The 90,007-nt window shown below is 55.6% G+C and carries 87 protein-coding genes, 4 tRNA genes and 1 pseudogene; 21 read left to right on the top strand and 71 right to left on the bottom strand.

Annotated features, from left to right (window positions below; all coding sequences use genetic code 11):
* Positions 1–404: 404 nt before the first annotated feature.
* The 7 genes from ABIE61_RS01525 to ABIE61_RS01495 all read right to left on the bottom strand — a co-directional run bounded on the left by ABIE61_RS01525 (position 405) and on the right by ABIE61_RS01495 (position 5,723).
* Complete coding sequence (locus ABIE61_RS01525) at positions 405–1,097, bottom strand: PHP domain-containing protein (RefSeq protein WP_354406125.1); 693 nt, start codon at positions 1,095–1,097, stop codon at positions 405–407.
* A gap of 105 nt (positions 1,098–1,202) precedes the next feature.
* Positions 1,203–1,331 carry a hypothetical protein gene (locus ABIE61_RS01520; protein WP_354406124.1) on the bottom strand — a complete coding sequence of 43 codons (129 nt, stop codon included), beginning with the start codon at positions 1,329–1,331 and terminating at the stop codon, positions 1,203–1,205.
* Between the two features lie 2 nt (positions 1,332–1,333).
* Positions 1,334–1,846, bottom strand: a complete 513-nt coding sequence (locus ABIE61_RS01515) for a hypothetical protein (protein ID WP_354406122.1) — start codon at positions 1,844–1,846, stop codon at positions 1,334–1,336.
* A 99-nt stretch (positions 1,847–1,945) separates the two neighbouring features.
* Positions 1,946–2,680, bottom strand: a complete 735-nt coding sequence (locus ABIE61_RS01510) for a hypothetical protein (RefSeq protein ID WP_354406120.1) — start codon at positions 2,678–2,680, stop codon at positions 1,946–1,948.
* A 131-nt stretch (positions 2,681–2,811) separates the two neighbouring features.
* The gene (locus ABIE61_RS01505; RefSeq protein WP_062360330.1) at positions 2,812–3,345 is read right to left on the bottom strand and encodes a GNAT family N-acetyltransferase; all 534 of its coding nucleotides are present in this window, start codon (positions 3,343–3,345) and stop codon (positions 2,812–2,814) included.
* A 113-nt stretch (positions 3,346–3,458) separates the two neighbouring features.
* Positions 3,459–3,944, bottom strand: coding sequence for a GNAT family N-acetyltransferase (locus ABIE61_RS01500; protein WP_027847521.1), 486 nt, complete (start codon positions 3,942–3,944; stop codon positions 3,459–3,461).
* A 354-nt stretch (positions 3,945–4,298) separates the two neighbouring features.
* Positions 4,299–5,723 (bottom strand): aminotransferase-like domain-containing protein, encoded by a 1,425-nt coding sequence (locus ABIE61_RS01495; RefSeq protein ID WP_354406118.1) that lies wholly within the window; start codon positions 5,721–5,723, stop codon positions 4,299–4,301.
* Between the two features lie 107 nt (positions 5,724–5,830).
* Here ABIE61_RS01495 and ccoG point away from each other — a divergent pair, with 107 nt between their 5' ends.
* Positions 5,831–7,189, top strand: coding sequence for a cytochrome c oxidase accessory protein CcoG (gene ccoG, locus ABIE61_RS01490; RefSeq protein ID WP_354406116.1), 1,359 nt, complete (start codon positions 5,831–5,833; stop codon positions 7,187–7,189).
* Here the strand turns inward: ccoG and ABIE61_RS01485 are convergent.
* The 19 genes from ABIE61_RS01485 to ABIE61_RS01395 form a co-directional block, all read right to left on the bottom strand.
* Entirely contained in the window at positions 7,172–9,058 is a 1,887-nt protein-coding gene (locus ABIE61_RS01485; protein WP_354406115.1) for a S9 family peptidase, read from the bottom strand. The two genes, ccoG and ABIE61_RS01485, sit on opposite strands and share 18 nt — an antisense overlap.
* On the bottom strand, positions 9,051–10,214 hold the full coding sequence (gene pqqE, locus ABIE61_RS01480; protein ID WP_354406113.1) for a pyrroloquinoline quinone biosynthesis protein PqqE: 1,164 nt from the start codon (positions 10,212–10,214) through the stop codon (positions 9,051–9,053). The genes ABIE61_RS01485 and pqqE overlap by 8 nt, the downstream gene beginning before the upstream one ends.
* Positions 10,207–10,485 carry a pyrroloquinoline quinone biosynthesis peptide chaperone PqqD gene (pqqD, locus tag ABIE61_RS01475; RefSeq protein ID WP_091827333.1) on the bottom strand — a complete coding sequence of 93 codons (279 nt, stop codon included), beginning with the start codon at positions 10,483–10,485 and terminating at the stop codon, positions 10,207–10,209. Before pqqD ends, pqqE begins: the two co-directional genes overlap by 8 nt.
* Positions 10,478–11,236, bottom strand: a complete 759-nt coding sequence (gene pqqC / locus ABIE61_RS01470; RefSeq protein ID WP_354406111.1) for a pyrroloquinoline-quinone synthase PqqC — start codon at positions 11,234–11,236, stop codon at positions 10,478–10,480. Before pqqC ends, pqqD begins: the two co-directional genes overlap by 8 nt.
* Positions 11,237–11,247: 11 nt before the next feature.
* Complete coding sequence (gene pqqB, locus ABIE61_RS01465; protein ID WP_354406109.1) at positions 11,248–12,168, bottom strand: pyrroloquinoline quinone biosynthesis protein PqqB; 921 nt, start codon at positions 12,166–12,168, stop codon at positions 11,248–11,250.
* A gap of 69 nt (positions 12,169–12,237) precedes the next feature.
* Positions 12,238–12,309 carry a pyrroloquinoline quinone precursor peptide PqqA gene (gene pqqA / locus ABIE61_RS01460; protein WP_003243383.1) on the bottom strand — a complete coding sequence of 24 codons (72 nt, stop codon included), beginning with the start codon at positions 12,307–12,309 and terminating at the stop codon, positions 12,238–12,240.
* A gap of 286 nt (positions 12,310–12,595) precedes the next feature.
* Positions 12,596–14,116 (bottom strand): acetaldehyde dehydrogenase ExaC, encoded by a 1,521-nt coding sequence (gene exaC / locus ABIE61_RS01455; protein WP_091822944.1) that lies wholly within the window; start codon positions 14,114–14,116, stop codon positions 12,596–12,598.
* A 152-nt stretch (positions 14,117–14,268) separates the two neighbouring features.
* Positions 14,269–15,699: a two-component system sensor histidine kinase NtrB gene (locus ABIE61_RS01450; RefSeq protein WP_354406107.1), complete on the bottom strand. Its 1,431-nt coding sequence runs from the start codon at positions 15,697–15,699 to the stop codon at positions 14,269–14,271.
* A gap of 130 nt (positions 15,700–15,829) precedes the next feature.
* Complete coding sequence (locus ABIE61_RS01445; RefSeq protein WP_354406105.1) at positions 15,830–17,134, bottom strand: TRAP transporter large permease; 1,305 nt, start codon at positions 17,132–17,134, stop codon at positions 15,830–15,832.
* Positions 17,124–17,618, bottom strand: a complete 495-nt coding sequence (locus ABIE61_RS01440; protein WP_206834339.1) for a TRAP transporter small permease — start codon at positions 17,616–17,618, stop codon at positions 17,124–17,126. Before ABIE61_RS01440 ends, ABIE61_RS01445 begins: the two co-directional genes overlap by 11 nt.
* Positions 17,619–17,681: 63 nt before the next feature.
* Positions 17,682–18,692, bottom strand: coding sequence for a DctP family TRAP transporter solute-binding subunit (locus ABIE61_RS01435; protein ID WP_425270448.1), 1,011 nt, complete (start codon positions 18,690–18,692; stop codon positions 17,682–17,684).
* A gap of 173 nt (positions 18,693–18,865) precedes the next feature.
* Positions 18,866–20,140 carry an ATP-dependent protease ATP-binding subunit ClpX gene (clpX, locus tag ABIE61_RS01430; RefSeq protein ID WP_091822958.1) on the bottom strand — a complete coding sequence of 425 codons (1,275 nt, stop codon included), beginning with the start codon at positions 20,138–20,140 and terminating at the stop codon, positions 18,866–18,868.
* Positions 20,141–20,220: 80 nt separating this feature from the next.
* Entirely contained in the window at positions 20,221–20,856 is a 636-nt protein-coding gene (clpP, locus tag ABIE61_RS01425) for an ATP-dependent Clp endopeptidase proteolytic subunit ClpP (protein WP_354406103.1), read from the bottom strand.
* Between the two features lie 97 nt (positions 20,857–20,953).
* Positions 20,954–22,282, bottom strand: a complete 1,329-nt coding sequence (gene tig / locus ABIE61_RS01420) for a trigger factor (protein ID WP_091822964.1) — start codon at positions 22,280–22,282, stop codon at positions 20,954–20,956.
* 76 nt (positions 22,283–22,358) lie between these two features.
* Positions 22,359–22,532, bottom strand: coding sequence for a hypothetical protein (locus ABIE61_RS01415; protein WP_354406101.1), 174 nt, complete (start codon positions 22,530–22,532; stop codon positions 22,359–22,361).
* Positions 22,533–22,552: 20 nt separating this feature from the next.
* Positions 22,553–22,628 (bottom strand) — tRNA-His (locus tag ABIE61_RS01410).
* Between the two features lie 20 nt (positions 22,629–22,648).
* Positions 22,649–22,733 (bottom strand) — tRNA-Leu (locus ABIE61_RS01405).
* A 36-nt stretch (positions 22,734–22,769) separates the two neighbouring features.
* Positions 22,770–22,845, bottom strand: a tRNA-His gene (locus tag ABIE61_RS01400).
* Positions 22,846–22,891: 46 nt separating this feature from the next.
* Positions 22,892–22,968, bottom strand: a tRNA-Arg gene (locus ABIE61_RS01395).
* 232 nt (positions 22,969–23,200) lie between these two features.
* On the opposite strand from ABIE61_RS01395, the gene folD reads away from it, so the two are divergent.
* Complete coding sequence (gene folD / locus ABIE61_RS01390) at positions 23,201–24,055, top strand: bifunctional methylenetetrahydrofolate dehydrogenase/methenyltetrahydrofolate cyclohydrolase FolD (RefSeq protein WP_354406099.1); 855 nt, start codon at positions 23,201–23,203, stop codon at positions 24,053–24,055.
* A 104-nt stretch (positions 24,056–24,159) separates the two neighbouring features.
* A complete protein-coding gene (locus ABIE61_RS01385) occupies positions 24,160–26,007 on the top strand; it encodes a PAS domain S-box protein (protein WP_354406098.1) in 1,848 nt (615 codons plus the stop codon).
* A 24-nt stretch (positions 26,008–26,031) separates the two neighbouring features.
* Here ABIE61_RS01385 and cysS read toward each other — a convergent pair whose 3' ends face one another.
* The 3 genes from cysS to ABIE61_RS01370 all read right to left on the bottom strand — a co-directional run bounded on the left by cysS (position 26,032) and on the right by ABIE61_RS01370 (position 30,073).
* Positions 26,032–27,423: a cysteine--tRNA ligase gene (cysS, locus tag ABIE61_RS01380; RefSeq protein WP_354406096.1), complete on the bottom strand. Its 1,392-nt coding sequence runs from the start codon at positions 27,421–27,423 to the stop codon at positions 26,032–26,034.
* Between the two features lie 69 nt (positions 27,424–27,492).
* Positions 27,493–28,386: a hypothetical protein gene (locus tag ABIE61_RS01375; protein ID WP_354406095.1), complete on the bottom strand. Its 894-nt coding sequence runs from the start codon at positions 28,384–28,386 to the stop codon at positions 27,493–27,495.
* Between the two features lie 7 nt (positions 28,387–28,393).
* Positions 28,394–30,073 (bottom strand): glutamine--tRNA ligase/YqeY domain fusion protein, encoded by a 1,680-nt coding sequence (locus ABIE61_RS01370; protein ID WP_354406093.1) that lies wholly within the window; start codon positions 30,071–30,073, stop codon positions 28,394–28,396.
* 188 nt (positions 30,074–30,261) lie between these two features.
* Between ABIE61_RS01370 and ABIE61_RS01365 the strand changes: the two genes are divergently transcribed.
* Together ABIE61_RS01365 and ABIE61_RS01360 are read left to right on the top strand one after the other, a co-directional pair.
* A complete protein-coding gene (locus ABIE61_RS01365) occupies positions 30,262–30,765 on the top strand; it encodes a peptidylprolyl isomerase (RefSeq protein ID WP_091823037.1) in 504 nt (167 codons plus the stop codon).
* Positions 30,765–31,526 (top strand): UDP-2,3-diacylglucosamine diphosphatase, encoded by a 762-nt coding sequence (locus ABIE61_RS01360; RefSeq protein ID WP_354406091.1) that lies wholly within the window; start codon positions 30,765–30,767, stop codon positions 31,524–31,526. The genes ABIE61_RS01365 and ABIE61_RS01360 overlap by 1 nt, the downstream gene beginning before the upstream one ends.
* Here the strand turns inward: ABIE61_RS01360 and ABIE61_RS01355 are convergent.
* The 7 genes from ABIE61_RS01355 to ABIE61_RS01325 form a co-directional block, all read right to left on the bottom strand.
* Positions 31,510–32,139, bottom strand: coding sequence for a MiaE family protein (locus tag ABIE61_RS01355; protein WP_091823043.1), 630 nt, complete (start codon positions 32,137–32,139; stop codon positions 31,510–31,512). The genes ABIE61_RS01360 and ABIE61_RS01355 overlap by 17 nt on opposite strands.
* A gap of 74 nt (positions 32,140–32,213) precedes the next feature.
* The gene (locus ABIE61_RS01350; protein WP_354406090.1) at positions 32,214–32,960 is read right to left on the bottom strand and encodes a phosphate/phosphite/phosphonate ABC transporter substrate-binding protein; all 747 of its coding nucleotides are present in this window, start codon (positions 32,958–32,960) and stop codon (positions 32,214–32,216) included.
* Between the two features lie 12 nt (positions 32,961–32,972).
* Positions 32,973–33,434: a PAS domain-containing protein gene (locus ABIE61_RS01345; RefSeq protein ID WP_091823048.1), complete on the bottom strand. Its 462-nt coding sequence runs from the start codon at positions 33,432–33,434 to the stop codon at positions 32,973–32,975.
* A gap of 77 nt (positions 33,435–33,511) precedes the next feature.
* Complete coding sequence (locus ABIE61_RS01340; protein WP_091823051.1) at positions 33,512–33,874, bottom strand: roadblock/LC7 domain-containing protein; 363 nt, start codon at positions 33,872–33,874, stop codon at positions 33,512–33,514.
* A gap of 64 nt (positions 33,875–33,938) precedes the next feature.
* Positions 33,939–34,571, bottom strand: coding sequence for a hypothetical protein (locus ABIE61_RS01335; protein ID WP_242529955.1), 633 nt, complete (start codon positions 34,569–34,571; stop codon positions 33,939–33,941).
* Positions 34,572–34,615: 44 nt separating this feature from the next.
* Positions 34,616–35,887 (bottom strand): BAR domain-containing protein, encoded by a 1,272-nt coding sequence (locus ABIE61_RS01330; RefSeq protein WP_354406089.1) that lies wholly within the window; start codon positions 35,885–35,887, stop codon positions 34,616–34,618.
* A 22-nt stretch (positions 35,888–35,909) separates the two neighbouring features.
* Positions 35,910–36,380, bottom strand: a complete 471-nt coding sequence (locus tag ABIE61_RS01325) for a hypothetical protein (protein ID WP_139253876.1) — start codon at positions 36,378–36,380, stop codon at positions 35,910–35,912.
* Between the two features lie 404 nt (positions 36,381–36,784).
* Between ABIE61_RS01325 and ABIE61_RS01320 the strand changes: the two genes are divergently transcribed.
* The 3 genes from ABIE61_RS01320 to ABIE61_RS01310 all read left to right on the top strand — a co-directional run bounded on the left by ABIE61_RS01320 (position 36,785) and on the right by ABIE61_RS01310 (position 40,454).
* The gene (locus ABIE61_RS01320; RefSeq protein ID WP_091823061.1) at positions 36,785–37,015 is read left to right on the top strand and encodes a hypothetical protein; all 231 of its coding nucleotides are present in this window, start codon (positions 36,785–36,787) and stop codon (positions 37,013–37,015) included.
* Positions 37,016–37,268: 253 nt separating this feature from the next.
* Positions 37,269–39,866: a bifunctional aconitate hydratase 2/2-methylisocitrate dehydratase gene (gene acnB, locus ABIE61_RS01315; protein ID WP_091823800.1), complete on the top strand. Its 2,598-nt coding sequence runs from the start codon at positions 37,269–37,271 to the stop codon at positions 39,864–39,866.
* A gap of 165 nt (positions 39,867–40,031) precedes the next feature.
* A complete protein-coding gene (locus ABIE61_RS01310) occupies positions 40,032–40,454 on the top strand; it encodes a DUF2185 domain-containing protein (RefSeq protein WP_091823064.1) in 423 nt (140 codons plus the stop codon).
* Here ABIE61_RS01310 and amrA read toward each other — a convergent pair whose 3' ends face one another.
* Both amrA and amrB read right to left on the bottom strand, forming a co-directional pair.
* Positions 40,455–41,054 carry an AmmeMemoRadiSam system protein A gene (gene amrA / locus ABIE61_RS01305; protein WP_354406088.1) on the bottom strand — a complete coding sequence of 200 codons (600 nt, stop codon included), beginning with the start codon at positions 41,052–41,054 and terminating at the stop codon, positions 40,455–40,457.
* Positions 41,041–41,841, bottom strand: coding sequence for an AmmeMemoRadiSam system protein B (gene amrB / locus ABIE61_RS01300; protein ID WP_091823068.1), 801 nt, complete (start codon positions 41,839–41,841; stop codon positions 41,041–41,043). Before amrB ends, amrA begins: the two co-directional genes overlap by 14 nt.
* 64 nt (positions 41,842–41,905) lie before the next feature.
* Here amrB and amrS point away from each other — a divergent pair, with 64 nt between their 5' ends.
* Entirely contained in the window at positions 41,906–42,994 is a 1,089-nt protein-coding gene (gene amrS, locus ABIE61_RS01295) for an AmmeMemoRadiSam system radical SAM enzyme (protein ID WP_354406086.1), read from the top strand.
* On the opposite strand, the gene ABIE61_RS01290 is transcribed toward amrS, so the two are convergent.
* From ABIE61_RS01290 to leuC, 15 genes are all read right to left on the bottom strand, one after another.
* Positions 42,962–43,933: a tRNA dihydrouridine synthase gene (locus ABIE61_RS01290; protein WP_091823074.1), complete on the bottom strand. Its 972-nt coding sequence runs from the start codon at positions 43,931–43,933 to the stop codon at positions 42,962–42,964. The genes amrS and ABIE61_RS01290 overlap by 33 nt on opposite strands.
* A gap of 54 nt (positions 43,934–43,987) precedes the next feature.
* Positions 43,988–45,211: an O-succinylhomoserine sulfhydrylase gene (locus ABIE61_RS01285; protein ID WP_354406084.1), complete on the bottom strand. Its 1,224-nt coding sequence runs from the start codon at positions 45,209–45,211 to the stop codon at positions 43,988–43,990.
* A 9-nt stretch (positions 45,212–45,220) separates the two neighbouring features.
* Positions 45,221–46,744 carry an amidophosphoribosyltransferase gene (gene purF, locus ABIE61_RS01280; RefSeq protein ID WP_091823079.1) on the bottom strand — a complete coding sequence of 508 codons (1,524 nt, stop codon included), beginning with the start codon at positions 46,742–46,744 and terminating at the stop codon, positions 45,221–45,223.
* A 50-nt stretch (positions 46,745–46,794) separates the two neighbouring features.
* The gene (locus ABIE61_RS01275; RefSeq protein WP_091823082.1) at positions 46,795–47,289 is read right to left on the bottom strand and encodes a CvpA family protein; all 495 of its coding nucleotides are present in this window, start codon (positions 47,287–47,289) and stop codon (positions 46,795–46,797) included.
* 67 nt (positions 47,290–47,356) lie between these two features.
* Entirely contained in the window at positions 47,357–47,908 is a 552-nt protein-coding gene (locus ABIE61_RS01270; protein ID WP_354406081.1) for an SPOR domain-containing protein, read from the bottom strand.
* A gap of 5 nt (positions 47,909–47,913) precedes the next feature.
* Positions 47,914–49,200, bottom strand: a complete 1,287-nt coding sequence (folC, locus tag ABIE61_RS01265; RefSeq protein WP_354406080.1) for a bifunctional tetrahydrofolate synthase/dihydrofolate synthase — start codon at positions 49,198–49,200, stop codon at positions 47,914–47,916.
* Positions 49,166–50,086, bottom strand: a complete 921-nt coding sequence (gene accD / locus ABIE61_RS01260) for an acetyl-CoA carboxylase, carboxyltransferase subunit beta (RefSeq protein WP_242529958.1) — start codon at positions 50,084–50,086, stop codon at positions 49,166–49,168. Before accD ends, folC begins: the two co-directional genes overlap by 35 nt.
* 91 nt (positions 50,087–50,177) lie before the next feature.
* On the bottom strand, positions 50,178–50,798 hold the full coding sequence (locus ABIE61_RS01255) for a phosphoribosylanthranilate isomerase (RefSeq protein ID WP_354406078.1): 621 nt from the start codon (positions 50,796–50,798) through the stop codon (positions 50,178–50,180).
* A 63-nt stretch (positions 50,799–50,861) separates the two neighbouring features.
* Positions 50,862–51,692 (bottom strand): tRNA pseudouridine(38-40) synthase TruA, encoded by an 831-nt coding sequence (gene truA / locus ABIE61_RS01250; RefSeq protein ID WP_354406077.1) that lies wholly within the window; start codon positions 51,690–51,692, stop codon positions 50,862–50,864.
* Positions 51,693–51,704: 12 nt separating this feature from the next.
* Positions 51,705–54,446 carry a FimV/HubP family polar landmark protein gene (locus ABIE61_RS01245; protein ID WP_354406075.1) on the bottom strand — a complete coding sequence of 914 codons (2,742 nt, stop codon included), beginning with the start codon at positions 54,444–54,446 and terminating at the stop codon, positions 51,705–51,707.
* A 133-nt stretch (positions 54,447–54,579) separates the two neighbouring features.
* The gene (locus ABIE61_RS01240; RefSeq protein WP_354406074.1) at positions 54,580–55,584 is read right to left on the bottom strand and encodes an Asd/ArgC dimerization domain-containing protein; all 1,005 of its coding nucleotides are present in this window, start codon (positions 55,582–55,584) and stop codon (positions 54,580–54,582) included.
* A 123-nt stretch (positions 55,585–55,707) separates the two neighbouring features.
* Complete coding sequence (gene asd / locus ABIE61_RS01235) at positions 55,708–56,823, bottom strand: aspartate-semialdehyde dehydrogenase (protein WP_354406073.1); 1,116 nt, start codon at positions 56,821–56,823, stop codon at positions 55,708–55,710.
* A 102-nt stretch (positions 56,824–56,925) separates the two neighbouring features.
* Positions 56,926–58,008 (bottom strand): 3-isopropylmalate dehydrogenase, encoded by a 1,083-nt coding sequence (gene leuB, locus ABIE61_RS01230; RefSeq protein ID WP_354406072.1) that lies wholly within the window; start codon positions 58,006–58,008, stop codon positions 56,926–56,928.
* 30 nt (positions 58,009–58,038) lie between these two features.
* Positions 58,039–58,686, bottom strand: a complete 648-nt coding sequence (gene leuD / locus ABIE61_RS01225) for a 3-isopropylmalate dehydratase small subunit (RefSeq protein ID WP_354406071.1) — start codon at positions 58,684–58,686, stop codon at positions 58,039–58,041.
* A gap of 14 nt (positions 58,687–58,700) precedes the next feature.
* The gene (leuC, locus tag ABIE61_RS01220; protein ID WP_354406070.1) at positions 58,701–60,119 is read right to left on the bottom strand and encodes a 3-isopropylmalate dehydratase large subunit; all 1,419 of its coding nucleotides are present in this window, start codon (positions 60,117–60,119) and stop codon (positions 58,701–58,703) included.
* A gap of 152 nt (positions 60,120–60,271) precedes the next feature.
* On the opposite strand from leuC, the gene ABIE61_RS01215 reads away from it, so the two are divergent.
* Genes ABIE61_RS01215 through ABIE61_RS01205 form a run of 3 tightly spaced genes read left to right on the top strand, consistent with a single transcriptional unit; the run spans position 60,272 to position 63,150 of the window.
* Positions 60,272–61,141: a LysR family transcriptional regulator gene (locus ABIE61_RS01215; protein WP_091823115.1), complete on the top strand. Its 870-nt coding sequence runs from the start codon at positions 60,272–60,274 to the stop codon at positions 61,139–61,141.
* Between the two features lie 58 nt (positions 61,142–61,199).
* Positions 61,200–62,099, top strand: a complete 900-nt coding sequence (locus ABIE61_RS01210) for a poly(R)-hydroxyalkanoic acid synthase subunit PhaE (RefSeq protein WP_206834372.1) — start codon at positions 61,200–61,202, stop codon at positions 62,097–62,099.
* The gene (locus ABIE61_RS01205) at positions 62,080–63,150 is read left to right on the top strand and encodes an alpha/beta fold hydrolase (protein ID WP_206834374.1); all 1,071 of its coding nucleotides are present in this window, start codon (positions 62,080–62,082) and stop codon (positions 63,148–63,150) included. Before ABIE61_RS01210 ends, ABIE61_RS01205 begins: the two co-directional genes overlap by 20 nt.
* Before the next feature lie 53 nt (positions 63,151–63,203).
* Here ABIE61_RS01205 and phaR read toward each other — a convergent pair whose 3' ends face one another.
* From phaR to prmB, 7 genes are all read right to left on the bottom strand, one after another.
* Positions 63,204–63,779, bottom strand: a complete 576-nt coding sequence (gene phaR / locus ABIE61_RS01200; protein WP_242529959.1) for a polyhydroxyalkanoate synthesis repressor PhaR — start codon at positions 63,777–63,779, stop codon at positions 63,204–63,206.
* A gap of 13 nt (positions 63,780–63,792) precedes the next feature.
* A complete protein-coding gene (locus tag ABIE61_RS01195; protein WP_354406068.1) occupies positions 63,793–64,047 on the bottom strand; it encodes a DUF6489 family protein in 255 nt (84 codons plus the stop codon).
* Between the two features lie 66 nt (positions 64,048–64,113).
* The gene (locus ABIE61_RS01190; RefSeq protein ID WP_354406066.1) at positions 64,114–65,268 is read right to left on the bottom strand and encodes an MFS transporter; all 1,155 of its coding nucleotides are present in this window, start codon (positions 65,266–65,268) and stop codon (positions 64,114–64,116) included.
* 63 nt (positions 65,269–65,331) lie between these two features.
* Positions 65,332–66,189 (bottom strand): polyamine aminopropyltransferase, encoded by an 858-nt coding sequence (speE, locus tag ABIE61_RS01185; RefSeq protein WP_091823130.1) that lies wholly within the window; start codon positions 66,187–66,189, stop codon positions 65,332–65,334.
* Complete coding sequence (gene speD / locus ABIE61_RS01180; RefSeq protein WP_175527570.1) at positions 66,167–66,664, bottom strand: adenosylmethionine decarboxylase; 498 nt, start codon at positions 66,662–66,664, stop codon at positions 66,167–66,169. Before speD ends, speE begins: the two co-directional genes overlap by 23 nt.
* A 282-nt stretch (positions 66,665–66,946) precedes the next feature.
* Positions 66,947–68,038, bottom strand: a complete 1,092-nt coding sequence (aroC, locus tag ABIE61_RS01175) for a chorismate synthase (RefSeq protein ID WP_354406064.1) — start codon at positions 68,036–68,038, stop codon at positions 66,947–66,949.
* 17 nt (positions 68,039–68,055) lie between these two features.
* Positions 68,056–68,973 carry a 50S ribosomal protein L3 N(5)-glutamine methyltransferase gene (prmB, locus tag ABIE61_RS01170; protein ID WP_354406063.1) on the bottom strand — a complete coding sequence of 306 codons (918 nt, stop codon included), beginning with the start codon at positions 68,971–68,973 and terminating at the stop codon, positions 68,056–68,058.
* 70 nt (positions 68,974–69,043) lie between these two features.
* Here prmB and ABIE61_RS01165 point away from each other — a divergent pair, with 70 nt between their 5' ends.
* The 3 genes from ABIE61_RS01165 (at position 69,044) to folE (ending at position 71,444) form a co-directional block, all read left to right on the top strand.
* Positions 69,044–69,619 (top strand): Smr/MutS family protein, encoded by a 576-nt coding sequence (locus tag ABIE61_RS01165; RefSeq protein ID WP_354406061.1) that lies wholly within the window; start codon positions 69,044–69,046, stop codon positions 69,617–69,619.
* A gap of 121 nt (positions 69,620–69,740) precedes the next feature.
* Positions 69,741–70,805 carry a PilT/PilU family type 4a pilus ATPase gene (locus ABIE61_RS01160; protein ID WP_354406060.1) on the top strand — a complete coding sequence of 355 codons (1,065 nt, stop codon included), beginning with the start codon at positions 69,741–69,743 and terminating at the stop codon, positions 70,803–70,805.
* A gap of 99 nt (positions 70,806–70,904) precedes the next feature.
* On the top strand, positions 70,905–71,444 hold the full coding sequence (folE, locus tag ABIE61_RS01155) for a GTP cyclohydrolase I FolE (protein WP_354406058.1): 540 nt from the start codon (positions 70,905–70,907) through the stop codon (positions 71,442–71,444).
* A 26-nt stretch (positions 71,445–71,470) separates the two neighbouring features.
* On the opposite strand, the gene ABIE61_RS01150 is transcribed toward folE, so the two are convergent.
* From ABIE61_RS01150 to dinG, 7 genes and pseudogenes are all read right to left on the bottom strand, one after another.
* Positions 71,471–72,328: a DUF4892 domain-containing protein gene (locus ABIE61_RS01150; RefSeq protein WP_354406057.1), complete on the bottom strand. Its 858-nt coding sequence runs from the start codon at positions 72,326–72,328 to the stop codon at positions 71,471–71,473.
* Between the two features lie 31 nt (positions 72,329–72,359).
* Complete coding sequence (locus ABIE61_RS01145; protein WP_354406056.1) at positions 72,360–73,208, bottom strand: alpha/beta fold hydrolase; 849 nt, start codon at positions 73,206–73,208, stop codon at positions 72,360–72,362.
* Entirely contained in the window at positions 73,195–73,680 is a 486-nt protein-coding gene (locus tag ABIE61_RS01140) for a SixA phosphatase family protein (RefSeq protein ID WP_091823147.1), read from the bottom strand. The genes ABIE61_RS01145 and ABIE61_RS01140 overlap by 14 nt, the downstream gene beginning before the upstream one ends.
* The gene (locus ABIE61_RS01135) at positions 73,677–74,708 is read right to left on the bottom strand and encodes an NAD(P)H-dependent glycerol-3-phosphate dehydrogenase (protein WP_354406053.1); all 1,032 of its coding nucleotides are present in this window, start codon (positions 74,706–74,708) and stop codon (positions 73,677–73,679) included. The genes ABIE61_RS01140 and ABIE61_RS01135 overlap by 4 nt, the downstream gene beginning before the upstream one ends.
* Positions 74,709–74,753: 45 nt before the next feature.
* Entirely contained in the window at positions 74,754–74,966 is a 213-nt protein-coding gene (locus ABIE61_RS01130) for a hypothetical protein (RefSeq protein ID WP_091823153.1), read from the bottom strand.
* 287 nt (positions 74,967–75,253) lie between these two features.
* Positions 75,254–76,576, bottom strand: a pseudogene (rhlB, locus tag ABIE61_RS01125) (ATP-dependent RNA helicase RhlB); the annotation flags it as partial.
* 8 nt (positions 76,577–76,584) lie between these two features.
* The gene (gene dinG, locus ABIE61_RS01120) at positions 76,585–78,696 is read right to left on the bottom strand and encodes an ATP-dependent DNA helicase DinG (protein WP_354406051.1); all 2,112 of its coding nucleotides are present in this window, start codon (positions 78,694–78,696) and stop codon (positions 76,585–76,587) included.
* A 122-nt stretch (positions 78,697–78,818) separates the two neighbouring features.
* Here dinG and lexA point away from each other — a divergent pair, with 122 nt between their 5' ends.
* Together lexA and ABIE61_RS01110 are read left to right on the top strand one after the other, a co-directional pair.
* Complete coding sequence (lexA, locus tag ABIE61_RS01115) at positions 78,819–79,427, top strand: transcriptional repressor LexA (protein WP_206834385.1); 609 nt, start codon at positions 78,819–78,821, stop codon at positions 79,425–79,427.
* Between the two features lie 15 nt (positions 79,428–79,442).
* Positions 79,443–79,850, top strand: coding sequence for a SulA-like leucine-rich domain-containing protein (locus ABIE61_RS01110; RefSeq protein WP_091823165.1), 408 nt, complete (start codon positions 79,443–79,445; stop codon positions 79,848–79,850).
* Here the strand turns inward: ABIE61_RS01110 and ABIE61_RS01105 are convergent, their stop codons facing one another.
* Positions 79,851–80,378 (bottom strand): DUF6586 family protein, encoded by a 528-nt coding sequence (locus ABIE61_RS01105; RefSeq protein WP_091823168.1) that lies wholly within the window; start codon positions 80,376–80,378, stop codon positions 79,851–79,853.
* 43 nt (positions 80,379–80,421) lie between these two features.
* A complete protein-coding gene (gene topA, locus ABIE61_RS01100; protein ID WP_354406049.1) occupies positions 80,422–83,055 on the bottom strand; it encodes a type I DNA topoisomerase in 2,634 nt (877 codons plus the stop codon).
* 176 nt (positions 83,056–83,231) lie between these two features.
* On the opposite strand from topA, the gene ABIE61_RS01095 reads away from it, so the two are divergent.
* Positions 83,232–83,951, top strand: a complete 720-nt coding sequence (locus ABIE61_RS01095; protein WP_091823175.1) for a DNA topoisomerase I — start codon at positions 83,232–83,234, stop codon at positions 83,949–83,951.
* 41 nt (positions 83,952–83,992) lie between these two features.
* On the opposite strand, the gene ABIE61_RS01090 is transcribed toward ABIE61_RS01095, so the two are convergent.
* Entirely contained in the window at positions 83,993–84,499 is a 507-nt protein-coding gene (locus tag ABIE61_RS01090; RefSeq protein WP_091823178.1) for a hypothetical protein, read from the bottom strand.
* Positions 84,500–84,694: 195 nt separating this feature from the next.
* Between ABIE61_RS01090 and pgi the strand changes: the two genes are divergently transcribed.
* From pgi to ABIE61_RS01075, 3 genes are all read left to right on the top strand, one after another.
* Positions 84,695–86,332 (top strand): glucose-6-phosphate isomerase, encoded by a 1,638-nt coding sequence (gene pgi / locus ABIE61_RS01085; protein ID WP_354406047.1) that lies wholly within the window; start codon positions 84,695–84,697, stop codon positions 86,330–86,332.
* Entirely contained in the window at positions 86,326–87,573 is a 1,248-nt protein-coding gene (locus tag ABIE61_RS01080) for a nucleotide sugar dehydrogenase (protein ID WP_354406046.1), read from the top strand. The genes pgi and ABIE61_RS01080 overlap by 7 nt, the downstream gene beginning before the upstream one ends.
* Before the next feature lie 79 nt (positions 87,574–87,652).
* On the top strand, positions 87,653–88,093 hold the full coding sequence (locus tag ABIE61_RS01075) for a universal stress protein (RefSeq protein ID WP_091823188.1): 441 nt from the start codon (positions 87,653–87,655) through the stop codon (positions 88,091–88,093).
* On the opposite strand, the gene ABIE61_RS01070 is transcribed toward ABIE61_RS01075, so the two are convergent.
* Entirely contained in the window at positions 88,090–89,964 is a 1,875-nt protein-coding gene (locus ABIE61_RS01070) for an ATP-binding cassette domain-containing protein (protein ID WP_354406045.1), read from the bottom strand. The genes ABIE61_RS01075 and ABIE61_RS01070 overlap by 4 nt on opposite strands.
* Positions 89,965–90,007 lie beyond the last annotated feature (43 nt).

Raw genomic sequence — 90,007 nt, 5'->3', positions numbered from 1 at the left:
AGGTCATTCTGTTGACACTGTGGCCAACCAGCGCCAGACCGCCGTGGGGTGTGATAATCTCGGTTTTGGACTGTTCCAGCTTGAAGGTACGCATAGTCAGATATCACTGTCTGGGTGAATCGAGAATGGCGTCCATATTACCGCCGCAGGCCGCGTGGTTACAGGTGTGTGGAGATGCGAAGCTGAGTTTTAAGTCACGGAATCAGGGTTGATTTACCTGTGCCTCGTCCACCTATTAAAGCATTCAAATGCTCTGAGTATTTAATATCAATTCCATCAAGAAATCCGCCAACAAACCTTACAGACTCTATTCTGGAATAATACTTCTCTTTGATATCAGAGTTGAGGCGAACACGGGACTCTGAATCTGAAAATGCTAATTTAAACGAGGAAAAGCAGGGGGTTTACATTTTTACCAAACAAGTCGCATTTTCTTTTCTTAAGGTTTCCGGATCTTCTATATCTTTAGCATTGATAATCGCAATATTTTTATCGCGTTTGTAATCAGGGTTTTTATTTAAAAGAATCTGGTAATTAGCTTGGTCGCCTTGCTCCTTTAGAGCTTCTAGTGAAGTTGGGATTTGCGCTGCAAGCAGATTTTTATTTTTCCAAATATTGTTTAATTTCTGCTTCAATACACCGCTATCATCTGTGCAATGTGCGGCATAAACAAAGCCTCCTTTATCTATAACTGTCGATAAAATAAAGTCAGCACTCTTCGTTGAGGGAGCTGTACCATTAGATGTATCTATATCAAATTCATACAAGTAGTTATTTAAGGTTTGAATGCTTGTGTCTTCTGGATATAGACAAACCAAATGAATTTTTTCACTAGAAGCAATCTCAAAGCCTGGAAAGACAACAATACCTTGTGCATTGAAGGTTTGTTTAATCTTTGCAATTGAATCAACATTCCCGTGATCAGCTATTCCTACAACCTTGATTGACTCCTCAAGACAAACCTCTAATAACTTCTGATTATAGTCATCTTCTGAAAAATCCTGATTTTGACCTCGATACGTTATATAACTTGCAGGATTTACTTGGAGTGCGCACTTCCAGAATTTTGCCTTAGTATGTTCAACAGCCATATTCATATCTTCAATCCTTAGTTTTTTCACCGAGGCTTACAGGGCTCAATAACGCCCGGCACACCGGTGGCGCTATGCGCCATCCGTGTGATGCCGATTGTTATATTGCAATTATTTTTTCTTTGCCTTGTCCTCTTGCTCGGTATAGCCCTCCATAACTGGCACTAATTCTGGTGCCTCAACGTCTGGCGGACGCTCATTAGTAGCTTGGCTTTCATTGTCACGATCATTGCCACTCATAGTTATCCCTCCATCCATACATTAGCAAATATCAACGATATTGATATCAGAAAACACCATCCAGAGAAAACAATCTCAGAATAGCCTTTTCTAACATTTTTTAGCTTAAGGTTGTACTGCCTTTCCTTTTCCTTTGCCGCTTCCGAGTACCTTCTAGACAAGCTAAGATAAACAGTTGCCCGTTCATTTTCATGAAATAGGTCTGAGACTTCGTTTCCTGCAGGCATTTTCATTAGATCTTGTAACTTTATGCTTCGAAATATAAAGCTCCAAGACGAAGCCATAGAAATAATAGTGAAAACGATCGAAATGACTACCAGCCAGTCCAGAAATCCAGAAGGAGGTATTATTTTATCAGCGGACCAACGAACAAGAAGAATATAAGCACTCACCGCGACTGTAATTGACGTCAAGTACCTGACGGCCTTGTCTTCTAGCCGGTTGAATCGCCCACTTTCAGATTCAAACTGATCTTTTTGATAATCATATAGTGCCTTGTATTTCTCGTGGTCCACCGGAGCAACCTCTCCTAAATATAACGCTTTGCACACCGGACGAAATAAGCGTAGCTTATTGAGGTCCGAGCCGCGTAGCGGCTGAAGTGCTGCAACTTGTTAGTCTTTAAATGTGACATCACCATCAAGATACTTTCCATAACCTTTCACCAAGGCATCTACAATTTCAGGCACATCAAATATATCTAGATACGGAACCATCAATACACGCTTATCTTTCAAAATTACTCCTGCTTTCCTACGAAGAGAGTAGGTAAGGCCAGGAGTAAATATTTCCACAAAGAATCCTTCGAATACAAAACAGAAAGAGTACTTACCATACTTATGCTTTCTAAAAAACGGACTCATCACTACAGATTTCAATGAGCTTAGTGTAAATCCGTTTTTTGGTGTCCTATCGATTAGCCTTGAAATTTTCACAGATGCCAAGTTAAAAGGAATAGGTGTATTTTTAAACAGGTGATCTCTTATTTCTCCGTTCCAAGGCTCTGGTATATAAACTTTCCCATATGATGAGTGCTTAGAGTTTGCTGCCCGCCAAAAAACAGAAATAAAAAAGCTAGTTAATCGACAAGGATCAAAGCCAGAAAAAGTAACACCTAAATCATGGCGCTGAAAGTCTCCAACACTTCCTCTTAAAACTCTTAGAGAGTAGCTTTCATATAGTGAGTTAAGTAGTGATTCACACTCACCACACAAAAAACTTGTATCCCAACTGTCACTTGAGTAGTGAATAGGATCACTTCCACCAGCAGGAACAACGATAGCCTTTCCGCTGTTGGATCGGAGTATCTTTTTGAATACAGAATCAGGAATAGCATGTGAATTCTGCAATACACTTTCCTTATTGCACATTCCACATATATCCACAATATCTCCTTTGAAGACTAACGCTTTTGTTTAGCGGCGACTACGGAGCGCAGCGTAGTAGGCGTCCGGTGTAGGGCCGCCAGGCCCGGAACGCACTACAACAATTTGTTATGCAGTGCCCAGTCGTCGCGCGACATTCGATACACGCGCACAGGCCGGGCATGGAACTCTCGAGTCGTATAGTCTCCGAACCCGACTTTCTCCGTGACCCTGACGGAAGCTGTATGCTCCGGCTCGATAATAACAATTACCGACTCGCAGTGTTTTTGGTCGAAAGCATACTGGAGAACACCTTTTACAGCTTCTGTCGCATACCCCTGATGCCAGAACCTGCGGGCCAGACGATAACCTAGATTGATTTCTTCAACATCGCCAACCAACTCCGGCCCAACGCCACAGAAGCCGATAAAATTCCCTGATTCTTTCTCACACAATGCCCATGGCCCTATCCCATGAGAGGCGTAACACTCAAGGCACCAATCAACGAATTTTCGGGTAGCTTCTTCGTCACAAACTCCACGGACGGAGAACTTCATGACTTCTGGATCACTGAGCATTGCGGTGAGCACCGGAACGTCTTGATGGGACAGCTTCCTTGCAATCAACCTCTCTGTTTCAAACAATGGCACCTATCTCTCCCTGTGCATAACGCCCGGCTCACCGAGCAAATTTTTGATGGCGGCTTTTGTGCAAATCTTTGCACAAAAGGTGACAGCGGAAATATGTCCGGTGCAGCCGTTTGTTATGCAATAATTCTCTGACTCATCAGTTGGGCACCTTCACCGTAGCTAGAGCAGACTTCTTGATGCTCTATGAGCGAAAATCCCTGCTTTTGCCAAAACTTCAAAGAATCCTGTACTGAAACCAATCGAACCTGCTGAAAGCCCAATTCTTTAACCTTCTGAAGCAAATGCACCACCATCTTCCTACCAACCCCCTCACCTGAAGCCTCTTTTGAAATTGCCAAGTCATGCAGGAAAATTAGCGATCCCTCTGTACCAGCAGGGAGGGTCTGAAAGAGCTTTGGAGGTGCTTCACTATCCCAAGAATGTGCCAATAAGTACCCAACAACTTTTCCTGCTTTTTCATACACGAAGCAACACTCTGGTGAACGCAACCATTTACTTTTCAGAACATCCACGCTTTCAGGTTCGACCTGGGAATATGCTTCAGCTTGAATCTTTGCTATTCCTGACCAGCTCGTGTCATCTATTGGCTTGATTGACATCCTAGAAACCTTAATAAACTGTGCGGTATAGCCGCATCTTGTGCATAACAGCCTATTTATGAGGTAAACCTCATAATAATTATTAGCGGGTATACCTTTTAATTTTCCCAACCCACCCATAACCCACTGATTTTCTTAAATTAACGACAACGCCCTGAGCTGAAAAAGGTAAAACAGCGCTCCGCCTGTGGCTCAAACGAGTACAGACCACAGCACCAAGGAACAGGTACACGCCAGAAAAGAGATGATCAACTGATGAAACATGAAAATTGCAAACCATCCCGGTCATCGACCCATCCTCTTTTCCCTGTCGTTGTGGCTGCCGACTTCCCGCTGGCAGAGTTCAAATATGCATCATTTGTTGCCTGCTGCCAACAGCGCTGGCAGCTGATTCAGCGCAGCCAGTCGTTTGTCATCCCAGGGGTGAGCGTAGCTGATGCGCAGGCAGTGTTTGAATTGACCGGATACCGAGAACAGCGGTCCCGGAGTAATGATGATGCCCTGCTTCAGCGCGCGGGGGTAGCAGGCCAGCGTATCGTAGGTATCGGGCAGTTCTACCCAGACGGCCAGGCCACCGGTGGGCCTGCTGACGCCCAGGTCGATGGGCCAGGCGTTGAGGGCGGCGATCAGTTGGTCGCGGCGCTGGTGCAGTGCGTTGCGCTGGCGGCGCAGGTGGGTGGCAAGGCTGCCATCGGCCATGTAGTCGGCTACGCCCTGTTGCAGGGTGCGGCTGCTGGCCAGTTGGGTGACCAGTTTCAGGTGCAGGATGCGGGCGTGCCAGCGGCCACCGGCGATCCACCCCAGACGCAGGTCACGCGACAGGGACTTTGAGAACGAGCTGCACAGAATCACGCGGTCATCACCGTCCAGCGCCTTGAGCGGGTCGGGCGGGCTGCCCAGCGCGGTGTCGGCATAGATGTCATCTTCGATGATGGCCAGATCATGGCGCTCGGCCAGCGCCAGCAGGTGTTGTCGGGCTGCAGTGGGCATCAGTGCGCCACTCGGGGTGGCAAACGCGGGCGAGACGATACAGGCCTTGACCGGCCAGCGCTCTAGTACCGCGTCCAGTGCGTCCATATCCATGCCGGTGTCGGCACCCGCAGGGACTTCCACCACCTGCAGTTGCAGCTGTTCCAGCAGCTGCAGTACACCGTAAAACCCGGGGGACTCGACGGCCACCACATCACCGGGCTTGCAGCAGGCCATCAGCGCCAGAAACAGGGCATGCTGACAGCCCGAGGTGATGCAAAACTGATCCGGTGCGGCGGCCCAGCCGCGACGGGCATAGTGCAGCGCCAACTGCTCACGCAGGCTGATCGACCCGGCGGGCTCATCATAATACTGGTAATCGTCACCGCGCTGACGCCGCAATGCCCGTCCGATGCTGCGGTTCAGCGCCACGATGCCGGCCGGCAGTTCGCCCGCATTCAGGTCAGGCAACAGGTCAAAGGCGGCACTGCGCTGCATGATATCCAGCAGCAGGTCATTCACGCTCACGGGCCGTGGCGGCTGAATGACTCGGGTATGACCGGGCGTGCCCTGTTGATCACTAGGCGGTGCTGGCCTCAGGGTGACGAAGTAGCCGGCCTTGGGACGCGCTTCCAGCCAGCCCTGGGCCTCCAGTCGCTGCAGCGCATGCTGCACTGTGGCCTTCGACAGGCGGTGCTCACGGCACAGCGTACGGATCGACGGCAGGCGCTCACCCAGCCGCCAGCGTTGCTCCTGAATGCCCTGCAGCAGCCAGTGCTCCAGCTGCCGGTAGCGATAATCCAATGTCATGCCGTTTGTACCCATCTGTACCGATTCATTTTTATTTTTTTATACCTGAACCTATTTCGAGTACAAGCGTAATCTTGCCCGGTCAACAATTCAGGGGACCGCCCAGCATGGAAAAGATACCTGTCGTTCAAGAACACACCCCGCCCTACGCCCGCGATGGCAAGTTTCATGTGCGGCTGACCGAGGGCCGGTTTCAGACCCTGCGCCGCCTGAGCAGCTGGCCGATGATCACGCTGTTTTTCGGACTGGTGTGGGTGCAGGTGGATGGACAGCCCTGGCTGCTGTTCTCGTTTGCACAGCGACAGATCATACTGTTCGGCCATGCCCTGTCCTGGCATGACCTGCCGCTTTTGGCCGGGTTGATGATTGCCGGCGCCTGTCTGCTGTTTTTCATGGCGGTGGCCTGGGGACGAGTGTGGTGCGGGTTTGCCTGTCCGCAAAGCATCTGGACCTGGCTGTTCATTCGTATCGAGGGTTTCACCGAGGGCCGGGCCAGTGAGCGTGCTCGCGCCGATGGCAAACCGCTCGGCGGCGCACGCCTGTTACGCCGTATCGCCAAGCATCTGCTCTGGATCGGGCTGTCGCTGCTGACGGCGCTCACCTTTACCGGTTATTTCATCCCGATGCGTGAGCTGGTCAGCGATGCGGTGCAGCTGCAACTGACGGCGGGTATCACCGGCTGGCTGATCATCATGGCCGGCCTGACCTACGCCAATGCGGGGCTGGTGCGTGAAAAAATCTGCCTGCATGCCTGCCCCTACTCTCGTTTTCAGGGGGTGATGTTCGACCGCGCCACGCGTACCGTCAGCTACGACACGCACCGTGGCGAACCCCGCGCCAGCCTGCGCAACGCCGATCTGAACAGCGGCGATTGCGTGGATTGCGGCCTGTGCGTACAGGTGTGCCCGACCGGGATTGATATTCGCGATGGCCTGCAGGCCGCGTGTATCGACTGTGCCGCCTGCATTGATGCCTGTGATACGGTGATGACCAAACTGAACCGGCCCACGGGGCTGATCCGTTTCGCCTCGGAAGCACAACTGGAGGGCGAACGCTCGCCTCTGATACGCCCACGCCTGGCAGGCTATGGCGCGGTCATGCTGGTCGCTTTTGGTGCCGTGCTGTACGGCTTTACCGGCACTACCAGCCTGCTGGTGGAGATCCGTCGTGACCGTGGCGCACTGTTTACCCAGCAGGATGAGAACACCGTCTGCAACCACTACCGGGTCAAGGTGGAAGGCTTTACCCGTCAGCCAGAACAGGTCAGGGTTGCGGTGCAGGGACCGGGCGCATTTGAGTTGTTCGGGCCCGAATTGATCGATCTGACCGACAACAACGCAAGCTGGCTTTCGTATCGCGTGTGTGCCGAAGACTTCGACCTGCCCCGCGCCAGTCTGGACTTCCACTTCACCGGCCAGACCGGATCAGCCAGCAAGCAGACCACGTTTTTAACGCGGGGGATTTGAGGCGGCGTCGATAATACTCCGGTAGAACGCCAGCTCCCGTTCCAGCACCTGTGCCTGGTTCTCGGGCTGGCGAAAGCCGTGAGCTTCGTCGGGGAAGTAAAGGGTTTCAACGCGAATGCCGTTTTCGCTCAGGCTCTGTGCCATCCGGCGTGTTTGCTCCGGCAGCACGACCTTGTCCTGTTCGCCCTGAAAGAAGATCACCGGGACGCTGACGCAATGGGCCTGCATCAGCGGCGAGCGTGACGTGTAGCGTTCAGGCTCGGTTTCGGGGTCTCCGATCAGCCAGTGCAGATAACGGGATTCAAACTTGTGCGTGAGCTGGTTCAGTCGTGCCGGGTCGCTCACGCCATAGAGGCTGGCCCCGCCACTGAAGCGGCTGGAGCGGCACAGTGTGCTCAGGGTGGTATAGCCACCGGCACTGTTGCCGCGAATGAATATGGCATCCGGCTGTGCCCGTCCCTGTTCTATCAGGCTGCGGGCAATGGCTTCCACGTCTTCCACATCGGTGATACCCCACTGCCCAGCCAGTTGCAGGCGGTAGTCTCGTCCATACCCGGTGCTGCCGCGGTAGTTCACATCCGCGATCATGAAGCCGCGCTGTGTCCAGTACTGGATGGCAGGCTTGAGCACCGGGGCCGTGCTGGCCGTAGGGCCTCCGTGGGTCCAGATCACCAGCGGCAGCGGCTGGTCGTGCGGCACATTGGCCGGTCGATACAGAAAGTAAGGCACGGAATCGACCCATTCACACAGCGGCAGACTGGGTACATAGGTTGGGGAATGCCCTCCAGCCAGCACTGTACACTGGTCAGGATCGTCGGCATCCAGCTCGGTATCGATTTTCACAATTGCCGGCTCACGATCGGCAAATTCGGCAACACACCCTATCCATGTCCCCGCAACACAGAGTGCGTGCAGGCGTGTGGGCATCAGGCTCAGCTCCAGCGGCTGCCAGCCCTGCGCCACCTTCGAGCCCTGCATAAAACGCCACAGGCGGGTATAACCGTCACACTGTCCCAGTGCGACAAGATCACCCGAGGCGCTCCAGCCGTAGGTACTCAGACCAAACTGCCAGGGCGCCGTGGTAAATTCGGTGCGCTCCGGCACTGGGCTGCCAGCGGTGTGCAGTGGCTGAAACCCGGACGAGGTCAGCGCTTCAATGCGCCACCAGTTGTCACGGTCAACCACGGCATGCAGTTGCCCTTTCGGTGAAAAGCGTGGCTGCAGCCAGGCGGCGTCTTGCGTGCCTGATACCTGACAGGCCCGAGCAATCTGCCCTGCGCCGTTCAGATCCGCCAGCATCAGGCGGGTACAACGCCAGGGCTGTTGCGGGTGATCCCACTCAACCCACGCCAGCCGATCACCAGTCGGGCTCAAGGCCGGTGAGCTGTAAAAGTCGGCGCCTGCTGCCAGTGTTTCCACGCCGTCGGTGTCCAACTCGACTGTGACCAGTCGGTTGATCGGTTCCGGCGCCGTTTCGGTGTGCTGTTCACTGATCGCCAGCAGACGCTGATGGCGGACGTCGTACTGCAGATCGGCAAAGCGTGTATCGGGCATCGTCGTCAGAGGATAGGCCGGGGAAGCCGCATCCAGCGGCTGGCACCAGATCTGCTGATCGCTGTCGTTGACGAAGCAGACCCGATCACCCGCCAGACACCAGGCGCCGCCGCCGTACTCATGTACGCGGCTGCGAACACTGAAATTATCGGGCAGCAGGCTGACCGCCTCGCCCGCCTCAAACCGGCACAGCCGATTGCGCCCTGTTGCGGCATCGAAGCTCACCCCATACAGATGCCCCTGATGAAACCGCAAAGCGGCGTAGTCATGGATCGACTGCACCGCCTCCCGTGCACTGAGCACGCCTTCACCCACGCGCAAACACCCGTGAGTTGCGCTCGTTACGGAAGGTGATCGGGGTATCCTCGCCGCTGTGCTCGGCAGCGGCACGGGCATCCAAAATTTTCTGATGATGCGGTGACTTGCTGCACACCGGGTCCGCCGCGTTCATATCACCGGCCAGCATATAGGCCTGGCAGCGACAGCCGCCCAGATCGTGCTCCTTCTCGTCACAGGAGCGACAGGGCTCCTGCATCCAGTCGTCGCCCCTGAAGTGGTTGAAGCCGAACGACTCGTGCCAGATATGCTGCAGGGTATTGTCCTTCACGTTAGGGAACTCGATCGGCAGCATGCGGGCACTGTGACATGGCAAGGCGGTGCCATCCGGTGTCACCGTGAGGAAGATTTCGCCCCAGCCGTTCATGCATTTCTTCGGCCGCTCTTCGTAGTAATCGGGCGTGACGAAGATCAGTTTGATCGGGTTACCTTCGGCCGCGAGTTTTTCACGGTATTCGTTGGTGATGCGCTCGGCCCGCTCCAGCTGCGCTTTTGTAGGCAGCAGGGCTTCCTTGTTCTCGTAGGCCCAGCCATAGTACTGACAGGTGGCCAGTTCGACAAAGTCCGCTTCCAGCTCCACACACAACTCAATGATGCGGTCGATCCGATCAATGTTGTGCTTGTGGGTGACGAAGTTGAGCACCATGGGGTAGCCCTGGGCTTTGACTTCGCGCGCCATCTTCAGTTTCTGCTGGAACGCCTTATTCGAGCCGGCCAGCATGTTGTTGACCGTTTCGTCCGAGGCCTGAAAGCTGATCTGGATATGATCCAGCCCCGCTTCTCGAAAAGCCGCAATGCGCGTAGCGTTGAGGCCGATGCCGGAGGTGATCAGGTTGGTGTAGTAGCCCAGCTTGCGCCCCTCGGCGATCAGCTGCTCCAGATCCCGCCGTACCAGCGGCTCGCCACCGGAAAAACCCAGCTGCGCCGCGCCCATCTTGCGTGCCTGACGGAACACGTCGATCCACTGATCGGTGCTCAGTTCTTCGCCGTGTTCGGCGAAGTCCAGCGGGTTGCTGCAGTAGGGGCACTGCAGCGGGCATTTGTAAGTCAGTTCCGCCAGCAGCCAGAGCGGCTGGCTCGGGTGCTGGGGCTTCTGCTGTTGTACGGACGGCTGTTCAGGCTTGAGCTCAGACATAGCCGATCCAGTTCTGCTCATGGGCAATCGCCAGGAACTCCAGCACATCCGGCCCCAGTTCACCGGCGTCGGGAAAGCGGGTTTCCAGGGCCTGAATGATGGCGGCACAGTCCTGCTCGCCATTCACTTCACTGAGGATGGCACCCGCGCTGTCGTTGAGCTTGATCATCCCTTCCGGGTACAGCAGCACATGGCAGTTCTGCGCCTCTTCCCACTGGAAGCGGAACATGGCGTTCAGCTTCGGGATTTGGTCCAGCGCCGGTTTAGTCATTGAACAGTCCTCGGTGGTACGCCTTCTCCTGGGTCACGGTATGGAACGGCGGGCGTTCCAGTTCGTACGCCATGGTCATGGCATCGAGCATACTCCAAAGCACATCCAGCTTGAACTGCAGGACCTCCAGCATCCGCTCCTGCTGCTCGCGGGTGGTGTAATGATCCAGGGTGATCTGCAGGCCGTGTCCCACGTCGCGGCGTGCTTCGGTGAGGCGGTTGCGGAAGTACTGGTAGCCCTCGGCCTTGATCCACGGATAGTGCGTGGGCCAGGTGTCGAGACGCGACTGGTGGATGTGCGGAGCAAAGAGTTCAGTCAGCGAGGAGCTGGCCGCTTCCTGCCAGGTGGCCCGGCGAGCAAAGTTCACATAGGCATCGACGGCAAAGCGTACGCCCGGCAGCACATGCTCGTGGGACAGGATCTCTTCGCGTGTGAGGCCTACCGCCTCTCCCAACTGCAGCCAGGCTTCGATACCGCCCACCGCACCGTCGTACCCGTCATGGTCCATGATGCGCTGCAGCCACTGGCGGCGTACGTCGCGGTGCGGACAGTTGGCCAGAATGGCGGCATCCTTGAGCGGGATGTTGACCTGATAGTAGAAGCGGTTGGCGACCCAGCCGCGGATCTGTTCCGGGGTGGAGTGACCGGCATACATGGCCACATGGTAGGGGTGATGAATGTGGTACAGGTCGCCTTTGGCGCGCAGGGCCTGTTCGAATTCACTGCGGCTCATCGGTTCACGGTTGCTCATGTCGGATCTCCTCAGAATTCAATGCTCATGCCGTCAAAGGCGACCTCGATGCCGTGTTCGTTCAGCACGCCCCGCTCGGGGGAGTCTTCGATCAGGATCGGGTTGGTGTTGTTAATGTGGATGAGCACCTTGCGCGGTTTATCCAGCGTATCCAGGTAGGCGATCATGCCGTTCTCGCCAGACTGCGGCAGGTGCCCCATGTGCACGCCCAGCTTGTCACCGACGCCAGCGTGAATCATCTCGTCCTCGCGCCAGAGGGTGCCATCCACCAGCAGGCAGTCGGCCTGCTCCATGATCGGGCGCAGGTGGTCTTCGATCCGGCCCAGACCCGGGGCGTAGAACAGGGAGCGGCCGGTGGCGTCATCCTTGAGCAGGATGCCGATGTTGTCACCGGGGTGCGGGTCGTTGCGGTGCGGCGAGTACGGCGGCGCGCTGGAGCGCAGCGGCACGGCCGTCAGAGTGATGCCCGGCACTTCGGCAATGGTAAATTCGTTGTAGGTCTCGGTGCTGGGGATCTGGTTCCACGCCAGCCCACCGTTCCAGTGCTCCAGCATGTTGAAGACCGGGAAGCCGGTGCTCAGGTCCTGCTTCACCATGTCGGTGCAGTAGACCTGATGCGGGCAGCCTTCACGCAGCATCAGCAGGCCGGTGGTGTGGTCGATCTGGCTGTCCATCAGTACGACCGCCGCAATGCCGGTATCGCGTTTGCCCTGCTTGGGTTGTAGGGGCTCAAAGCTTTCCAGCTGAGCACGGATATCCGGTGAGGCGTTGAACAGAATCCAGTCGGTGCCGTTGAGGCTGGCCGCGATGGAGGATTGGGTGCGGGCCCTGGCGTTGAGGGTGCCGTTGCGCAGGTCTTTGCAGTTGTCGCAGTTGCAGTTCCATTGCGGAAAGCCGCCCCCGGCGGCGGAGCCCAGTATCTGTATTTTCATTATTGTGTGTATCCGCTGGGGTATAAAAGGATCGGCAAGCAAAAGCGGCCCCGAAGGGCCGCAGGGTGCTCAGCGGTTGGCGAAGTACATGGTGACTTCGAAGCCGATGCGCAGATCAGTGTAGGCAGGTTTGGTCCACATAATGCGTTCCTCATTTTTGTTATCGATATGTCTTTGTGACACCCTGATAGTAGGCAACCGTGCCACCACTCCAATATGGTACTTTGGAACGAATTCAGGGCTGACTTGGTATAGCAACCAGCGGTATGGCACGCCGCGGCATACCGTACACCTTATACGAAAAAAACGGCCCGGAGGCCGTTAAACGGATTGCTGCAGAGCAATAGACTGCCAGGGTGAAGCAGCCATGATTTGCACATCCCTGTGCAGTGCTTCGGAGATAACAGGGCCTGTAAAGGCCCGTGCCTTAGAAGAATCCCAGCGGGTTGATGTCGTAGCTGACCAGCATGTTCTTGGTCTGCTGGTAGTGATCGAGCATCATCTTGTGCGTTTCACGACCCACGCCGGACTTCTTGTAACCGCCAAAGGCAGCATGTGCCGGGTACTGGTGGTAGCAGTTGGTCCAGACACGACCGGCCTGAATGCCACGGCCCATGCGGTAGGCGCGGTTCATGTCGCGGCTCCATACACCGGCACCCAGACCAAACTCGGTGTCATTGGCGATGGCGAGGGCTTCAGCCTCGTCCTTGAAGGTGGTAACGGATACGACCGGTCCAAAGATCTCTTCCTGGAACACGCGCATGCTGTTGTTGCCCTTGAGCAGAGTCGGCTGGATGTAGTAGCCGCGGCCCAGGTCATCGCCCAGCTGCTCCTTGTCACCACCGATCAGCACTTCAGCACCTTCGGCACGGCCTATGTCGAAGTAGCTCATGATCTTGTCGAACTGCTCCTGAGAAGCCTGAGCACCGACCATGGTTTCGGTATCGAGCGGGTTGCCACGCTTGATCTTCTTGATGCGATCAATCACGCGCGCGATGAAATCATCGTAAATGCTTTCCTGCACCAGCAGACGCGACGGACAGGTGCAGACTTCGCCCTGGTTGAAGAACGCCAGTACGGTACCTTCCACACACTTATCGATGAATTCGTCTTCATGGTTCATGACGTCTTCAAAGTAGATGTTGGGTGACTTGCCGCCCAGCTCTACAGTCGACGGAATGATGTTTTCGGCAGCACATTTCAGAATGTGGGAACCCACCGGGGTTGAGCCGGTGAAGGCGATTTTGGCAATGCGCTTGCTGGTCGCCAGAGCCTGACCCGCTTCGGCACCAAAACCGTTAACGATATTCAGCACGCCCGGCGGCAACAGGTCCTGAATGGTTTCCATCAGCTTCAGAATGGACCAGGGAGTTTGCTCAGCAGGCTTCAGTATGATGCAGTTGCCTGCCGCCAGTGCCGGAGCAATTTTCCACGCCGCCATCAGCAGCGGGAAGTTCCAGGGAATGATCTGGCCGACAACACCCAGCGGCTCATGGAAGTGGTAGGCCACGGTGTTTTCGTCGATCTCGCCGATGGAGCCTTCCTGCGCACGGATACAGCCGGCAAAGTAACGGAAGTGGTCGATGGCCAGCGGTACGTCAGCGGCCAGGGTTTCACGCACAGCCTTACCATTGTCCCAGGTTTCGGCCACGGCGATCTGTTCCAGATTTGCTTCCAGACGGTCAGCAATCTTGAGCAGGGTGTTGGAGCGTTCCTGCACTGAGGTACGAGCCCAGGCATCCTTGGCTGCGTGGGCAGCGTCCAGTGCCAGTTCGATATCTTCAGCGGTTGAACGGGGGATTTCACAGAAGGCTTCGCCGGTTACCGGTGAAACGTTTTTGAAGTATTCACCTTTCACCGGGGCTTTCCATTCACCGCCGATGAAGTTGCCGTAGCGCGGCTGCAGAGTGACGATGGAATCTGCCTGTCCTGGCTGTGCGTAGATCATATTCTTAGCCTCTTGTTGTTATTCGCATCACGCTCGAAGAGCAGTAACGATTGACGCTTTCAATATTAGCGAACGCTACTGATCTTCGAGTATAGTGCCTTGGCAGTGAGAATATGAGCCTTTGGTACTAGACAGGCCGATTAATTGTCAGATTAGCTCAGCTCCAGCTGGATATGGAACGTGGTGCCCACTTCCGGATCAGAGGTAACAGCCATGTGGCCCCGGTGCTGCTGAGTGATGACATAGAAGGCAAAGGACAAGCGCTTTTCGGGCCCGGATGCAGATGCCATTTCATTCTCGGCATGGTGCGGATAGGGCTCGAACAGGCACATCTGCTCTTCACTGCTGAGGCCCACACCATTGTGCTGAATACGCAGTGACAGCGAATCATAGCTGCGTGAAGCATAGAGCTTCAGCTTCGGCACAAATCCTTCCCTGTTCTGTGCAACCTTATCACTCAGGGCCGCCAACGAGTAACGCAGAATGCTCAGCAAGGCCTGCTGAAGCTCTGTTATGTAACAGGGGACTTTCGGCAGATCGGTTTCGAAGTGACGCTCGATTTTGACATCACTGAACGGAATCGCATTGGGGAGCGCCAGTACTTCACCCGCCAGATCAACCGAGTGTTCAATGATGTCGATGACATTGGCACTGGCTGGTGCAGTTGTGCGCCCACGCGCAAATTCGAGCAGATTCTGAATCACTGACTCGACTTCTCGCCCGTTTTCGGCTGCGTTTTGCAGCAAGCGGTGAAGGCGTGCGACCTCCTCTTTCTGTTTGCCGCCTTCCTGCAGGAAGCTGGCGGATTCCAGCAGACTGTGGAAGCTGCGCAGATCAAACAGTATCGCCTGCAATGGCTTGTTTATATCGCTGGCCATAGTGGTGGCAAGCTCGCCCATCGACGCCAGTCGATCGTGCTGAATCAGCATGTTTTCGGCAATCACCCGGCGGGTGACATCATCCACCATAATCACCACACCCGGCTCGCTGTAGTTTTCAAGCGGATAGACGGTGATATCCATGTAGTAACTGCCCGGCTGGCTGTAACGCAGCGTCAGGGTTTCGTTCTTCTGCAGCGCCTCTTCAATGTGGCTCGGTTTCAAGGTGATGTCCGGATAGATAGCCCAGAGGTTGCGCCCGATCGCGTTGATCGCCTTGATACCGGAAAGCTTCTCGGCACGCGGGTTCCACTGTGTAATCGTGCCTTCCCGGTCAAGGCCGACCAGCACCAGCGGCATGGAGCTGAGAATATTCTGAATATAGGCCTCTGACGCCTGAAGGCGCCCAGTCGTCACCACATGCTCTGACACCTCCTGTTCCAACCGTGCGGTACGCTCTTTCACTCGTTTTTCGAGGTTGGCCTTGATCTCTTCCAGCTCGTGGTTGTAACCACGCGCCCGCCGCCAGACGATAAACAGCACGAGTGCCGCCAGCGTCAGCAGGATGATCAGCACACCGCTGGAAAAGTTGGCAACATATTGCCACTTGGTATTGCCATCCTCATCTCGGAACGGCGCAAATATATCGGCCTGGGCGAAGGTGGCAGGCAGCAAAAGCAACAGAGCTATACAGTATCGAAACATGATGCAAAGGGTATCCGGATGTAAAAAACTGGAAAGACAGGTGACTCAAGGCCCACATTATAATGAATCAGAGTGGCTTCGGGATACACCTGATCTGACCGGCCATGTCATGACCGGTCAGATCGGATGGCTACCAGGGGCCGACGACGTAACCCAGCTTGTCCGGCAGCCACAGGGCGATACCGGGCACCAGCATCACCAGCAACAGACTGCAGGCCATGGCTGCAATAAAGATCAACGTCCAGCCAATGGTATGCTCCAGCCGAATATTGGCGATCCGAGTGGTGACCATCAGGTTGACCGCGACCGGAGGGGTAAACTGGCCAATGGCAATATTCATCGCCAACAGGATGCCGAACCAGACCGGGTTCCAGCCAAAATGGTTCATCAGCGGCAGTACGATCGGGATCAGGATAAGGTAGATCGATACCGCATCCAACAGCATACCCGCAATCAACACCAGCAGCATGACCAACCCCAGCAGGACCCAGCCGCTTTCCGACAGCGCCAGCAGACCATTGGCCAAGTGCTGGAATGTGCCAAGCGTGGTGCCGGCCCAGGCAAAGATACCCGCCAACGCTATGATCAGCATCACCACACCCGAGGTCACCGCCGCTTCCGTCATCAGATCAAACAACTGGCGAATCCCCAGATTGCGGTAAACCAAACAGCCAACGATAACACCATAGGTGACCGCAACCACAGCCGCCTCGGTCGGTGTGAACAGGCCTGAACGCAAACCGCCTAGAATGATTACCGGTGCAAACAGTGCCGGCAAGGCCGCCTTGAGGCTGGGCCAGAATGGTGGGCGCTCTGACTTTTCCGGGTCTTCCCAGCCATACTTGCGGGCCAACAGCAGTGCTGGCACGAGAAGGGAGAGCCCAGCCAGAATGCCGGGAAACAAACCAGCAGCAAACAGTGCACGCAGATCGACGCCAGGCACCACGATGGAGTACAAAATCAAGGCGATGGAGGGCGGGATCAGAATCGCGGTGGATGAAGATGCCGCTATCAACGACGCCGAGAAGGCCTGAGGATAACCGGCCTTGCGCATGCTGGGCAGCATCACCATCGCCACGGCAGCGGCATCAGCGGGGCCTGAGCCACTCATCCCGCCCATAATCAGACAGACCAGTACGGCGACAACGGCAAGCCCGCCATGGCGAGGCCCGATCACCGACTGGGCAAAACGAACCAGGCTGGCTGCGACCCCTGCCCGCTCAAAAATAAGGCCCGTGAGGATAAACAGTGGAATGGCAATCAGGGGATATTTGGCCACACTGTTGTAGGTATTGGTTCCCAGAGTCGCCAGCATGTCTGGCGACAGCCCGGCCAGAATACCGATGATGCCGCCCAAGCCCAACGCAATGGCCACTGGCACACCCAGAAGCAGCGCCAGAAGGAAACTGCCGATCAGCAATAGATCAGGGCTCATGGATCACCTCCTGTGGTTCATTGCCACGCAGGCGATCAATGAGATTCTGCGTCGTGCGCACAACAATGGCTGCTGCCAGCAACGGCAGCCAAGCCACATAAATCCAGTTGGGCAGCCCGAGCCCCGGTGACAGTGATTCCCATTGATACTCTTCCAGCGCCAGCTTGGCACCGTACCAGCAGGTAACACCCAGTACGATCACGCCAGCCAGCCACTGCAGCACATACACGACCTTGAGCGCCGGTTTGGGCAGGTGATGTTCAACCAGTTCAATGCGAATGTGCTGATTATGGCGTGCCGCCACCGCTGCACCGGAAAAGGTCAGCAGTACCAGCAAAAAGACCGAAAACTCTTCGGTGAAGGCAAAAGAGGCATCGGTCGCATAACGCACGATTACATTGCCCAGACTGATCAGACAGATCGCGATCAATGACAGGGACGCCAGCCAGGCCTCCGGCCTGAACTTGGGGGGTCGGGTAGACATTATCACTCCACTTCAGACAACAACGCCCGCCGGGGTGGCGGGCGTCTTCATGCAGGTGCCCTATTACTGCGGACGGTTGGCAATGGCTTCCTGCGCCTGCTTGACCAACTCTTCGCCGATACGCGGCGTCCACTTTTCGTATACGGACTGAGTGGCTTCGACAAAGGCTGCGTGCTGTTCAGGGGTCAGGTCGGTCACCTGAACGCCACGCTCCTTGATTTTAGCCAGCGTCTCATCCAGTTCAGCACGGGATTTTTCGATCTCCCATTTGCCGGCATCAATGGCAGCCTGCTTCAGCAGGGCCTGATCTTCCGGGCTGAACTGGCTCCACACACGGTTGCTGACGGCAAATACCAGCGGGTCAGCCATGTAATGCCACTGAGTCAGGTAGGTCTGGCCCACCTGATCAATACGCGCCACATCAAATACAGACAGCGGGTTTTCCTGACCGTCAACCGCACCGGTGGTCAGTGCAGGTTTGGCATCGGCCCAGCTCATCTGAGTCGGGTTGGCACCCAGCGCCGTGAAGGTATCCTGGAACAGCGGTGAACCCACAACACGGACCTTCAGCCCTTCCAGGTCAGACGGCTGCTTGACTTCATGCTTGGAGTTGGACAGTTCACGGAAGCCGTTTTCACCCCAGGCCAGCGGAGTAACACCGCGCTTTTCGATCGCTGCAAACACCGCTTTGCCCGCTTCACCCTGAGTGATTGCGTCGATGGCAGCGTAGTCCGGCATCAGAAACGGCAGTGAGAACAGGTTCAGTTCAGGCACCTGCGGTGACCAGTTGATGGTCGAGCCAACCGCCATATCAATCAGGCCGGATCGCATGGCTGAAAACTCCTTGGTCTGGTCACCGGAGACCAGCTGGGAGTTGCTGTAGATTTTCATGTTGATGCGGCCTTCAGACCGCTCTTTTACCAGCTCGACCCATTTATCGGCAGCCTGTCCCCAGGGAAAGGCGGAAGGCAGAACGGTAGAGACGGTATACTCAGCCTTGTATTCGGCACTGGCAACAGAGCTGAACAGCAGTGTAGCGGCTGCAGCGGCCATGAATGTGCGACGTTTCAGCATCATGTCTTCCTTTTTTATCTGTTGTTGTATGGCAGCGGCATTATCCCGACCGCTTGCTCCAACCAATTATAAAAGGCTTGTCGACAGCGACGCAAAACAATTACACCCACTACCCTGCCCACAAACGAAAATCCCCGCACAGGGCGGGGATTTAGCGATAACGAAACACAGGATCAGCTGTCAGCCGAGGCTTTGGCTGGTTCCTGATTTTCGTAGATCAGGATCGGTTCGGAGGTGCCGGTGATCACACCTTCGTCGATCACTACCTTGGCAACATTATCCATCGACGGCAGCTGATACATGATATCCAGCAGAGTCGCCTCCAGAATGGAACGCAGACCACGGGCCCCGGTCCGACGCTCCAGCGCCTTTTCGGCGACCGCTTTCAATGCGTCTTCACGGAAGTCCACATCGACCCCTTCCATCTCGAACAGGGCCTGATACTGCTTGACCAGACTGTTCTTGGGCTCGGTGAGAATCTGAATCAGTGCCTCTTCATCAAGCTCGGACAACGTGGCAATCATCGGCAGACGCCCCACAAACTCGGGAATCAGACCAAACTTGACCAAATCTTCCGCTTCGACATCGTGCAGTGCTTCGCTCAGACGGCTGTCGTCCTTGCTCTTCACCACGGCACTGAAGCCGATGGAGCTGCGCTCACTGCGGTCACGGATAATTTTTTCCAGACCAGCGAAAGCACCACCACAGATGAACAGGATATTGGACGTGTCCACCTGCAGGAACTCCTGCTGAGGATGCTTGCGTCCACCCTGAGGAGGAACGGAAGCGACCGTACCTTCAATCAGTTTCAGCAGCGCCTGCTGTACACCTTCACCGGACACATCACGCGTGATGGAGGGGTTATCAGATTTGCGTGAGATCTTGTCGATCTCATCGATGTACACAATACCCAACTGGGCCTTTTCGACATCATAGTCACACTTCTGCAGCAGCTTCTGGATGATGTTTTCGACATCTTCACCCACATAGCCCGCCTCAGTCAGCGTAGTGGCATCCGCAATGGTAAAGGGCACATTCAGCAGACGCGCCATGGTTTCAGCCAGTAGGGTCTTGCCGCTGCCGGTGGGACCAATCAGCAGAATGTTGCTCTTGCCAAGCTCCACTTCACCCTTTTTCTGGAACCGCAGACGCTTGTAGTGGTTGTACACCGCAACCGCCAGCACTTTTTTGGCACGCTCTTGCCCGATTACGTAATCGTCCAAGGTCGCCTTGATCTCGGCCGGAGTCGGCAGGGTATCACTGGGCTCCTGCTCGTCCGAATCCTGAATCTCTTCGCGGATGATATCGTTGCAGAGATCAACACACTCGTCACAGATAAAGACAGAGGGACCTGCGATCAATTTGCGCACTTCATCCTGGCTTTTGCCGCAGAAGGAACAGAACAGCTTGCTGCCCTCCCCCCCCTTGCCGGTCGTCTCGTCTGCCATCTTCTTACCTCAAAAAAACCATTTACACTTGTTATGCGCCCGAGGCGGCCGAATTTCAACCCGACCGCGACAACAAAGGCTTATTCGCTCTCGGTACGGCGCTCAAGCACGGAGTCAATCAGCCCGTATTCAGCAGCGGTTTTCGGATCCATGAAATTGTCGCGATCCGTGTCACGCGCAATCGTCTCGAAATCCTGACCGGTGTGATGCGCCAGCAGGCGATTCAATTTTTCGCGGATGGACAGGATTTCACGGGTATGAATCTCGATATCGGTCGCCTGGCCCTGATAACCACCCAGCGGCTGATGAATCATTACACGCGCATTCGGCAGCGCAAAGCGCTTGCCCGGCTCACCTGCCGCCAGCAGGAAAGCGCCCATGCTGGCCGCCTGGCCAATACACATGGTGCTGACGTTGGGCTTGATGAACTGCATGGTATCGTAGATTGCCATGCCCGCCGTAACCGAGCCACCCGGTGAGTTGATGTACAGGTGGATGTCCTTGTCCGGATTTTCGGCTTCAAGGAACAGCAACTGGGCGACAATCAGGTTGGCCATATGGTCTTCGACCTGACCCACCAGAAAAATGACCCGTTCTTTGAGCAGACGGGAGTAGATATCGTAGGCGCGCTCGCCTCGTGAGCTCTGCTCCACCACCATCGGGACCAGCCCGGAATTGGTGATTTCGGTGGAACGCCCGGAATAGATATCTGCCATGCAAGAATTCTCCTTACCCTGATAAGCGAAAAAACGACAGTCAGCCAGGCCAACTGTCGTTTCCTTTACGGCTTACGCCCTGACCGGCTGTTCCGGATCAGGCTTCGGTCTCTTCAGCTTGCTGCTGAGCAGGCTTGATAGCCTCCTCGTATGCAACCGCTTTTTCAGTGACTGTAGCAGAAGCCAGCAGATGATCAACTACCTGATCTTCCAGTACCAGGCTCTTGATCTGGTTCAGGATCTGGTCGTTGCTGTAGTACCAGTCGATAACCTGCTGCGGTTCCTGGTAGGTTTCAGCCATCTCTTCAACGGTTTCGCGCACACGCTGCTCATCCGCTTTCATGTCGTTGGCCTTGACCACTTCCTGAACCAACAGGCCTACGCTTACACGGCGCTGAGCCTGAGCTTCGAACATTTCTTTCGGCAACATGTTCGGGTCGATGTTGGCATCCTGACCACCGAACTGCTGAATTGCCTGACGACGCAGGTTGTCAATTTCGCTGTCGATCAGGGCTGCAGGCACCTCAATCTCATTGGCCTTGAGCAGCTCAGTGAAGACCTGATCTTTCAGCTTCATTTTCAGAGCGTGCTTGAGCTCGCGCTCCATGTTCTTGCGCACTTCAACCTTGAAGCCATCCAGTTCTTTCTCTTCGATGCCAAAGCGAGAGAAGAACTCTTCGTTCAGTTCAGGCAGTTCCTGAGCGGAAACGCTCTGTACCTTGGTCTTGAAAACAGCCGCTTTACCTTTCAGGTTTTCAGCGTGGTAGTCTTCCGGGAAGGTGATTTCCAGATCGAACTCTTCACCCGCCTTCTTGCCTTCCAGACCGGCTTCAAAGCCAGGAATCATGGAGCCGGAACCCAGCACAAGGCTGTGACCCTCTGCCTTGCCGCCTTCGAATGCTTCGCCATCGATGAAGCCTTCAAAGTCGATCTTGACCTGGTCGCCTTCAGCCGCAGCGCGATCCACTTCGGTCCAGTTTGCCTGCTGCTTGCGCAGGGTATCGATCATCTGATCCATGTCGGCATCAGTGATTTCGGCAGTCTGCTGTTCCAGCTCAACGCCGGACAGATCTTTCAGTTCAATCTCCGGGTACACTTCAAAGGTAGCCACGTACTGAAGGTCTTCACCTTCTTTGTCGTTCTTGAACTCGATGTTGGGACCACCCGCCGGCTGCAGTTTTTCCTGCTCAACAGCGGTATAGAAGCTTTCCTGAACGACCTGACCCAATACGTCCTGACGGATCGCGCTGCCGAACATGCGCTTGATCACCTTGGGCGGAACCTTGCCCGGACGGAAACCATCCAGACGGCGAGTGCGCGCCTGCTGAGCAACCAGCTTGTCTACGTCCTGGTCAATGCGTGCAGCCGGGACAGTTACGGTCATCTGACGCTCGAGGCCGGAAGTCGTTTCAACAGAAACTTGCATGGAGATCCTCACAAATAGTTTGCAGCATGATGTTGCGACCTGCAGGCTCGCCCTCCGTAATATTCATCCCGTTGATTCAGGGATCAATATGCGGCTGATGACGACCGACCAGCAGAGCCAAAATTCTAAAGCGCGAAATTTTCTTCCAACTGCCGCCATTAGTCAAGCAAAAGCCCAACAGCAGTAAAATGAAAAAGAATGTATTAATGAAGGTAAAGCCTTGAGAATCATAAAGATAGAGGGGAGGCATAACAGAATATCAGGGCACACTGGGGTGGACGATGGGGCTCGAACCCACGACCACCGGAATCACAATCCGGGGCTCTACCAACTGAGCTACGCCCACCATATAGTGTGTTGCCTGTGTGGTGCGGACGGAGAGACTCGAACTCTCACACCTTGCGGCACTGGAACCTAAATCCAGCGTGTCTACCAATTCCACCACGTCCGCCAACTTTTCAGCCAGCGGCTGAAGCTTCCAAGGTAATGGGGTGGACGATGGGGCTCGAACCCACGACCACCGGAATCACAATCCGGGGCTCTACCAACTGAGCTACGCCCACCATAACCTTGTATACTCAACCTTTTAGACGACCTTAACCAGCATGCTGGCGCGCCCGGCAGGGCTCGAACCTGCAACCTACGGCTTAGAAGGCCGTTGCTCTATCCGATTGAGCTACGAGCGCATAATACGCCGCCTCGTCTTGAGTATCTACCCCGTCTCGAGGAGGTGCGTATCCTAAGGCAGTGCCTCGGCAAGGTCAACACCCGGATTCAATATTTTTCAGCAGAAACAACACTCTGTATCAGTACCACCAAAAGAAAAGTGCATTGGCCCTGCAGGCCCAAAGATGAGAAAATCAGCAGTATTGTTCATTTCCCACTTATATATGCAGCTTAAAGGAACATTCTCCAGCCATGAGCGCCCGCATTATTGATGGCAAGCAAATCGCTGCCGAGGTCAGACAGAAAGTACGCGCAGGTATTCAGGCCCGCCTGGAACAGGGTAAACGCGCACCCTGCCTCGCCGTGATTCTGGTCGGCAGCGACCCCGCTTCCCAGGTTTACGTTCGCAATAAGAAAAATGCCTGCGAAGAGGTCGGCATTACCTCACGCGCCTATGACCTGCCGGCTGAAACCGGTCGTGAAGAGCTGCTGGAGCTTATTAGCACACTCAACGATGACAAAAATGTGGACGGCATTCTGGTCCAGTTGCCTCTGCCGCGTCATCTTGATGCCACCGAAGTTTTGGAGCAGATTCGCCCGGACAAGGACGTGGATGGCTTCCATGCCTTCAACCTTGGTCGCCTGGCTCAGCGTATGCCGGTTCTTCGCCCCTGTACCCCCAAAGGTGTTATGACACTACTGGAGTCCACCGGCATCGACTTGCATGGCCAGGAAGCCGTCATCGTCGGCGCCTCCAATATTGTTGGCCGCCCAATGACGCTTGAATTGCTGCTTGCTGGTTGTACCACTACGACCACGCACCGCTTTACCCGCGACCTGGAAGCCCATGTCCGCCGTGCCGATATTGTTGTGGTTGGCGTTGGCATCCCCGGACTTGTGAAGGGCGAATGGATCAAGCCCGGCGCGGTTGTGATCGATGTCGGCATTAACCGGCTGGATGACGGCCGCCTGGTTGGAGACGTTGAATTCGCACCCGCTGCCGAACGCGCGGGCTGGATCACCCCTGTGCCAGGTGGCGTAGGACCAATGACCGTTGCCAGCCTTATGGAAAATACTCTCGAAGCATCTGCCATGCTCGAAGGCTAGTGGAGATGGGTGTCGATCACGGATAATATCGACACCCAAAAACACCTGTTTTAACAGCAAAAATCTGCTAGTTTTATCGACAGGCGTTGAAGGAATATTGCAGGATGCAAATGGACAAGGACACCCTCCCCAAGCAAAACAGTACTCCCTTTCAGTACCGGCTGCGCCAGCTCGGCCTCCCGGTTGCGATTTTCATCGTCGGTACAGTGCTGAGCCTTAACCTGGCCAAACACGAGGCAAACCGACAGCGACTGGAGCTGGAAGACCGTTTCAAGGCAACCGTACAGCAAACCACCCGCGTACTACAGGAAAAGGTTGATCGTTTTACGCTATTGATGAAAGCGGGCCGCGGACTGGTGCTGAACCATCCTGACGCCCCCACCCTGCAGCTGAATCGACGCTGGCACCAGATGTTTGACTCCTACGAGATGCGATACTCCGATTTCGGAATCATTGGGCTCTCCTACACTCGCTACCTTGCACCAGACGAGCGCCAGGCTTTTGTTGATCGTTTCAATCAAGACAGTCCGCGCAAATTGACAATCTTTCCACCGCCTGCCCCCAACCAGCCCAGCTTTCTGGTCATGCACTTGACGCCAGCTGCCGTGGAAAGCCGCATGCTTGGATATGATATCTATAATGGTGATTCACGACGCAAAGCCGCTTTACAGGCTATGACCAGCGGTACGATGAGCGTTACCCAGCCCCTGTCATTGCTGCCAACCGATATCAACTCTCTGGATTACCTTCTACTACTGCCCGTGCAGACCAATGCAGCCTTTCTGGGCTGGGTAACACTCGGTTTCAGCATGAGTCAGCTAGTGCAGGAAAGCCTGAACGACCTGACCAACCCACTGCGCATTCAGCTGATAGATCCTCGACAAGACAGTCAGTCAATCAGCTATGACTCCCACCCTGAACTGGGTCAGCCCGAACCAAGTTTGCAACACGCCGCAAGCCTGACACTGGCGGGACAGGAGATCCACCTTCAGATCAGCCCCCTCGACCCCGACCTGCACCGAGAGGCATCCAGCCAGTACCACGGCCCAACGCTGATATCAGGCTTGTCATTGACCCTTTTAGTCGCCTCATTGCTGCTGTTTTTTATTCAGGCACGGCATCAGGCACTGCGCCTGAGCAACCATATGGCCGCCCGAGCAGACGAGATGTATAAGCGCTACAGAACACTGTTCACACAATCGCCCGAAGCAATCGTGGTACATGTCAACGGGGTTGTTGAGCTGGCCAACGAACATGCCGCTGCTCTGTTCGGCTGCAACTCACCGGATAAATTATTACAACTCAGTATCGATACCTTGGTACACCCCGACAGCCTAAGTTTTGTTCGTGATCGTGGTGCCGCACTGGAACGTGGCGAAGCCCTGAAACCCGCTGAACAAAAACTGATGCGGCTGGACGGTTCCACTTTTGAAGCCGAGGTCTCGAGTACAATGATCCAGTATCGCGGCAAACAGGCCATTCAGGTGATGTTTCGTGACATAACTTCGGATAAGGCGCAGCGTCAGGAGTCACGAATTGCCCAAGCGGTATTTCGTCACAGTCATGACGCCATCATGGTCACGGACGGGCGCGGCAGAATCGAGCTGGTAAATGCAGCCTTCCAAAAGCTGACGGGGTACGCTCCGGCTGCCATGACAGGTCGCAACGTTTCAGTACTCAATTCCGGCCACCACGACAGCTCGTTTTTCCATCGCATGTGGATGGCATTGATCAATACTGGCGAATGGAGCGGTGATATTGTCAATCGCACCCGCGAAGGACGACTCTATATCCAGGAGACCAACATTACCGCTGTAAAGGACGAACAACAGCAAACCCAGCATTATGTTTGCTTGATGCGAGATGTAACTGAACAAAGACGTGGCCTTGATTACACCCAGCTGCAGGCGCTAAAGGAACAACTGGCTCAGACACACGGCCTAAGCCAGTAAGGAACCTCAACTGCCTGCCAACAATCAGCCTTCGCGATACCAGCTTGTGCCGTCACGACTGTCTTTCAGGACAACACCCTTCTCAGCCAGCAGATCCCGGATACGATCGCTTTCGGCAAAATCCTTGTCCTTGCGCGCTTGAGCTCGCTGCTCGATAAAGGCTTCAATCTCTTCCGCCGACAGATCACCCTCACCTGCTTCCCCCTGCAGAAACTGATCCGGCTCCTGTTGCAACAGACCGATCATACCGGCCAATTGCTTCAACTGAGCAGCCAGCTGGGGCGCTACAGGATCATTATCACGCGCAGCCTTGTTCAGTTCGCTGGCAATTTCAAACAGCACCGCCAATGCGCGCGGGGTATTGAAATCATCATCCATGGCTTCAACAAAGCGCTGCTCATAATCATTCTGCAGCGTCATCTCCTGCGCCAGCTCAGGCACCGCCTTCAGTGCCTGATAGAAACGTTCAAGCGCACTGTGCGCCTCCCGCAACCCATCTTCCGAGTAATCGATATAGCTGCGGTAGTGCACACTTGAGAGGAAGTAGCGAACCACTTCAGGATTGTAGTGCTTGAGCACCTCACGAATGGTGAAGAAGTTGCCCAGCGACTTGGACATCTTCTCCTGCCCCATGCGAACAGGCCCTGCGTGCATCCAGTAATTGACGTAGGTGCAGCCATTGGCCGCCTCAGACTGAGCGATTTCATTTTCGTGATGCGGAAACGGCAGATCTGGGCCGCCACCGTGAATATCAAAGGTCTTGCCCAAGCAGCATTTGGACATGGCCGAACACTCAATGTGCCAGCCGGGGCGGCCCTGACCCCAGGGGGAAGACCAGCTAACTTCACCAGGCTTGGCTACCTTCCACAGGACGAAATCAAGTGGGCTTTCCTTGGCTTCTTCCACCTCCACACGGGCACCCGAGCGCAGGTCTTCCAATACCTTATTGGTCAGACGGCCGTAGGTTTCAAACCGCTCGACCCGATAGTAGACATCGCCATTAGCTGCCGCATAGGCATAGCCCTTCTCGATCAGGGTCGACACCATATCGATAATATCGCCGATATGCGCCGTGGCACGGGGCTCCTGATCGGGACGCAACACAAACAGCCGCGCCTCGTCCTCATGCATCGCCGCAATCATGCGTTCGGTCAACGCATCAACAGACTCACTGTTCTCAGCTGCACGGCGGATGATTTTGTCATCCACGTCGGTGATATTGCGCACATAGGTCACGTCCCAGCCACGGGCACGCAGATAACGCGTAATCAGGTCGAAGGCAACCATTACCCGAGCATGACCGATATGACAGTAGTCGTACACGGTCACACCGCACACATACATGCGGATCTTGCCGGGCTCAATAGGAGTAAAGGCTGTCTTGCTGTTGGTCAGAGTGTTATAGATTTGAAGCATTACTATCCGCCAGACCTGAAATGAGTTGAAAGCGCAAAAACGGGATTATAGCGTGAAAGCGGCCTGTGATCATGGCAATGATACGGTACCCAACCAGGCCTGACCCAGCAGGCTGCTCTCACGGGTCAGGAGAAGGCCATCTTGGGTCCAGACAACAGCCTCCCATTGCCCTGCAGGTGTAAGGCTATGATATTGAGCCCCCTCCCAGTCCGGAAGGTTATCTTTGACAGGCACCGTCCAGACAAAGGCTCGCGAACTGATTCGCCCCTTGGTATAACCCAGCAGCACTAGGCGCTGCCGCTGGGGATCGTAGTCCGCAGCCGTAATCAAACCGCCGACCGGGTAACGCCCCACGGGTTCAACGACCTGGCGTGGCACCCCTGCCGGATCGACCTGATATACTCGGGTATGCTGATCCTGCCAGTTCTTGCTGAATACCCATACCTTGCCGTTGACCACGGCGGCGGCTTCACAGTCGTTGTCATGAGCATAGGCGCCCGCTGACTTGCCGGCATCGGCAAAACGGAATTCCAGCAGCCGCGAGGGAACTTCGTTACCAGCCGAGGCCTGCAGCAGTGACTGCCAACGTATTGAGTAGATTTGCATCCACTCCCGCCGCCCCAGATTGTTACCGCAATCCAGCACATGTAGCCAATCGGCATCATACGCCATCTCTTCCCAGTCAAAGTTCAGCGCATCCCGTACACGCAGGGTTGAAAGCACTTCACCAGACATCAGGTCAAGACGGTACAGTTGAGGCTTATCACCGCTGTCATTATGGGTCCATAGCTGACCCTGATGTTGAGAAAGACCCGATGACTCTATCACCTCCAACGGCAACACGGCTCGCCGCTCTACCGTCAGTGAATCGATCGGCCCCGCAACAGGGTGACTGGCACAGCTGGTCAGCAACACTACACTGAGCAGTGCTGCCAACGAGCCGACACGCATCCTTGCCTGCATAATCACATCACTTCGCCTGAATTTTGGCCCAGGAGTCTCGCAAGGTGACCGTGCGGTTGAAGATCAGATGCTGTTCACTGGAGTCAGGATCAACGCAGAAATAGCCATTACGTTCGAACTGGTAGCGACTTTCAGCCACTGCATGTTTGAGTCCGATCTCAGCACGGGCATTGGCCATAACCTTGAGCGATTCAGGATTGAGGAACTCATGGAAGTCGCGATTCTTGTCCGCATCAGGGTTGGCCTCGGTGAACAGGCGGTCATACAGACGCACTTCACACGCTACAGAGTTATCAGCCGACACCCAGTGAATCACGCCATTAGGCTTGTAACCAGTAGGGTTTTCACCTTTGGTAGCCGCATCATAGCTGCAGATCAGTTCTACCACTTCACCCTGCTCGTTCTTGATCACCTCGTTACAGGTAATCACATAGGCACCACGCAGACGCACGGCATCACCCGGCGCAAGACGCTTCCACTTTTTCGGTTTTTCCTCAGCAAAGTCTTCACGTTCAATCAGCAGATTGCGGGTAAATGGCACCTTGCGCAGCCCCATGGACTCATCCTTGGGATGCGCCGGCAGTTCAAACCACTCCTGCTCACCCTCGGCAAGATTGCTGATGGTAACCTTTATCGGATCGATAACGCACATGGCCCGAGGTGCATTGGCATCCAGATCGTCACGGATAGCCGCTTCCAGCATTCCCATATCTACCGTGCCGTTGGAACGCGTTACACCGATCATGTCGCAGAAATTGCGGATTGAAGCTGGTGTAAAGCCACGGCGACGCATACCGGAGATGGTCGGCATACGCGGGTCGTTCCAGCCATTAACGTGCCCTTCGTCAACCAGCAGCTTAAGCTTGCGCTTGCTGGTGATGGTGTAGTTCAGGTTGAGACGGGCAAATTCATACTGACGCGGCTTAACCGGGACCGGCAGATTCTCAATGAACCAGTCATACAGTGGGCGATGATCTTCAAATTCCAGTGTGCAGATGGAATGCGTAACGCCCTCAATCGCATCGGACTGACCGTGAGCGAAGTCATAGGAGGGGTAGATACACCACTTGTCACCGGACTGATGATGATGAGCGTGGCGAACGCGGTAGATCACCGGGTCGCGCATGTTCATATTGGGTGCAGCCATATCGATTTTGGCACGCAGGGCACACTCACCCTCCGAGAAATCACCGTTGCGCATCTTTTCGAACAGGGCCAGGTTCTCTTCTATGCTGCGCTCACGGTAGGGACTGTTTTTGCCAGGCTCAGTCAAGGTGCCACGGAACTCACGCATTTCATGGGCGCTAAGGCTGTCCACATAGGCCTTGCCTTCATTGATCAAATGGATCGCCCAAGCATACAGCTGCTCGAAATAGTCAGAGGTGTAACGCACCTCACCGCTCCATTCAAACCCGAGCCAGCGCACATCTTCGATAATGGAATCGATGTACTCCTGACTTTCCTTCTCGGGATTGGTGTCGTCGAAACGCAGTTGGCACCGACCATTGAAGCGCAGTGCCGTGCCAAAGTTCAGGCAGATCGACTTGGCATGACCAATGTGAAGATAGCCATTGGGCTCAGGCGGGAATCGAGTCACCACTTGCCCATCGTTCAGGCCTTTGCTGAGATCATCTTCAATAATCTGGTGGATAAAGTTGTTCGGCTTGGGACTGTCGTTTCTGGTCATATCCATGTCTTGTCGAAGCTGAAAAAGGCCGGCCGATTGCCGGAACTGAAGCCGATCATTATAACCGCAGATCAGCCCTGCACGCACGCGGACACCGGCTCAAATCGCAGCCAGCGACATCATGTGGATGCAGCGATGTAAGACTTGAGTATAATAGCTCTACACATAAGAGAAACAGGGAAACCGATATGATCATCCTGCAAACCAATTTCGGCGACATCACACTGGAACTGGACCACGAAAAAGCGCCGGAAACAGCAGCTAATTTCGAGCAGTATGTACGCGATGGCTTCTATGACGGCGTGATTTTTCACCGCGTAATTGACGGTTTCATGATCCAGGGTGGTGGCTTCGAGCCCGGTATGATCTCCAAAGAGACCCGCGAACCGATCAAGAACGAAGCCGATAACGGCCTGTCCAACCAGACTGGCACTATCGCCATGGCCCGCACCATGGACCCGCACTCTGCATCAGCTCAGTTCTTCATTAACATCTCCGACAACACCTTTCTCGACCACACAGCCAAAACCACCGAGGGCTGGGGTTACGCCGTATTCGGTAAGGTTGTCGATGGCATGGATGTGGTCAACAAGATCAAGGCAGTCAACACTACCATGCGCGCCGGACACCAGGACGTTCCGGTTGAAGACGTGGTCATTGAGTCAGCCAGCATCAAACAAGCGGAAGAGTAATGCGACGGCTGTTTATCGCCGACCTGCACCTGCACCACAAACGCCCGGACATTATCCGGGCGTTTGTGATACTGCTTGAGCAAAAGGCACCGCAGTTCGATGAACTCTACCTGCTGGGCGATATATTTGAAGCCTGGGTGGGTGATGATGGTGCACCGGAATATCTTGAGCCGGTTTACCATGCACTGCGCAAACTTGCTGCCCTGGGCACACGCATTCTGTTTCAGCACGGCAACCGAGACTTTCTGTTCGGCCAGGCAGCCGCTACACGCCTTGAGGTTACATTACTGCCTGAAGTGGTACGCCTTGAATCGGAACAGGGTCCTTTTCTGGTACTGCATGGCGACCAGCTGTGTACTGACGACCGTGACTATCAGCAGTTTCGCACCATGGTGCGTGACCCCAAGTGGCAACAGGCATTTCTCGCCAAACCTCTTGCCGAGCGTGAGGCGATAGCCCAGCAGCTGCGTGAAACCAGTCGCAGCGAAACAGCCAACAAGACCGAAACCATTACCGATGTGTCTTCCATTGCCGTTAGCGCGTTGATGCAGCATGAGCAGGTCGACCTGATCATTCACGGCCACACCCACCGCCCCGCCCTGCATCACCGGCAAAACGGTGATCGCGGCGAGCGCATTGTGCTGGGAGACTGGGACCGAGAGGGCTGGTACTTGGAGATGGACACACAGGGCATCCGCCTGTATGCCTTTACCTTACCCGTAGGTGAAAAGCTGCAGTCCGAACTCAGGCAGCAGCTGTAAGAGCCGCCGAAGGACGACCGCTGTGGAAGCGAAACTCGTCGTCCTCGGCCAGAATCAACTCGCACTCTATCTGACGAAAATACTCGATACGATCATCGATCGGCTCACCTGCATAGTCTCGTGCAAGCTGCAGATAATCCTGATAGTGACGCCCTTCGGACTTCAGCAGAGAACGGTAGAATTTTGCCAACTCATCATCCAGCGAAGGCGCCAAAGCAGCAAAACGCTCGCAGGAGCGAGCCTCGATAAACGCCCCAATAATCAATACATCAATCAACCGCCCCGGTTCTGACGTTCTAACACCGGTACGCAAACCGCCTGCATAGCGCGCAGGACTCATATGGTCATAACGATGACCCCGAGCCTCCATCAACGCCAATACCTGCTCAAAATGGATCAGCTCTTCCCGTGCCAGCCGTGACATCTTGTTCAGCAGATCAGAGCGATCCACGTAACGGAACATCAATGTCATTGCAGTAGAAGCGGCTTTTTTCTCGCAATGAGCGTGATCGGTGAGCAGAATCAGCTGGGATTCGGGCTTCGCAGCCAGTTCAAGCCACTCCTGCGGAGTTTCACAGCCAAGAAAGTCTTTGATTTCGCTCAGGGCGTCCATCCAGCATTACCTGTTTCTGCAAATAAAAACGGGGCGCATTATAACAGCACCCCGCTCTCTCGACAGCCGATGGATCAGTCAATCAGCGTATCAATGAGATCAATCATGAACTCTGTCTGTTCTTCATGCATCTGATCCCATCCATCCAGCCCCATGCTTTTGAGCACATCCTGACCCTTTGGATCATGTTCCATGTTGGTCAAACGCTCAAGCAACAACGGGATATGCTGCTCCATTCGAGGACCGGCCACCAGCGTATGATGCACCACACTGATCTGACTGTTAACCAAAGGCTTCATCTGCTTTCGAATCAGCTCAGAGAGTTCGTCATAACCCGCCTGCAGAAAGAAGCCGACATCAGCATTGCCGTTCAACAGTGCCTTTGCCACCAGAACATAACTGTCCAGCTCAAGGAAAGTAACATTACCGCCATCAAGATCTGCCGACTCGAGCATGATCATACCCATTGTATGCACATCAGGGTCAGCAGTGGTTGCAACGGTAATGCCCGACTCCAGGTCTTCGACCTTTTCTCGAGGATCTGATGCCAGCGTGGCTATTAGCGTTTCATCAGAGAGATTGCGCGGTCGAACCAACACTTTAAAGCCCAGCTCACGCACCAGCATTGAGGCATCGTAGGGGTTGGCATAGATCAGATCGATTTTGCCACTACGAATATCTTCACGCTGCGCTTCGAAACTGTCATACAGTTCAAGATGCACACCCGTACCCAACTGACGCTGCAGCCAGGTGTTGAAAATAAACCAGCCCGACAGATGTGACGGCGGAAAGTCAGGACTGACCGATAAATTAAGAGTCATCGCAGCACCCCATTACCTAAGCGTCGCGTAGAGGGCTTCGCTTTCTTTGATTTTGCTGCGTGATGGCTTGCGTCGGACCGAAGTATAGCCGACCAGCTCGCCATTACGGATATTCGGGATGACCGTCGCCTTCACCCAGTAATACGCGCCATCTTTACGCAGATTTTTCACATAACCCTGCCACTTCTTACCTTGGGCTACGGTATCCCAAAGGTCCTTGAATGCCACAGCGGGCATGTCTGGATGGCGCAGAATATAGTGATTGGTTCCCAGCAGCTCTTCACGGGTGTAACCCGACATTTCAATAAATGCACGGTTAGCGTGAGTAATGATGCCTTGGGGGTCAGTACGGGACACGATCAATTTGCCATCCGGATAGGGCACCTCGCGATCCACGATCTTCGCCAGCCGTTCAGTGCCATCAAAATATTTGAGCAGCACCTCTGTGGTGGCACCGGTATCTTGTTCGGACATAGACACTCCAGGCCGATAGAAAAGCGTGCATATCAGTTAACTGATGTTTCCATGCACGCCCAGCACTTTGACAAGGTTCAGAGAATCTTACCGATAGCCTCTGCAGCGCGCTTGACATCAAGGAAGATCAGACCCAATCGCGCATTGGTCTTGGCAACAACAGTCAGCACCGATTCAGGGTTTGCATGAGTCATCAGGATATAGCCTTCTTTACCCTTGACGAGCACCTGCTCAAGCTCACCACGGGCCAGTTCCTGAGAGGTACGTTCGCCGAGCGACAGCATGGCTGCACTCATTGCACCAACTCGGTCTTCATCCATACCGGCAGGCAGGAGGGCATCAATAACGAGACCGTCTGTAGAAATCACAGCAGACGCTTCAATTTCTGCAGATGTTCCGTTGAGATCGTTGAGAATGGAAGTCAACATTTCTGAGCGCATGGTAGTCTCCTTTTAGGCCATTAGCGCTGGTTTTAATCCTGTATAAAACGGCCAGTCCGTTTTATCAGTAATCCAGGTAGCGTCGGATCAGCACCGACATCAAGTCCACAAAAGGCTGCCGATTCAAATGAGGCATCCCTTCCAGAATTAGCAGGAATTTCTGTTCACCTACGTGAAGCGTCCAAAAACCCAGCTCACTTTGTCCTACAGCATCCACAAGCGCCCAGGACGAACCATCGAAACCAAGGTGTCTGCCAAGCAGCGCCTGATGGCGCTCATGCATGGAGACCAAGTCTGCCGCCATCCCCGCTACCGCTTCAGCTTCTTCCGCACCGAAGCCCGACTGCCCCAGACAGAAGCCCTGATCATCTGCCAACAGCACACGACCATCGGCAAGTTGTGGTAAATATTCAGGCAACAGATGTTCAATAGTGCCAGCAGCGATAGGCTCAGGGTTTTGCGGTAGATCAACAAAGCCGTGTTGCACAGCCTTATCGAGCAATGTCTGTGCTTCTGCCTCGCCCATCCCCGTCAGTTTTTGCAGCAGTGAGCTGAGATACGGAATATGGGTATCTGCACTCAACAACTGCAACAACAAGGCACGCAGTGCTTCTGGCTCGGTGTTCAGTGTCGCGTAGTAAGCGCCACTGGGCGTCACCTGAAAATACCGCGGGGTATCATTCTGTTCTTGATTCACGGTTTAACTCCGAAAGATCCATGGTGTGATACACACTTTTCCGGTCATGGACAGTACAGACCGATGGCGTCCGCTGCCACAAGGAACGAAAACACAAAGCGCTGAGGCACACCTAACATTGAGGCAATATTCTGGGCTGACAATCTTTGGCTCTGCCAAAGCTCAGCAATGCTCCGGGCATGAGGCGTCTCCAGCAGGCGTTCAAAGTCAGGAATTGAATTAAGCAACCGCGGCTCTTCCGCGGACAGCGTGTCAGGCAGACGACCACGAGCGGTAAACAATGCCAACTGCCAAAGCAGCTCGTCAGAGGCAACCCGCCGACCCTTGGGAAGTTCGGCATCCGGCTCCCGCTCGAGCAGTGAAATCTCTTCAAAACCAAATCGAGTCCTGGTCAACTGCAGCAGCAGATCAGCGTCCAGCGTGACCAAAAACTCCTTATCCGCAGGCAGGTAAAACAGTGCACCCGGAACACCGACTACCTGTTGTGGCTTCCCTGATGCGTTGCCCGCCTCAATACACCGCATGATCCAGGGCAATAAAAGCCCATCAAGGCTGAAATACACACGCCGACGTTCAGTTGCAGAGTCAAGATTCACGTCCGGCAGATTACCGCAACACTGTTGAATCATCTCGGCCGATATGCGCGGTGTCTGCAGTTCATCAGACAACAGGGATTCTGTTTCCTGTGACTCCGCTTCCATAGACAAAGCCGAGGATCTGGAGTCATTTGCCTGCGAATGTTGCTGCCTGAGCTGATTTTGTGCATCCAGAATCAGACTGTTTAACTCATTCCGCTCAAGACTGAAACGGCTGCGAAGCGCTTCAGTCTGGCGCTGACTGTTACCGCCTTTCCAGGCACTCAGTGCCTGACTGCTTCGTTCCTTGCGCGCCTGCCACTCTGCAAAGGCGACTGTACGCTGATCCCGCAGGCTCTCCAGCGGATGCTCAGGCGATGCTGCCTGAACTGCAGGCGAAGTAGACATCGCGTCGAGCTGCAGTCGCAGATCAGCCAGCGCCTGCTGCAAGGTTCCCATACTCAAGGGACGAGTCAAGCGAATGCTTTTGCCATTAACTTTTTCGGCCGTACCAGGGTCTACAACGGCAATGAAAGGACGATTGCCATTTTGACGCAACCACCCCTCTACTTGCTTCCGGCTACTGGCATCACTGATCCCAATCAGCAACGACTCCGCACTCTCAGCTGGCACGAGGTGGAAACCCTTGGCCTTGTTGCCGTTAAAAAATATCTCAAGCATTGCAGCCTCGTTGGCCGCAAAACCGATAATGCCTATTGAATGCTTACCACTGACCGGCATTGCACATTCCTTCTAAAACTGCTCAGTGAAGTTTCTGCCTGGAGAATTGCATGCAGCGTCCATTACTGAGGACAGCATGCTCCAGTGGAAGCTCTGCCAAACGAGAGAGGTCACGAGTATCGACGGCCTTGTTCATTGCAATCCGGCATTCCGACTTCAGCAATGGGCCAGCCTGTTGAATCAGGCGATTGACAAGAAATTGCCCTCTGCCACGCAGAACCAGCAACAAGTCGATCAATGCACCGGTAACGCTATCGCTGTCAGCACACTGAATGGCAAGATAGATCCGTCGGATATGGTTTCGCAGGGTGCGAGGACGTGCGGCGACTAGCCGCGTGAGATAACGCAGTGCAACAGTTGGCTGGGTACCGGCATAGATCAGTCGCTTGTCGACCTGTAAATTAAACATGATTTGCAGTTTGCTTAACTGCAAATCAGCATTTACCGGACGCTCTTCCTGTGCGACTTCAGCCTGACTGACTGCCGAGTTCATCAAGGCTACCTCCTGCCTGAGATAATGTATCAGAGTGTTATACTTAGCTTTCGAGATGATTTCAAACCCGCTTTCACTATTATTGACCGGCATCAACAGCATCGAATCAGCTTTTCAATGCACAGGGCTACCCGATATCGCCACCTGCACCCTCTTTACCGCCATCACAGGGCTTGAATGCAATCAATCGTTTAAAAATGGTGTCTTTTTTAGGTCACATTTTATTAATACTCTTGTTTGATTCGCGGTTTAAACTGAATCAAAAATACCCAAGATGAATAAAATACTGTCCTCTTTAATTTGCCCATATTGATTATGTGGTCTACGGTTAAATGCACTCGTGCTATCCATGCACCGAGCCTCAGTCTCAGCAACCTCCCAATAACAAGAATTGGTATTTTCAGATGCGCAAGTATTACGACAGCAGCTTTCCCACCCACGGTGAAGATGGTCGGTTTGTCATGCTGGTGATGCGGCAACATTACCGAGCCCCCTGGAGCCTTAAAAAAAGAACTGAATGGGAACAGGAGCTTCCGGAGTACCTCACTCAGGATGGTCGCCAGGTCAACGTTCTGGATAACAAAAAAGGCGAGTTTCAGGTATCGGGCGAGGACGAGATCCTAAGGTTGGGCTAACGCCTCACCTGCCAAACCTGACAAGTTTGCCGGACATCAGTGCTGGCAGCAGGACTGCAATGGCTTTACGGCCTGAACCCTTCAGGCCATGTGCTCTTATACTTTGGTAAGACGATTGTCGACACATCTTAACTTTGTCACCCCCTTCCGCTAGAATTCGCTCGCCAATCACCATTCGATACCTAGTCGATACGCCGTCGGTGGAGTAGTACCACTCCGGCGTCCGGCGGTGAAAACAGATGAGGGCCATATCGTGCTTGAAGCTTATCGTAAACATGTAGAAGAACGCGCTGCAGAAGGCGTACCGCCGAAGCCGCTTGATCCCGAACAGACCGCTGCCCTGGTCGAGCTGCTGAAAAACCCGCCTGCAGGCGAAGAAGAGTTCCTGCTTGACCTGATCACCAACCGCGTTCCGGCGGGGGTTGACCAGGCTGCATACGTCAAGGCTGGCTTCCTGGCTGCGATTGCCAAGGGTGAAGCGACCTCCCCTCTGATCGACAAGGTAAAAGCCGTTGAGCTGCTGGGCACTATGCTCGGCGGTTACAATATCGCACCGCTGGTTGAGTGCCTGGACATTGATGCACTGGCCCCGACCGCAGCCAAGGCGCTGTCTCACACCCTGCTGATGTTTGATGCCTTCCACGATGTTCAGGAAAAGGCTGAAGCAGGTAACGCGCACGCCAAGCAGGTAATGCAGTCCTGGGCCGACGGCGAGTGGTTCACCTCCAAGCCTGAAGTTGCCAAGAAAATCACCGTAACCGTATTCAAGGTGCCAGGCGAAACCAACACTGACGACCTGTCTCCGGCTCCGGATGCCTGGTCACGTCCTGACATCCCGCTGCATGCCAATGCCATGCTGAAGATGGAACGCGACGGCATCAACCCGGAAGAACCTGGCGTGAAAGGCCCGTTGGCCCAGATCGAAGAAGTAAAAGCCAAAGGCTTCCCTGTTGCCTACGTGGGTGACGTTGTGGGTACCGGCTCTTCCCGTAAGTCTGCTACCAACTCCGTGCTGTGGTTCTTCGGCGACGACATCCCGTTCGTGCCGAACAAGCGTGCCGGTGGCTACTGCTTCGGTAACAAGATCGCCCCGATCTTCTACAACACTATGGAAGATGCCGGCGCTCTGCCGATCGAAATGCCGGTTGAAAACCTGAACATGGGTGACGTGATCGACGTGTACCCATACGAAGGCAAGGTATGCAAGCACGGTACCGATGAAGTCATCTGCACTTTCAGCCTGAAGACTCAAGTGCTGCTGGACGAAGTACGTGCCGGCGGTCGTATCCCACTGATCATCGGTCGCGGCCTGACCGAAAAAGCACGCGCCGCACTGGGCCTGGAAGGCTTTGACCTGTTCCGCAAGCCGGAACAGCCAGCTGACACAGGCAAGGGCTTTACTCTGGCTCAGAAAATGGTCGGCAAGGCCTGCGGCATGGACGGCGTACGTCCGGGCATGTACTGCGAGCCGAAAATGACCACCGTTGGCTCTCAGGACACCACCGGTCCAATGACCCGTGACGAACTGAAAGACCTGGCATGCCTGGGCTTCTCAGCCGACCTGACCATGCAGTCTTTCTGCCACACCGCAGCCTATCCAAAGCCGGTTGACGTGAATACCCACCACACCCTGCCGGACTTCATCATGAACCGTGGCGGTGTATCGCTGCGTCCGGGTGACGGCGTTATCCACTCCTGGCTGAACCGCATGCTGCTGCCGGATACCGTGGGTACCGGTGGTGATTCCCATACCCGTTTCCCGCTGGGCATCTCCTTCCCGGCCGGTTCAGGTCTGGTCGCCTTCGCAGCTGCCACCGGTGTCATGCCGCTGGATATGCCGGAGTCAATCCTGGTTCGCTTCAAGGGCAAGCGTAACGCCGGCATCACTCTGCGTGACCTGGTACACGCCATTCCTTACTACGCCATCAAGCAGGGTCTGCTGACCGTAGAAAAGGCTGGCAAGAAGAACGCTTTCTCTGGTCGCGTACTGGAGATCGAAGGCCTGGAAGAACTGACTGTTGAGCAGGCGTTCGAGCTGTCTGATGCGTCCGCAGAGCGTTCTGCTGCAGGCTGCACCATCACTCTGTCTGAAGACTCTGTTGCCGAGTACTTGCGCTCTAACATCGTCATGCTGAAGTGGATGATCGCTGAAGGCTACGGCGATGTACGTACTATTGAGCGTCGTATCAAGGGCATGGAAGAGTGGCTGGCGAACCCGAGTCTGATGCGTGCAGACGCTGATGCCGAGTACGCTGAAGTGATCGAGATCGATCTGTCCGAAATCAAGGAGCCGATCCTGTGTGCTCCGAACGATCCGGATGACGCTCGCCTGCTGTCTGAAGTGGCTGGCCAGAGCATCGATGAAGTGTTCATCGGTTCCTGCATGACCAACATCGGTCACTTCCGTGCCGCCGGTAAACTGCTGGAGTCCTCCGGCAAGTCGATCCCGACTCGCATGTGGATCGCCCCGCCGACCAAAATGGACCAGGCCCAGCTGAGCGACGAAGGCTACTACAACATCTTCGGCAAGGCCGGCGCGCGCATGGAAATGCCGGGCTGCTCACTGTGCATGGGTAACCAAGCGCGTGTTGCTGCCAAGAGCACCGTAGTGTCCACCTCTACGCGTAACTTCCCGAACCGTCTGGGTGATGGCGCCAACGTCTACCTGGCATCTGCCGAGCTGGCTGCCGTTGCGGCCCTGGAAGGCAAACTGCCGACCGTTGACGAGTACATGGCCTACGCCAACAAGATCGACAGCATGGCGGGTGAAATCTACCGCTACCTGAACTTCGATCAGATGGAAAACTACGTAGCCAAGGCCGCTACTGTCATCCCGACCGTTGAAGCCTGATTGCGCCGACCGGGGTGATGTAAGTCACCCCTGAAGCGACCCCAGAACCCCCGTCCCAGTGACGGGGGTTTTCGTTTGTCTCGTCGGCTGATTTCCGACAGGCGCAGGCGAACTGTTATACTCCGCACTGCGTAAGCTACCCGAAATAGCGTAAGGCCCATACCGATGAAATCACCCAATCCCGATCAGCCACTGAGCCAGGCCGATGAAACAGCCCAGACCAAGAACGGCTATCTTGCACTGGTCTCGCGTCTGCTGCTGGAGGAAAAGCTGCCGATCCGGTTCATGTACAAGACCGTGCCAGAACATCTGAACGATACTGGCTGGCGCATGTTCACCGGGTATGAAACTGAAGAATTTCTGGAAAATGAACAGATCAACCTGATCCCGATCCCGCTGGAAAGAGTATGTGAAATTGACCCTTCCCTGACTGAGCTGGTCGAGTACAACGCCGGTACAGTATGGGAGCGCGCGCCGGACGCTGATGGCTGGGAGCGAGTGTACGATTTCCGCATCCCCGCCCCCAAAGTGGATGTCAGCATTACCAACGATGTGGATCAGTTCGCGACCAAACGCAGCGAGTCCTGATCAGTGAGTGCCGGTCTCCATAACCGGCATCTCCCCTTCCTCACCGAAGCTGTCGGTATGATAGCGCCAGATACTTACATTGTCGGACCAGTAGTCCCCCGGCAGCCCCGCCTTGCGTTTCAACTCCGATATGAATGCCTCGGGCGTTGGGAGGCTTTGCCATACCACCGGCAAAAAGGTGGCGCGATGCTCGCCGGCCTCTATAACCACCCCATCCACCCCTGGCTGCAGCATCGCCACCAGCTCGGCTTCACTTGATACCGGCAGTGGCGTCAGAGGCGACAGCACAGATAGACTGACTCTTATAGGTTCACCCCGCTGCAAAGGGTCAAAGCGATAGTCTCGCGTTGCCGCGCTGACAGCATTCAGTATGATGTCCTGTCCAAGAGGTCTGTGCGGCTCCAGAGTACCGATACATCCCCGCAGGCGATCATGACTTTCCAGCGTGACAAAGCAGGCCCGTATGGGTTTTAGCCAGTCAGGCAAGGCATCGACTGACGGCAGGTCTGGCCGCTCTGCATTCAGCACAGCTGTGATGGCATTGCGTGCCATCGCCAGCATCTGTGAACGCTGCGTGGTTGTAAATTCAGAAACAGACATAAGCTCCATAGCCAACAACCTGCGTCTTGTCACCGGCCGTATCACCGGAGGTGCATTGACCAAGACATCTCAGTTCCAGTTTTTCCTGCCGTGCCGCCAGCAACAGACCGTTCAGCGCATGACAACCGCAGGCCTGCTCGGACCCCAGTTGCGGCTCTCTGGCCAGAATCATCTCAGTTGTTAGCTCATCCAGCCGCCATGCTTCCTGCCAGGAATGATAGTGACTCAAATCCGAGCTGATCAGTACCAGCGTATGGGGATCCTGCCACAGGTATTGAACTAGTCGTGCGACCCAATCAGCCTCTGTCTGCCCAACCAGTATTGGCACCAGCTTCAGCCCAGCCGCTACCCTCTGCAGGAACGGAAGCTGGACCTCAAGTGAATGCTCCGGCAGATGGACATCAGACCGCATTGCGAGGTCGAATGTCTGCTGCAACTGCTGCATGAACGGAACATCCAAAGGCGTATCGCCCAGCGGGGTATGCCAACCCTCCTCTTCAGGCAACGCCATGCCACGCAAAGGCAATCGATGGTTGGGCCCGAGCAGCACCACGCGCCGCCATTGTGTCCGTGGCAACTCACGCTGTAACAGACGATATGCCAGTGCTGCTATCGGCCCGGAGTAAACCAGACCTGCATGCGGTACCACCAGCGCTCGTGGCTGCCGCGGCAACTGCTCGGGTTCCTTTGCACGTTCCAGCAGATCATCCACTAACATACTGAGCGCCGGCGCACTGGCAGGGTAAAACATTCCAGCAACCGCTGCCGGGCGTATGGCTGCAGTCATCAGCTCTCTCCACAAATGCTTTGCTATGCTCAAAGTATAGTCATAAAGAGTGAATTCGCAGATCATGAAGCCTGAAACCAGTGTTACAACACAGTATTGGCACCGTCTGGACAACGGCAAGGTGCAGTGCGACCTTTGTCCCCGCTTCTGCCAGCTCAATGAAGGCCAACGCGGACTCTGCTTTGTTCGTGGCCGTGAGCAGGGTGAGATCCGTCTATTCAGTTATGGCCGCTCCAGCGGTTTCTGTATCGACCCGATCGAGAAAAAGCCACTGAACCACTTCCTGCCTGGCACCCCCGTACTCTCATTTGGAACCGCCGGTTGCAATCTCGCCTGCAAGTTCTGCCAGAACTGGGACATTTCGCGCTCACGGGAAACCGACCGGCTGTGCGATCAGGCCTCACCCTCAGACCTTGCAGCGGCGGCCGCCCAGCACGGTTGTCGCAGTATTGCCTTCACCTACAATGACCCGGTTATCTTTCACGAATACGCGATTGATATCGCCAGGGCCTGTCATGAACAGAGCATTCGCTCAGTCGCCGTCACTGCGGGCTATGTTTGCCCAGAGCCACGGAAGGAGTTCTATACCGTGATGGATGCCGCCAACCTGGATCTGAAGGCGTTCAGCGAACGCTTTTATGAAAAAATATGTGGTGGCCAATTACAGCCGGTTCTGGACACACTGGAATACATCTACCATGAAACCAGCACTTGGCTTGAAATCACGACCCTGCTGATACCGGGTGAGAATGACAGTGACACGGAACTGGAGGCGCTAAGCCACTGGATATTCACCCACCTAGGGGCTGATGTACCGCTGCACTTCACGGCCTTTCACCCCGACTGGAAGATGCTGGACTATCCGGCAACACCCATCGAAACACTGCGGCGTGCTCGTCAGATCGCACTTGAGCAGGGCCTGCACTTTGTCTATACCGGCAACCTGCCCGACCCCGAAGGCAATACGACCTGGTGCCCACAATGCGCCAGCGCCGTGATTTGTCGTGATGGCTATCGTATTACCGAATGGAATTTGACGGCTGACGGCTGCTGTACTCAATGCCAGTACCGCATTCCGGGTGTATTCGAGGCCGATCATGGCCACTGGGGCTCATGCCGGTTACCGATCCGGATTGATACCGAGGCGGTCTGATTCTCGGACAAGCAGGCATTCAATGGCCTGCGCATCACGTTCGGTACGCAGTTGGGTAAACAGAAGCTCAGCTTCGGGGTAGTATCGCTTCATCATCTGCAGCCACTGCTTGGTGCGACCATGGACATGGCGGGGCTGTATCCGCTGCATGACCAGTCTGTGGTACTCAAGTACCAGCCACAGGACTTCAGGCCAGCACCGATCATGTGCTTCGTGCCCCCTTAGTCCCTTGATCTGCAACGCCAGGAAAGGGTTCGCTATCAGGCCACGACCGATCATCACATCCTCACAGCCGCTGACCTCGCGGCAGCGCCGGTGATCATCCACCGTCCATACCTCACCATTGGCAATCACCGGAATGGAAACGGATTCACGAATACGGGCGATCCACTCCCAGTGTGCCGGAGGGCGATAGCCCTCTACCTTGGTCCGCGCATGGACCACAATCTGGCGCGCGCCCGCCGCTTCCAACGCCTGCGCATTCTCCAGTGCCAGCAGCTTGTCATAAAAACCGAGCCGCATTTTTGCGGTTAGAGGCACACGATCGTGCAGCGCCCGGCTCACACCAGCCGTGATTGAATATACCTCTTCAGGGTCTTTCAACAGAATGGCGCCGCCACGACTTTTATTAACGGTCTTCGCCGGACAGCCGAAATTCAGGTCGATGCCGGGAGCCCCCATATCAACCGCCCGCACGGCATTTTCACCCAGCGCCACCGGATCATTACCCAGCAACTGAACGATCACCGGAGTGCCCGAAGGGGTTACACTCCCCTCGCCCAGCTCAGGCGCCAGACGGTGAAACACGGATTGCGGCAATAACTGGTCGGTCACACGGATGAATTCGGTGACACACAGGTCAATGCCACCAACACGCGTCAGGATATCTCGCAGGGTATGATCGAGAACGCCCTCCATCGGGGCCAGCAGGATTTTCATCAAGTACGATATCAGGAAACGGGCCGCGGACAGAACGCCCGCAGCCGGAGGTATTTAATTACGCAGCGCGTCAAGGCCAAGCTGCATGTCGGCCTTGATGTCATCCAGAGACTCCAGTCCTACCGACAGACGGATAAGGCCTTCACGCACACCGGCCGCTTCACGCTCTTCGACGCTCATGCGCCCATGTGTTGTGGTTGCCGGATGGGTGATGGTAGTTTTGACGTCGCCCAGGTTGCCGGTAATCGAAACCATGCGCGTGGCATCGATAAAACGCCAGGCCTCTTCACGCTCGCCTTCAACCTCGAACGAAAGTACACCGCCGAAAGCTGATTGCTGTTGACAGGCCAGCTCATGCTGCGGATGTGATGGCAACCCCGAATAGTAGACCTTGCGAATACCCGGTTGCTGCTGCAGCCAGCTCGCCATTTCCAGCGCGCTCTCGGAATGTGCACGCATCCGCAGCGGCAGGGTTTCAAGCCCCTTGAGAAATACCCAGGCATTGAACGGGCTCATGCAGGCGCCACCGGTACGGATCAGGCCAAACACCTCTTCCATCTCTTTATCGCGTCCCACCAGTACACCACCGACACAACGACCCTGGCCATCCAGATACTTGGTTGCGGAGTGCATGACGATATCGGCACCCAGCAGCAACGGCCGCTGCAATGCCGGCGTCAGGAAACAGTTGTCGACGGCCAGCAGCGCATCATTGCGATGAGCAATCTCGGCTACAGCGGCAATGTCTGTCAGCTCTGCAAGCGGATTGGACGGTGTCTCCATGAACAGCAGGCGTGTCGTCGGAGTAATCGCCGCTTCCCAGGCTGATACATCGGTCGGATCAACAAACGTTGTGCTGATGCCTGCGCGGCTGATGTATTTGTTGAACAGGGATACCGTCGAACCGAATACGCTGCGAGAGCAGACAACATGATCACCCTGTTTCAGCAGTGCCAGTACCAGGCTTTGGATCGCTGCCATGCCCGACGCCGTTGCAACTGCCCGCTCTCCTCCTTCCAGCGCCGCAATTCGCTCTTCGAACGCCTGTACCGTTGGGTTGGTGAAACGGGAATAGATATTGCCGTCCTCGTCACCACCAAAACGGGCGGCAGCCTCACGGGCACTTGAGAAAACAAAACTGGAAGTGGTGAAAATCGGATCACCATGCTCACCCTCGGCGGTACGGTGCTGACCGGCACGCACGGACAACGTATCAAGCTCATACCCTTCAGGGCTGAACTGGATGCGCGTTTCACGCTCGAATCTAGACTGGCTCATTCCCGTCCCTCAGTCGATTTTGCTGTGCAGATCAGCCGACTCGTTACTGTCTTCCACCGAAGGGTCAGACGCCGACATGGCACCATCGTTTCGCTTCGCATCCACGCGCGCGAGATAGTCCTCGTCCACCGTACCGGTGACATAGCGCCCATCAAACACACAGGTATCAAACTCGGTGATTTCCGGGTTGAAGCAGGTAACGGACTTCTTGAGGTCATCCAGATCCTGATACAGCATCCAGTCACAGCCGATATACTCGCCAACTTCATCGGCAGTACGGCCATGGGCGATCAGTTCACTGGCGGAAGGCATATCGATACCATACACATTCGGGAAGCGCACTTCAGGAGCAGCCGAGGCAAAATAGACCTTGCGGGCACCGGCATCTCGTGCCATCTGAACGATCTGCTTTGAGGTAGTACCACGCACGATAGAGTCATCTACCAGCATTACGACCTTGTCTCGGAATTCAGCCATGATCGGGTTCAGCTTCTGACGCACGGATTTCTTGCGCAGAGTTTGCCCCGGCATGATAAAGGTACGGCCGATATAGCGGTTCTTGATAAAGCCTTCACGGAACTTGACGCCAAGCGTATTGGCCATTTCCAGTGCCGCTGTACGACTGGTGTCAGGAATCGGAATGACCACATCTATGTCATGATCCGGGCGTTCGCGCATCACTTTTTCCGCCAGCTTGACGCCCATTTCCATACGGGAATGGTGCACGGAAACACCGTCAATAATCGAGTCAGGACGTGCCAGATAGACAAATTCGAACAGACATGGTGCGACACGGCTTACCTGTGCGCACTGACGTGTGGAGACCTGTCCCTGAGTATCGATGAAGATCGCTTCACCCGGTGCCAAATCACGCACCAGCGTGTAGCCGGACGTGTCCAGCGCCACACTCTCGGATGCAACCATGTACTCTTCGCCCTTGTCAGTTACGCGCTGGCCATACACCAGCGGGCGAATGCCACAGGGGTCACGAAATGCAACGATACCGTACCCGGTGATCATTGCCACCACCGCATAACCACCCTGACAGCGCGCATGCACTTTTTCAACCGCATTGAAGATATCATCGGCCGTAGGCTGAAGCTTGCCAATCTGCTGCAGCTCATGGGCAAAAATGTTCAGCAGCACTTCGGAATCTGAGGTGGTATTAATATGACGCAGATCGGAACGGAAAATCTCATCCGCCAGTTTGTCAGCGTTGGTCAGATTGCCGTTGTGCGCCAGTGCAATCCCGTAGGGGGAGTTGACATAGAACGGCTGCGCCTCAGCTGAACTGTTGCTGCCGGCTGTCGGGTAGCGCACATGACCGATCCCCATGTTGCCGTTGAGCTTTTTCATGTGACGGGTGCGGAACACCTCGTTCACCAGCCCGTTATCCTTGCGCAGAAAAAAACGATCACCTTCACAGGTAACCATGCCGGCCGCGTCCTGACCGCGGTGCTGAAGCACCGTCAGTGCATCAAAAATAGTCTGGTTAACAAACGACTTGGCAACTACGCCGACGATACCGCACATTCAATCCACCTCAGAAGGATGTAGCTTTAGGATGGTGCTGACTTCCAGACTCAGCGACCAATATTCCAGATTACCTGCCCAACGTCGCTGGCGACCTCTTTGGTCCAGCTTTCAAGCAGTACAAAATGGGGAATCAGTTGGGACCCCTGCCACCATTGATCCTGCACTGCAGGCGTCATGCCCAGCAATGCGACGATCACGACCACGACCAACCCGCCACGAACTGCACCAAACCCCATGCCCAACACCCGGTCTGATGCCGTAAGCCCCGTGGCCTGCACCAATGCAGTAAACAGGGCACCCACCAGTGCACCGGCAATCAGTGTGACGATAAACAGAATAGCAAAGGCGGCAGCAAAGCGCAGTGAGGGCGTCTGAACGTAAGCCTCAAGCAGATGACTCAGAGAGCCGGCAAAAAGACGTGCAACTACGAACGCCGTCACCCAGGTCAGCAGAGAGATCGCCTCTCGTACGAAGCCGCGCTTGAGGCTCATCAGAGTCGAGATCGCTATGATGGCAAGAATGGTCCAGTCAGCCCAGTTCATCGTCAGTCGCCAGTCCTGAAAACAGCGCGCATTCTATCAGAGGCAGCAGCCCAACCCAATGACCAATTCACTGTGTCGTGAAGCGCACGATCATGCCATCGAGCGCATAATCCGACTTGAGCCGTGCCTGCAGTGCTTCCAGACGTGAGCGCTGCAGATCAGGACCAACAAAAACACGCACCAGATCAGGCCCATGCCGGATGTAGACCTTGTAGCCGGCATCCACCAGCTCACTGCGCAGGGAGCGAGCATTGGCCTCGTCCTTAAAACTGGCCAACTGCAGAGTCCAGGCCACCGGAACCTGTTGCTCATCCAACACCGGCGTGTCTTGATGAGCATTGATCTGAGGCTTCTGAGCATCAACGGCATCCGCCAGTTCAGGTACCGGCACACTCACCACCGCTGGCTCTCGCAGCGCTGCGGGCTCAGATTCACGTTCGGGAATCGATTCTACCGGCTCAATATCCACCCTGTCAGGCAGCTCGGGCGCTTCGGGGATGCGCTCTTGCAGATGGCGCTCACGATAGCCAGAGCCATCCAGCAACAGTGGGAACAGTATCAGGGCGGACACAAGCAGTGCAGCGGCACCCACCAGTTGCTTTTTCTGTTGCTCGGTCATGGCCGTTATTCCTGTTCCGCCAGTTCCAGTGCCTGTGCGACTGTAAAGAATGAGCCCGCCAGCAGCAGTTGGTCTGCAGCCGGCATCGACTGCAGCTGATTAACAGCCACGGCAACACTGTCAGCCCCTCGAATACGGTCTCGGGACACACCAGCTCCCAGTAGTGCGGCCTCCAGCCGTTCCCGCGGCGCACCTCGTGGGACATCCAGTGACACCGGGTGCCAGACATCAACCACAGGGGTCAACGCCTGCACGACGGATTCAATATCCTTGTCTGCCAGCATTCCCAATATCAGGTGAACCTGCCCACCACAAGGTCTTTGCGACAGCCAGTGAGCCAGATATCCTGCCGCCTCGGGGTTGTGTGCTACATCCACGGTAGCCCTTATTTGCCCAAGCTGCACAGGCTGCAGACGCCCCTTCAGGCATGCGTGTACCAAACCTTCTCGAATTGCCTGCTCAGAAACAGGGTGGGGAAAATGCTGCAGCGCAGCCAGTACTAGCGCTGCATTGGGCAGCGGCAGCGCTGGTACTGGCAGCGCATCAAGATGCCTGCCATCACTCTGCCAGGACCACTGATCGGTCTTGAGCTCATAACTGAAATCAACACCCTGAAGCTGAAGCGGCGCTCCCAGTGTGCGAGCATAGTCAACCAAAGTTGCCGGTGGCTTCGGGTCACCGCAAAGAGCGGGCTTGCCGGCACGGAATATACCCGCCTTCTCACGTCCGATGGATTCTCGGTCCGGGCCCAGCCAATCGGTATGGTCCAGTGCAACGGTGGTGACCAGTGCAATATCGGCATCCACGATATTGACCGCATCCAGCCGCCCCCCAAGCCCTACTTCCAGCAGCGCCACATCAACTTGACGCTGACTGAAAATCAGCAGCGCAGCCAGCGTACCGTATTCGAAATAGGTCAGCGAGGTCTCACCTCGTGCCTGCTCAATCAACGTGAAGGCTTCGCAGAGGGCGGCATCATCTACAGGCTTGCCCGAGACACAGACACGCTCGTTGTAGCGCAGAAAATGCGGAGACGTGTAGCTGCCGGTTGTATAACCGGCGCGACTGAGAATGGCATCCAGCATGGCAAGCGTTGAGCCCTTGCCGTTGGTGCCTGCTATTACGATCTTGCAGACAGACTCCAGGTCGATTGGCAGGCGCTGTGCAACCTGCTGCAGCCGATTAAGTCCAAGCTCAATTTCAGCCGGGTGACAGGCTTCGATGCGCGCCAGCCAGCCCGAAAGATCCAGCGGCCGCTCAGCTGTCATCGCGGACCACTTCACTGTCTTCATCAACACTCTCGTCATCGTCGGCAACACCACACATGGGGCGCAGCGTCAGTTTGCAGAGAATGGACGCGAGGCGTGTACGCATTTCATTACGGCTGATGATCATGTCGACCTGACCATGTTCCAGCAGAAATTCACTGCGCTGGAAGCCTTCCGGCAACTTCTCGCGTACGGTCTGCTCAATGACACGGGGACCGGCAAAGCCGATCAGTGCATTGGGCTCAGCCACGTTCAGGTCACCCAGCATCGCCAATGATGCAGAAACACCACCATAGACGGGATCGGTCAGTACGGAAATATACGGAATCCCCGCCTGCTTGAGCTTTTCAAGCGCAGCGCTTGTCTTGGCCATCTGCATCAGGGAGATCAGGGCCTCCTGCATGCGCGCGCCACCTGAAGCCGAGAAACAGATCAGCGGGATACCCTCTTCCAGCGCAACATTGGCAGCACGCACAAAGCGCTCACCGACGACCGCCCCCATGGAGCCACCCATAAAGCTGAACTCGAACGCAACCGCAACAACCGGCAACCCTTCGAGCGTACCGCGCATGGCAATGAGGGCATCCTTTTCACCGGTTTCCTTCTGTGCCGCGGACAGGCGATCCTTGTACTTTTTGGAGTCACGGAACTTGAGACGGTCAACCGGCGTTACATCAGCCCCGATCTCCTCACGTGAACCATCATCCAGAAACAACTCAAGGCGGCGACGTGCATGCACCCGCATATGATGATCGCACTTGGGGCAAACATTGAGATTTTTCTCAAGCTCTGGGCGATAGAGTATGGAGTCACACTTGGGACACTTTTTCCAAAGGCCTTCAGGAATATTGGTACGCTTTTTTTCGTTGCGGACCAGCGAAGGTACAATCTTTTCCAGCCAGTTACTCATCTCTTACTATCCTATCGGCGGCCAGCCGGCCCTTTCGGCACCCACTGGCGATATGAATTCGTTAAGCCTGCACCCACAGCGCGACCGAAACTCAACTCTGGGCCCTGACTGCAGCAGCAAAGGCGCGTATTTTTGCCGTATCCTTCTGCCCCGGTGCCGCTTCAACCCCGCCCGAGACATCAACGGCATAAGGTTTTACCTGAGTGATCGCCGCTGCCACGTTAGTGGGATTCAGGCCACCCGCCAGGGTAATATCACCCGCAAGCGCCGGAGGAATCAGCCCCCAGTCAAACACCTCACCCGTACCGCCCGGCACGCCTGGACGATAGGCATCGAGCAGCACCCCCCGAGCAGTGTGGTAGGCTGCAGCCGCAGATTCGACATCGAGCCCTGGGCGCACACGCAACGCCTTAATATAGGGGCGACTGAAGCGGCTGCACTGCTGCTCGGTTTCATTTCCATGAAACTGCAGCAGATCCAGCCCCGCCAAATCAATGACATGCTGCACCTGTTCCTGAGAGGCATCGACAAACAGCCCCACACTGGTCACAAACGGCGGCAGTGTGCTGATGATATCAGCCGCTACGGCAGGATCAACATAACGTGAGCTGGGTTCATAAAACACAAATCCAAGCGCATCCGCCCCTGCCGCTACTGCAGCGGCCGCATCATTACGGCAGGTAATACCGCATATCTTGATTCGAGTGGTCATTGCATTCTCATCTCGGAGGCAAGCGCATAATATTAGCAAAGCCGCGGCGAGGCGTCAGTTTCCTCATGACAGAAAATAGGGACCCGGATCTGACGGCGGCAATCTGAATATATCCGGATAGCGCACATCCACGAAATAAAGACCATCCGGCGGCGCGGTAACGCCCCCCTGGCGCCGATCTCGGGCCTGTAATACTTCAAGTGCCCAATCAGGTGATCGATCTCCGGCACCTACTGCCATCAGCACGCCGGCAATATTGCGTACCATATGATGCAGGAATGCGTTGGCACTGACATCAATCACAACCAAACGTCCACTCTGGTACACGCTCAACTTGCGTATTTCCCGTACCGGGCTGCGTGCCTGACACCCGACAGCTCGATAAGAGGTAAAGTCATGTTCGCCCAACAGGTGCTCGGCAGCCTCTTGCATACGTTCGGTATTCAGCGTGCGATGCGTCCAGGTTACCCCCTCTGCCAACACTGCCGGGCGTGAGGGCGACGTGTAGATCAGGTAACGGTAGCGTCGTTCCCGCGCTGAAAAGCGGGCATGAAAGCATCCAGGTACGACAGTGGCCCATTTAATCGAGATATCGTCCGGCAGATGGCAGTTGGTACCCAGCACCCAAGCACGCTCATCACGCTCAGCCCAACTGTCAAAGTGAATCACCTGATGACTGGCATTGACGCCAGCATCAGTACGACCGGCACAGACAACCTGAACAGGATGATTGGCCACTACCGACAGGGCCCGCTCTACCTCAGCCTGAATGGTGGGAACCTTGTCATGTGCCTGCAACTGCCAGCCACGATAGGCGGCTCCTACATACTCAACAGCGAGAGCATAACGAAAAGGGGCGATCGAAATCGCCCCGGAAGAGTTCTGTTTACTCATTGAATGTCTTTATCAGAGTGAGTCCAGCAGCTTCTGCGCTTCCTGGCGCTGCTCATCCGAACCTTCACTGGTGATCTCATTGAGGATATCGCGTGCACCATCCTTATCATCCATTTCCATGTAGGCGCGCGCCAGATCCAGTTTGGTTTCAGTCTCATCGGTACCACTGAGCAGATTCATCTTATCAAGGACATCAACTGCTTCATCGTTGCGCTGCTCTTCCAGAGCGATTTCGTCATCGGTACTGTTCAACAGCTCATCAACTTCGGAGTCAAGATCCATCTCCAGATCATGCGAAATGTTTGCAGTCAGCTCTTCTTCAACCTGCTCACCGGGACGAGCCGGCGCGACTGCGCTGGAAACATCACTCTCAGGGTCAAAAGACGCCAATAAACTGTCCAGATCCTCATCTGCGCCATCACCAGCTGAAGTCTCTGCTTCCTGTTCATCAGGCTCGTCAGCACTTCCCTGCAACATCGCTTCCAGATCATGGTCGATTTCATAATCGTCAGTATCCAATGCAGAGACAGTTTCATGCAGGCTATTGTCACTTGCCGGCTCGTCGGCTTCCAGCTCGCCGAACAAGTCATCATCAAGGCTAATATCATCAGTGGTTGCAACTGCATCATCCGCAAGACTGAAACCGTTATCTTCCTTCAGAGCATCTTCAAGCAGCGATTCGTCATCGCTTACCGCCTGCGCGGTGTCATCATCATTGTCTTCTGCGCCATTAAGCAGGAAATCAAGGTCATCGGAGCTCTCGTCATCTCCGAGCATACCATCCAACTCGGATGGCTCTTCTTCCGGTTCCTGAGGCTTGACACTGAACTCGAGCTCATCACCAGCAGACAGAGGCTCTGGCCCTGATTTATCCTCTTCGGCAGGCCCTTCTGCCCCAGCCAGCGGCGCCAACTCGGCTAGCGGCTCGTCTTCAGCTCCGAGATCAAACTCAGTGGCATCAATACGCTCATCACTGCCTGCAAGCTGCTCGACATCATCATCGACCTGGTCAAGATCAGATTCGTCATCAATATCGAGATCGTTAAGATCCAGATCCATATCCAGATCAAGGCTTTGTAAATCCTGCTCCAGATCGTCGCTGCCGGCATCAGGCTCATCCGGCGCCAGGTTTTGCATCGGCGGACGCGAAAACTCATCTCCTTCGCCTGACAAGGGCGCTAGTGGCGCTGGTCGTTCAGTTTCATCATCATCGGCTGCTACAGCCGCCGCTACCGCTGCTGCACCGCCGGCAACAGCCGCTGATGTAGCCGCATCTCGCCCGTCGGCAGGGGAATCGGCATCATCATCGCCGTCACGCAGATCGCTCGGCACATTGACCAGCTCGCGTTTTTTGTCCGGTGCAGATGAACCACGACGACGCAGCATCAGCCAAAGCCCTGCCAAAATCGCCACAGCGCCGGCACCTATGCCACCAAGCACGGCGGGGCTTTGCAACAGACTCTTGTCATCTTGCGCGCCGGACTCAACAGCGGAAGGCGCTGCATTACGGCTCAACTCGGTCTGGAGGGTGGCCATCTGCTGAGATTGAAGCTCCAGCAGGCGACTTTGAGCTTCCAGCTGTTCCAGAACAGAATTGAGCTTGTCGTTAAGGTCGGTATTTTCACGCTCCAGGCGATCGATCTTCTCTTGCGCAATCAGAACGTCATTTTCGAGATTTTCCTGAGCAGCCGAGACTACAGATGGATCCTGCTGCGGCGCGCCCGCCTCTTCGGTAGTAACCGTTTCCTTGCCCGCTTCGGCATCGTCCTGTGCGTCTGCTTCAGACTCTTCCTGAGGCGTCACGATTTTCAGCTGCCCATCATCAACGGGGGCGGTTGCATCCTGCGCCGAGTCGGTAGACTTATCAGCCGGCGCAGAGGCCACACTTTCATCGGTTGACGCCTGATCGTCCTGCTGTCGGCTCACATCCACTGGAGCCTTGGGCTCTTCTGCCTGTTGACGCGAAGTGCGCCCTTCTCGCCACATCTGCGTTTGCCGTGCGACTTCAGCAACCGCTTCACGATGCGTCAAGCGAGATACTTCATCCTGCATTGGCAGATTCAAGACCACACCGGCTCGCATGGCATTGATATTACCTGAGGGGAAAGCTGCGGGGTTTTTGCGCAACAGTGCCAGCATCATTTGGTGTTCGCTGATATTGGCGGGCTTGTTTCGCGCTGCAATTTCCCACAGGGTGTCATTAACCCCAACATAAACTTGATTCTCGCTATCCATGCGAGTGAGAATATTTGAAGTCGTACCTGCCACCTGGCGCTGCAGGCTTTCAGCAGGTTCTGCTACAACAGGTTGCTGTACCTGTGCCGGCTGCACGGTGCGTTGCACGGGCGTTGGATCGAACACGGGAGGGTCAAGCAGCAGGGTGTACTCTCGCACCATGCGACCGCTGGGCCAATTCACCTCAACCATGAAGTTCAGGAACGGCTCCTGAATCGGTTCGTTGGAGCGCAGTCGGATACTGCCAGCCCCATCGGGAGTCAGCAGCACCTGAAACTGGATATCGCGCAGGTAGCGCCCCTGGCTGACGCCACCTGACAGGGAGTATTCATCCATCGCTGCCATTCGTGGCTGAATCTGCAACGGAGAGAGGTCACGAACCTGCGTCAGTTTGATTTCTGCATCGAGCGGCTCATTCAGAGCTGAATTGACTTGAATCTCTCCCAGGCCGAGGGCGTGTGCCTGTGACACCCCCAGAGCTGCAGAGACCGCAAGGCTTAAAGCTAGTTTACGCAGCATCGGTTACTCCCTTTGATATCGTGTGCCCGCCTCTCGTCCCTTTCCGAAGAATCAGAGAGTTACGGCTCCATAGTCGTTGCAAGTATTATGTATTATGGCGCTGGCGGTCAAGACAACCACCTTCGACCGTTTGCTACCCTTCCGTCACCAGACGCATGGCGGCCCCAAGAGCTGTCAAGGCACTGCCCCGCCCAAGGTCATCAATCATGGCATGCAGAGCAAATCCGGCTTCGCCTTCAGCCCCCGGACGTAGCCGCGCCACAACCACTTGTTGCTGACCGATTGCATCTTTGATGAGACTCGGAACCTGTTTGGCATGTTGATCAAAACACACACCTGGAGCCTTATCCATCAAATGCTGAACCTCATCCATATTCAGCGGCTGGTGCGTTTCAGCCTGAATTACCACCATGTCACCATAAAAGACCGGCACTTGAACGGCACTGACTTCCAACTCCAGCCCCTCATCATCCAGTACGAGCGGCAACTGGGTACGCACAGACGCTTCGATATCGGTGTAACCGCTGTCAAGCAGCGTACCAACCTGCGGTATCAGATTAAACGCAATCTGCTGGCCGAAATGACCTGACTCGGGGTCTCGTCCATTCAACAGCCTTGCCGTCTCGGATGCCAAGGCTTCGACACCGGGATGCCCTGCTGAAGAAACGGGGCTCAACAACATGAGATTCGCTTTCAGAATCTCGCAAGCGCGATGCAAAGGAGCCAGCGCCAGCGCGGCTGCAATGGTAGCCGAATTCGGGATACCGATAACACGACCTGGATCAAGCGAAGCAAGCTCATCACCATTCAGCTCGGGAACGGTCAAAAATACCTGATCCGCCTCGTATCGCTGAGGGTACAGGTCGATGACCCGGCCCGGAGACGCAAGCAAAGCCTGCTTCAGCTCGGAGCCAAGTTCGGCCTCACAGACAAACGTGAGCTGCGGTAACGACGAATCGAAAGCATCCAGAGGGCGGGTTCGATGCGCATGCCCTCTGAACATCAGGCTGCGCCCAGCCTGCTCTTCAGGTTCAAACAGGGTGAGAGTGTCGACTTCGAAGGTCGACTCATCCAGCAGTTCGAGCAGTTTCTCACCGGCCAGCGTGGCAGGCCCCAGCAGTGCAATCTTCAACGGCATATTGGTCAGTTTCTCTCACAGGCCTTCAGAACAGTCAGCGATCTGCGGCACATTTACTTCAGTGTATAAGCAAAACAGCCCGGACGTACGCCGGGCTGTTGAAAAAGCTATTGCTGAACGCTATCAGCGCTCGATCAGAATGCGCAGGATACGGCGCAGCGGTTCGGCCGCACCCCAGAGCAGCTGGTCACCCACACTGAACGCATTGAGGAAGGTCGGCCCCATCTTCATTTTGCGCAGACGCCCAACAGGCACATTCAGCGTACCGGTCACCTTGGTCGGCGACAGATCACGCATGGTGATTTCACGCTCGTTCGGTACCACGCTGACCCAGTCGTTGGCTTCGGCGATCATCTGCTTGATCTCGTCCAGCGGCAAATCCTGCTTCAGCTTCACGGTGAACGCCTGGCTGTGACAACGCATGGCGCCGATACGCACACAGGTACCATCGATGGGAATCGGGCTGTCGGACAGGCCGAGGATTTTGTTGGTTTCAACAAAACCTTTCCACTCTTCCTTACTCTGACCGTCTTCCACCGCCTTGTCGATCCAGGGGATCAAAGAACCAGCCAGGGGCACACCGAAGTTATCGGTGGCAAAGGCATCACCGCGCATGGTGTCGACGACCTGACGGTCGATATCCAGGATGGCAGAAGCAGGGTCGGCCAATAGCGCTTCGGAACCGGCGTGGATCTGACCCATCTGGGTGATCAGTTCACGCATGTTCTTGGCACCGGCACCGGACGCTGCCTGGTAGGTCATGGAAGAGATCCATTCGATATGACCGGCCTTGAACAGACCACCCAAACCCATCAGCATCAGAGAAACGGTGCAGTTGCCGCCAACAAAGTTCTTGATACCGGCGTCGATGCCACGGTCGATCACGTCACGATTGACCGGATCCAGCACGATCAGGCTGTCATCGGCCATGCGCAGAGTAGAGGCCGCATCGATCCAGTAGCCATTCCAGCCAGATTCACGCAGTTTCTGGAACACTTCAGTCGTGTAGTCACCGCCCTGGCAGGAAACAATGGCGTCCATCTGCTTCAGCTCGTTGATATCACGCGCATCTTTCAGTGCCGGGATATCCTTGCCGATGTCGGGACCTGCCGCTCCGGTCTGGGAAGTAGTGAAGAAAACCGGCTCCGCAATATGGTTGAAGTCGTTCTCTTCCAGCATGCGCTGCATCAGAACCGAGCCGACCATACCACGCCAGCCTACAAAACCTACACGCTTCATTCGTGCCCCCAAATATAATTAGCTTTAAAACGAATCCCGAATACGAAACACCGGGCAACGGCAGCTCCAGGCTGCTCAGTTACCCGGCGGATACGGACGAAATCAGGCGTTCAGTGCGGCAACAACCGCATCACCCATTTCGGTGGTGCTGACCGCGCGCATGCCTTCGGACATGATATCCGGCGTACGCAGATTCTGATCCAGCACCTTGCTCACGGCGGCTTCAATCTGATCGGCCGCTTCGCCCGCATTCAGGGAATAACGCAACATCATAGCGACTGAGAGGATGGTTGCCAACGGATTCGCCTTGCCCTGACCGGCAATATCCGGTGCAGAACCGTGACAGGGCTCGTACATGCCCTTGCCGTTTTCATCCAGTGACGCGGACGGCAACATGCCGATGGAACCGGTCAGCATGGCCGCGGCATCGGACAGAATGTCACCGAACATGTTGCCGGTAACGACCACATCAAACTGCTTCGGTGCACGTACCAGCTGCATGGCGGCGTTGTCCACGTACATGTGGCTCAGTTCCACATCCGGGTATTCGCTTTTCAGCTCCTCCATGATTTCGCGCCATAGTACGGTCACTTCCAGTACGTTGGCCTTGTCGACCGAGCACAGACGCTTGTTACGCGCACGGGCCGCTTCAAACGCGACACGACCGATGCGACGAATTTCATTTTCATCGTACACGTAGGTGTTGAAACCTTCGCGGATGCCGCCTTCCTTTTCGCGGATGCCGCGCGGCTGGCCGAAGTAGATGCCGCCGGTCAGTTCACGCACGATCAGGATATCCAGACCAGAAACGATTTCCGGTTTCAGGGTAGAGGCATGCGCCAGCTGCGGATAGAGAATCGCCGGACGCAGGTTACCAAACAGCTGCAACTGGGAGCGGATACCCAGCAGACCCTTTTCCGGACGGATGGCGAAGTCGGGGTTGGTGTCCCACTTGGGACCACCGACGGCACCCAGCAGAATCGCATCGGCCTGTTTGCAGGCGGCCAGCGTCTCATCCGGCAGCGGTACGCCGGTGGCGTCGATGGCAGCACCGCCGACCAGTGCTTCGCTGATCTCCAGCCCCAGCTCAAAACGTGCGTTGACCACATCCAGCACCTTGCGTGCTTCGGTTACGATCTCGGGACCAATGCCGTCACCCGGCAGTACCAGTATTTTCTTGCCCATCTGGGTTCTTCCTCAAAAATTCAGTTCAGTTTACTTGATCGCATCAAACAGCCAAGGTGCTTCCTGACGACGGCACGCTTCATACGCCTTGATCTCGTCCGCGTGCTGCAGGGTCAGGCCGATATCATCCAGACCGTTGAGCAGACAGTGTTTGCGGAAATTGTCGACCTCAAAGGCAAACTCTTCGCCGGACGGGGTGACCACTACCTGACGCTCCAGATCCACGGTCAGCTGATAGCCTTCAGTCGCTTCAACCTCTTTGAACAGCTGGTCCACCTGTGCCTCGGGCAGCACGATCGGCAGCAGGCCGTTCTTGAAGCAGTTGTTGTAGAAGATATCGGCAAAGCTCGGCGCAATGATGGCACGAATACCGAAATCATCCAGCGCCCAGGGCGCGTGTTCACGACTGGAGCCGCAGCCGAAGTTTTCCCGCGCCAGCAGCACACTGGTGCCCTGGTAGCGTGACTGGTTAAGCACGAAATCCGGGTTCAGCGGACGACCGGCGCAATCCTGATCCGGCTGACCTTCATCCAGATAACGCAGCTCGTCGAACAGGTTCGGGCCAAAACCGGCACGCTTGATCGATTTCAGAAACTGCTTGGGAATGATCATATCGGTATCGACGTTGGCACGATCCAGCGGCGCAGCAATACCGGTGTGTTGGGTAAATTGTCTCATTTCGCTCTCCCGTCTTACTGCATCAGCTCACGTACATCGATGAAATGGCCAGTCACTGCAGCGGCAGCAGCCATGGCAGGGCTGACCAAGTGAGTACGACCACCAAAGCCCTGACGCCCTTCGAAGTTACGGTTGGAAGTGGACGCACAGTGTTCGCCCTGCCCCAGCTTGTCCGGGTTCATCGCCAGACACATGGAGCAGCCCGGCTCGCGCCATTCAAGACCGGCTTCGATAAAGATCCTGTCCAGCCCTTCAGCTTCGGCCTGCGCCTTCACCAGACCGGAGCCCGGCACCACCAGCGCCTGCTTGATATTCGCCGCTACCTTACGACCTTTCACCACCTCGGCGGCAGCACGCAGGTCCTCGATGCGAGAGTTGGTGCAGGAGCCGATAAATACACGATCCAATTGAATATCGGTGATCTTCTGGTCGGCCTGCAGCCCCATGTACTTGAGCGCACGACGGATGCCATCAGCCTTGACCGGATCGGTTTCCGCCTCCGGGTTGGGTACCAGTGCACTTACTGGTGCCACCATTTCAGGAGAAGTACCCCAGGTCACCTGCGGCTGAATATCCTCGGCCTTGATCTCGACAACGGTATCAAACCGGGCATCTTCATCGGACACCAGACCTTTCCAGGCAGCCACGGCGGCATCCCACTGATCCGCCGTGGGCGAGAACGGGCGGCCCCGGAAATATTCAATCGTGGTGTCATCAACGGCCACCAGACCGACGCGGGCACCGGCTTCGATCGCCATGTTGCAGATGGTCATACGCCCTTCCATGGATATTGAACGGATGGCACTCCCGCCGAATTCAACGGCATAGCCGGTGCCACCGGCTGTACCGATCACGCCAATAATGTGCAGTACCACATCCTTGGCGGTAACACCGGCACCCAGTTCTCCATCCACGCGCACCAGCATGTTTTTCATTTTTTTGGCGATCAGGCACTGGGTTGCCAGCACATGCTCAACCTCGGAAGTACCAATACCGTGAGCCAGTGCGCCAAAGGCACCATGGGTGGAAGTATGGGAGTCACCGCAGACCACAGTAGTGCCCGGCAGCGTCATGCCCTGCTCGGGGCCGACCACATGCACGATGCCCTGACGCTGATCGTTCATCTTGAATTCGGTAATGCCGAACTCGTCGCAGTTGGCATCGAGGGTTTTCACCTGAATTCGGGAGACCGGGTCCACAATCTGATCCACACCGCCGTCACGCTGAGTGGTCGGCACGTTGTGGTCAGGGGTGGCCAGGTTGGCATCGATACGCCAAGGCTTGCGGCCAGCCAGACGCAGTCCTTCGAAGGCCTGCGGCGAGGTCACTTCGTGCAAAATCTGACGATCGATGTAGATCAACGCGCTGCCGTCTTCGTTCTGGCGCACCAGATGGGCGTCCCAGAGCTTGTCGTATAAGGTTTTTCCGGCCATGTTATCTCCCCTCATGTTATCCGGTCTCATGGCAATAGGTGATCATCCTAGTGCAGCCTTGCCCAACACACAAATTCATAATTTTTATGATTTGAATTCCGAAAAGGAATAGATAGACTAAGCCATATCTCTTCACCGGAATCAGCGATTGCATGGATACTGCCGGACTGCATGCCTTTGTCACCGTGGCCGACTGCGGCTCTTTCTCCCAAGCCGCCCAACTTCTGTTTCTGACCCAGTCCGCGGTGAGCAAACGCATCGCCCTGCTGGAAAGCCAGCTCGATTGCCGCCTGTTTGACCGCATCGGCCGCCAGGTGATGCTGACCGAAGCCGGTTTGGCGCTGCTGCCGCGCGCACGCCAGATTCTACTGTCGATTGAGGATGCCGAACGCATGTTGGGCAATCTGTCCGGCATGATCGGCGGGCGACTGGCACTGGCCACCAGCCATCACATCAGCCTGCATCGCCTGCCGCCGATTCTCAAAACCTTTGTCGATCGTTTCCCTGAGGTTGAGCTGGATCTGCAGTTTGCTGCCTCGGAGGTCGCCTATGAAGGCGTCCTCAAGGGCGAGCTGGAATTGGCGCTGATTACACTGGCACCGGAACAGGACGACCGTATTTGTGCACGTACCGTATGGCATGATCGGCTGCAATATATGGTGGCGCGTAATCATCCACTGGCACAACTAAACCGCCCCTCACTCACCGAACTGAACCGCTACCCGGCCATTCTGCCCGGTGCCGATACCTTTACCCACCAACGCGTGAGGCAGCAACTGGCGCTGCAGGGACTGGAACCAAATCTTGGCATGAGCACCGATTATCTGGATACCATACGCATGATGGTAAGCATTGGCCTTGGCTGGAGTCTGCTGCCAGAGACCATGATTGATGACCAGCTGGTACGACTGAATACCGGCACCGAACCGATCGTGCGCCCGCTGGGCTATATCCACCACCGTGACCGCACCCTGAGCAATGCGGCGCGGGAACTGGTCAAGCTGCTTGAACCCGGCGTTTAATCTGCACCGCGCATGGTTTAAGATCAAAACCCCTCCAGCCCACGCGGAGTCCTGACAGGTGAGCGAGCAACTATTGAACATCATGCGCCAGTGGCTCGATCAACTGGAGCAACACACCACCGGCAAGCAACCAGGCTGGGAACAACTGCAGCAGCTGCTGAACAAGGTCAATGACCGGCAACTGCCCGAGGAACACGCCGAACTGTTGCTGAAACTGACCCGCCAGAGCGCCGGTTTCAATCGCTTCGCCACCGAACTTCTGCAACAGGCCGAACAGGGCAGCATCGACTCTGAACAGTTGCTTGAGCACTTCAAGCAACATCTGGATGAGCTGACGCGTGACTGGGTGTTGCACAGCTGGCAGCTGCCGGAACAGCTCGGCATGCTGCTGGGCCTGTTCAATCTGCAGCAGGCACCATGGCAGGACAGCCTGAACCAGTTTACCCAACTGCTGACAGGACTGCTGGCCAATCTGCAACCGCTTACCCGGCCCGACCTGATCAGTCAGCTGCGAGAGTCCATCAGCCTGCTGGAGCGCTTTCAACAGGCACGTACCGCCTACATGGTTCAACTGAGCGCTATCAATACCCTTGCGCTGGAGCGGATGAGCGAACAGCTTGAGCGGGATGCCGTTACCGATATCGACCATCTGCACCAACTCTGGATCGAATGCTATGAGTCGGTGTACCAACAACGAATTGCCAGCGAAGAGTACAGCCTGGCCCTGGGTGAAATCAGCAACGCCGCCATGGCGCTGCGCCAGGGCTGGCAGCAGCAGCGCGACCGCTTCTGTTCGGCCCTGGGGCTGGTAACCGACACCCGCCATGACGAACTGGCCCTGCGCCATCATCAGCTGCGCCGTCGGGTACGCACGCTTGAGCGCGAGCTGCAGCAGTTGCGCGCAGTGCACGCCCCCGCTTCCGATCACAAGGACACCCATGCCCAAGATCAGTCTTGATGCCGAGCGTGCCCGCCAACAACTGGCCGCACAAACACAACATCTGAATGACAGCATCAGCAACCTCAGTCAGCTGGACAGCCGCCACCAGGGCGCCGCACGGGATGAAATTTTCAGTGCCGATGGCGTGCGTCTTTACCACTATCACCCCACAACACGCTCGCGCACTCAGCCCCCCCTGCTGATCTGTTATGCGCTGGTCAATCGTCCCTGGGTGCTGGACCTCAGCCCCGAGCGCTCGTTTATTCGCCGCCTGTTGGATGAAGGCATTCCCGTCTACCTGATCGACTGGGGTTATCCTAGTCGCAGCGACCGCTTTCTGCAGCTGGACGACTATCTGGAGGATTATCTGGACCGCTGCGTGGACCGGGTGCTGCAGCACAGCGCTGCGGAACAAGTGAATCTGGCCGGCATCTGTCAGGGCGGGGTGTTGAGCCTCTGCTATGCCGCCTTGCACCCCGATAAGGTTCGCAACCTAATTACGCTGGTGACTCCTGTCGACAGCGCCCAACCGAGCTTCAGACTTGGACGGCTGACCGCCCATATCGATCTGGAACTGGCGGGCGCCGCCTACGGCAACCTGCCAGGCCCGCTGCTCAACGAAATTTATCAGGCACTCAAGCCGATGCGACTGGGGCTGGAAAAGCGGCTTCGGGCGGGCAAGGAGCTGAGCGGTGATTCCGAGCGCGCACTGAATTATCTGTTGATGGAGCGCTGGCTCAATGACTGTCCGGATCTTGCCAGTGCGGCGCTGCAGGAGTTTGTGCAGCTGTTTTTCAGGGACAACGCCCTGCTGAAGCCAGAGGGGTTTGAACTGGCGGGGAAAACGCTGAGGATGCAGGCGCTGACACAACCCCTGCTCAATGTCTTCGGCCTGTCTGACCATTTGGTGCCGCCGGAAACCGCTTCGGCACTGAAACAGATCACCGGCAGTGGCGACTACACTGAACTTACGGTCAAGGCGGGCCATATCGGCACCCTGACCGGACGCAAGGCACTGGAGCAGGTCCCGACCGCCATTGCACAATGGCTCAGGCAGCGGGACTTTTAATCAGTAACTGGTAAGCTGGCAACCGGTAAGCAGGTAACAGGCCGAAAGCGGTTTTACGCCTTGCTTGATTTGCTGCTGGACGCAGCCTTTGTGCTATCGCCGGTTTTGGCTGTTTCCCGCGTCGCTTCAGTCTTGGCTGATGCGTCCGCGGTTTGCTCTTCTTCAGTGGCTTCAGAGCCTCGAGGGGCAAACATGTTCCACACCGCCATATTCTGATCGGCAAAGCGCCCCATCATGGTCAGCGGGTTGGCTGCGCCCATCATGGTCTGCATCTGCTCACGGATCCGATCCTGATGCTCGAGGAAGGCGGCAATACTCTGCTCCAGATACTGACTCATCATCCCCTGCATGCTGTCGCCATAGAAGCGGATCAGCTGCTGCAGGACCTGATTGGTCAGCAGGGTGCCATGCCCTTCCGCTTCCTGCTCACTGATGATCTGCAGCAGAATGTTGCGGGTCAGGTCGTTGCCGGTCTTGGAGTCCTGAACCTGAAATTTCTCGCCACTGAGTACCAGCTGCTTCACGTCCTCAAGGGTGACGTAACAACTGCGCGATGTATCGTACAGGCGTCGATTGGTGTATTTACGCAGAATCCGCACTGCCGCTTCTCCTGTTCCACTCTGACTCATCCGTCACTTCCGTTCAGTCGGTATCGCGCTTGCTGCTTCCATACTGGTTCATCATGCTGAACAGCAGCTTCTGGAAAGCCTCCATCGAGCCGATACCGTTATTAAGATAGGGCTTGAGCAGCGTGAGCGGGTCATAACCCTCTGCCCCCGTTTCCATCTGCTCACGCACCTTGGCAATCATCTCCTGCTGCAGGCTCGCCACATCGGGTAACCCCAGGGCTCGACGCAGCTCCTCCGGTGTCATCTCAATATCAATTCTGAAGTTCATGTTTACTCCGACCGATCTGACCCGTAATTAAGGTTCATACTATAGCAACTGCAGTGCAAAACAACTTCAGCTCGCACTTTGCTGCGCTTTTTCCGGATATATCCAGATCAATGTCAACACAATAGCCACCGCAGCTGCTGCTGCCGCCAGTAGAAAACTCCACTGCCCCAAGCTGCTCCAGAACTGCCCGGAAAGAATCGCACCCGCCGCACCACCAGCACCAAAGCCAAGAGATGAAAACAGCGCCTGTCCACGCCCCTGAGTTGCACTCCCGAAATAATGCTGCACCAATGCAATCCCCACCGCATGCAGACTGCCAAAGGTCGCCGCGTGCAGCAGCTGCGCAAACAGCATAACCGGCAGCAGGTCCGGCAGCATGGCGGTCAGACTCCAGCGCAGCACGCACAGCAGCAAACTGACCAGCATGATGTGACGCAGACTGAATTGTCGCAACAAACGCGGCATAAGGATAAACAACAGAATCTCGGCCACCACCCCCAGCGCCCAAAGCAAACCGATCTCGCTGCGCGTATACCCAAAGTCCTGCATCATCACACTGTAGAAGGTGTAGTAAGGCCCGTGACTGAGCTGCACCAGAAAGCAGATGGCAAAAAAAGCGATCACCTGTGGCTGGCGTAGAATGACACCGATCGCATCACCGCCATCGCCTGGTCGAGCAGGCCGCTCGGGAGGCGCGGGAATGATAAGCGTATTGAGCCAGATCAGTAGCATCAGCCCCATTACCACCCAGGGCAGCACGGCAATGCCGACGAGATCCAACAGCCATCCGATCAGTACCACTGCAAGCACGAAGCCCACCGAACCCCAGACACGAATGCGACTGTAGCGGGCTTTTTCCTTACCCAGATAGCCCAAGGTTATCACTTCAAATTGGGGCAGCACCGCGTTCCAGAAAAAGCTGAAGCCCGCCATCACCAGCGCTATGCCCAGTGCACTGGTCTGCCAGAATACAAGGATGAAGATCAGCCAGGTTGCCAATGCTCCGAAGCGAACAATTCGCACCCGCTGTCCGGTTCTGTCCGCAAGCCGGCCCCACAGGTTGGGCGCTATGACTCGCGACACATGGAGTATGCCCATCAGCCAGCCGATCGCAGTGGCGCCAAAACTCAGCGACTGCAACCACAGGGTCCAATAGGGGACCAGCGTGCCCAACAGGGCAAAATAGAAAAAATAGAAGCCGGACAGGCGGACATGAGGCATAGGTCAAAATCACGAAAAAGCCGGCACTGTGGCCGGCTTGGAAGATCGAGTCTGACGCGAGCGTCAGAGTGAATCCAGTGCGGTCACAACATACTGCGGCAGTGCAAAACTGGCAACATGCAACGCCGGATTGTAGTAACGGGTGTAAATCTCGCTGGCCTCATAGCGCATCTGAACAGTGTTCAGATCAAGCTGACGCAACGCCGGATTATCCGTCGCCCAGGCAAAAGTCATCACACCGCCCGCATAGGTGGGCACTGCCGCATTGTAGAAGGTCTGATCGGCAAAATAGGGGCCCAGACGCCTGCGGGTTGTGAGAATTTCATCCGGTTGCATGAACGGCACACCGTTTTGCGCCACAAATACACCGCCTTCATTCAGGCAACGCTTGCAGCCTTCATAGAAGCGACTGGAGAACAACACCTCACCCGGCCCAACCGGATCGGTACAGTCAGAGATGATCACGTCGAATGTTTCCTGACATTCGCTCACGAACTCAACGCCGTCCGCAATCACGATATTGGCGCGTGGATCATCGAAAGCGCCTGCGGAATGATTGGGCAGGTACTGACGACACATATCGATCACGGCTTGATCAATTTCGACCTGAGTGACATGCTCAACACTGGCATGCTTGAGCACCTCGCGCAGAATACCGCCGTCTCCACCGCCAATGATCAGGACACGCCTGGCATCGCCGTGCGCCAGCAGTGGCACGTGGGTCATCATCTCGTGATAGATGAACTCATCACGCTCCGTGGTCTGAATAATGCCATCAAGCGCCATCACCGTACCGAACTCCCGGTTACGGAAGATGATCAGCTCCTGATGTTCGGTTCGGTGTTCAAACAACACCTGATCCAGCGTAAAGCTCTGACCGTAACCTGCGTACAACTTCTCAACGTAGGTAGTCGTCGTCATCAATGCTCACCTTGCCTCGGAGGATCTCTTCAACTTCAACCTTTGACGGGGCAAAGGCTGCTTCCAGTACCGGAATGGCTTTGGCCGGCTCCGATTCGCCACACATGAACACATCGAATGCCGCAAAGTTACGCTCCGGCCAGGTGTGTACACTGATATGGGATTCTGCCAACACCGCCACACCCGAGATACCGCCATTGGGGGTAAAGTGATGCAGGTGAATGTGCAGCAGTGTTGCCTTGGCAGCCTTTACGGATTCACGCAGTGCCTTTTCCATCACTTCAAGATCATCCAGGCGGGAAGCGCCGCGCAGATCGATGATCAGATGAGTACCGGCATAGCGGTGTCCGTCGCGTTCAATGAAAAAGTCCAGACGCTCTTCATCGTCGCCCTGTGTGTAGGCTGGCCAATCAGCAACACTGCCTTCAACCTCTTGGTCGTTGACTTCTGACGCCAGGTCAATCGCTTCTTGCATGGGGAGTGACTCCAGACAAGCCTGTGCTTGCGCACAGATAAAAAACAAAAACCCAACCTCTCAGGTTGCGCTGAACCCTGCAGCAGCGCTAGTAAAAGTCGAAGGGCGTATATTCAGACACCTTCTCAGCGCGTTACAGATTTCGCACACCCCAAAGGGTTGGGACGTAGGGAATTTCTGCCGCATTTATACCGCGTTATGCTTAAATTTCAAGCAAAAAACGGCTTGCAGTCAGAAAAAATTAATATTGCTCCATTAAACTCAAAGGGTTACAAACCTGACTCAGCTCAGCACCGGAAGGTTTGTCTCAACATCTCCATTCTGACCACGATCACGCAGAAGGTGATCCAGTAGTACTATGGCCATCATCGCCTCGGCAATGGGGGTTGCGCGGATGCCGACGCAAGGGTCATGCCGCCCCTTGGTCACCACCTCAATCGCTTCACCAGAAGCGTTGATGCTTCGACCCGGCAAACGCAGACTGGAGGTTGGCTTAAGTGCGATATGCGCCTCAATGGCCTGCCCCGTCGAAATGCCACCCAGAATGCCGCCAGCATGATTGGAGAGAAAGCCCTCAGGCGTCATTTCGTCACGGTGCTCGGTGCCCTTCTGATTCACCACGGCAAAACCGTCACCGATCTCGACACCCTTGACCGCATTAATGCTCATCAAGGCATGTGCCAAATCGGCATCCAGTCTATCAAAGATTGGCTCACCCAGCCCGACCGGCACACCGGTGGCCCGCACGGAGATACGCGCACCAATGGAGTTGCCCTCCTTGCGCAGCTCATCCATGTAGACTTCCATCTGTGCAGCCGCGTCTGCATCTGGCGAGAAGAAGGGGTTATTGTCCACCTCATTCCAGTCAAAGCGACTCATGTCGATCGCGATCGGCCCAAGCTGGGACAGGTAGCCACGCACCTGCACGCCTTTCTCAGCCAGCACTTTCTTGGCGATGGCGCCTGCAGCGACACGCATGGCTGTTTCACGCGCGGAAGAACGGCCACCGCCACGGTAATCACGAAAACCATACTTGTGCGAGTACACATAGTCTGCATGTGCAGGGCGGAAGGTCTCGGCAATATTGGAATAGTCCTTTGAGCGCTGATCAGTATTTTCGATCAACAATCCGATCGGAGTGCCCGTGGTCCTACCCTCGAACACACCGGACAGAATTCGCACCTGATCCGGCTCACGACGCTGGGTGGTGTGGCGTGATGTACCCGGCTTGCGCCGATCCAGATCCGCCTGCAGATCCGCTTCACTCAGCTCAATCCCCGGAGGACAGCCATCCACTATACAGCCGAGTGCCGGCCCGTGGCTTTCGCCGAAAGTAGTGACGGTAAAGAGTTTGCCAAAGCTGTTACCCGACATACGCTATCTCTGTAGGTTCATAAAAGCGCCGCATGAGCCCGCAGCTCTGCCGCTGTAATGGTAAATACGCCGTTGCCACCGGCATCCAGTTCGACCCAAATCAACGGCAGCTCGGGATAAGCCTGCATCAGGTGCACCTCTGAGTTGCCGACCTCAACCACCAGCAGGCCTTCATCGGTGAGGTGGTCGGCCGCTTCGCGCAAAATGCGGCGGGTGATATCAAGCCCATCATCGCCAGAGCCCAGCGCCAGACCCGGCTCATGTTGATACTCGGCCGGCATGCTGGCCAAGTCATCTGCATCCACATACGGAGGGTTGCTCACGATTAGATCGTATCGCTCACCCTGCAGGTTCTCGAACAGATCACCCTGGCGGGCAGACACCCTATCACCCAATTGATGACGTTCGATATTGCGCTGAGCCACCTCAAGGGCATCGGTGGAGATGTCAGCAAGGTCAACCTCAGCCTCCTCAAAGGCATAGGCACAGGCAATACCGATACAGCCACTGCCGGTACAGAGATCCAGAATCCGGTTAACCGACCCGGGGCGCAGCCAGGGTTCAAAACCGGTCTCAATCAACTGCGCAATGGGTGAGCGCGGGATCAACACACGCTCGTCCACATGAAACGGCAACCCCATAAACCAGGCTTCACCCGTGATGTAAGGCAGAGGGCGTCGCAGCTCCACTCGCTGGTGCAGATAATCCAGTACGCGCTCTTTTTCGGTTTGGGTCAGGCGCGCATCAAGCACGGCAGGATCGGTATCCCAGGGCAGATGAACCGCATTGAGCACCAGCTGACTGGCTTCGTCCCAGGCAGTCACATGCCCATGCCCAAACCAGACCTGGTGCTGATGAAATGCTGACACCGCCCAACGAATATAGTCACGCAGGGTATGCAGCTCTGAGGTAATCGCCACTTGATCCGGATTCATCTCTCGCCCGATAATGCGGAATTATGTTGATTCAGGCCGGTTATGTTAATGAAATCCCCCGTTGAACGCCATGTCTTATCCTTCTGACCAGGAGCAGGACGACGATCTCGACTTCGACTCTGCCATGCAGGGCGTCAAACGGATACGTCACGATCGCCATGTAGACCCCGATGCGGGCAAGCTGAAGCTGCGACGCAAACATGACAGCGCCACTCGCTTTCGCCGGCAGGCCGCTGAACAGGAGATTGAACAGGTGATTGATGGCCTGTCGTCTGAAGCTTCCCAGATCGTCGATTCTGCCGATGAGCTGCTGTTTGCGGCTCCCGGCGTTCAGCTGCGACTGCTTAAACGCCTGCGACTTGGCCACCTGCCCTGGGAGGCCGGGCTTGACCTGCACGGCTATACGGTCGAGGCGGCCCGGGATGAACTCAGCGGATTCATTCGAGACGCATCGCGCCAACAGCTGCGCTGCGTACTGATCATCCACGGCAAGGCCTACACACAGCCCGGACAGCCGGCCCTGCTGAAATCCTGTGTCAACGACTGGCTGCGCCAGCTGCACGATGTACTGGCTTTCAGCTCTGCCCAGCCACGGGATGGAGGTACCGGCGCGGTTTATGTATTGCTCCGCAAGAAGGGGAGCTGAGCTTTTCCTCCGTTTCCGGACAAGCTCTGCTATGATGCAGATGTTGTGAATCTGACCTCTTATTTCCGGCCACCCCGTCTTCAGGGCATTCAGGCCGGTAATGCTGATGCTGGGACCTGCGATGATCGATCTTCACAAATATCTTAACCTGATGGCCGATACCAGTGCATCAGATCTGTTCCTGAGTACCCACACCCCGATCCAGATCAAGGTTGAAGGCAGTATGCGTGAGGTTGATACAACCCCACTGCCCCCCGGCTCTACTGAAGAACTGTCCAACCACTTGATGACCAACCATCAGCAGGAACAGTTCAAACGTGAGCTGGAAATGAATTTTGCCTATGACGTACCCGATATCGGTCGTTTCAGGGTGAACGTCTACCGACAGCGCGGTGATGTTGCACTGGTGATTCGCATGATTCGCCACAAGATTCCATCCATTGAAGAACTGAATCTGCCCTCGATTCTGAAAAGTCTGGTGATGTTGCGCAGTGGACTGGTGCTACTGGTCGGCTCAACCGGCTCAGGCAAGTCAACCTCGCTGGCCTCGATGATTGAATATCGTAACCAGCGCGCTACCGGCCACATCCTCACCATCGAGGACCCGATCGAGTTTTTGCACACCAACCGAAAATCCCTGATCAATCAACGCGAAGTTGGTGTCGATACCCTGTCCTACAGCAATGCCCTGAAGAATGCCCTGCGCGAAGCCCCGGATGTAATCCTGATTGGCGAGATCCGTGATCGAGAAACCATGGAACAGGCGATTCGCTACTCCGAAACCGGCCATCTGTGTATATCAACCCTGCATGCCAACAACAGCGTTCAGGCTGTGGAGCATATCGTCAACTTCTTCCATGAAGCAGAAATGCACAAGATTAACACGGACCTGTCACTCAACCTGAAAGGGATCGTGGCCCAGCGGCTGATCCGGGATGTAAACGAGCGCTATCTACCAGCCACTGAAGTGATGATCAACACACCCTATATTGCCAAACTGATTGCCCGTGGAGAGTATTCTCGTATCCGAGAAGCCATTGAACAGAGCAGCAACAGCGCCGCACACACCTTTGACGCCAACCTGCTGCATCTATATCAGGACGGCAAAATCACGCTCGAAGAGGCGCTGCACAACGCCGATTCACGCAACAATGTGTCACTGAGACTCAAGCTGCTGGGAGGCTGATCCCCAACTCACAGCGCAACGGCCTTTACCCGAGTGCTCTGTTCGGGTATTTTACCCGGTTTTCACCCAAGCCAGCCCCACTCCTGAGGAATGCAGCAGATGGAAGCAGAATACGCCAGCATCATAGAACAGCTCGGAGAAGATATTGGCCGCGACGGTTTGCGTGACACGCCGGCACGTGCTGCCAAAGCGATGCGCTTTCTGACACGCGGTTACAACCAGAGCCTGGATGAGGTCGTCAATGGCGCCCTGTTTCCCTCAGATAACAGTGAAATGGTGCTGGTACGGGATATAGAGTTGTATTCCATGTGCGAACATCACCTGCTGCCGTTTATTGGCAAGGCGCATGTTGCCTATATCCCTCAGGGCAAGGTAGTAGGCCTGTCCAAAATTGCCCGCATTGTTGACATGTATGCACGCCGACTGCAGATCCAGGAAAACATGACCAAAGAAATTGCCGAAGCCATTCAGCAGGTTACGGATGCAGCGGGCGTTGGTGTTGTGATTGAGGCACAGCATATGTGCATGATGATGCGCGGCGTGGAAAAGCAAAACGCCATGATGAAAACCTCAATGATGCTGGGCTCTTTCCGTGAAAACCCGGCAACCCGAACCGAGTTTCTGTCGTTGATTCGCTGACCAAAAAATACCAGGGGCCGCCCATATCAGCGGCCACTCCCCCTTCGCATTACAACGATCGCAACCTGTCGTCGACTGCCCAGTACACTGGGCACGAGACTGCCAACACCTCTGGCCTTTAGCTGGCGCACATCGCCCCCCTTGTCTACTACCTGTCTCAGCAGGCGGTCAGCAGCCTCCTGCGACTGGCGCAGAGTCAGTTCCAGATCCTGACCTTGCCAGTGCACAACCAGCCACAACTCCTGATTCGGCATGCCCTGCATCATATCCAGCACGGAAGCGACAGTCCGGTCCGATGACTCTGGCCAATTCTGCAGCTCGACGTAACCCTGCTGTGCCAACACCGCCACGGGGTCGCTGACTGTCTGGCTTTCATTTTCGAGCACATCCATGTGAAGAAAAACTCGGCCATTTCCTCTGCGTACGGCATAGAGTGCCACATGAGCCTGGTCCAGCCGCATGGCCGCATAAAACTGCGTATTGTCGATCCCGTACAAGCGTGATTGATCAAAGACATCATTTGCCCAGATACTGCTAGGACCACATTGGCGACCGGAACATTCGAACATCACCTGAGCCCCTCTGTCGTCAAGCTGGGCACGCAAGAAGCTGAATCCTGACTGAGGATCATAACCATCCGGCAGCTGCCAGGTCATGCGTGAGAGACTGGCCTGAAGCCTTTGATCACGGTCCGTACGAATCCGACCGTTAATTTTCATGATGCCACTGAGCATCAGGCGGTAGTCTGGCTCCTGTCGCTGCTCTGAGCTGATCAGCTGAGATTGCGGAAAAGGGTTTAACTGCAGTGGAATCTCAAACTCGGCTGCCTGCAGCGCGGGGGTAACCAGCAATAATAGCGCTAGCGTCTTCAGATACTGTTTCATGCCTGGCTCCTTCCTCTGCGCCGCGCGGGGTTCAGAGCGCTGCGTAAAAACGGTTGATGGCCTGTGCTATTGTCTCGCTTACACCCTGCTCCAGGTGCAGATGATGCCCTCCTTCAAGGGTTAGCCGTTGCAGTCCATTAATGCAGCCAGCTCTTGTCTGGGTCAAATCGGTTGCCACTCCTCCGGTGCCCAGCACCAGCAGTGAAGGGCAACTGATACGCAGCAGGAACGCCCTTACCTGCTCCTCACTCATCCGTAATACGGAAGGCAGGTTAAGGGCTGGATCACTGCGCCAGCGAAACCCCCTTGCAGTATGGACTATGGAACGTTCGACCAGCCAGCGCGCTGCCTGTTCCCCAACCGGAAAGCGACCATTGATCCGAGCAGCTACGGCTTCTTCAATACTGGCATAGAACCGAGGTTTACGATTGCGACGACTGCGCCTGCGGATTGCCTGCGCCATCTGCTCCGGCAGATCTGTCGGTGCATCCACCAGAGGCCCCAGCCCCTCAAGTAGAATCAGGCTCTCGACCCGCTCAGGCATGGCACCGGCGAGAAGGCTGCTGATACTGGCTCCCATGGAGTGCCCCAGCAGATGAAACGTCTGCCAGTTGAGCTCGTCGGCAACCGCTACCACATCTGACAGGTTATCCCAGATGTAGTAAGGCATGCTGGCGGGACGATGGTCGGAAAAACCGTGCCCCATCAGGTCCAGCGCTACCAATCGCACACCCTCAAGCGCCGGCTCAAGCGCCTTGAAAGTAGCTGCATTATCCAGCCATCCATGCAGCGCCAAAACAGGCAGCCCGTCTTCAGGGCCGGTTGCCCGTGCCGCTATCAGATGGCCGTTCACTTCAAATCTGAGTTCATCTGCCTGCATGATCATCTCCCTGCACGGCACCATCACACCCGTTCAGCAGCCTTGCCATACCCCGAGCCGGCCAATCAAGCTCCAGCAGCGCACCGCTGCAGGGCGATACCACCTGCCCATACAGATTTCCGTCCGTAAGCCAGCTGATCAACTGACCACAAAGCGGCTGATGGGTGACCACAATGAGTGACCCTTGATCCGAGAAATACGGTTCAAGGGCTGTCGCAGCTACAGGAGCATTACCCTTGGCTGTCAGCGAATCATTCAGTACCAACCGAGCACCCAGCCCTTGAGCCATGATTTCAGCGGTTTGTTGCGCACGTCGCCATGGACTGGTAACGATACAGGCCCCAGGCAGCATATTGACAACCCGAGAAGCCATGGCAGCCGCCTGTCGCTCACCCACGGGCGTCAGCACCCGGTCAGGATCAAGATCTCCACCGGCTACCGCTTGTGCATGTCGCAGCAAAAGCAGCTTCATCCCTGCTCCTGTCGCGGCAATACAAACTCCACATCGGTGCTCTGTACATTCAGCATCATGCCCCGCGCGACCTCTTTCACCGGTGCCGCATTGAACACCACCTCATAGAGACCACTGACCAGTGGCATATAGATTTCCAGCTCTTCCGCTTTTTCTTTGACAATCCGCAGGGTATTGACACCCTCTGCAACTTCACCAAGAGACTCGACCGCCTGCTCCAGGCTTTTGCCCTCGCCCAGTGCGTAGCCCACTCGATAGTTGCGACTCAGGGGTGACATACAGGTAACAATCAGGTCACCAACCCCCGCCAGACCCAGAAAGGTAAACGGATTGGCTCCAAGACTTACAGCAAATCGGCTCATTTCGGCCAAACTGCGCGTCATCAACATGCTTTTGGTGTTTTCACCCATACCCAAGGCCGCACTAAGGCCTGCCGCGATGGCATAGATGTTTTTCAAAGTGCCACCAAGCTCAACACCGTAGGTATCGGTACTGGCGTATACACGAAAAAAGGATGTATGGAGCAGAGCCTGCACCCGCTCGCGAAGCAGGCCATCCGTGCTGGCAATGACTGTTGCGGTCAACTGCTTGCGGGCGACCTCCTTAGCCAGATTGGGACCACTGAGCACCCCCACTCGGGCACCCGGAAACTCCTGTTCAATGATTTGACTCATCAAACAGAAGGTCACTGACTCAACCCCCTTGGTAGTACTGACCAGAAGCTGTTCCGGCCGCAAAAATGGCACGGCCTGGCGCACTACTGTTCTGAAAGCACTACTCGGGATGGCAATAAATATCGCTTCGGTTCCGCTCAACGCCTGCTGCAGGTCGGTGGTCGCTCTGAGCCCTGGCGCCAGATCAACTCCTGGCAGGTAACGACTGTTGCGATGATGCGCATTGACTTCGTCAACCGCCTGCTCGTTACGCATCCAGAGCCTGACATCAAGCCCCTTTTCAGCCATCAGATTTGCCAGGACTGTGCCGAAGCTGCCGCCACCAAGAACGGCAACAGGTGACTGATTCTGCATGCTATCTCCTAGAAGAGGAGTGGCTACACTCCCCGGTCGATCCAATCAAGAAGGGTCCAGCTTGTCGAGCAGTCGGCCTATACCGAAGAACAACAGCTTGACCACCGCATACGCGAGCCCTGCAAGCAACAGAAACAGAAACAGCTGCAGGAGATCACCGGTTCGCTGGTAGCCCGCCACCGCAATAGCGGCAAAAAAGGCGCTGAGCACAATACCCAGCACCGAACTGATTCGTTTCAGGTTGTGTCTGTCACTCATGACCCGGTCCGTTTTCAGTGTTTCTGCTCTTCGGCTTCGCTGTCCGCTACCGATTCTGATTCTGATTCTGCTTCAGCGGCATCGGTAGCATCGACCTGCGCACTCGCATCAGACCGGGGGTCGTCTGCAGCCATATTCTGTGTCTGAGCCGCTTCTTGCTCCGAATCAGCAGCGGTTTCAGCGACTACATCAGCAGGCGTCTCCTGTATTTCTGCCTGGGCATTTTCCGGCTCCGGCGAGGGTACAGCCTTGTCAGCAATATCTCGATCTACTTCCCCCAGTGGTTTCAACAGTTCGGCATCAGGATGTATACACTCGAGCTTGACGCCGGTTTCTCGCTCGATATCGGGGATCAGAAATGAGTCATCTTCACAGGCAAAGCAGATTGATGTCCCACTCAGACCGGCACGACCGGTGCGACCAATACGGTGCACATAATCATCGGCATCTTCGGGCAGCTGGTAGTTGATTACGTGGGTAACGCCATCGATATGGATACCCCGCCCCGCTACATCGGTCGCCACCAATACTTCGATCTTGCCACTGCGGAAATCTTCCAATGTCCGCAGACGCTTGTTCTGAGGAATTTCGCCCGACATCAAGGCTGCCTTGATACCGTCCTTACAAAGCCGGTCTGCCAGCGCACGGGTTTCATGACGGCGATTGCCAAAAACGATCGCACGATCAATGCCATTGACGCGCAGATAGTTACGCAGCAGCTGATATTTTTCATGACTGGATACCAAAAATACCTTCTGTGCCACATTATCAGTGGTTTTGCGCTCGTTTTCGATCTCGATGGTGACCGGATTGTGCGTCCACTGCTCTGCCAGTCGCATTACATCGTCGGTAAAGGTCGCGCTGTACAGCAACGTTTGCCGCTCTTCACCCTTACGCGGCGTACTGCGAATAATGGTTCTGACATCCGGGATAAAACCCATGCTGAGCATGCGGTCCGCTTCATCCAGTACCAGCACTTCCACATTGAACAGATCAACTTCGCGGGAGCGCACGAAATCGATCAAGCGCCCCGGTGTCGCCACCAAAATGTCGACCGGTCTGGCGGCCAGATCCTTACGCTGCTTCTCGTAATCCATACCACCAACCAGCGATACAGTGGACAGATCCGTATACTTGCCCAGAGCCTCGGCATCGGAGGCGATTTGAAGTGCCAACTCTCGAGTAGGCGCAATGATCAGAACACGCGGCTCACCCAGCTTCCGATTGCTTTCCAGCGGGTAGTCCAACAGGTCGGTCATAATGCCGATCAGGAACGCCGCTGTTTTGCCTGTACCCGTTTGCGCCTTGCCGATCAAGTCTCGACCGTTAAGCGCATGCGGGATCGTAGCTGCCTGAATCGGCGTGCAGTATTGAAATTCCAAGTCGGCAATCGCACGCATTAAGACGTCCGGCAAGCCGAAATCATGGAAGCGGCGCTTGCCTTCAGCAACAGGAACATTGAACTCGACCGGGCTCCAGCCGGACTGGCGACCTGTATCGCGCGGCTTGCGCGAACGACGGCGCCGACGTGGGCGATTGCTGTTATTTTTGGGCTCTGAGGTTGCCGTGGCTGTACTCTGTTTCTCTTCAGTACTCAAAATCGGATCCATTCAGATTGTCAGTTGATTTCGCGCCGGAAAGGAGGCAAGGAATCCAGCAGTTGTCGACCGTAACGGCGCGTTACTACACGCCGGTCCAGCAGTACCACCCGCCCTCGATCCTGTTCCGTTCTCAGCAGTCGCCCTACGGCCTGCGTCAGTCGCATCGAGGCAGCCGGCACTGTCCAGTCGGTGAAGGCGTTACCACCACGCTGCTCTATCCATTCCGCCATGGTAGCATCTACCGGATCATCCGGGACACTGAACGGCAGCTTGGTGATAAAAACATCGGTTAGATACCGCCCCGGCAGATCGACCCCCTCCGCAAAGGAGGCAAGACCGAAGATGATACTGCGTTTGTCTTCATCCACGCGTTCGCGGTGCAGGCGCAGCGTTTCCTGCTTGCTGTACTGCCCTTGTGCCAGCACACTATTTTTAATGGATTCATCGAGTTGATCAAGCACCGAGCGCATTTGGCGCCATGAACTGAACAGCACCAGCGCCGCGGCAACCGACTTCAACTCGGTATTGAGATATTCCAGTACCTCATCGGTATGTGCATCAGGCTGACCCGGATCGGTTCGCATCGCCGGCACCTGCAACACACCACAATTGGCGTAATCAAACGGGCTGTTCAGACGCAGTGCCGATGTTTGTGGCGACAGCCCCAACGCTGAAAACAGCTGATCGAAGCGACCCAATGCCGTCAATGTTGCAGAGGTTATCACGGCAGCATAACAGATTTTCCAGAGGTGTTCCGAGAGGGTATCAGCCGCAGAAACAGGTGCACTTCTAAGCTCAAGGTCTTCACCAGCAGGACTCTCGATCCGATTGATCCATCGTGCAGTGGGCGAGCTGCCTTCCGGGTCCGGCCGCGCGTAGGCATGTGCCAGCCACGCTATCTGCTGCACACGCCCCAACAAACTGCCAATCTGGGGAAACCATCGCTCGGCAACTGCACGGGGGATATCGGCAATACCACCTTCCATCGCCTCCTTGAGCAAATCGAAGACCTGTTCAAGATGCTGCTGCGCTCGGTCGGCCGCCTGACCAAGGCTGAAGCAGGGCTCCAGCAGTGGGTCGGGTACCCGCCCTTGTGCAAAGCGATAGCGGTCTTTGACGTTCTCGGCAAACAGTGGCCGCAGCAGCAGCTCAAGCTGCTCAAGCGCAAGCCCCATCTCTTCAAAAGGGCGATGCAGTCGCTCTACCGGATCTGCCAATTGCACTGGTGAACCGGTCTCTGTCACCAACTGAGTCAGCTGCTTTTGTGCAGATTTCAGTAATCGACGACTGCCCTCAAGCCTTGCACCAAAAGCAAAGTGACCACTCGCCTTGTCAGCCAGGTGATGTCCCTCATCGAAGATATAGATGGTTTTTTCTGGCTCGGGCAGGATGGCTCCGCCACCAAGCGCAAGATCGGCCAGCACCAGGTCGTGGTTGGCGACAATCACGTCTGCCTCTTCCAACCGGTCACGAGCCCGGTAGAAAGGACAGGCACTGAAATTCAAACAACGGCGGTTGCTGCACTGCATGTGATCACTGGTCAATGGCCGCCAGATGGCATCATCCACTTCATCTGCAAGTGCATCGCGATCCCCGTCCCACTGACCTGAGGCATAGCTGTCCATCAACTGCTGATACAGTTGCAGCACATCATCGGGCAGCTTTTCAGCTGCCTCATCTTCATATAACGCCATCTGGCCCAGCAGGCCCTGCTGTTCAAGATGGCCTTCCACCTTGTTCAGGCAAAGGTAACGCCCTCGCCCTTTCGCGAGCCGGTAGCGCATTGGCAGGCCTGTATGCGCTTCAACTTCGGGCAGATCCTTATTGATGAGCTGTTCCTGCAGCGCCACGGTTGCCGTAGACAGCACCAACCTGCACTCCTGAGCCCGAGCCAAGGGGATGGCCGCCAACAGATAGGCGATCGTCTTGCCGGTACCGGTTCCGGCTTCAACAACACCCACGGCGGGGTGCAGATCATCCGTTTCACTGCGTGGAACAGCAGCCGCTGCAAGGGTTCGCGCCACGGCTGCGATCATCTGCTTCTGTGCCGGTCGTGCAGTCAGGCCACGACTCTTCAGGAAGCGACTGTAGGCCTCCTGGATCTCTTTTTTTTGCGCCTCGCTCAGCACGCTCAATCCTCATCCGATCTGTGTGGCGATTCTAGCAAGATACTGGATATATAAACAGAAAAATGCTTGACCCTGCTCATTCACTGTATAGAATCACAGTAACCGGATAGGGAACAGATGCCATGAAATTGACCAATCGCCAGACTGAAGTACTGGAATGCATTCGCAAACATATCGAAACAACAGGCTACCCGCCCACCCGAGCTGATATTGCACGCGAACTGGGATTCAAGTCAGCCAATGCGGCTGAAGAACACTTGAAGGCACTGGCCCGCAAAGGCGCCATCGAACTGACCAAGGGCACATCAAGAGGCATTCGCTTGCCGGAAGCCGAGCAACCGGATACCGAAGGCCTGCCCGTTATTGGTCAAGTGGCAGCAGGTGAACCCATCCTGGCACAGGAGCATGTCGAGGACCACTGCACCATCTCGGCAGACTTCTTCCGCCCCCGTGCTGACTACCTGCTGCGGGTCAAGGGGATGAGCATGAAAAACATCGGAATCATGGATGGCGACCTGCTCGCCGTACATCAAACCCGAGAGGCCCGGGACGGGCAGGTTGTGGTCGCACGGATCGGCGACGAAGTAACGGTCAAGCGCTTTAAGCGTGATGGCCGCAAAGTCTTTCTTATTGCCGAAAACGAAGACTTCAGCCCGATCGAGGTAGACCTGAGTGAACAGGAACTGATCATCGAAGGGCTGGGTGTTGGCGTTATCCGGCAAGGCAACTGACAGAGGTCACTCGCCATGTCTGCAATTCATGCAACAGCAACGAACTCGAACCCTCACAGCAAACGTGAATGCGTTGAGAGCCGGGTCACCGAGATTTTGCTGCATAACAGCTCAGTTTGCCTGCAGCCCCTACTGCTGCCCATGATCGCAGGCTTGAGTCGTGAAGACCGCTGGCTGGTCCTGATTAACCCGCCACATGATATCACCCGCAAGGCACTGGAGCAGGCCGGCGCCTGTACACGTCACATCCTGGTCTTGAATACCTGCAGTCTCGATCAAACCGAGCTGCTATGCGGACGGGCACTGGCTGCCGGCACATGCCACACGGTCATCGCCTGGTGCAGCGGTGCTGCACCATCGCTCGATCAACTCAATCAGTCAGCAAGTCAGGGGGATGCACTGGGCATTCTGGTGCGGACCTGATTACCACTCCTGCATGCCAGCACGCAGGCGTTCTATCAGTTCACGGAACGCCTGTAACCAAGCCTTGTATTCAGCCAACACATCCTTGTCTTCCGAATGGTCCGGGTTGATCTGCAATACATGAATTTCGGAAATGCTGCTGTCTACCTCGGTTTTTGCCTGGTGGTAGTCTGACGCCTGCCAGCAGGCCTCATAAGCAGACAGCATTTTGTGCAGCCAACTTCCTCTGTCCCGCTCCAACTGTTCAAGCTCAGTTACTTCGGGGGATTCCTGACCAGTCACTTCAAGCTGCTCAGACAGATCAGTGAAGCGATGGATCCGATCCACATCGAGATTGTAGTTTTCTGCAATCTCGCGCAACAGCGCCGAGTATCCACTTGCCATGAAGAACAGGATCGACTCATGATAGGACTCGATTCTGGCATGCTTGCTCCACTGTGAGGCCTCTTCCGCCTGCTCCAGCGCCTTGATATGCAAGCGCGCAAAATTCAGCTTCTGATTGGTACGAACCGCATAGATATCACTCATTACCTGTACTCCATTGAATGCGCCGACGGTCTCGGTCTCACGCTCAGCGCTTACGTCCCTGCTCTTCCTGCCAGCGCCCGTCACGGTAGAACGCTTTCCAGCCGGTTGCCTTGCCCTCAACTTCCGTCATCACATACTGCTCTTTGGTTTTCCGACTGTAACGAATTACTGCCGGATTACCATCAGGGTCTTTCTGCGGCGCATCCATCAGATAGGCGTATTTGGGATCGATCTCATCACGGTGCGGCACCAGCTCAGCCACCAGCGGCGCACGCGTTTCCCGTTTTTTCGGAAACTGACTCGCCGCCAGGAACAGGCCGCTGGCACCATCACGCAGTACGTAGGTATCTTCAACCTTTTCGCACTGCAGTTCCGGCATTGGTACCGGATCCATTTTGGGAGGCGCCGGCTCACCGTTTTTCAGCAGTTTGCGCGTATTCTTGCACTCGCTATTGGTGCAGCCGAAAAACTTGCCGAAACGACCGGTCTTAAGCTGCATTTCGGAGCCACACTTGTCGCATTCGATACTGGGCCCATCATAGCCCTTGATCCTGAAGCTACCCTGTTCAACCTCGAAACCAGGACAGTCGGGATTGTTGCCGCACACGTGCAACTTGCGCTTCTCATCGATCAGGTAGGAGTCCATCGCCGCATCACACAGCTTGCAACGATGTTTGTTACGCAAGATGCGGGACTCTTCTTCATCATCCCCATCCACACTGACCACTTCGTCGCCAGGTATCAGGTTGATGGTGCACTTACAGCGCTCCTTGGGCGGCAGGTTATAGCCAGAGCAGCCCAGGAACACGCCCGTACTTGCCGTTCTGATCATCATCTTGCGACCGCATTCGGGGCAATCAATATCTGTCGGCGTCGGGCTGTTGGGCCTCATGCCGTGGTCAGCACTTTGTGCCTCCTGCAGCTTGTCGGTAAAGCCGCTGTAGAACTGATTCAACAGCTCCTTCCAGTTCACCTCACCCTGCGCCACGTCATCAAGACGCTGCTCCATACGCGCGGTGAAACTGTAATCCATCAGATCGGAGAAATTCTCGTTCAATCGCTCGGTGACAATGTCACCCATTTTGCAGGCATAGAAACGACGCCCCTGCACCTGTACATAGCCGCGATCCTGAATTGTTGAAATGATGGAGGCATACGTGGAAGGACGACCAATACCACGCTTTTCAAGCTCCTTGACCAGACTGGCTTCGCTGTAGCGTGGTGCCGGCTTGGTAAAGTGCTGCTTCGGGTCCAGCGACTTGAGCTCCAGCACTTCGCCCTGCGCTACATCCGGCAGAATGACATCTTCGTCACTGCGCCCCTTGGCCGGCAACGCGCGAGTATAACCGTCAAAACGCAGAATACGACCTTTGGTAGTAAGCTCGTAATCACCACTTTCAACGGTAATACGGGTGCTCGTGTACAGTGCAGGCATCATCTGACAAGCCAGGAACTGACGCCGAATCAGGTCATACAGACGCTGAGCATCCGGCTCCATGCCCTTGAGAGCATCAACCGTCAGATTCACATCAGAAGGCCGAATCGCTTCGTGCGCCTCCTGAGCCCCTTCCTTGCTTGAGTAGCTGACCGGCTCTTCCGGCAGGTACTCCTTGCCGTACTGTTCAGCAATAAACTCACGGCACGCCTCCACTGCTTCGGCACTGAGGTTAGTCGAGTCGGTACGCATGTAGGTGATATAGCCCGCTTCATACAACCGCTGAGCCATCATCATGGTTTTCTTGACTCCAAAGCTCAGCCGCGTACTGGCAGCCTGTTGCAGTGTAGAGGTAATGAATGGCGCCGACGGCTTGCTGCTGGTGGGGCGGTCCTCGCGCGCACGTACAGCCAGTGCACCGTTGCGAAGGCGTTCCAGATGGGTCTCGGTTTCGGCCTGACTCTCTGGACGGAATGTTTTGCCTGCATATTTGCTGACCTGAAGCCGCAACGCCTGCTGGGCCTGTGTTTCCGAGTCGGCATGCACTTCCCAGTATTCATCAGGTATGAAGGCACGGATTTCGCGTTCACGTTCGACGATCAGGCGCACGGCAACGGACTGTACCCGTCCGGCCGAGAGGCCACGGGCGATCTTCTCCCACAGCAGAGGTGACAGCATATAGCCCACAACACGGTCCAGAAAACGCCGTGCCTGCTGGGCGTTGACACGGTTCAGGTCCAGATCACTCGGCTGGGAAAACGCCTCCTGAATCGCCTTCTTGGTAATTTCGTTAAAAACTACGCGCCGGAATCGACTGTCATCACCGCCGATCGCCTCGCGCAAATGCCAGGCAATCGCCTCCCCTTCGCGGTCCAAGTCCGTTGCGAGGTAGATTTCATCAGCGTTTTTGGCCAGCTTGCGCAGCTCTTCAACGACCTTTTCCTTGCCGGGAAGAATTTCGTAGTGGGCTTCCCAGTCATGCTCGGGATCGACCCCCATACGCGCTACCAGTTGCTCCTGAGACTTCCGCTTTTTATAGACCGCCTTCTCATCCGGCGACATTTTGCGCGTCAAGGCTGCCTGACGCGCCCGTTCCTTGGGATCGCTCTTGCTGGCACTGCCGCTGGTTGGCAGGTCGCGAATATGACCCACACTCGATTTGACAACATACTGGCTGCCCAGATACTTGTTGATCGTTTTGGCCTTTGCCGGTGATTCGACAATGACTAGGGTTTTTCCCATGAGATACGGATCCTTTTTAGAACGGGCAACTCAGAAACTGCGAGCATATATAAGGGGTGGTGCTGCCAGCGTCAAGCAGTGTCTGAGACCGGCGATACCAGTCCGCACGCGGATGCCTTACAATTCATGTACACACCATCCTATAATTAACATCTCTTTTCAGAGTGCCAAACACCATGCTTGGAGACAACCTGTATCTTGTAATCCTCATCGCCGGAGTCGGTATTCTGGCGCTGGCGATCAACTATGTGGTCACCACGCGCGAACAGCAGACCGAAGCGCGCCGAGAAAGGCTGAGCTGGCTGCAAACACAGGCGGAGCACACCCTGCACGCCCTGGCCATTCTGAAAGAAAGCGGCTGCCGGCAGGATATTATCGACAAGCTCAACCAGCATGCGATGGCGCTTATCGAGGAGATCAGCCTGCTGGCACCGGACTCCGAACTGATGTCCGAAATCAGCAAACTGAAAGAAAGCAGTGACCGCAGCAAGCCTGACAAAAGCCGGTTCAACAGTGACCGAGCCGTCAAACGGGCCCAGATTTACATCAATTTTGCGGAAAAGCTGATCGTGCAGATGGCACAGGCCGGCAAGATGACCGGTCAGCTTGCCCGTACATATCAAACAGAGCTGTACTGGCTTAACGTATCGTTGGTGGCCGACGCCCACCAGTATCAGGCGTCCAGATTGATTGAATCCGGTGACAAGCTTGCGGCCCTTTCTCACCTGAAACACGCCAAGGCGGTTCTCGTTCGGGCTACCGCACCGCAACGACAGAAGCAGCCACGCCTGGATGAGCTACAAGCTGAAATCGACAGAATTCAGCCCAAACGCAACTGGGGCGCCGGCGCCCTTGCAGAGTCACTGGACGATTACCTGAATGAAAAACAGCCCTGAAGCCGCTTCTCGTTCAACCCCTCTACCCAGCGTCATCGCTATCAGATTTTCTGCTCCAACATTGGCTGAGCCAGGCGATACAATAGATCCAAACGTGTCTCGTCGCCACGCTCATCCCAGTAGAACGTTAAACTGAGCGGAGTTGACTCAACACCCAGCACGTCATCCGGCAGCTGCTCCAGCAGGCTGTTTAACCGCTCCAGCGCTTCCGGCTGCAGCGTTCCCTGTCCTTTGCTCCAGCTCCAGTTTTCAATCAGGCCAAGGTGATCCAGGGTATCAACGCGCAACACCTCCCAACCACTCCAGTTGTCGCGCTCACCTCGCTCCAGATTGGTTCTTGCAATGCGATAGGCAGGGATTGTACGTACTTCAGGTTCCATCTCGCCAAGCGCTCGCGGCAGGGATACCCGCGCCATCTGCACCTGAATGCCCAACTGACGTGCCTTGAGCCTGAGGTTTGCCTGATAGCGCTGTCGCGGGCTGGGCATCACCCACATGACCGAGCCTATCAGTGAGGCAACTACCAGTGAGATGATGAACCATTTCATTCGACAGACTCCAGGTCAGAGGTCAGGGACAGGCGCGAATAGTAACGCTAAGACCACATAAACGACAGTATGACGCACCGGCAGAATGCAACGGCCATGGACCAGTGCTTTAACTGAAAGCCGTTTCTGACTAAGATGCGCCTCAGGTTGGCAGCCGCTGCCAACAACTCATTAGTAAAGATGCAAGGAGCCGCCTTGGACAAGCACAGGGTTTGGCAACAGCTGGAACAGCTCTGCGCCACTGAATCCTCTCTGCACCTGCGCGACCTGCTGCAGGTAAAGGACCGGTTTTCCCGGTTCAGTTTTCGTCAGGATGAGCTGCTGCTCGATCTGTCCCGACAACGGCTGACCACGAATACCCTGACCCAGTTACTGCAACTCGCTGACAGCTGCGACTTGGCACAGTGGATCGAGGCCCTGTTCAATGGCGAGCGCATCAACCACACTGAAAACCGCGCCGCGCTGCATACGGCACTGCGCCTGCCCGCAGAAGCAACACTTGAGCATCAGGGGGAAGACCTTGTCACACTGGTGCAGGCTGATCTGCAGCGCATGCAGCATTTGGTGGAACAACTACATCAGGGCCAATGGCGCGGTTTCAGCGGCGAACCGATCGACACATTGGTCAATGTAGGAGTCGGCGGATCAGACTTGGGTCCAATGATGGTCTGCCGCGCACTGGACGGCTTTCAAGCACCGGAAGCACGCCAGATCACAACTCATTTCATATCGTCTATGGATGGCAGCCAGATTTCAGGCCTGCTGGACCAGCTTGATCCGGCCCGCACCCTGTTTGTTGTTTCATCCAAGTCATTTTCCACCGCCGACACCCTCGCCAACGCGGCGACGGCACTGGACTGGCTTATCCGTGCCAGCGGCCTGACCACTGAACTGCTTGCTCGACGCCATTTCATTGCTGTAACCGCCAATGCGCCACGCGCAGAAGCCTGGGGCATTCCGGTTGAAAACCAGCTTCACTTTCGCGACTGGGTCGGAGGACGCTATTCGCTTTGGTCAACCATTGGCCTGGCGATCGCTGTCAGGATCGGCATGAGCGGTTTTCGAGCCCTGCTGGACGGGGCTCACCGCATGGACATGCATTTTCGGCACACCCCCTTCAGTCACAACTTGCCTGTCCTGCTGGCATTGGCCGAAGTCTGGAATATCAACTTCCTTGGCATCCATGCCCACGCCATTCTCCCCTACGATGGCCGGCTGGCACACCTTCCCGCCTACCTTGAACAGCTGGAAATGGAAAGCAACGGCAAGAGCGTCGACCGGCAGGGAAATCGAATTGAACACCACACCTGTCCGGTGCTCTGGGGTGAAATCGGTCCCAACGCCCAGCACGCGTTTTACCAGTTACTGCATCAGGGAAGTGAAGCGGTCATGTGTGATTTTATTGTTCCGGCACGGCGCTACGCCGACCAGAGCGATGCATTGCAATCTCAGCACCGTCTGACACTGGCGAACTGCCTGGCACAGGCACGAGTCCTGGCACTGGGCGATGCTGCGGTTGATCAATCCAATGCAACGCCCTGGCAGCGCTACCAGGGCAATCAGCCCAGCACACTTATCCTGCTGGACGAGCTGACACCCGCGTCACTGGGTGCTCTGATTGCCCTGTACGAACATAAGGTGTTTGTTCAGTCTGTCATCTGGAACATCAACCCCTTCGACCAATGGGGCGTCGAGCTTGGCAAACAGGTGGCCAACAGCCTGCTGGATATAATCGGCACCCCGGCAACGACTGACCGGTTTGATATCGCGACCGAAGGCGTATTGAATCAGCTGCATGGTCAATGGAGCGACAGGGAGAGTACAGAATGTTGATTGCGATATGGGGGGACGAACTGGGTGCCTGGGTGGCAGCCGTCGAACTTGCCCGCACCGGGAACCACGTACTTCTGCAGCAAGCAGCTCCGGGTGAAAGCAGCCATCGCGCCGAACCCGGGCTGATGGACAGCCTTGCCGCAGGCATGACATCCGGCAACATCCGATTGTGCAGCCACCAGGAAGCACTGCAGGCCCCTTGGCATTGGCTTGCCTCCCACCCTTCCGATATCAGCCATGCCGAAAGCGTCTGTCGTGATCTCAGCCAGCAGGGCCCGGACAACCTGGTGCTGATCAATCAGAGCAACTTCGGCATTGGTGCCAGCGACCGGCTGCACGCCCTGCTTGATTCTGCCCGCCAGCAGTCATTAGTCTGCCTGCCAGATACTCTACAGCAGGGACAGGCACTGCAGCAGTTTGCAACTCCCGATACGCTGCTTGTAGGGTGCGAGGATGATGCTGCGCGCCTGCGGCTACAGGCTCTGCTGCGACCGTTTTCTTCTCGCCTGCAGCAGATTCAGTGGATGAGTCGACGGGAAGCCGAATTCAGCAAGTTTGCCATCTCTGGGATGCTGGCCCTGCGCCTTGGGTACATCAATGAACTGGCCAACCTGGCGGACCGCCTTGACGTGGATATTGAAGTGGTACGACAGGGCATGAGCAGCGACAAGCGCATTGGACAGCATTACCTGTCGCCTGGCTGCGGTTTTGGTGGCCACCATTTCACCCAGTACATTGAGGGACTGGCTGACATCCTGGCCGAAACCCACCATTCAACCCTGCTTAACACCGTGCTGAATGAAAATGAGCGTCAGAAAGAACTGCCTTTCCGCAAAGTCTGGCAGCACTATCGGTGTGATCTGCGCGGTCGACGCATCGCTATCTGGGGCTGCGCATTCAAGCCTGGGGTCGCCAGCGTGGATAACGCGCCGTCATTGCGGGTCATTCGTGCCCTGCTGGCACAGGAAGCACAGGTTCAGGTGCATGATCCCGAAGCACTGAGTGCCCTTCAGAGCGAATTGGGGCAAAGCACCGGACTCACACTGCATCAAGACCCCTACACAGCAACACAGCAGGCCGATGCGCTGCTGCTGCTAACCGAATGGCCCCTGTACAGTTCTCCGGACTATGAGCGCCTGCTGCAGCTGATGCAAACACCGCTGATTGTTGATGGTCGCAACCTGTTCGAGCCGGACTACCTGCGCCAGCTTGGATTTACCTATTACGGCGTAGGACGCTGAAAAACGTCAAGCATCCGGAGTGTGCGCCGGGCACATGCAGTGCTATTCTAGAGGCACACTCAACTGGAAGGATGTAACGATGAGTATCTATTCCCGCATTCTGCTTGCGCTGGATCTGTCAGATGAATCGGAACAGCTGGCAATGAAAACGGCCGAGATGGCCAAAGCTTTCGGCGCCGAACTCAACCTGATTCACGTAGTGGAGCCTCTCAGCTTTGCCTATGGCGGCGATGTTCCCATGGACCTGACGACCATACAGGAGCAGCTTGACGAGCATGCACGCACCAAGCTGGACCTGTATGCAGAAAAGATTGGCTACCCTGTCAGTAACAAAATTATCGTGACAGGCCATACCGAGACGGAAATTCACCGTGCTGCCGAAGAGCACAACACCGACTTGGTAATCCTGGGCAGCCATGGCCGCCATGGGCTTGCCCTGCTGCTTGGTTCGACCGCCAATGGTGTCCTGCATGGCGCCAAATGTGATGTGCTGGCAATTCGGGTAAAAGAGGAGGACTAACCCCCCTCCTGCATTGACTCCAGCTCAACCCAGCGCTCCATCAACGCCTCGAGCTGCTGCTCCTGCTGTTGCAGCAACTCGAGCGTGTTGGCAATCTCGGTCTGATCACCGGCGTAAAATTCGGGTGATGCGGTGACAGCGTGCAACCGCTCCAGCTCAGCCTCTGTCGCCTCCATCTGCTGTGGCAACAGATCCAGTTCTCGCTGCAGCTTATAACTCAGCTTTTTGGCCGTCGGCTTTTTCGCGGCAACAGGCCTTGGCTTCTCGGCCTTGGCCGCTGCGACAGGCTGTGGCCGCTGCCGCAACCAGTCGGCATAGTCACCCACATACTCACGGACCACACCCTGCCCTTCAAACACCACCGAGCTGGTGACCACATTATCGAGGAAACGACGGTCATGACTGACAAGAAGAATGGTGCCATCAAAGTTGAGTAGAATTTCTTCCAGCAGCTCCAGCGTTTCCACATCAAGGTCGTTAGTTGGCTCGTCCAGTACCAGAACATTGGCCGGCTGACTGAACAGACGCGCCAACAGCAGTCGGTTGCACTCCCCACCGGAAAGCGCCTTGACCGGGGTCCGCGCACGCTCGGGGCTGAACAGAAAATCCTGCAGATAACTGATAATGTGGCGCGACTGACCGTTGACGTCAATACTCTCGCGCCCACCTGATACGTTGTCGATCACGCTTTTTTCGGGGTCAAGCTGTCCTCTTAGCTGGTCGAAGTAGGCCACCTCCAGCTTGGTGCCGAGCCTGACCACACCAGACTCCGGCTCAAGCTGGCCGAGTACAATCTTCAACAAAGTGCTTTTGCCGCTGCCGTTAGGACCGATCAAACCGATTCGGTCACCACGCTGAATCTTGAGTGAGAAGTCACACAACAATGGTTTGCCAGCGTAACTCATAGAGACATGCTCCAGCTCTGCCACCAGCTTGCCTGACTTCTGCGCCTCTTCAAGACCAAAGCTTGCCCCGCCCTGGCGCTCACGGCGCTGTGAACGCTCGCGTCGCAGTTGCTCCAGCGCACGAACTCTGCCTTCGTTGCGGGTGCGGCGTGCCTTGATCCCCTGACGAATCCAGCGTTCCTCCTGGGCCAGCTTTTTGTCAAATTCGGCGTTGTGACGCGCCTCCTCATCCAGCAGCTGCTGTTTCAGTTCCAGGTAACGGCTGTAGCTGCCCGGAAAGCTGGTCAGCACACCGCGATCCAGCTCTACGATGCGTGTTGCCAGCTTCTCCACCAGCGCACGGTCATGCGAGACAAACAGAATGGCTCCCCGGAAGTCGAGCATCATCTGCTCAAGCCATTCAATGGTTTCGATATCGAGATGGTTGGTCGGCTCATCCAGCAGCAACAGATCGGGTTTCTGCACCAGTGCCGCCCCCAGGGCGGCACGGCGACGCCAACCACCGGACAGCTCTGCCATACGGGTATCCGGCTGCAGCCCAAGCCGATCCAGCACAGACTGTACTTGCTGTTCAAGATGCCAGCCGTCACGGGCTTCCAACTGATGCTGCAGCTCTTCCAGCTGCTTCAGTGAAGCGGCATCCGTGTTGTGTGAAAGGGTATCGTAGGCACGGCGCAGCTCAACCACTTCGGCAAGACCGGACGCTACCACATCATGTACCGTCCGCTCATCGGCTGCCGGCAGCATCTGGGACAGCTGAGCGATACGAATGGCCGGATCTCGCCAGACAGAGCCCTGATCAGAATGAATCTCGCCGGACACCAGCTTCATCAGGGTCGACTTCCCCGCCCCGTTGAGACCAACCAGTGCAATCCGCTCGCCCGGATCAATCTGAAAATCAACACCATCCATCAGCGGCGCAGCACTGAAGCTGACCGACACACCTTCCAATTTTATCAGCGGCATACAAACCCGTACCTTGCAAACATTCAAGCGCGCTAGTGTACCT

The sequence above is a fragment of the Marinobacterium sp. MBR-111 genome (genome assembly GCF_040547585.1).
Taxonomy (GTDB): domain Bacteria; phylum Pseudomonadota; class Gammaproteobacteria; order Pseudomonadales; family Balneatricaceae; genus Marinobacterium; species Marinobacterium iners.
This window is presented reverse-complemented; position numbering and strand designations above follow the sequence as displayed.

Excerpts from the sequence above, each read along its gene's own strand:
- ABIE61_RS01525 (WP_354406125.1), bottom strand. The coding sequence starts at position 1,097 with ATGAATATGGCTGTTGAACATACTAAGGCAAAATTCTGGAAGTGCGCA.
- ABIE61_RS01520 (WP_354406124.1), bottom strand. The coding sequence starts at position 1,331 with ATGAGTGGCAATGATCGTGACAATGAAAGCCAAGCTACTAATGAGCGT.
- ABIE61_RS01500 (WP_027847521.1), bottom strand. The coding sequence starts at position 3,944 with ATGTCAATCAAGCCAATAGATGACACGAGCTGGTCAGGAATAGCAAAG.
- ABIE61_RS01495 (WP_354406118.1), bottom strand. The coding sequence starts at position 5,723 with ATGACATTGGATTATCGCTACCGGCAGCTGGAGCACTGGCTGCTGCAG.
- ccoG (WP_354406116.1), top strand. The coding sequence starts at position 5,831 with ATGGAAAAGATACCTGTCGTTCAAGAACACACCCCGCCCTACGCCCGC.
- pqqE (WP_354406113.1), bottom strand. The coding sequence starts at position 10,214 with ATGTCTGAGCTCAAGCCTGAACAGCCGTCCGTACAACAGCAGAAGCCC.
- pqqD (WP_091827333.1), bottom strand. The coding sequence starts at position 10,485 with ATGACTAAACCGGCGCTGGACCAAATCCCGAAGCTGAACGCCATGTTC.
- pqqC (WP_354406111.1), bottom strand. The coding sequence starts at position 11,236 with ATGAGCAACCGTGAACCGATGAGCCGCAGTGAATTCGAACAGGCCCTG.
- pqqB (WP_354406109.1), bottom strand. The coding sequence starts at position 12,168 with ATGAAAATACAGATACTGGGCTCCGCCGCCGGGGGCGGCTTTCCGCAA.
- exaC (WP_091822944.1), bottom strand. The coding sequence starts at position 14,116 with ATGATCTACGCACAGCCAGGACAGGCAGATTCCATCGTCACTCTGCAG.
- ABIE61_RS01450 (WP_354406107.1), bottom strand. The coding sequence starts at position 15,699 with ATGTTTCGATACTGTATAGCTCTGTTGCTTTTGCTGCCTGCCACCTTC.
- ABIE61_RS01445 (WP_354406105.1), bottom strand. The coding sequence starts at position 17,134 with ATGAGCCCTGATCTATTGCTGATCGGCAGTTTCCTTCTGGCGCTGCTT.
- ABIE61_RS01440 (WP_206834339.1), bottom strand. The coding sequence starts at position 17,618 with ATGTCTACCCGACCCCCCAAGTTCAGGCCGGAGGCCTGGCTGGCGTCC.
- ABIE61_RS01435 (WP_425270448.1), bottom strand. The coding sequence starts at position 18,692 with ATGCTGAAACGTCGCACATTCATGGCCGCTGCAGCCGCTACACTGCTG.
- clpX (WP_091822958.1), bottom strand. The coding sequence starts at position 20,140 with ATGGCAGACGAGACGACCGGCAAGGGGGGGGAGGGCAGCAAGCTGTTC.
- clpP (WP_354406103.1), bottom strand. The coding sequence starts at position 20,856 with ATGGCAGATATCTATTCCGGGCGTTCCACCGAAATCACCAATTCCGGG.
- tig (WP_091822964.1), bottom strand. The coding sequence starts at position 22,282 with ATGCAAGTTTCTGTTGAAACGACTTCCGGCCTCGAGCGTCAGATGACC.
- ABIE61_RS01415 (WP_354406101.1), bottom strand. The coding sequence starts at position 22,532 with ATGCCTCCCCTCTATCTTTATGATTCTCAAGGCTTTACCTTCATTAAT.
- folD (WP_354406099.1), top strand. The coding sequence starts at position 23,201 with ATGAGCGCCCGCATTATTGATGGCAAGCAAATCGCTGCCGAGGTCAGA.
- ABIE61_RS01385 (WP_354406098.1), top strand. The coding sequence starts at position 24,160 with ATGCAAATGGACAAGGACACCCTCCCCAAGCAAAACAGTACTCCCTTT.
- cysS (WP_354406096.1), bottom strand. The coding sequence starts at position 27,423 with ATGCTTCAAATCTATAACACTCTGACCAACAGCAAGACAGCCTTTACT.
- ABIE61_RS01375 (WP_354406095.1), bottom strand. The coding sequence starts at position 28,386 with ATGCAGGCAAGGATGCGTGTCGGCTCGTTGGCAGCACTGCTCAGTGTA.
- ABIE61_RS01370 (WP_354406093.1), bottom strand. The coding sequence starts at position 30,073 with ATGACCAGAAACGACAGTCCCAAGCCGAACAACTTTATCCACCAGATT.
- ABIE61_RS01365 (WP_091823037.1), top strand. The coding sequence starts at position 30,262 with ATGATCATCCTGCAAACCAATTTCGGCGACATCACACTGGAACTGGAC.
- ABIE61_RS01360 (WP_354406091.1), top strand. The coding sequence starts at position 30,765 with ATGCGACGGCTGTTTATCGCCGACCTGCACCTGCACCACAAACGCCCG.
- ABIE61_RS01355 (WP_091823043.1), bottom strand. The coding sequence starts at position 32,139 with ATGGACGCCCTGAGCGAAATCAAAGACTTTCTTGGCTGTGAAACTCCG.
- ABIE61_RS01350 (WP_354406090.1), bottom strand. The coding sequence starts at position 32,960 with ATGACTCTTAATTTATCGGTCAGTCCTGACTTTCCGCCGTCACATCTG.
- ABIE61_RS01345 (WP_091823048.1), bottom strand. The coding sequence starts at position 33,434 with ATGTCCGAACAAGATACCGGTGCCACCACAGAGGTGCTGCTCAAATAT.
- ABIE61_RS01340 (WP_091823051.1), bottom strand. The coding sequence starts at position 33,874 with ATGCGCTCAGAAATGTTGACTTCCATTCTCAACGATCTCAACGGAACA.
- ABIE61_RS01330 (WP_354406089.1), bottom strand. The coding sequence starts at position 35,887 with ATGCCGGTCAGTGGTAAGCATTCAATAGGCATTATCGGTTTTGCGGCC.
- ABIE61_RS01325 (WP_139253876.1), bottom strand. The coding sequence starts at position 36,380 with ATGAACTCGGCAGTCAGTCAGGCTGAAGTCGCACAGGAAGAGCGTCCG.
- ABIE61_RS01320 (WP_091823061.1), top strand. The coding sequence starts at position 36,785 with ATGCGCAAGTATTACGACAGCAGCTTTCCCACCCACGGTGAAGATGGT.
- ABIE61_RS01310 (WP_091823064.1), top strand. The coding sequence starts at position 40,032 with ATGAAATCACCCAATCCCGATCAGCCACTGAGCCAGGCCGATGAAACA.
- amrA (WP_354406088.1), bottom strand. The coding sequence starts at position 41,054 with ATGTCTGTTTCTGAATTTACAACCACGCAGCGTTCACAGATGCTGGCG.
- amrB (WP_091823068.1), bottom strand. The coding sequence starts at position 41,841 with ATGACTGCAGCCATACGCCCGGCAGCGGTTGCTGGAATGTTTTACCCT.
- amrS (WP_354406086.1), top strand. The coding sequence starts at position 41,906 with ATGAAGCCTGAAACCAGTGTTACAACACAGTATTGGCACCGTCTGGAC.
- ABIE61_RS01290 (WP_091823074.1), bottom strand. The coding sequence starts at position 43,933 with ATGAAAATCCTGCTGGCCCCGATGGAGGGCGTTCTCGATCATACCCTG.
- ABIE61_RS01285 (WP_354406084.1), bottom strand. The coding sequence starts at position 45,211 with ATGAGCCAGTCTAGATTCGAGCGTGAAACGCGCATCCAGTTCAGCCCT.
- purF (WP_091823079.1), bottom strand. The coding sequence starts at position 46,744 with ATGTGCGGTATCGTCGGCGTAGTTGCCAAGTCGTTTGTTAACCAGACT.
- ABIE61_RS01275 (WP_091823082.1), bottom strand. The coding sequence starts at position 47,289 with ATGAACTGGGCTGACTGGACCATTCTTGCCATCATAGCGATCTCGACT.
- ABIE61_RS01270 (WP_354406081.1), bottom strand. The coding sequence starts at position 47,908 with ATGACCGAGCAACAGAAAAAGCAACTGGTGGGTGCCGCTGCACTGCTT.
- folC (WP_354406080.1), bottom strand. The coding sequence starts at position 49,200 with ATGAAGACAGTGAAGTGGTCCGCGATGACAGCTGAGCGGCCGCTGGAT.
- accD (WP_242529958.1), bottom strand. The coding sequence starts at position 50,086 with ATGAGTAACTGGCTGGAAAAGATTGTACCTTCGCTGGTCCGCAACGAA.
- ABIE61_RS01255 (WP_354406078.1), bottom strand. The coding sequence starts at position 50,798 with ATGACCACTCGAATCAAGATATGCGGTATTACCTGCCGTAATGATGCG.
- truA (WP_354406077.1), bottom strand. The coding sequence starts at position 51,692 with ATGAGTAAACAGAACTCTTCCGGGGCGATTTCGATCGCCCCTTTTCGT.
- ABIE61_RS01245 (WP_354406075.1), bottom strand. The coding sequence starts at position 54,446 with ATGCTGCGTAAACTAGCTTTAAGCCTTGCGGTCTCTGCAGCTCTGGGG.
- ABIE61_RS01240 (WP_354406074.1), bottom strand. The coding sequence starts at position 55,584 with ATGCCGTTGAAGATTGCACTGCTGGGGCCTGCCACGCTGGCCGGTGAG.
- asd (WP_354406073.1), bottom strand. The coding sequence starts at position 56,823 with ATGAAGCGTGTAGGTTTTGTAGGCTGGCGTGGTATGGTCGGCTCGGTT.
- leuB (WP_354406072.1), bottom strand. The coding sequence starts at position 58,008 with ATGGGCAAGAAAATACTGGTACTGCCGGGTGACGGCATTGGTCCCGAG.
- leuD (WP_354406071.1), bottom strand. The coding sequence starts at position 58,686 with ATGAGACAATTTACCCAACACACCGGTATTGCTGCGCCGCTGGATCGT.
- leuC (WP_354406070.1), bottom strand. The coding sequence starts at position 60,119 with ATGGCCGGAAAAACCTTATACGACAAGCTCTGGGACGCCCATCTGGTG.
- ABIE61_RS01215 (WP_091823115.1), top strand. The coding sequence starts at position 60,272 with ATGGATACTGCCGGACTGCATGCCTTTGTCACCGTGGCCGACTGCGGC.
- ABIE61_RS01205 (WP_206834374.1), top strand. The coding sequence starts at position 62,080 with ATGCCCAAGATCAGTCTTGATGCCGAGCGTGCCCGCCAACAACTGGCC.
- phaR (WP_242529959.1), bottom strand. The coding sequence starts at position 63,779 with ATGAGTCAGAGTGGAACAGGAGAAGCGGCAGTGCGGATTCTGCGTAAA.
- ABIE61_RS01195 (WP_354406068.1), bottom strand. The coding sequence starts at position 64,047 with ATGAACTTCAGAATTGATATTGAGATGACACCGGAGGAGCTGCGTCGA.
- ABIE61_RS01190 (WP_354406066.1), bottom strand. The coding sequence starts at position 65,268 with ATGCCTCATGTCCGCCTGTCCGGCTTCTATTTTTTCTATTTTGCCCTG.
- speE (WP_091823130.1), bottom strand. The coding sequence starts at position 66,189 with ATGACGACGACTACCTACGTTGAGAAGTTGTACGCAGGTTACGGTCAG.
- speD (WP_175527570.1), bottom strand. The coding sequence starts at position 66,664 with ATGCAAGAAGCGATTGACCTGGCGTCAGAAGTCAACGACCAAGAGGTT.
- aroC (WP_354406064.1), bottom strand. The coding sequence starts at position 68,038 with ATGTCGGGTAACAGCTTTGGCAAACTCTTTACCGTCACTACTTTCGGC.
- prmB (WP_354406063.1), bottom strand. The coding sequence starts at position 68,973 with ATGAATCCGGATCAAGTGGCGATTACCTCAGAGCTGCATACCCTGCGT.
- ABIE61_RS01165 (WP_354406061.1), top strand. The coding sequence starts at position 69,044 with ATGTCTTATCCTTCTGACCAGGAGCAGGACGACGATCTCGACTTCGAC.
- ABIE61_RS01160 (WP_354406060.1), top strand. The coding sequence starts at position 69,741 with ATGATCGATCTTCACAAATATCTTAACCTGATGGCCGATACCAGTGCA.
- folE (WP_354406058.1), top strand. The coding sequence starts at position 70,905 with ATGGAAGCAGAATACGCCAGCATCATAGAACAGCTCGGAGAAGATATT.
- ABIE61_RS01150 (WP_354406057.1), bottom strand. The coding sequence starts at position 72,328 with ATGAAACAGTATCTGAAGACGCTAGCGCTATTATTGCTGGTTACCCCC.
- ABIE61_RS01145 (WP_354406056.1), bottom strand. The coding sequence starts at position 73,208 with ATGCAGGCAGATGAACTCAGATTTGAAGTGAACGGCCATCTGATAGCG.
- ABIE61_RS01140 (WP_091823147.1), bottom strand. The coding sequence starts at position 73,680 with ATGAAGCTGCTTTTGCTGCGACATGCACAAGCGGTAGCCGGTGGAGAT.
- ABIE61_RS01135 (WP_354406053.1), bottom strand. The coding sequence starts at position 74,708 with ATGCAGAATCAGTCACCTGTTGCCGTTCTTGGTGGCGGCAGCTTCGGC.
- ABIE61_RS01130 (WP_091823153.1), bottom strand. The coding sequence starts at position 74,966 with ATGAGTGACAGACACAACCTGAAACGAATCAGTTCGGTGCTGGGTATT.
- lexA (WP_206834385.1), top strand. The coding sequence starts at position 78,819 with ATGAAATTGACCAATCGCCAGACTGAAGTACTGGAATGCATTCGCAAA.
- ABIE61_RS01110 (WP_091823165.1), top strand. The coding sequence starts at position 79,443 with ATGTCTGCAATTCATGCAACAGCAACGAACTCGAACCCTCACAGCAAA.
- ABIE61_RS01105 (WP_091823168.1), bottom strand. The coding sequence starts at position 80,378 with ATGAGTGATATCTATGCGGTTCGTACCAATCAGAAGCTGAATTTTGCG.
- topA (WP_354406049.1), bottom strand. The coding sequence starts at position 83,055 with ATGGGAAAAACCCTAGTCATTGTCGAATCACCGGCAAAGGCCAAAACG.
- ABIE61_RS01095 (WP_091823175.1), top strand. The coding sequence starts at position 83,232 with ATGCTTGGAGACAACCTGTATCTTGTAATCCTCATCGCCGGAGTCGGT.
- ABIE61_RS01090 (WP_091823178.1), bottom strand. The coding sequence starts at position 84,499 with ATGAAATGGTTCATCATCTCACTGGTAGTTGCCTCACTGATAGGCTCG.
- ABIE61_RS01080 (WP_354406046.1), top strand. The coding sequence starts at position 86,326 with ATGTTGATTGCGATATGGGGGGACGAACTGGGTGCCTGGGTGGCAGCC.
- ABIE61_RS01075 (WP_091823188.1), top strand. The coding sequence starts at position 87,653 with ATGAGTATCTATTCCCGCATTCTGCTTGCGCTGGATCTGTCAGATGAA.
- ABIE61_RS01070 (WP_354406045.1), bottom strand. The coding sequence starts at position 89,964 with ATGCCGCTGATAAAATTGGAAGGTGTGTCGGTCAGCTTCAGTGCTGCG.